Source organism: Priestia sp. P1_B12_1 (assembly GCF_056406695.1).
Map to the genome: position 1 here is coordinate 1 of NZ_JBFTZR010000010.1, position 108,095 is coordinate 108,095.

Annotated in this window: 118 protein-coding genes, 4 pseudogenes, 1 riboswitch and 1 other annotated feature; of the genes and pseudogenes, 45 read left to right on the top strand and 77 right to left on the bottom strand. The window is 34.3% G+C overall.

The genetic code is table 11. From position 1 onward, the window contains the following. Positions 1-648: 648 nt before the first annotated feature. Positions 649-1,122: a hypothetical protein gene (locus tag AC1D0Y_RS23540; RefSeq protein WP_060745076.1), complete on the bottom strand. Its 474-nt coding sequence runs from the start codon at positions 1,120-1,122 to the stop codon at positions 649-651. Positions 1,123-1,404: 282 nt separating this feature from the next. Then, entirely contained in the window at positions 1,405-1,857 is a 453-nt protein-coding gene (locus AC1D0Y_RS23545; protein WP_060745075.1) for a VOC family protein, read from the bottom strand. Between the two features lie 289 nt (positions 1,858-2,146). Between AC1D0Y_RS23545 and AC1D0Y_RS23550 the strand changes: the two genes are divergently transcribed. Further along, positions 2,147-2,650, top strand: a complete 504-nt coding sequence (locus tag AC1D0Y_RS23550; protein ID WP_060745074.1) for a DinB family protein — start codon at positions 2,147-2,149, stop codon at positions 2,648-2,650. Positions 2,651-3,384: 734 nt separating this feature from the next. On the opposite strand, the gene AC1D0Y_RS23555 is transcribed toward AC1D0Y_RS23550, so the two are convergent. The 4 genes from AC1D0Y_RS23555 to AC1D0Y_RS23570 form a co-directional block, all read right to left on the bottom strand. Continuing rightward, positions 3,385-3,570 carry a hypothetical protein gene (locus AC1D0Y_RS23555; RefSeq protein ID WP_060745073.1) on the bottom strand — a complete coding sequence of 62 codons (186 nt, stop codon included), beginning with the start codon at positions 3,568-3,570 and terminating at the stop codon, positions 3,385-3,387. 875 nt (positions 3,571-4,445) lie between these two features. Beyond that, entirely contained in the window at positions 4,446-4,724 is a 279-nt protein-coding gene (locus tag AC1D0Y_RS23560; protein WP_060745072.1) for a MerR family transcriptional regulator, read from the bottom strand. Between the two features lie 943 nt (positions 4,725-5,667). Then, positions 5,668-6,867, bottom strand: a complete 1,200-nt coding sequence (locus AC1D0Y_RS23565; protein ID WP_060745071.1) for an MFS transporter — start codon at positions 6,865-6,867, stop codon at positions 5,668-5,670. Between the two features lie 101 nt (positions 6,868-6,968). Continuing rightward, positions 6,969-7,415 carry a MarR family transcriptional regulator gene (locus tag AC1D0Y_RS23570; RefSeq protein WP_060745070.1) on the bottom strand — a complete coding sequence of 149 codons (447 nt, stop codon included), beginning with the start codon at positions 7,413-7,415 and terminating at the stop codon, positions 6,969-6,971. A gap of 1,523 nt (positions 7,416-8,938) precedes the next feature. Here AC1D0Y_RS23570 and AC1D0Y_RS23575 point away from each other — a divergent pair. Continuing rightward, the gene (locus tag AC1D0Y_RS23575; RefSeq protein ID WP_033580113.1) at positions 8,939-9,106 is read left to right on the top strand and encodes a gamma-type small acid-soluble spore protein; all 168 of its coding nucleotides are present in this window, start codon (positions 8,939-8,941) and stop codon (positions 9,104-9,106) included. A gap of 305 nt (positions 9,107-9,411) precedes the next feature. Here the strand turns inward: AC1D0Y_RS23575 and AC1D0Y_RS23580 are convergent, their stop codons facing one another. Next, positions 9,412-9,927, bottom strand: a complete 516-nt coding sequence (locus tag AC1D0Y_RS23580) for a DinB family protein (RefSeq protein ID WP_060745069.1) — start codon at positions 9,925-9,927, stop codon at positions 9,412-9,414. A gap of 522 nt (positions 9,928-10,449) precedes the next feature. Continuing rightward, positions 10,450-10,664, top strand: a binding site (T-box leader). A gap of 43 nt (positions 10,665-10,707) precedes the next feature. On the opposite strand from AC1D0Y_RS23580, the gene AC1D0Y_RS23585 reads away from it, so the two are divergent. Beyond that, a complete protein-coding gene (locus AC1D0Y_RS23585) occupies positions 10,708-12,084 on the top strand; it encodes an amino acid permease (protein WP_060745068.1) in 1,377 nt (458 codons plus the stop codon). A 165-nt stretch (positions 12,085-12,249) separates the two neighbouring features. On the opposite strand, the gene AC1D0Y_RS23590 is transcribed toward AC1D0Y_RS23585, so the two are convergent. Beyond that, on the bottom strand, positions 12,250-12,693 hold the full coding sequence (locus tag AC1D0Y_RS23590) for a hypothetical protein (protein WP_060745067.1): 444 nt from the start codon (positions 12,691-12,693) through the stop codon (positions 12,250-12,252). Positions 12,694-12,878: 185 nt separating this feature from the next. Between AC1D0Y_RS23590 and AC1D0Y_RS23595 the strand changes: the two genes are divergently transcribed. Continuing rightward, the gene (locus AC1D0Y_RS23595) at positions 12,879-13,604 is read left to right on the top strand and encodes a ZIP family metal transporter (protein ID WP_477707953.1); all 726 of its coding nucleotides are present in this window, start codon (positions 12,879-12,881) and stop codon (positions 13,602-13,604) included. 192 nt (positions 13,605-13,796) lie between these two features. Here AC1D0Y_RS23595 and AC1D0Y_RS23600 read toward each other — a convergent pair whose 3' ends face one another. From AC1D0Y_RS23600 to AC1D0Y_RS23615, 4 genes are all read right to left on the bottom strand, one after another. After that, a complete protein-coding gene (locus AC1D0Y_RS23600) occupies positions 13,797-14,129 on the bottom strand; it encodes a hypothetical protein (RefSeq protein ID WP_034276592.1) in 333 nt (110 codons plus the stop codon). A 180-nt stretch (positions 14,130-14,309) separates the two neighbouring features. Next, the gene (locus tag AC1D0Y_RS23605; protein WP_013082641.1) at positions 14,310-14,498 is read right to left on the bottom strand and encodes a hypothetical protein; all 189 of its coding nucleotides are present in this window, start codon (positions 14,496-14,498) and stop codon (positions 14,310-14,312) included. Between the two features lie 26 nt (positions 14,499-14,524). Further along, positions 14,525-14,710, bottom strand: coding sequence for a hypothetical protein (locus tag AC1D0Y_RS23610; RefSeq protein ID WP_034276589.1), 186 nt, complete (start codon positions 14,708-14,710; stop codon positions 14,525-14,527). Positions 14,711-14,834: 124 nt separating this feature from the next. After that, positions 14,835-15,689, bottom strand: a complete 855-nt coding sequence (locus tag AC1D0Y_RS23615; RefSeq protein WP_028410075.1) for a hypothetical protein — start codon at positions 15,687-15,689, stop codon at positions 14,835-14,837. A gap of 640 nt (positions 15,690-16,329) precedes the next feature. Between AC1D0Y_RS23615 and AC1D0Y_RS23620 the strand changes: the two genes are divergently transcribed. Then, positions 16,330-16,533, top strand: coding sequence for a cold-shock protein (locus AC1D0Y_RS23620; protein WP_016763693.1), 204 nt, complete (start codon positions 16,330-16,332; stop codon positions 16,531-16,533). A gap of 269 nt (positions 16,534-16,802) precedes the next feature. On the opposite strand, the gene AC1D0Y_RS23625 is transcribed toward AC1D0Y_RS23620, so the two are convergent. Next, the gene (locus AC1D0Y_RS23625) at positions 16,803-17,003 is read right to left on the bottom strand and encodes a cold-shock protein (protein ID WP_028414801.1); all 201 of its coding nucleotides are present in this window, start codon (positions 17,001-17,003) and stop codon (positions 16,803-16,805) included. Between the two features lie 879 nt (positions 17,004-17,882). On the opposite strand from AC1D0Y_RS23625, the pseudogene AC1D0Y_RS23630 reads away from it, so the two are divergent. Continuing rightward, positions 17,883-18,080 (top strand): annotated as a pseudogene (locus tag AC1D0Y_RS23630) (MerR family transcriptional regulator); the annotation flags it as partial. Between the two features lie 630 nt (positions 18,081-18,710). Here the strand turns inward: AC1D0Y_RS23630 and AC1D0Y_RS23635 are convergent. Together AC1D0Y_RS23635 and AC1D0Y_RS23640 are read right to left on the bottom strand one after the other, a co-directional pair. After that, positions 18,711-19,139 (bottom strand): ArsI/CadI family heavy metal resistance metalloenzyme, encoded by a 429-nt coding sequence (locus AC1D0Y_RS23635; RefSeq protein ID WP_028410073.1) that lies wholly within the window; start codon positions 19,137-19,139, stop codon positions 18,711-18,713. Positions 19,140-19,189: 50 nt separating this feature from the next. Further along, positions 19,190-19,519: an ArsR/SmtB family transcription factor gene (locus tag AC1D0Y_RS23640; RefSeq protein ID WP_060745064.1), complete on the bottom strand. Its 330-nt coding sequence runs from the start codon at positions 19,517-19,519 to the stop codon at positions 19,190-19,192. Between the two features lie 406 nt (positions 19,520-19,925). Between AC1D0Y_RS23640 and AC1D0Y_RS23645 the strand changes: the two genes are divergently transcribed. The 4 genes from AC1D0Y_RS23645 (at position 19,926) to recA (ending at position 23,567) form a co-directional block, all read left to right on the top strand. Then, positions 19,926-20,273 (top strand): ArsR/SmtB family transcription factor, encoded by a 348-nt coding sequence (locus tag AC1D0Y_RS23645; protein ID WP_028410070.1) that lies wholly within the window; start codon positions 19,926-19,928, stop codon positions 20,271-20,273. A gap of 18 nt (positions 20,274-20,291) precedes the next feature. Beyond that, a complete protein-coding gene (locus AC1D0Y_RS23650; protein WP_102813327.1) occupies positions 20,292-21,590 on the top strand; it encodes an arsenic transporter in 1,299 nt (432 codons plus the stop codon). A 24-nt stretch (positions 21,591-21,614) separates the two neighbouring features. Further along, positions 21,615-22,037 carry an arsenate reductase (thioredoxin) gene (arsC, locus tag AC1D0Y_RS23655; RefSeq protein ID WP_477707954.1) on the top strand — a complete coding sequence of 141 codons (423 nt, stop codon included), beginning with the start codon at positions 21,615-21,617 and terminating at the stop codon, positions 22,035-22,037. 492 nt (positions 22,038-22,529) lie between these two features. Beyond that, complete coding sequence (gene recA / locus AC1D0Y_RS23660) at positions 22,530-23,567, top strand: recombinase RecA (RefSeq protein WP_043981848.1); 1,038 nt, start codon at positions 22,530-22,532, stop codon at positions 23,565-23,567. Between the two features lie 302 nt (positions 23,568-23,869). On the opposite strand, the gene AC1D0Y_RS23665 is transcribed toward recA, so the two are convergent. Further along, positions 23,870-25,192, bottom strand: coding sequence for a DUF1565 domain-containing protein (locus tag AC1D0Y_RS23665; RefSeq protein WP_098433996.1), 1,323 nt, complete (start codon positions 25,190-25,192; stop codon positions 23,870-23,872). Positions 25,193-25,367: 175 nt separating this feature from the next. Between AC1D0Y_RS23665 and speG the strand changes: the two genes are divergently transcribed. Then, complete coding sequence (gene speG / locus AC1D0Y_RS23670) at positions 25,368-25,892, top strand: spermidine N1-acetyltransferase (RefSeq protein WP_060745059.1); 525 nt, start codon at positions 25,368-25,370, stop codon at positions 25,890-25,892. 293 nt (positions 25,893-26,185) lie between these two features. Here speG and AC1D0Y_RS23675 read toward each other — a convergent pair whose 3' ends face one another. The 3 genes from AC1D0Y_RS23675 to AC1D0Y_RS23685 form a co-directional block, all read right to left on the bottom strand. Further along, complete coding sequence (locus AC1D0Y_RS23675) at positions 26,186-26,779, bottom strand: hypothetical protein (protein WP_060745058.1); 594 nt, start codon at positions 26,777-26,779, stop codon at positions 26,186-26,188. Positions 26,780-27,151: 372 nt separating this feature from the next. Continuing rightward, a complete protein-coding gene (locus AC1D0Y_RS23680; protein WP_477707955.1) occupies positions 27,152-27,958 on the bottom strand; it encodes a carbon-nitrogen family hydrolase in 807 nt (268 codons plus the stop codon). Between the two features lie 11 nt (positions 27,959-27,969). Further along, the gene (locus AC1D0Y_RS23685; protein ID WP_060745056.1) at positions 27,970-28,629 is read right to left on the bottom strand and encodes an MBL fold metallo-hydrolase; all 660 of its coding nucleotides are present in this window, start codon (positions 28,627-28,629) and stop codon (positions 27,970-27,972) included. 102 nt (positions 28,630-28,731) lie between these two features. Here AC1D0Y_RS23685 and AC1D0Y_RS23690 point away from each other — a divergent pair, with 102 nt between their 5' ends. Further along, a complete protein-coding gene (locus tag AC1D0Y_RS23690; protein WP_060745055.1) occupies positions 28,732-29,106 on the top strand; it encodes a winged helix-turn-helix transcriptional regulator in 375 nt (124 codons plus the stop codon). A 213-nt stretch (positions 29,107-29,319) separates the two neighbouring features. On the opposite strand, the gene AC1D0Y_RS23695 is transcribed toward AC1D0Y_RS23690, so the two are convergent. The 4 genes and pseudogenes from AC1D0Y_RS23695 to AC1D0Y_RS23710 all read right to left on the bottom strand — a co-directional run bounded on the left by AC1D0Y_RS23695 (position 29,320) and on the right by AC1D0Y_RS23710 (position 30,989). Then, on the bottom strand, positions 29,320-29,793 hold the full coding sequence (locus tag AC1D0Y_RS23695) for a hypothetical protein (protein WP_060745054.1): 474 nt from the start codon (positions 29,791-29,793) through the stop codon (positions 29,320-29,322). A 183-nt stretch (positions 29,794-29,976) separates the two neighbouring features. After that, positions 29,977-30,054 (bottom strand): annotated as a pseudogene (locus AC1D0Y_RS23700) (TetR-like C-terminal domain-containing protein); the annotation flags it as partial. Between the two features lie 201 nt (positions 30,055-30,255). Further along, entirely contained in the window at positions 30,256-30,651 is a 396-nt protein-coding gene (locus AC1D0Y_RS23705) for a cupin domain-containing protein (RefSeq protein WP_477707956.1), read from the bottom strand. Between the two features lie 17 nt (positions 30,652-30,668). Further along, positions 30,669-30,989 carry a carboxymuconolactone decarboxylase family protein gene (locus AC1D0Y_RS23710; protein WP_477707957.1) on the bottom strand — a complete coding sequence of 107 codons (321 nt, stop codon included), beginning with the start codon at positions 30,987-30,989 and terminating at the stop codon, positions 30,669-30,671. 244 nt (positions 30,990-31,233) lie between these two features. Between AC1D0Y_RS23710 and AC1D0Y_RS23715 the strand changes: the two genes are divergently transcribed. Beyond that, positions 31,234-31,638, top strand: coding sequence for a MerR family transcriptional regulator (locus AC1D0Y_RS23715; protein WP_060745052.1), 405 nt, complete (start codon positions 31,234-31,236; stop codon positions 31,636-31,638). Positions 31,639-31,811: 173 nt separating this feature from the next. Here AC1D0Y_RS23715 and AC1D0Y_RS23720 read toward each other — a convergent pair whose 3' ends face one another. The 3 genes from AC1D0Y_RS23720 to AC1D0Y_RS23730 form a co-directional block, all read right to left on the bottom strand. After that, entirely contained in the window at positions 31,812-32,033 is a 222-nt protein-coding gene (locus AC1D0Y_RS23720; RefSeq protein WP_477707958.1) for a hypothetical protein, read from the bottom strand. Beyond that, positions 31,991-32,572 carry a class I SAM-dependent methyltransferase gene (locus AC1D0Y_RS23725; protein ID WP_477707959.1) on the bottom strand — a complete coding sequence of 194 codons (582 nt, stop codon included), beginning with the start codon at positions 32,570-32,572 and terminating at the stop codon, positions 31,991-31,993. Before AC1D0Y_RS23725 ends, AC1D0Y_RS23720 begins: the two co-directional genes overlap by 43 nt. Before the next feature lie 225 nt (positions 32,573-32,797). Next, complete coding sequence (locus AC1D0Y_RS23730) at positions 32,798-33,616, bottom strand: mechanosensitive ion channel family protein (protein ID WP_060745050.1); 819 nt, start codon at positions 33,614-33,616, stop codon at positions 32,798-32,800. A gap of 427 nt (positions 33,617-34,043) precedes the next feature. Between AC1D0Y_RS23730 and lgt the strand changes: the two genes are divergently transcribed. From lgt to AC1D0Y_RS23745, 3 genes are all read left to right on the top strand, one after another. Next, a complete protein-coding gene (gene lgt / locus AC1D0Y_RS23735) occupies positions 34,044-34,859 on the top strand; it encodes a prolipoprotein diacylglyceryl transferase (RefSeq protein ID WP_060745047.1) in 816 nt (271 codons plus the stop codon). Positions 34,860-35,139: 280 nt separating this feature from the next. After that, positions 35,140-36,186, top strand: coding sequence for a YeiH family protein (locus tag AC1D0Y_RS23740; protein ID WP_477707960.1), 1,047 nt, complete (start codon positions 35,140-35,142; stop codon positions 36,184-36,186). A gap of 476 nt (positions 36,187-36,662) precedes the next feature. Beyond that, a complete protein-coding gene (locus tag AC1D0Y_RS23745) occupies positions 36,663-37,622 on the top strand; it encodes an aldolase catalytic domain-containing protein (protein ID WP_028410058.1) in 960 nt (319 codons plus the stop codon). Positions 37,623-37,769: 147 nt separating this feature from the next. Here AC1D0Y_RS23745 and AC1D0Y_RS23750 read toward each other — a convergent pair whose 3' ends face one another. The 8 genes from AC1D0Y_RS23750 to AC1D0Y_RS23785 form a co-directional block, all read right to left on the bottom strand. Beyond that, entirely contained in the window at positions 37,770-38,105 is a 336-nt protein-coding gene (locus tag AC1D0Y_RS23750) for a L,D-transpeptidase (RefSeq protein WP_013056432.1), read from the bottom strand. Between the two features lie 73 nt (positions 38,106-38,178). After that, complete coding sequence (locus AC1D0Y_RS23755) at positions 38,179-39,441, bottom strand: glycoside hydrolase family 18 protein (protein WP_477707961.1); 1,263 nt, start codon at positions 39,439-39,441, stop codon at positions 38,179-38,181. A 521-nt stretch (positions 39,442-39,962) separates the two neighbouring features. After that, positions 39,963-41,288: an MFS transporter gene (locus AC1D0Y_RS23760; RefSeq protein ID WP_477707970.1), complete on the bottom strand. Its 1,326-nt coding sequence runs from the start codon at positions 41,286-41,288 to the stop codon at positions 39,963-39,965. A gap of 115 nt (positions 41,289-41,403) precedes the next feature. Further along, a complete protein-coding gene (locus AC1D0Y_RS23765; RefSeq protein ID WP_060745043.1) occupies positions 41,404-42,792 on the bottom strand; it encodes an aminotransferase-like domain-containing protein in 1,389 nt (462 codons plus the stop codon). Positions 42,793-43,292: 500 nt separating this feature from the next. Then, a complete protein-coding gene (locus AC1D0Y_RS23770) occupies positions 43,293-43,724 on the bottom strand; it encodes an ATP-binding protein (protein ID WP_230932362.1) in 432 nt (143 codons plus the stop codon). A gap of 117 nt (positions 43,725-43,841) precedes the next feature. Then, a complete protein-coding gene (locus AC1D0Y_RS23775; protein WP_028410055.1) occupies positions 43,842-44,531 on the bottom strand; it encodes a Na-translocating system protein MpsC family protein in 690 nt (229 codons plus the stop codon). Between the two features lie 139 nt (positions 44,532-44,670). Further along, complete coding sequence (locus AC1D0Y_RS23780) at positions 44,671-44,886, bottom strand: hypothetical protein (protein ID WP_060745041.1); 216 nt, start codon at positions 44,884-44,886, stop codon at positions 44,671-44,673. Between the two features lie 177 nt (positions 44,887-45,063). Further along, positions 45,064-45,759, bottom strand: coding sequence for a Na-translocating system protein MpsC family protein (locus AC1D0Y_RS23785; protein ID WP_014460656.1), 696 nt, complete (start codon positions 45,757-45,759; stop codon positions 45,064-45,066). Between the two features lie 648 nt (positions 45,760-46,407). Between AC1D0Y_RS23785 and AC1D0Y_RS23790 the strand changes: the two are divergent. After that, positions 46,408-46,638 (top strand): annotated as a pseudogene (locus AC1D0Y_RS23790) (YetF domain-containing protein); the annotation flags it as partial. A gap of 190 nt (positions 46,639-46,828) precedes the next feature. Here AC1D0Y_RS23790 and AC1D0Y_RS23795 read toward each other — a convergent pair. Then, positions 46,829-47,254: a CBS domain-containing protein gene (locus tag AC1D0Y_RS23795; protein ID WP_060745040.1), complete on the bottom strand. Its 426-nt coding sequence runs from the start codon at positions 47,252-47,254 to the stop codon at positions 46,829-46,831. A gap of 368 nt (positions 47,255-47,622) precedes the next feature. Here AC1D0Y_RS23795 and AC1D0Y_RS23800 point away from each other — a divergent pair, with 368 nt between their 5' ends. Beyond that, complete coding sequence (locus AC1D0Y_RS23800; protein ID WP_060745039.1) at positions 47,623-48,468, top strand: DMT family transporter; 846 nt, start codon at positions 47,623-47,625, stop codon at positions 48,466-48,468. Positions 48,469-48,728: 260 nt separating this feature from the next. Here AC1D0Y_RS23800 and dapA read toward each other — a convergent pair whose 3' ends face one another. The 3 genes from dapA to AC1D0Y_RS23815 all read right to left on the bottom strand — a co-directional run bounded on the left by dapA (position 48,729) and on the right by AC1D0Y_RS23815 (position 50,787). Continuing rightward, on the bottom strand, positions 48,729-49,616 hold the full coding sequence (gene dapA / locus AC1D0Y_RS23805) for a 4-hydroxy-tetrahydrodipicolinate synthase (RefSeq protein ID WP_477707962.1): 888 nt from the start codon (positions 49,614-49,616) through the stop codon (positions 48,729-48,731). A 127-nt stretch (positions 49,617-49,743) separates the two neighbouring features. Next, positions 49,744-49,922: riboswitch (Lysine riboswitch) on the bottom strand. Between the two features lie 258 nt (positions 49,923-50,180). Then, complete coding sequence (locus AC1D0Y_RS23810; protein WP_028410040.1) at positions 50,181-50,438, bottom strand: hypothetical protein; 258 nt, start codon at positions 50,436-50,438, stop codon at positions 50,181-50,183. Positions 50,439-50,499: 61 nt separating this feature from the next. After that, positions 50,500-50,787, bottom strand: coding sequence for a hypothetical protein (locus AC1D0Y_RS23815; RefSeq protein WP_060745037.1), 288 nt, complete (start codon positions 50,785-50,787; stop codon positions 50,500-50,502). Positions 50,788-51,192: 405 nt separating this feature from the next. Between AC1D0Y_RS23815 and AC1D0Y_RS23820 the strand changes: the two genes are divergently transcribed. Next, entirely contained in the window at positions 51,193-51,372 is a 180-nt protein-coding gene (locus AC1D0Y_RS23820; protein ID WP_060745036.1) for an H-type small acid-soluble spore protein, read from the top strand. A gap of 124 nt (positions 51,373-51,496) precedes the next feature. After that, entirely contained in the window at positions 51,497-51,667 is a 171-nt protein-coding gene (locus AC1D0Y_RS23825) for a hypothetical protein (protein WP_201026574.1), read from the top strand. Between the two features lie 248 nt (positions 51,668-51,915). Here AC1D0Y_RS23825 and AC1D0Y_RS23830 read toward each other — a convergent pair whose 3' ends face one another. From AC1D0Y_RS23830 to AC1D0Y_RS23840, 3 genes are all read right to left on the bottom strand, one after another. After that, positions 51,916-52,233: a DUF3243 domain-containing protein gene (locus tag AC1D0Y_RS23830; protein WP_060745035.1), complete on the bottom strand. Its 318-nt coding sequence runs from the start codon at positions 52,231-52,233 to the stop codon at positions 51,916-51,918. A gap of 458 nt (positions 52,234-52,691) precedes the next feature. Then, positions 52,692-52,880 carry a hypothetical protein gene (locus tag AC1D0Y_RS23835; protein ID WP_060745034.1) on the bottom strand — a complete coding sequence of 63 codons (189 nt, stop codon included), beginning with the start codon at positions 52,878-52,880 and terminating at the stop codon, positions 52,692-52,694. A gap of 252 nt (positions 52,881-53,132) precedes the next feature. Continuing rightward, entirely contained in the window at positions 53,133-53,507 is a 375-nt protein-coding gene (locus AC1D0Y_RS23840; RefSeq protein WP_060745033.1) for a cupredoxin domain-containing protein, read from the bottom strand. Positions 53,508-53,822: 315 nt separating this feature from the next. Here AC1D0Y_RS23840 and AC1D0Y_RS23845 point away from each other — a divergent pair, with 315 nt between their 5' ends. Together AC1D0Y_RS23845 and AC1D0Y_RS23850 are read left to right on the top strand one after the other, a co-directional pair. Next, a complete protein-coding gene (locus AC1D0Y_RS23845) occupies positions 53,823-55,253 on the top strand; it encodes a PQQ-dependent sugar dehydrogenase (protein ID WP_060745032.1) in 1,431 nt (476 codons plus the stop codon). 334 nt (positions 55,254-55,587) lie between these two features. Beyond that, complete coding sequence (locus AC1D0Y_RS23850) at positions 55,588-56,148, top strand: hypothetical protein (protein ID WP_060745031.1); 561 nt, start codon at positions 55,588-55,590, stop codon at positions 56,146-56,148. 60 nt (positions 56,149-56,208) lie between these two features. Here AC1D0Y_RS23850 and AC1D0Y_RS23855 read toward each other — a convergent pair whose 3' ends face one another. Further along, on the bottom strand, positions 56,209-57,804 hold the full coding sequence (locus AC1D0Y_RS23855; RefSeq protein WP_060745030.1) for an acetolactate synthase large subunit: 1,596 nt from the start codon (positions 57,802-57,804) through the stop codon (positions 56,209-56,211). A 455-nt stretch (positions 57,805-58,259) separates the two neighbouring features. Between AC1D0Y_RS23855 and AC1D0Y_RS23860 the strand changes: the two genes are divergently transcribed. Further along, entirely contained in the window at positions 58,260-58,904 is a 645-nt protein-coding gene (locus AC1D0Y_RS23860) for a hypothetical protein (protein WP_060745029.1), read from the top strand. A 714-nt stretch (positions 58,905-59,618) separates the two neighbouring features. Next, positions 59,619-59,819 carry a cold-shock protein gene (locus tag AC1D0Y_RS23865; protein WP_016766383.1) on the top strand — a complete coding sequence of 67 codons (201 nt, stop codon included), beginning with the start codon at positions 59,619-59,621 and terminating at the stop codon, positions 59,817-59,819. An 84-nt stretch (positions 59,820-59,903) separates the two neighbouring features. On the opposite strand, the gene AC1D0Y_RS23870 is transcribed toward AC1D0Y_RS23865, so the two are convergent. Beyond that, entirely contained in the window at positions 59,904-60,077 is a 174-nt protein-coding gene (locus tag AC1D0Y_RS23870) for a hypothetical protein (protein ID WP_176524049.1), read from the bottom strand. Positions 60,078-60,114: 37 nt separating this feature from the next. Then, a complete protein-coding gene (gene cshA / locus AC1D0Y_RS23875; protein ID WP_477707963.1) occupies positions 60,115-61,515 on the bottom strand; it encodes a degradosome RNA helicase CshA in 1,401 nt (466 codons plus the stop codon). Between the two features lie 284 nt (positions 61,516-61,799). Between cshA and AC1D0Y_RS23880 the strand changes: the two genes are divergently transcribed. Next, entirely contained in the window at positions 61,800-62,003 is a 204-nt protein-coding gene (locus AC1D0Y_RS23880) for a cold-shock protein (RefSeq protein ID WP_028410031.1), read from the top strand. Between the two features lie 282 nt (positions 62,004-62,285). Here the strand turns inward: AC1D0Y_RS23880 and AC1D0Y_RS23885 are convergent, their stop codons facing one another. After that, positions 62,286-62,489 (bottom strand): cold-shock protein, encoded by a 204-nt coding sequence (locus tag AC1D0Y_RS23885; protein WP_013056405.1) that lies wholly within the window; start codon positions 62,487-62,489, stop codon positions 62,286-62,288. A 401-nt stretch (positions 62,490-62,890) separates the two neighbouring features. Between AC1D0Y_RS23885 and AC1D0Y_RS23890 the strand changes: the two genes are divergently transcribed. After that, positions 62,891-63,082 (top strand): hypothetical protein, encoded by a 192-nt coding sequence (locus AC1D0Y_RS23890; RefSeq protein ID WP_028410030.1) that lies wholly within the window; start codon positions 62,891-62,893, stop codon positions 63,080-63,082. A gap of 354 nt (positions 63,083-63,436) precedes the next feature. Beyond that, positions 63,437-63,583 (top strand): BH0509 family protein, encoded by a 147-nt coding sequence (locus tag AC1D0Y_RS23895; protein WP_013056404.1) that lies wholly within the window; start codon positions 63,437-63,439, stop codon positions 63,581-63,583. Between the two features lie 81 nt (positions 63,584-63,664). Here AC1D0Y_RS23895 and AC1D0Y_RS23900 read toward each other — a convergent pair whose 3' ends face one another. From AC1D0Y_RS23900 to AC1D0Y_RS23930, 7 genes are all read right to left on the bottom strand, one after another. Beyond that, a complete protein-coding gene (locus AC1D0Y_RS23900; RefSeq protein ID WP_060745025.1) occupies positions 63,665-64,183 on the bottom strand; it encodes a hypothetical protein in 519 nt (172 codons plus the stop codon). 66 nt (positions 64,184-64,249) lie between these two features. Beyond that, positions 64,250-64,876, bottom strand: a complete 627-nt coding sequence (locus AC1D0Y_RS23905) for a hypothetical protein (RefSeq protein ID WP_060745024.1) — start codon at positions 64,874-64,876, stop codon at positions 64,250-64,252. Positions 64,877-65,239: 363 nt separating this feature from the next. Then, positions 65,240-65,437: a hypothetical protein gene (locus AC1D0Y_RS23910; RefSeq protein WP_028410027.1), complete on the bottom strand. Its 198-nt coding sequence runs from the start codon at positions 65,435-65,437 to the stop codon at positions 65,240-65,242. A 453-nt stretch (positions 65,438-65,890) separates the two neighbouring features. After that, positions 65,891-66,490 carry a hypothetical protein gene (locus tag AC1D0Y_RS23915; protein WP_060745022.1) on the bottom strand — a complete coding sequence of 200 codons (600 nt, stop codon included), beginning with the start codon at positions 66,488-66,490 and terminating at the stop codon, positions 65,891-65,893. Positions 66,491-66,675: 185 nt separating this feature from the next. Then, the gene (locus AC1D0Y_RS23920) at positions 66,676-67,161 is read right to left on the bottom strand and encodes a hypothetical protein (protein ID WP_060745021.1); all 486 of its coding nucleotides are present in this window, start codon (positions 67,159-67,161) and stop codon (positions 66,676-66,678) included. Between the two features lie 79 nt (positions 67,162-67,240). Beyond that, positions 67,241-67,717 (bottom strand): hypothetical protein, encoded by a 477-nt coding sequence (locus tag AC1D0Y_RS23925; protein ID WP_060745020.1) that lies wholly within the window; start codon positions 67,715-67,717, stop codon positions 67,241-67,243. Positions 67,718-67,846: 129 nt separating this feature from the next. Beyond that, a complete protein-coding gene (locus AC1D0Y_RS23930) occupies positions 67,847-68,734 on the bottom strand; it encodes a LysR family transcriptional regulator (protein WP_060745019.1) in 888 nt (295 codons plus the stop codon). 184 nt (positions 68,735-68,918) lie between these two features. Here AC1D0Y_RS23930 and AC1D0Y_RS23935 point away from each other — a divergent pair, with 184 nt between their 5' ends. Further along, positions 68,919-69,257, top strand: a complete 339-nt coding sequence (locus AC1D0Y_RS23935) for a DMT family transporter (RefSeq protein WP_028410021.1) — start codon at positions 68,919-68,921, stop codon at positions 69,255-69,257. Then, positions 69,257-69,568, top strand: coding sequence for a DMT family transporter (locus AC1D0Y_RS23940; RefSeq protein WP_060745018.1), 312 nt, complete (start codon positions 69,257-69,259; stop codon positions 69,566-69,568). The genes AC1D0Y_RS23935 and AC1D0Y_RS23940 overlap by 1 nt, the downstream gene beginning before the upstream one ends. 237 nt (positions 69,569-69,805) lie before the next feature. Here the strand turns inward: AC1D0Y_RS23940 and AC1D0Y_RS23945 are convergent, their stop codons facing one another. Both AC1D0Y_RS23945 and AC1D0Y_RS23950 read right to left on the bottom strand, forming a co-directional pair. Further along, a complete protein-coding gene (locus AC1D0Y_RS23945) occupies positions 69,806-70,318 on the bottom strand; it encodes a DIP1984 family protein (protein WP_016766374.1) in 513 nt (170 codons plus the stop codon). A gap of 41 nt (positions 70,319-70,359) precedes the next feature. After that, entirely contained in the window at positions 70,360-71,154 is a 795-nt protein-coding gene (locus AC1D0Y_RS23950; RefSeq protein ID WP_060745017.1) for a hypothetical protein, read from the bottom strand. A 214-nt stretch (positions 71,155-71,368) separates the two neighbouring features. Between AC1D0Y_RS23950 and AC1D0Y_RS23955 the strand changes: the two genes are divergently transcribed. Then, entirely contained in the window at positions 71,369-71,866 is a 498-nt protein-coding gene (locus AC1D0Y_RS23955) for a DinB family protein (protein ID WP_060745016.1), read from the top strand. A 175-nt stretch (positions 71,867-72,041) separates the two neighbouring features. On the opposite strand, the pseudogene AC1D0Y_RS23960 reads toward AC1D0Y_RS23955, so the two are convergent. Then, positions 72,042-72,245: pseudogene (locus tag AC1D0Y_RS23960) on the bottom strand (cysteine hydrolase); the annotation flags it as partial. Positions 72,246-72,254: 9 nt separating this feature from the next. Beyond that, complete coding sequence (locus tag AC1D0Y_RS23965) at positions 72,255-72,461, bottom strand: DUF1272 domain-containing protein (RefSeq protein WP_081085204.1); 207 nt, start codon at positions 72,459-72,461, stop codon at positions 72,255-72,257. Between the two features lie 144 nt (positions 72,462-72,605). Between AC1D0Y_RS23965 and AC1D0Y_RS23970 the strand changes: the two genes are divergently transcribed. Together AC1D0Y_RS23970 and AC1D0Y_RS23975 are read left to right on the top strand one after the other, a co-directional pair. Further along, positions 72,606-73,028: an Lrp/AsnC family transcriptional regulator gene (locus tag AC1D0Y_RS23970; RefSeq protein WP_060745015.1), complete on the top strand. Its 423-nt coding sequence runs from the start codon at positions 72,606-72,608 to the stop codon at positions 73,026-73,028. Between the two features lie 265 nt (positions 73,029-73,293). Beyond that, positions 73,294-73,506, top strand: coding sequence for a hypothetical protein (locus tag AC1D0Y_RS23975; protein ID WP_047751259.1), 213 nt, complete (start codon positions 73,294-73,296; stop codon positions 73,504-73,506). Between the two features lie 310 nt (positions 73,507-73,816). On the opposite strand, the gene AC1D0Y_RS23980 is transcribed toward AC1D0Y_RS23975, so the two are convergent. From AC1D0Y_RS23980 to AC1D0Y_RS24005, 6 genes are all read right to left on the bottom strand, one after another. Next, entirely contained in the window at positions 73,817-74,578 is a 762-nt protein-coding gene (locus AC1D0Y_RS23980; protein ID WP_225049663.1) for a PAS domain S-box protein, read from the bottom strand. Positions 74,579-75,305: 727 nt separating this feature from the next. Beyond that, positions 75,306-75,632 carry a YflT domain-containing protein gene (locus AC1D0Y_RS23985; RefSeq protein WP_272801529.1) on the bottom strand — a complete coding sequence of 109 codons (327 nt, stop codon included), beginning with the start codon at positions 75,630-75,632 and terminating at the stop codon, positions 75,306-75,308. A gap of 259 nt (positions 75,633-75,891) precedes the next feature. After that, positions 75,892-76,182 (bottom strand): spore coat protein, encoded by a 291-nt coding sequence (locus AC1D0Y_RS23990; protein ID WP_013056394.1) that lies wholly within the window; start codon positions 76,180-76,182, stop codon positions 75,892-75,894. Between the two features lie 17 nt (positions 76,183-76,199). Beyond that, positions 76,200-76,397, bottom strand: coding sequence for a hypothetical protein (locus tag AC1D0Y_RS23995; protein ID WP_016766364.1), 198 nt, complete (start codon positions 76,395-76,397; stop codon positions 76,200-76,202). A gap of 693 nt (positions 76,398-77,090) precedes the next feature. Continuing rightward, a complete protein-coding gene (locus AC1D0Y_RS24000; protein WP_016766363.1) occupies positions 77,091-77,864 on the bottom strand; it encodes a TerC family protein in 774 nt (257 codons plus the stop codon). A 329-nt stretch (positions 77,865-78,193) separates the two neighbouring features. Beyond that, entirely contained in the window at positions 78,194-78,814 is a 621-nt protein-coding gene (locus AC1D0Y_RS24005; RefSeq protein ID WP_098248856.1) for a TetR/AcrR family transcriptional regulator, read from the bottom strand. A gap of 135 nt (positions 78,815-78,949) precedes the next feature. Here AC1D0Y_RS24005 and AC1D0Y_RS24010 point away from each other — a divergent pair, with 135 nt between their 5' ends. After that, entirely contained in the window at positions 78,950-81,172 is a 2,223-nt protein-coding gene (locus AC1D0Y_RS24010) for an MMPL family transporter (protein WP_221840368.1), read from the top strand. 406 nt (positions 81,173-81,578) lie between these two features. On the opposite strand, the gene AC1D0Y_RS24015 is transcribed toward AC1D0Y_RS24010, so the two are convergent. Both AC1D0Y_RS24015 and AC1D0Y_RS24020 read right to left on the bottom strand, forming a co-directional pair. After that, on the bottom strand, positions 81,579-81,770 hold the full coding sequence (locus AC1D0Y_RS24015; RefSeq protein WP_060745008.1) for a hypothetical protein: 192 nt from the start codon (positions 81,768-81,770) through the stop codon (positions 81,579-81,581). Positions 81,771-81,823: 53 nt separating this feature from the next. After that, positions 81,824-81,961 (bottom strand): hypothetical protein, encoded by a 138-nt coding sequence (locus tag AC1D0Y_RS24020; RefSeq protein ID WP_176524050.1) that lies wholly within the window; start codon positions 81,959-81,961, stop codon positions 81,824-81,826. Between the two features lie 389 nt (positions 81,962-82,350). On the opposite strand from AC1D0Y_RS24020, the gene AC1D0Y_RS24025 reads away from it, so the two are divergent. Further along, a complete protein-coding gene (locus AC1D0Y_RS24025) occupies positions 82,351-82,572 on the top strand; it encodes a hypothetical protein (RefSeq protein ID WP_098248860.1) in 222 nt (73 codons plus the stop codon). 73 nt (positions 82,573-82,645) lie between these two features. On the opposite strand, the gene AC1D0Y_RS24030 is transcribed toward AC1D0Y_RS24025, so the two are convergent. Beyond that, positions 82,646-84,142, bottom strand: a complete 1,497-nt coding sequence (locus AC1D0Y_RS24030) for a class I adenylate-forming enzyme family protein (protein WP_221840367.1) — start codon at positions 84,140-84,142, stop codon at positions 82,646-82,648. A gap of 416 nt (positions 84,143-84,558) precedes the next feature. Between AC1D0Y_RS24030 and cax the strand changes: the two genes are divergently transcribed. Beyond that, entirely contained in the window at positions 84,559-85,602 is a 1,044-nt protein-coding gene (gene cax / locus AC1D0Y_RS24035; RefSeq protein WP_013056387.1) for a calcium/proton exchanger, read from the top strand. A gap of 362 nt (positions 85,603-85,964) precedes the next feature. After that, a complete protein-coding gene (locus AC1D0Y_RS24040) occupies positions 85,965-87,479 on the top strand; it encodes an arylsulfotransferase family protein (protein ID WP_272801532.1) in 1,515 nt (504 codons plus the stop codon). A gap of 261 nt (positions 87,480-87,740) precedes the next feature. On the opposite strand, the gene AC1D0Y_RS24045 is transcribed toward AC1D0Y_RS24040, so the two are convergent. From AC1D0Y_RS24045 to AC1D0Y_RS24060, 4 genes are all read right to left on the bottom strand, one after another. Continuing rightward, positions 87,741-88,139, bottom strand: a complete 399-nt coding sequence (locus AC1D0Y_RS24045; protein ID WP_221840365.1) for a hypothetical protein — start codon at positions 88,137-88,139, stop codon at positions 87,741-87,743. Positions 88,140-88,448: 309 nt separating this feature from the next. After that, entirely contained in the window at positions 88,449-88,631 is a 183-nt protein-coding gene (locus tag AC1D0Y_RS24050) for a hypothetical protein (RefSeq protein WP_221840364.1), read from the bottom strand. A 161-nt stretch (positions 88,632-88,792) separates the two neighbouring features. Next, positions 88,793-89,281, bottom strand: a complete 489-nt coding sequence (locus tag AC1D0Y_RS24055; RefSeq protein ID WP_221840363.1) for a hypothetical protein — start codon at positions 89,279-89,281, stop codon at positions 88,793-88,795. A gap of 163 nt (positions 89,282-89,444) precedes the next feature. Beyond that, positions 89,445-90,032, bottom strand: a complete 588-nt coding sequence (locus AC1D0Y_RS24060) for an NDxxF motif lipoprotein (RefSeq protein WP_221840362.1) — start codon at positions 90,030-90,032, stop codon at positions 89,445-89,447. Between the two features lie 192 nt (positions 90,033-90,224). Here AC1D0Y_RS24060 and AC1D0Y_RS24065 point away from each other — a divergent pair, with 192 nt between their 5' ends. The 4 genes from AC1D0Y_RS24065 to AC1D0Y_RS24080 all read left to right on the top strand — a co-directional run bounded on the left by AC1D0Y_RS24065 (position 90,225) and on the right by AC1D0Y_RS24080 (position 95,486). Next, positions 90,225-91,118, top strand: coding sequence for an AraC family transcriptional regulator (locus tag AC1D0Y_RS24065; RefSeq protein ID WP_253352613.1), 894 nt, complete (start codon positions 90,225-90,227; stop codon positions 91,116-91,118). A 518-nt stretch (positions 91,119-91,636) separates the two neighbouring features. Continuing rightward, positions 91,637-93,139: a spore germination protein gene (locus AC1D0Y_RS24070; protein WP_477707964.1), complete on the top strand. Its 1,503-nt coding sequence runs from the start codon at positions 91,637-91,639 to the stop codon at positions 93,137-93,139. Between the two features lie 30 nt (positions 93,140-93,169). Continuing rightward, positions 93,170-94,363, top strand: a complete 1,194-nt coding sequence (locus AC1D0Y_RS24075) for a Ger(x)C family spore germination protein (RefSeq protein ID WP_060745001.1) — start codon at positions 93,170-93,172, stop codon at positions 94,361-94,363. 19 nt (positions 94,364-94,382) lie between these two features. Beyond that, positions 94,383-95,486 carry a GerAB/ArcD/ProY family transporter gene (locus tag AC1D0Y_RS24080; protein WP_060745000.1) on the top strand — a complete coding sequence of 368 codons (1,104 nt, stop codon included), beginning with the start codon at positions 94,383-94,385 and terminating at the stop codon, positions 95,484-95,486. A gap of 9 nt (positions 95,487-95,495) precedes the next feature. On the opposite strand, the gene AC1D0Y_RS24085 is transcribed toward AC1D0Y_RS24080, so the two are convergent. The 4 genes from AC1D0Y_RS24085 to AC1D0Y_RS24100 form a co-directional block, all read right to left on the bottom strand. Next, positions 95,496-95,708 (bottom strand): YczF family membrane protein, encoded by a 213-nt coding sequence (locus AC1D0Y_RS24085; protein ID WP_477707965.1) that lies wholly within the window; start codon positions 95,706-95,708, stop codon positions 95,496-95,498. Positions 95,709-96,412: 704 nt separating this feature from the next. Next, on the bottom strand, positions 96,413-96,535 hold the full coding sequence (locus AC1D0Y_RS24090) for a hypothetical protein (protein ID WP_255256595.1): 123 nt from the start codon (positions 96,533-96,535) through the stop codon (positions 96,413-96,415). Between the two features lie 312 nt (positions 96,536-96,847). Next, positions 96,848-97,546, bottom strand: a complete 699-nt coding sequence (locus AC1D0Y_RS24095; RefSeq protein WP_060744997.1) for a polysaccharide deacetylase family protein — start codon at positions 97,544-97,546, stop codon at positions 96,848-96,850. A 1-nt stretch (position 97,547) separates the two neighbouring features. Next, on the bottom strand, positions 97,548-98,750 hold the full coding sequence (locus tag AC1D0Y_RS24100) for an MGDG synthase family glycosyltransferase (protein WP_060744996.1): 1,203 nt from the start codon (positions 98,748-98,750) through the stop codon (positions 97,548-97,550). Positions 98,751-99,228: 478 nt separating this feature from the next. On the opposite strand from AC1D0Y_RS24100, the gene AC1D0Y_RS24105 reads away from it, so the two are divergent. From AC1D0Y_RS24105 to AC1D0Y_RS24115, 3 genes are all read left to right on the top strand, one after another. Further along, positions 99,229-100,521: a VTT domain-containing protein gene (locus AC1D0Y_RS24105; RefSeq protein WP_477707966.1), complete on the top strand. Its 1,293-nt coding sequence runs from the start codon at positions 99,229-99,231 to the stop codon at positions 100,519-100,521. 93 nt (positions 100,522-100,614) lie between these two features. Continuing rightward, positions 100,615-101,334: a response regulator transcription factor gene (locus AC1D0Y_RS24110; protein ID WP_060744994.1), complete on the top strand. Its 720-nt coding sequence runs from the start codon at positions 100,615-100,617 to the stop codon at positions 101,332-101,334. Then, positions 101,312-102,664 (top strand): sensor histidine kinase, encoded by a 1,353-nt coding sequence (locus AC1D0Y_RS24115; protein WP_477707967.1) that lies wholly within the window; start codon positions 101,312-101,314, stop codon positions 102,662-102,664. The genes AC1D0Y_RS24110 and AC1D0Y_RS24115 overlap by 23 nt, the downstream gene beginning before the upstream one ends. 220 nt (positions 102,665-102,884) lie before the next feature. On the opposite strand, the gene AC1D0Y_RS24120 is transcribed toward AC1D0Y_RS24115, so the two are convergent. The 3 genes from AC1D0Y_RS24120 to AC1D0Y_RS24130 all read right to left on the bottom strand — a co-directional run bounded on the left by AC1D0Y_RS24120 (position 102,885) and on the right by AC1D0Y_RS24130 (position 105,499). After that, a complete protein-coding gene (locus AC1D0Y_RS24120; RefSeq protein WP_060744992.1) occupies positions 102,885-103,091 on the bottom strand; it encodes a hypothetical protein in 207 nt (68 codons plus the stop codon). 565 nt (positions 103,092-103,656) lie between these two features. Continuing rightward, positions 103,657-104,448 (bottom strand): phosphotransferase, encoded by a 792-nt coding sequence (locus AC1D0Y_RS24125; protein WP_060744991.1) that lies wholly within the window; start codon positions 104,446-104,448, stop codon positions 103,657-103,659. 274 nt (positions 104,449-104,722) lie between these two features. Next, positions 104,723-105,499 (bottom strand): SDR family oxidoreductase, encoded by a 777-nt coding sequence (locus AC1D0Y_RS24130; protein ID WP_477707968.1) that lies wholly within the window; start codon positions 105,497-105,499, stop codon positions 104,723-104,725. Positions 105,500-105,929: 430 nt separating this feature from the next. On the opposite strand from AC1D0Y_RS24130, the gene mle reads away from it, so the two are divergent. Further along, a complete protein-coding gene (gene mle / locus AC1D0Y_RS24135; RefSeq protein WP_477707969.1) occupies positions 105,930-106,769 on the top strand; it encodes an alpha/beta fold macrolide esterase in 840 nt (279 codons plus the stop codon). Between the two features lie 230 nt (positions 106,770-106,999). Then, the gene (locus AC1D0Y_RS24140) at positions 107,000-107,587 is read left to right on the top strand and encodes a DUF4825 domain-containing protein (RefSeq protein ID WP_272801543.1); all 588 of its coding nucleotides are present in this window, start codon (positions 107,000-107,002) and stop codon (positions 107,585-107,587) included. Positions 107,588-107,628: 41 nt separating this feature from the next. On the opposite strand, the gene AC1D0Y_RS24145 is transcribed toward AC1D0Y_RS24140, so the two are convergent. Continuing rightward, positions 107,629-108,042 carry a YjdF family protein gene (locus tag AC1D0Y_RS24145; protein ID WP_060744987.1) on the bottom strand — a complete coding sequence of 138 codons (414 nt, stop codon included), beginning with the start codon at positions 108,040-108,042 and terminating at the stop codon, positions 107,629-107,631. Positions 108,043-108,095 lie beyond the last annotated feature (53 nt).

Genomic DNA, 108,095 nt, shown 5'->3' on the forward strand with positions numbered 1-108,095 from the left:
TCTTTTTGGACTAGAGCTTGAACAAGATCTGTTGTAAACTGATTCATAGGAAGACCTTCTTTCTTTGAATTGGTTGTGGTGACTTAATTCTACAAGAAAAGGTCTTCCTTTTTGTATTTATTCATTTACACAAGATATTTTACGCTCTCGAAAGTGTTAATCTAAATTCAATTTATGTAGGTAAAGTATTAACTTTAAAAGTATAAAGTAATAATATACTATTACCTTATTTTAAATGAAATTTAAAATTACCCATAAAAATGATTAGTTTAACTGTTTACTTTTAGTGCTGACAAATATGAACAAAATCAATAAGAGGTGCGTATGTTACCCGCACCAAAAACATGTGAGTAAACTAACTATGTTGAAGATTTACTAGGTAAATTATGAAACTAGACAGGGTAAAGGAAGCGACAGTGGAATGGCAAGATGTTCAAATGGTAGAAAATTAGCAATTAGAAAAGACCCTGTATCATATAAGACGCAGGGCTCTTCTAAAGTTTTGTATATTGTTCAAATTATTTACAGGGTTCTATATTGCACCATACAATATAGAACCCTGCTACACTTTTTCACTTTGAGAATTTTGAATATAAAAAAGAATTCATCTCGAAAATAATTATTCAAAATGAATTCTTTTTATATAGATTAAGGTCTATGGAAGTTGACCGTTTTTTCGTCATCTCCCGTTCGCTCAAACCAACCTCTAAAGGCCCAGTTATCGTATCCTCCGTCACCTTCATTAATAAACGTGCCTTCTTCAAATATCCAAACTCCAAACGTAATACCATCGTAATCTACAGTATCAAAATATTGGACACCTTGTAATTGGTTTGAATTATAGCCTTGACTCAAATTCATCACCATTACATTATATTGTTGACCCGATTCAAAAAACGCTTTTTCCATTGCTCCTTTGACAAAACCACTTCGATTATCAGCCGTTTTAGCTGCATCTGCAATCGCTTGCCCAATTGCTACTGGATCGATCGCTACGTCTCCTCCAACTTCTGCAGCTTCTGCGGAGCCAGCAGAACCTCCTAAATTCGGTAGAGTTAATGGCGTCGCTAACATAGCTAAACCTACGGCAGAAGCTACAACAGCTTGTTTCGCTCTTCTCATTTGATCTCCTCCTATTTTAGTTGATTCTTAGAACAAATACCCTTTTTATGAATATTAAAACAAAAATTCCATAATTAAGTATATAAGAGGGGTGAGAAAAAGTGAAATATAGGTTTGAAAAAACTGAAAATAATTTTGACTTGAAGCCAGATGAAGAAACAATGACATATTTATAAATAGTTTGTCATGTTGTAGTATCAGATACTATACCCATCTATCTATTAAAAATTCAGGTAGCTTAAACGCACATTTCAGTAAAGACTTTTATAAAATGTCACTTACCTATTTGTTACCAAGTTCCTGTGCCAAACCGATTAAAAGTCCTTCTACTCCACGGATGTAGCAGAGCCGATACGAGTCCTCATATTGAACCACTTCGCCAACGAGCTGAGCGCCATACCTAGTGAGTCTGGACACCATTTCGTCAATGTCTTCAACAGTGAACATGACGCGTAGATAGCCCAGAGCGTTTACAGGAGCAGTCCGGTGATCTGATATAGTAGGTGGGCTGAGAAATCGCGAAAGTTCAATCCTGCTGTGGCCATCCGGGGTAACCAGCATCGCAATCTCTACGTGCTGAGAACCCAATCCTGTTACACGTCCACCCCATTGACCTTCGACGGTGGCTCGTCCTTCAAGACTCAAGCCAATCTCCTCGAAGAAAGAAATGGCATCATCAAGGGATTCTACAACGATACTGATATTGTCCATTCTTAGTAGGTTGTTTTTGTCCATAGTTTTATCTCCTTATATGTGATATGTGATATTTTATTATCTGTTCATTTTCATAATCATTCTATTAAAAAGTTATAAATTCCTTTCAAACAAAACATTCTTACCCTGTCACTAAGCCATATTTGGTATGTATTTTATATTCTTTTTAGAAAATGATCTATTTGCCAATAATACACGAAGGACTTTACTATTTACTAAGCTAATTAATGGAAAAATTGGTGTAATAACAATGTCGAATAGTGTATAGTAAAGAATAATTTTCATTATATGTCTGAGAGGTGGGATTGTTATGGAAAAGCTAGAATATGAATGGGTAAAACAAGCACGACAAACTTTATTAGAGCAATGTAGAGAGTTGAGTGAAGGTGACTTGGCGAAAGAGTTTGCATTCGGTTTTCAAAGTATTAGAGATTCTCTAGTTCATATGGCAGGTTGCTATCATGCTTGGCTAGGTTCTTTTGTGCTTTCAGAAACATCATCACCACTATTCACAAAAGAAGTAATTAATACTATGCAAATAGACGATATTCAGCATTATTTTCAACAGGCTGATAGATACGTAGAAAAAGTATTGAAGCAATTTACAGATAAATTTGATGAGTCTATTGAAAAAGAACTGGCTTGGAGAGCAAACAGTGGTTTGGTAAGAAAAACACCTCGTCAATTGCTTGTCCATTCAATTACTCATGAATCACATCATAAAGGACAAATTGTAGTTATGTTACGTCTATTAGGGCATACACCTAAAAATACGGACATATTGGGGTTACCTGAAAAAGAACCTTCCAAATAATAAATTAAGAAACCTTCTCACAAAGAGCAATGTTTTTGAAATAACGTATGTGCTCTTTGTGAGATTCGTAAAAGTAGACTTTTGTAGTTAATATAAAACCAATTAAAGGAAAAAGGTCCTTGTCGGAGGATATGTCTGTTATGGTAAACATATAATCTTCTCTAGAGGGTGAAGTCTATAAATGAGTTTTTATTTATCAAAAAAGCTCGATAAAAAAAATAAAGTTAACTAGCTTTATTTTTTTATAATATACATCCTTCTTTTCAAATAGTTGATTCTGTATACAAGTATGATATATTAGAAATCATACTATTTTTTACAAATTTCAACGTAACTCTATTTTTGAGGAACCTCACGTCCACTGCCGAGGTTCCTCTTTTATTTTGTATGCGTAGCAACACATTCAAATTAGCGTTTGATTACACATTATGGTAAATCGTTTCATTAAATCCTTATATAGAGCTCATCACAGAAGACATTTCTTTTAATAGGTAAATGTTTTCTGTGATCTCTTTACCCTGTTAATAACAAATAACCAGATATAAATATATAAGCACACCTTTAATTCAACAGGATTTTGATACCACTAAAGAATTTCAAAAAAAGTTCTTTATAGAATCCCTTTTTTATTTTAAAGCTTAACTTTTTAGTTCTACGTAGAAAAATATGTTTTACTCTCGGTTTGTGTTTTTCCTTAAATACTTTATGCTCGTGGTGTTTAAACAATTTATTCCCTATCCACTAACCCTTTCTTTTAAATAACCTAGAAATCCATTTTGGACTTTAACTATATGGTCACCGATCCAAATACTATTGACCCTAAAGTAATACCAACTTCGAGATTCACCTAAAAATTCTCCAACGCTATAACCTTCTTTAATTAAATGAGCTTGAATTTCTTCTTTCCAATCATTAAACATCTTCTTCCCTCCTATTTAAGGTTGTTAAGACTGTCCTTTTACTAATCCCCATTTCATTCAAGGAGAAACCAATCATTCCTATTATTCATATATGTTAGTAATATCTATGTCATATAAGTTTTATAGCAATTTCAACTACGCTGCATTGATCACCTTCAAAAGATTTGTAGAGGGTAACATATCTCTTGAAACGTATGGGCAATTACTATAAAAATGAGGTAGTCTATAAATATATAAGGCAGTTAAGAACAGCAAAGGGTAACCTCTAATTCAAGTGAGCTTACTCTTTATATCCATGTGTATAATTTTATTTCATAAAAACAAACTTTGGTGGGTACATCAGAACATGTGTGCATGACGGATAGAGTATAAAGCAGGATTTGAAATAGAAATAAAGTCTAATTAATATAAAAAAAATTATTGTAGCTGTTCTTTAAAACATCGATATTAACAGCAGTGACTACATGTAATTGATGCAAATAATTAAGCTGATAAGCTCTAATACTGAGTTTTATAAATGATAGACGTTGATGTGGTTGGTGATAAGAAATAGTTTGACAACTAAAGATATATATAATATACATCTTTTTGGGTAAAAAATTACTTCATCGACAGTGATTTTACGATAACAACGTGTAATTCCACAAAAGAGAGCAATGCATACAAGTAAATAAATTCAACTGTACAAATACTATTTTTAATACTCATCCCTATAAATTTTTTCATATTATTGGCCCCTTCCCCATATAAGCTATTCGTTTCTCGTTTCAACTTATTTAAATGTAAAAGTATTAATCTTGAGTGAGGTAATAACAATTGCTGCTTAGCTGTGAAGTTATCAAGTGGAATTTGTAGAAAAGTAATAGTGAATTAGTCTACAATCTTTTATTTGCTTTACGAATACCTTTTCCTCTTTTATAAAAATCATCCCGAATTTCTCGAGTGAGCACGCCCTCTTCTATTTTTTCTGCAATATCCATTAGTGTTTCAATGTCAGAAAAGGAATATCTTCGGGTGCCCGAAGGTGTGCGTGCAGGAAAAATAAGCTTTTTGGTTTCAAAATAACGGATTTTCCTTTCAGAAAGTCCTGTCATGTCAGTAACAATCTTCATGGTCATTATTTTTTTGTCTCGATATGCGTAACGTTTCTTCAAATCATCTTGCTCCTTTGTCTAGTTTGTTCATTGTAAAACAGAAATATAGTTATTAGTTAGCTAATTTGTGTACTTCACTTATTGTTCAGTTGTATATATCTGAATTATCAAATAATTATGTTTACATTAGCAGTAAAACATACAAATAATCTACAACTTGGTTATAAATCCTGACATATTAAATATTTAATTATGACTTTTTCTCCAATGTTAAACAAAAAAATAATACATAAAAATCTTTTTATTCTTACTATATTGCTTAGAGAAAATAATTCAAAATTCCAGTTGAATATGCTTATATATAGTCAAAGAAAAGGCCCTTGCTACATTAACTGCATAAGGGTCTTTTCTTAATTGAATTAAACATTTCCATTCAAACTAATTAACTTTAAAGGATAAATAGGGATAGAAAAAAGCACCCTCATCGTTAATGGCATTGAAGAGTAAGGGTGCTTTTTGGGAATTTAGATTTTCTATACTAAAATATAAGAAATATTAGATCTGTAGTTATTGTAACATATTATTTAAAAGATTGTCATACAAATTTTGTTGTGAGAAGGGAAAACTTGTTATTTTATTACAGAATTGCTCTTTATCAGGCTCATATATATCCATGTGTGAGACAAATGATTTTTACCATTTTACCCCTTCGTATACTATCTTTTTTAGAAGAATATATATCCATAAGATGCACTTTTTATACATTGCTTTCATTGCCCGGATTAACAGAATAAGTATCTTTTCAAAAATGTATAAAAATCTGCATGCTTCATAACGAGGAACTCCTTGAGAACCCTTGCCTTCCTATTATTCTCTTTTTTGTATGTTCTGGAAAGAGACTTTATGTTAACTAAACGCGTATAAGATATACAGTGATAAATCAGAAAAAATTGCTATCGGTGAAGAAGCAGTTCTTCTGTTCTTGTTTAATGGTTGTTTTTTATTAAATATAACGCTGCTTTTTTGATAAAACGAGAGTAGAGATACCAATCAATCCTACACCCATGATTGCCGGAGTAGTGTGGCTAACTACTGAATACAACTGACCGCCAATAATTGGTCCCATGAACCGGGCTAGAGATTGAATACTTTGAGCTCCCCCTAGTATATGACCTTGCTCACTGTCACTAACAGATTTTGAAAGCATACCATTAAATGATGGCCCAAAGACCGAATCACCCAGTCCGAAGAAAACCATCCCAGCAATAAAGACTAAATAAAAAGCTGTAAGGGCTGAAATCGCAATAAGGATAAAGCCAATAATTTGACTTATCATGCCTAAAAGAGCAATTTTTTTATCCGTCAAAAATTTGAGTAGCCGTGGCATAATGATTGCTTGAGAAAAGATATCCAGTAAACCTATTATAGAAAATGTCAGACCAATAAATATAGGCTGCCATGCAAATGTATCTATTGAAAACTGAGAGAAGATAGCTTGTAATGATCCGTTAGGAATCCAAACTAGGAACCCAGCAATTAGCAGCCATTTAACAGATTTAAAGGAAAAAACCTTTGATAATTGTATAAATGGATTAAGATGTCTAACAGATATACTGGAAGAGCGTCTGGACTTCTCAAGACTCTCAGGCATGAAAAAATAGCCATATATGGCATTAAGCAATGTGATAACCGTACCAGCATACATAGGAACACCGTTTCCAAAAGTTGCAAGTGCACCACCAATGATGGGGCCCAGAGCAGTGCCAATCCCAACAACAGCACTAATCCAACCAAAGTATTTAGTGCGTTCATTTGAATGGGTGATATCTGCAAAGTAAGCAAAAATCGCTGAAATTTCGCCACCTGTCAAACCTTCTATAATACGACCACTGAAGAGAATCCAAAGTGCACCTCCAAGTCCAAAGATAAAATAACCAAGAGCAGAACCAATAAGACTAATAATTAATACTGGACGACGACCATATCTATCGCTTAACGCACCTAAGACTGGTGCAGCCAAAAAGACAGAAAGAGCGTAAATAGACGTAAGTAATGTTACTGCAGTAGCCTGACTATTGGGACTACTAGTATAAGTCTTTACTAAAAAAGGTAAAACAGGGCTAACTATAGTCAATCCAAGACCAGTTAAGAAGACAGTGATAAACCCAAACGTTAGGGCATGTTTATTTATTAAAGTATCCATGATAGTTCTCCTTCAGATTTATTGTTTCTAAGGAAACAAATATAAGTTTACTTCTTTATTGTTTCCTCGTCAACAATAAATCATCGTAAAAAAAACACCACTTACTCAGTGATATTTTTCAGATGATGTCTATATCGACCAATGAAACGAAAAATAGTGTCAAATTCCTCATCGGTCATGTACTTAAATACTTCTTTATCACGTTCAAGAAAAGATTGGTGTAATTCTTGATGGACGTCATTTATTTTTTGTCCATTGGTTGTTAGGCGAAAATATATTTCCTTTTTATTTTCAACACTTTGATAACTCTCAATCATATTTTTAGCTATCAGCTTCTTAGTAAGCTTACTTATAGCACCCCGAGTCATGTAGCTTGCAGCTGCAAGTTTTGTTACATTTGCATTTGGGATTAGAGAGATATTTTCAATTAATTCTATTTCACTCAACGTATAGTCCTTTAAGGCCAATTCTACTTCCGGTTTATTACGCCAAATTATTTCATTACACAAATCCATAAGTTCACTCATTAACTGCTGTCGTTTATCCATAATAACTCCTCCCTAATTTGTATACAGTATAACGAGTTTTTGTTTCTTTCACAACAAAACGAAATAAAGCATTATAATGTTTATTAAGAATATGTAATAAACGTTATTTTAATGAGAAGCAACTATTAAACTCTTTTATGAAAATGGACGGTTTTATCGTCATTTCCTGTGCGTTCAAACCATCCTCTGAAGGTCCAGTTATCATATCCCCCATCCCCTTCATTAACAAATGTTCCATCTCACACTCCAAATATCCCACCATCATAATTTACCTTATCAAAGTACTGGATGCCTTGTAGTTTCTCATAGTAACCTTGAATCAAGTTCATTACAATTACGTTATATTGCTCACCTGCTTTATAGAAAGCTTTTTCTCTTGCTCCTTTGACAAAACCGCTTCGATTGTCGGCCGTTTTAGCTGCATCTGCGGAACCAGCAGAACCTCCTAAATTCGGTAGAGCTAATGGCGTCTAACATAGCCAAAACTACAGTTGAAGCTATAACAGCTTGTTTCGCTCTTCTCATTTGATCTCCTCCTATTTTAGTTGATTCTTAAAACTCCTCCCTTTTTTTATATTAAAACAAAAATAACATAATTAAGTAAGTTTGTGATAACCGAGAAAAAAGAGATGAGAGTGTTAAAAAAGCTGTCTCTACTCTCGAGTAGAGACAACTCAAGAAACAATTAGCTATTCCGCAGGAGTTTGTTGTGTCTTATGACCAGATACTTTTATCACATACCTAATAAGGAAATGCTACCCATTATCTAATTTAATCTTTCACTTTTTCGACATAATAAGTTCACTCATATATTGAAAACCATATAACAGGAGTTGTCTGACAGTCAAAATGGTTACATACTGAAACGGATTAATTCTCTTCAGCGTAAAGATGTTTGTCTTTTTTAATTTGGGTACAACTACGAATGTGAATGTAGTATGTATCATAAAATTTACAGCTATATACAGAGGAAACTTACGGTATGTGGATTTAAGCACCCACATAGATACGGTAAAAAAGGGCCCCCATGTCCACACATCTTCACCAGGAATTTTCGGATGTATACTGCGTTTAAAAGACCAAAAATTCTTCCTCTTAGCATAACAATTAAGGTATTTAGTCACCATGCAGATAGCAATGGATGCTGGAAGAAAACGTTTAAAATCTTTGCTCTTCATAAATGAAAAGCTGGACCAACAAGTGATAACTAACAGTATTAAAAATAGCCTATTCTTTTTCATGATTCTATACACCTCTCTATTTTAAGGTGTACATCTATTCTAAAATTACACAAAGAATTCTTGTACATGTTACCTGATAGAACAACCTGCTGAGAGTGACAGCAGGTTGTTCTATTTTTAGCTTTAAAACTTAATGTTGATTACTATAGCTTTTAAATACGTTCTGCTTTCTGATAGCGATGTGCCCAATATCTTCTGAAATTTTTAAGTTTTTCTTACCAGGTAATTCTAAGGATACTGGCTCTTCACTTGGATATATTAATTCTTGTGGAGGTGATAGTAATGGAAAACAAATACTCTAACAAGACTGCTTCAGGAACAGACGTACAACATGTGAAGCAAAAAAATGCTCAAGCATCTTCTGGTAAATACGGTACAGAATTTGCAAGCGAGACTGACGTACAACACGTGAAGCGTCAAAACGCTCAAGCCAACAAAAACCAAAAATAATTTTTAAAAGGGTTCTTTCATAATCGTTGAAAGAACCCTTTCTTATGCTTAATCTCCTATTAGCTTGTATCAAAGTTTATTCTACAGATATATCTTAAAAACTTAGTTAACATAATGTTTCTTTCCGGAACAAACGCAAAAAGAGAACCCTTAGAAATGGACTGAACCCAAAAAGTTAGACAATTGATATTTAAGCAACGTAGTTGGCATGAGTACAGTATTCGACTGGACCCATGCCTTTTAATTTTCCCTTAACGTTGTAAATCCGCATTTCCTGACGCTACCCCTTTTAGATAGAGGAGAAACTACTCTTTTATATCCCTTTCATATAAATATAACATATAATCAGTCATAACACCGGGATGGCCTAGTTGCCGTAGCATAGCTGTAATATTGCCACGATGATATGTTCCATGATTGACAACATGTTGTACTACATCAGATAAACGGGTTTCGAGTCGTCCAGCAAATGAAGTTTCAAGCACAAAGGCGGTTTCTATATCTTCTTGACGATTGAGAAACGCTTTGTACCGGCCAGATAAATCGAAAAACATTGTTTCTACTTCCTCGATTCTTTTCGTTTCAATCTGTTCTCTCAATTGATTAGCCGACGCAGATGCTTCATCAAACTTTTTACCAGAAATACAATCTAACCATATGTTGTCAGAAACATAAATGTGCGCCATCAACTTTGATATAGAAGGAAAAACGCTCTGAATTTCCTTTTCGTAAATGTCCTCAGAAAGTTCTTTTAATCGATCGAAAATTTTTTGGTTTGCCCATACATGGTAGTCGTACAATTTTAATGAGTGATGTGACATTTGAAAATCCCCCTATTTCCCAATTCATTATCGACATTACACGAGGTATCGGTAGTCAACTTAACTATACTTCTATAAAAATATTCTCCAGACCTTTTGTTTAAAGGAGTTTTTTGTTCAATTAATATGAATTATAAGAAGTAACAAACCTTTAAAATTCCTATTATTAAAGGTTTGGTATATGTGTAATTCAAATGTTATAAAAGAAAAGAATAACTCTTGCCTTGTTCTATTCTTTAGGATAAAATACGATACTGAGATATTTTCTCACCATTTTTATTCTGATTTGAAAACCTACTGTACTCTTGTTTGCACAGCAGGTTTTCTATTATAGAAAAGCGTATAATTCAAGCACAGTAAAAACGAGTGAAAAAGGAATGATTAACTACTAAATAGTAGTAATTATTATTTTTATGTAAAATCTAATAACTCTTCTTATAGCTGTAAATAGATAAAAACATATTGACATTTAATTTCAAACTAACTAAGATGATATACATTACATACACTTTAATTTAATAAACAAAAGCTAAGATAGGATCTTAAGTAATCCTAATCTCCCTGTTATAGAGAGCTGATAATTGGTGGAAGTCAGTACAAAGATTAGAGATGAAATTCACTCCTAGAGCTTCCTCTTCTAATGGTGTTTTAGAGAGGACGGATAAAACCGTTATGCTAATTAAGAGGTAAGATGTTTTTACAATATAGGGTGGTACCGCGAAATTTTCGTCCCTGCTGAATTATTCAGCAGGGACTTTTTTATGTTAAAAGGAGGGCATCATGAAAGAAAATACCGCATCAAAGAATACGTTAAAAAAACAGTTATTACCGCGCCACATTCGAATGATTGCTATTGGAGGAATGATTGGGACAGGAATTTTCAAAGGGAGTGCTGATACAATTGGATTAGCAGGACCTTCGGTTATCTTTTCGTATCTATTTGCTGGACTATTGCTTCTCATTGTAATGGGAGCTTTGGCTGAAATGGCTATTGTATACCCATCTCACAATATGAAAGATCTAATTCAAAAAGCTTTTGGAAGACGTTTTTCTTTTGTAACGGGAGCTACTTATTGCTTTATGTGGCTTACTGTGTGCGTTATTGAAGTCATCGCTGCAGGTAGTTTTCTACAATATTGGTTTTCTTCTATTCCTTTATGGATTCTCTGTCTCATTTGTTCAATTGTACTTATTTTAATTAATGCTACAAGCGTAAAGTCTTTTGGAGAAATTGAGTTTTGGTTTGCTGGTATTAAAATCTTTGTTATTATTGCTTTTATTTTATTAGGTATAGCGATACTATTTGGAATTATGCCAAGTAATAATTCATCTTCTCATTACCTTCACAATTATAGTGATTTTGTGCCAAATGGCTGGAAAGCCGTTTTTTCTACATTACTTGTAGTCATTTTCTCGTATGGAGGATCAGAACTCATTGGTTTAACTATTACGGAAACAAAAGATGCTGAAAAAGTCTTACCAGGGGTAGTTAAAGGCGTTATGTGGAGAGTAGTTCTGTTTTATACCTTGCCTATTTTTATTATCTGCGGCTTGATACCATGGGATAAAATTGATGCAAATGCTAGCCCTTTTGTCCAAGTATTTGAAACAGCCGGGCTTCAAGGGGCTTCTCATGTTATGAACTTTATTTTATTAACAGCTGTCCTTTCAGCAGCCAATTCAGGTATTTATGGCTGTACAAGGATGCTTCATTCTTTATCTCAGTCGGGAGATGCTCCTAAAAGTTTGTCCTATGTAAATAAACAAGGCGTACCTGTTTACAGTTTAGCTTTCAGTGTCCTATTTTTATTATTGGGAACGTACCTCGTATACTTATATCCTGAAAAAGCTTTTTCTTATTTATTAGCTATTCCTGGATTTACAGTTTCTCTTATATGGATTAGTATTTGCTTAGCTCAGCTAAAGCTACGTCCTCAATATAAAGAAAAACCATATTTTAAACTTTGGGGCTTCCCTTATTTAACGCTTTTTGCCGCATGTACATTAATTATTAGCTTCATAGTCTTTCTCATAGACAGTGCGAATAGGTTAAGCTCTATAGTTTGTGTAGCATTCGTTCTTGTAATGGTAATCCTTTCATTTTTCAAAAGGAACACCAAACCTACTTCCCTTGAAGTAACGAATGATACCAATTAGATTTTACATTCTTCAAAAACTTAAATCAAAAAAGCTACTTTTTAAAGTAGCTTTTTTGATTTATAGAATCACTTGCTTCATCTGAGGGCATTTTTAGTGATGTAACTCACGATTTGTTTTTGGGATTTCGCTTTTTATTCCAAGCTTCTAAGGTTTCAAGGCCTGTTAAGTGCCCAAAATGGTGATATATGATTGCGTTTGACATACCTTTGTTATCCACACTGTAAATTCGTTAATCATGTTAATTAACTCGCAAATGTACTTGTTTTTTTGACGATCAAACTGTTTGTACGTTCCCTCTATTTTGCTAAAATCAATCCATTTCTTTAGTTTAATCATAGGCGGATTAGTGCTCAAAAAATATGCGAGTTCTTGCAGCTGATTACTGATCCTCAGCCATGTTTCTGCTTTGATTTCTGTCACTTGGGTAGGTTGATACTGTGGCACATACTTGCAAATCGTGGTGTAGAAATAAGCAAAAGCTTCATCAGCAAAATAGACCGATTCTTTATTCCAATACTTTGCATTGTACTCCCCTGGTTTCACTTCTATATAATAAGCATTTTCGACCTTGTCCACATTTGTTATCATTTCAAAAGGAGATTCCATAGCAACACCTCTTTTTTAGATAACGTTAGTATGTCCTTTTTTATTAGTGATTTACCTAAAAATCACTCCCAAGTTAATATCATGTACTTTTATTTTTTTAACCATTTATAAAACATAGGTATGATTGCCCTTCCTTTGAATAGGTTAGTTGTAAAAAAACATGTAGCGGAAAGGAAGTAGCAATTATGCATATAGAAATGAATATCTTATTTACTTTAGGTTCTTTACTGGGTTTATTAGTAGGAGGAGGACTTCTCAAATTAGTAAACCATTTGGCAAGGGGAAGAATCCAATTTATGTATGCTATATGCGGTGGAATCTTATTGGGCTTATTGTTCTTTGATATCCTTCCGTCTACTTGGCATCTATATGATTTAAGAGGCGTTTTATTAGGAATTGTAGCCGGATATATCATCATGCTATGCGTTGACCTCTTTTTGCATAAACAAAACAGCGAAATTTCACCCTTACAGGCGCTTATCTTATTAACGGTTGCTATCTTTTTTCATAATGTCATCACAGGTATTACATTTGGAATAACAGATATGCACCAATCAGCTTCTGTATTCGCAGCTACCCTTTTACATCAGGTCCCAGAGGGGATGGCAATTATGACAGTCCTTTCTATAGCAAAAATACCTAACATCTTCTTTTTACTAATTGTAGCCATTCTGTCGCTGTCTTTAGGAGGCAGTTTATTCATTGGTGAAAGTGTACAAGTTTCCTCACTTAAACTACAAGCTTTATCGACTGGCGCAGCAATCGGTACACTGTCTTTTGTTATCTTTCATGAAATAATTGGAAATACCATCAAGCACTTCAGGAAATTGCATGTATGGCTATTAATTTCGCTAGGATTCGTAATTATTTATGTTTATCAATATTCTCTTTCCTTATTTCACGGCCATTAGAACGATTAAATTTAAGTGTCAAAAAGACACCTGCAAATGTATGCAGCTATACCTCACTCTGATCATTTATAAAAGAAGAACATTTCACACAATGTTCTTCTTTTACATTACTTCCTAGGGTCATGATTATGGTAACTAGAAATAACTGCTTAGAATCCATATTTCATTCTCCTATATGTAAGCATTTGTATGTTACCACTCTCTCCACTCTTCTGTGATATCCTCTTCAGTTTCTAAGCCAGCTGCATTTGCAGCTTTAATGATAAACTCGCAAAGTTCTTCTCTTTCTAACGTTTCAATGAAATAGTCAAATTGTTCATTTAATTCGTTTAATCCTATAACTACCTCTTTTACATATTCTAAGATATCTTGTTCTGACATTTTATCTACAGAACCTTTAAGTCTATTCATATAGGTCTCAAGGATTTCATCAGTGGCTTTAATATTCTCTGCAGTGAAAATTTCATCATCTTCCATTCTTTGTTGCCAAGCTGCTGTCGGTTTATTATTTTTTAGGTCTTGCATTATTGTGATATCTCCTTAGGGTCATATTTCCATTTAGCTATAAGCCTAATGCTAATCTGATTATATATCAAAATTAACCGCTCAATTTTATTACTACTCTCAGAAATGTCATTTAAATTTAAATCAGTCTATTTATTAAAATAAAAAGCACCTCAATTAATAGATGCCTAGTTTTTATTATTATTTTTCTTCTGTAATCATAAACTGTACCACGTTATTTAAATTGATGTGCACTAACTCTTTTTCATTCGAAATGAATCTTTCATATTTTGTTATATGACTAATGACTTCTTTCTTTGATGCGGCTTCGAATTTTAATTCCTTTGTTCTGCCATTTATAAATTCGAAAATAACTTTAAATTTAAGCATAGGTGTATCTCCTCATTATCTACTTATCATTCTTGTTTCATCAATTCTTCTTCAAAGAAAAAAATACTTGGATATTTAGTAACCGTATAAGAGTATCTTTTCATGTTTTTTACATAATGACTTTTTAAGGTTGTTACTAATTCATTCGATACTCTTATAGTTACTGTTTTTCCATTACTAAATATTTTCACGTTATATCCTTCATCTTCCATCTTCTCTCCTATGTTCTGTTCTTGCCTTTTTAATAGCGAACAGAGCTAAGGAGCGTTCGCTATTAATGATGGGTGAGAAAAATGTGTCAGTCCTTAATCATTCCTATTATCTTTGGGATAACGTTTACATACGCATCAATGCGCCATTAGGCTTTGGTAACTCCTCAGCTGTTATCAGATTCATTTTACAAAAATGTTCAAAAAATTGTTGTGCCAGCTCTCTTTCCTTTGCGTCACTTTTTAACTCAGCTATATCAAGCAAAATTTGAGCCATCCATAAATTATCAAAATAACGGTATTTGCCTGTATTCCATGTCATTTTTTGGGACGTTCTTTCATTTACATAATATTTCCAGAAAGGCATCTGATCCGATTCCTGTTCTGTGAGCTGGAGTCTGTATTTTGAATGAGCAGGAATATATCCATCTTCACAAAGCTTACCGATAAAATCTTCATTCACCATATAGACGCCTAAGATACGTCTGTCTTTTTCAGGCATACTGGAATCTATTGCTGTTAACAAGACAGCACTATTTTGGTGCAAACGGATGGGTTTGGTTGGCTTCCCCTTGTTATTACCGCTTTTTATTACACCCGAAAAAACCTTCCACTCTAAAAAAGAACTATTCTGTTCTTCTGTGTCACACCAAAAAACCATTTGTGATTCAGAATGAAGTTTATGATTTTTCATAAGTTTTTCAAGTCCCCAGCGAAGTTCCTGGTTTTTTCGTTGTAGCTTTTTTTCCTCTTCCTTCTTCCGTTCTTCCTCGTTGTGTTCCATTTCCTTTTTTTCTATAATTTTTTCGAGTGAATGAGCAACACTTTTATCATGCAGTTTTAGATGCTTTCCAAATACATCGGGGAAAACAAACTTTTTATTTTCCGATGCGAAATGTATTTCAATACTAGAATCATTACATTTAACTATACTGCCTATCCCAAAAAGCTTGTGTGTAACTTTCTTATTGATTAGATTCATTATTCTAGGCCTCCTTGTAGAATAAAAACTCGGTTACTATTAGATAGTAAATTAATAATTTTATTCAACTAACTTACCTTTAAAGCTCACACAACTGTTTGAGTTTTTTTTCAATTTTAAAAAGGGTATTGAAAAAATGTATCCATAATTCTATCTGAAAAAAACACAGCGGAATTCGAAATACGATCGAAAAAACAATTGTAAAACTATTATAACATTTTTTGAAAATATTACAAATTTTTCATTGACAATATATTTTGATTTGAGGTAAAATTAAGTTTTATTATTTATAATAAATCGAAATACAAGTCTCCAACAAGTCATGAAACTTCTGGAAAGTCCCTATAAATAACCATTTGATTACCGGTGATAAGCGAAATGATTCCACCATTAAACTAATCTTTAAACTAACCCTCATTACGTTGGCGGCTTAGTTTAGGGATGTACTACTACAGTAAGTGGTACAATTAAAAAGCAAAAGAAGAAGATATGAACATTATTACCAAGTGTTTAGAAATTCTCATATCAAAAATTCCGTGCATTATTCCATGAAAATAAAATGGTAAGAAACACTAATTGATATAAATGATTATTACTCCTTTATAAGCTATAATGTAATATGAGGAGTAGTGATGTTAGTATGTATTATTACGGCAAAAGAAATCAAGAACCTTTAGCTCAAGAACAAACAGAGGTTTGGGAATGTACAGTAGAAGATTGTAAGGGCTGGATGAGAAAAGATTTCTCTTACGACAACCACCAAAAATGCCCTTTGTGTGGAAATCACATGGAAGCTGGAGAACGGCTTATTAATAAAATCCCCCTTAATCCCCATCGAAGATAATTTGTACCAATGCTATCGCATAGATTAAAAATTACTAATAAATTATTTAATTTAATTGAAAATATAATTAATTTATTTGCATTTGCTTTCTATTTCTATTGTATGTTATAACTAGTTATACCTTGTATCGATCGTCTTGTCTAAAACCCAGGCTTTTTTTAAAGCCTGGGTTTTCTATTGAACTAATAGTAGATAAATCATGGTTTTCTAATTATAAGACCATAAAAAAAGACTCCTTCATAAGGAGTCCTTTTTGTTATCACTTTTAATTATGCTTTGTGAACGTTAGCAGCTTGTGCTCCACGTTGACCTTGCTCGATATCAAAAGTAACTTTTTGACCTTCTTCTAATGATTTGAAACCTTCACCTTGAATAGCACTGAAATGAACGAATACATCTTCTCCGCCTTCGATTTCAATGAAACCGAAACCTTTGTCTGCATTAAACCATTTTACTGTACCTTGTGTCATAATGTTGCCTCCTGCTGTGGAATATTCCACAAATGTATTACCTCTCTTGCCCAATCATACTATTTCAAGATAAAAACTTCTGTTTAAGGTTTTTTCTTCTCTCAATCTTATACCGAACAAAAACAAGTTAAACATAGTGTAACACATAGAGATATTGATAGCAAATAATTGCTTTTTTCCATTCTTCACTAAAAAGCTATCCCATTCGAAAAAATATACTTTTAAGGACTCCTAATTTTTAACTTTATTCAACCACTAAAGTAATAAAGTTAAAAACTTTATTGGAATTAATAAAATTGCTTTAACGAAACTTAAATAAAAGGTTAATTAATACTTTTAATGAATTAATTTACTTTTAATTTATTTTTAACCATATTTTAATGATTCACTATAATCATTGAATTATAATGGAATCACCAAAGTGATTATCCTTCTTTAAACTTGCTTTCTATCTAAAGCAAGTCTTTTTATTTATAGGAATGAAAATGACTAGAATGATATAGGTTGCACCGTATCCATATATTTTATTAGTAATCAGATTAAAATATATTTCAAATATACAGAGAAACGCTCTCTGAGGGAATGAACTTTGGTTTTACATATAATAAAATAAATAGTTCGACGTAAATTTGAGCAATTTAGAAGCTCTTATTTTCTTCTTATTATTGATTTTGAAACACTTGTTTTGAAATTAGTTAACCTAATGTCACTCTCAATAACTACAAACGCCTTTCATCAAGAAGTGGTTATAACGTGCTATTTTTAATAAACTTCATTTCTATATACAAACCAAAAGTTAATAACATATATACTGATAAAGAATGGAAATAGGAGAGGATAATCTTGACTAAAAATCATCCATATTTAGATGAGAAAGTTATGACTATAAAAATCGTTACTGAAATGACAGGTTTATCAGAAAGACAAGTTCGTTATTATGAAGAGCGAGAGCTTATTTTTCCAAAACGAAACTCTTCAGGTACCCGAATGTATTCCTTTTCCGACATTGAAAGGTTAATGGACATTGCAGAAAAAATTGAAGATGGTGTTAGAACACGGGAAATGCGTAAGGATTTATTTTAAAGTAGGTAAATTTGATTTGTTCTTTTAGTCTTTGTTCATGCTTACTCAATCTCTATATTCAATATTTACTGGGTTATTTTTATTCGGATTTTTTATAAATGTATATAAGATAAGACTTTTATGCACTCCATTATTATTTAGCCTAGAGAGAAACATTGATACATAAGGGACGTATAAACATGTCTATATTTTATAAAAATGACTCTGTTAGAACCCTTATTCCCATAAAGGTTCTCTTTTTCATATGTTCCTGAAAGAGTGATTATGGTAACTAGCATATTAAGTAAACCCCTTTGTGTTAAACTGTACACAGAAACATGTATGAGTCTGAAGGAAATATAATGAAATGTGCAATAGGGATAGTTCTTATTGCTCAAGCTTTATCAACGTACTTAACTATTAAGACAGCATATACTCCTTATACTGTTAGAATATTAGATAGAAATACTGGAGTTATGAAAGTTTCCTATAGTTTCCCTTTAACGTACTGGTTAATGTTTATAGGCTTGGACATCATGTTTTTAGTGGGAACATATTTAGTTTTTGTTAAAGAAAAGAAGCAGATCTTTAATTAAAGGTCTGCTTTTTATTTTTACCGATAAATGGTTTTATGTTAACTAATGATTAACAACAAGCATTAGTTACAGGTAGCTTTTCATTTGGCCCATCGCTGTTCTTGTGAACTTCACTATCAGATTTCGTATAAAAGAATTCCCATTCGTTTCCGTCCGGATCTGTTACCCAAAACTTATCTTGCACAGCATAGCAGCAAGTCGTATCCATCTCTTCACGAGCAAAGAAGCCCTCTTTTTCTAATCGTGATTTATGGGAATGGATTTCTTCAGGCGTCTCTATTTGGAATCCGAAATGATTTACTTGATTACCCTTTACTTCGTCTCGTACGTTTAAAGTGAAATTTAATCCTGGCTCATCTAATAAGAATTTAGCGTAATCTACTTTCGTTTTTACAGGTTGAACGCCAAATACCTTTTGATAAAATTCAATGGACGCCTCTAGATTTGTTACATTAATTCCTACATGAACATATTTCATTTATACTTCCTCCTCCGCATGATAAACAATATTATTTTGAATGTAGTAAATTACGAGCATGAGCCGCTTTTACTTGTATCTTTTCTAAACAAGCAGCAAAGCTCCTCAGATAACAGGTGATTTACCTCTTTATCATTTAAATCATAATAGCTCCATGTCCCTTTCGTTTCTTTTGTGATAAGGTTTGCTTCTAATAAAATCTTTAAATGATAGGAAAGTTTAGATTGAGACATTCCAAAGCATTCAGTTAGATCACATACGCATGTCTGTCCTCGCTGGCAGAGCTCATACATAATTTCTAATCTCTTTTGATCAGCAAGTGCTTTAAATTTTTGTTCGTACTGTTTAAATGGGTGCTTTCCTTCCTTAACTGTTTCCATTGTCATTCTCCTTCATCAACTTTTTTTGATTTAATGATCGAAGCTTTCGGCAGCTTTTTTAAAGTTACTATATGTAGTTTCCCCTCTTACCATAGGATCTTGATGAAAAAAACGCTGAAAGATTAAGTTTTATGCTTCCTTCTGGTCCATCCCTTGGGTGTTCATAACTAAATGAAAATAGGCTCGAAAGTACGTAACAGATAAGTTTCCAGAGTTGTTGACTCTCACTGCTTTCATCCTCACTTTCATAAATCAATTTTTTTGATGTATTCATCATATCTGGAAAATTTAGATAAATCAAGGAATTAATCAACTTTTTTTGATTAATTTTTAAAGTGTATATTTCTGTTGAATATATAATAAAATACTTATATAATTATATTTGAAAATAAGGAGGCGAGTCATAATGGATGTAAAAGCGCAGGTAGAAGTGGAAAAAGCAGTACAGATACTGAAGCTGCTTGGAGATAAGACAAGATTGTCAATGATGAAGCTGCTCCAAAATAACGAGTGCTGTGTTTGTGAGCTAGTTGAAATTTATAAAGCAAGTCAACCGGCTATTAGCCAACACTTGCGGAAGTTAAGAGCTATCGAACTCGTAAGTGAAAGACGAAAAGGACATTGGATCTTCTATTCCTTAAATAAAGAAAACAGCTATTATCAGTTTGTCCTTGATATACTCGATTCTTTACCAAGCGAAGATGAACGATTAAAAGAACTAGAAAAGCAAGGTTTACGTATTAATTGTTGCTAATAATAGGAGGTCTGTAAAGTGATATCAGTTATAGTAGCCTCCCTCATCTTCTTAGTGACATTGATTTTTGTCATTTGGCAGCCAAAGAACTTGTCTATTGGTTGGTCAGCATGTGGAGGCGCAGTATTAGCTCTTTTAGCAGGTGTGGTTGATTTCCATGACGTGCTGGATGTAACTCAAATTGTATGGAATGCAACATTAACGTTTATTGCAGTTATTATTATTTCCTTAATTTTAGATGAAATTGGATTTTTCGAGTGGGCAGCTTTACATATGGCGCGTACTGCAGGAGGCAATGGCGTTCGCATGTTCGTTTATGTATCCCTCCTTGGAGCTGTAGTAGCAGCATTATTCGCAAACGATGGAGCAGCCTTAATTCTAACACCTATTGTACTTGCCATGGTACGAGCACTTAAATTTGAAGATAAAATGGTCTTCCCTTTTATTATCGCTAGTGGATTCATTGCAGATACAACATCGTTACCTCTTGTAGTAAGTAACTTGGTCAACATTGTATCAGCTGATTTCTTTGGTATTCGCTTTTCTGAATTTGCATCACGTATGATTGTGCCAGATCTGTTCTCACTTTTGGCAAGTATTGTTGTCTTATATTTGTACTTTCGTAAAAGCATCCCTAAGAAATACAATCTAGATGATTTACAGAAACCGGTTGAAGCCATTAAAGATAAGAAAATGTTCCGTTTATCAGGAATCGTTTTATTCATTTTAGTCCTTGGTTACTTTATTGGTGAGTTTTTCGATATTCCTGTTTCTATTATCGCAGGTATTATTGCGGTTTTATTCCTAGGAATAGCAAGAAAGAGTCCCGCTGTTCACACTAAAAAAGTGTTAGCAGGAGCTCCGTGGGCGATTGTTTTCTTTTCGATTGGTATGTATGTTGTTGTCTATGGATTACGTAATGTAGGGCTAACTGAAGTATTAGCAAGCCTCATCCAAGCAACCGCTGACCATGGATTGTTTGCCGCAACCATTGGCATGGGATTCATTGCAGCCATACTTTCATCGATTATGAACAACATGCCAACCGTGATGATTGATGCTTTGGCCATTGATGCAACTTCTGCAACAGGTACAATTAAAGAGGCCTTGATTTATGCAAACGTCATTGGTTCGGACTTAGGACCAAAAATTACACCTATTGGCTCTCTAGCCACTCTCTTATGGCTCCACGTTCTTTCGACAAAAGGAGTTAAGATTTCTTGGGGAACCTATTTTAAAACAGGTATTATCTTAACCATCCCAACATTGTTTATTACGCTTGTTGGTTTATATATTTGGTTATCAATTATTTCTTAACACATCATAAAGGAGATTTTACACATGTCTAAAAAAACACTTTATTTCTTATGTACAGGTAACTCTTGCCGTAGCCAAATGGCTGAAGGATGGGCAAAAAAATATCTAAATAATGATGAATGGCATGTACGCAGTGCAGGGTTAGAAGCTCATGGATTAAATCCTAACGCCGTAAAAGCAATGAAAGAAGCTGGTGTTGATATCTCAAACCAAACATCTGATGTCATTAACCCTGAAATTTTAAATAATGCGGATTTGGTCGTTACATTATGTGGCCATGCAGCAGATCACTGCCCAGTAACGCCTCCCCATGTGAAACGTGAACACTGGGGATTTGATGACCCAGCAAAAGCTGAAGGAACAGAAGAAGAAAAATGGGCGTTTTTCCAGCGTGTACGTGATGAAATTGCTGAACGTATTCAACGTTTTGCTGAAACAGGTACATAATTAATCAAGAAGCAGTCTATTTGTATAGACTGCTTTATTTCTTCCTGAAATCTGTTTTATAGTAACTAGGAATATCCGGAATGCGTTTATTAGTCTAACCAGATTTATAGATTCATATATACCCAAATTTAAAAATGTAGATGGTAATCGATTCTACTTATATAAAAAGCTACCTTTCCCCTAATTTCTATCATTTGATAAGTAAATGCTAAAGTATAAACTTACTTTTTATAAATATAAGATATTCTTTTAGCTAGTTTGTAGAAAAACTTTCGCCTTTACAATTAGATGCGTTTATTGTATGATTACACAACAGGAACATTTGTTCGACACTAAGGGTTTAGAGATGAATAAAGGAATACCAGAGCAAACTAAGACAGTTAAACACAAAATTTTCTCGCACGGAGCAAAAATATTTGAGCCAACTCTTATTCTTTATCGAAATACCTTGGCGTTTATTGTAAACGTAATAACAATCGGAGGTTTCAAATTATGAATGATAAAAAAGCAGCACTAGATATGGCTCTAAAACAAATTGAAAAACAATTCGGTACAGGATCAATTATTAAAATGGGCGAAGGCACACATACAAAAGTTGAGGCATCTAGTTCAGGCTCATTAGCTTTAGATATAGCTCTTGGAATTAATGGTTATCCCAAAGGAAGAATTATGGAAGTTTACGGGCCCGAAAGTTCAGGTAAAACAACCGTTTCCTTACACGCAATTGCAGAAGTACAAAAAAATGGAGGCCGAGCTGCCTTTATTGATGCTGAACACGCACTTGATCCAGTTTATGCAAGAAAACTAGGTGTAGATATTGATGAGTTACTGTTATCTCAACCAGATACTGGTGAACAGGCACTTGAAATTGCTGAAGCATTAGTTAGAAGTGGCGCTGTAGATATTATTGTTGTTGACTCAGTAGCTGCATTAGTTCCCCAAAAAGAAATTGAAGGAGAAATGGGAGATTCTCACGTAGGTCTACAAGCTCGTTTGATGTCTCAAGCTCTTCGTAAACTATCTGGAGCAATCAATAAGTCCAAAACCATTGCCATCTTCATCAACCAAATCAGGGAGAAAGTAGGCGTTATGTTTGGAAATCCGGAAACAACGCCAGGTGGAAGAGCACTAAAATTCTATTCTTCCGTTCGTCTTGAGGTTCGCCGTGCTGAACAACTTAAACTAGGAAATGACATAGTTGGTAACAAAACAAGAATTAAAGTAGTCAAAAATAAAATGGCGCCTCCTTTCCGCATTGCTGAAGTAGATATTATGTATGGAGAAGGTATATCAAGAGAAGGAGAAATCTTGGATATCGGTTCTGAAGTAGATATTGTTCAAAAGTCTGGATCTTGGTTTTCATATAATGAGGAGCGTTTAGGACAGGGACGAGAAAACGCTAAGATTTTCTTAAAAGAAAACCCTGAAATTAGAGAAGAAATTAGAAAAAGAATTATTGATTTCAAATATGGTGATAATATTAATAACGATAATGTTATAGATAACGATAGCGAAAACGAAAATCAATAAAGGCATAAAACACCTTTCCCACGGCTTGAACTGCACCCCATTATTAGATAAAAAAACTCTAATGATGGGGGTGTTTTTATGTCAAGGCTATTGATTTGCACCTAAATAAACACTACTCATATAGAGAACCAGCATGAATCTTCTTGCAATCCATTTGTATATTTACAATGAACGCACCTTTCTCTTTGTTTCAATGAAATAAAAAGTATAACCAGCAGATAGTGAAGTGAATAATTTTTCGGCCTTAAATAGAATCCCAGCGAGCAACTAAATAAAGAATATCTTCCAAAAAGAAATTTTCATTAAAAAAGCCTAGGTGATACGATAGTAGAACTTTCTATTTCTTTCCCCTTCCATATCCATCGATTCGCTTTATCTCTACTTTTATTTAGGTACACATTATGATTAAGTTGATTATATTTATTTGAGTAATGAAGATTGGCCAGAAGCAAATTAGATTTTACTGAAACCATAACATTATTGTTAATAGCGTTATGAGTTGCATGATATTGCATCAGTAATTGGCCACCATCCATGTTCATCGTATCATTTCCATATAAAATATTATGTTCAATAAGAGTATTTATCGTCCCTCCACGTTTTTTATCATAGCCTCCAATTGAAATTCCTGTAAAACGATTCTTATAAATCATATTCCGTATAACTTGAACATTGCTAGTTTGTTTACCATAGTGTTCACTTGCGATTTCTATTCCTAGATCGTTATGACTTGAAACGTTATGCTCAATAATAACATCTTTTCCTCCGTCTACGTAGATTCCCCCAGCGGAGTATTCATGTTTGTAAGCAGGATTTGAATAACTGCTGACGTTGTAAATATGGTTTTCACTAATGAGTCCTTCACGAGCTCGATCATATTTCTCAATAGGAGCTACTTTTTCAAAGCCAATTACGTCAATCCCAATATTATCAACGTTTCGAATTGTATTGGCATTGACGATAAAATCTTTAACATTTCCATTTAGAGTTAGTGCTTCACTAAAACCTAAGGTCAGGTTTTCAAGTAGGTTTCGCGATATTTCAATGTTTTCTAACGAACGCGGCGCTTTGGATCCATAAAAAGCTATTCCATGAGCGTTTCCATTTTTATGTGCAGTCTTAATATCGAAAATATGATTATTAATAATTCGAAGGTTCTTTCCACTTCCTTCTACTAAAATACCACATGGTGTATTTTGTTCCTTAGAAGTAGACGAATGACCTATATTCAAACCTTGAATTGTTATGTAGCTCTTATTTTTTATGCTAACTAGCCCTCCATCTGTAGAACGGCTTTTTATTTTTTCTCCACTAATAAGAGGCTTTTCACTTTTATAGTTCCTGAAGATAATAGGCTTTTGTTTAGTACCTGAACGGCTAATAATTAATTGTTCATAGTAGATACCGCCTCTGATGTAAACGGTAGTTCCGGGCTGAGCTACTTCACTTGCCTTTCTTAATGTTCTAAAAGGTTTGCTTTTAGTACCCAGGTTTTTGTCATCCCCTGTAGGAGAAACATAAATTTCATGATGTATTATAGGAGCTGCTGAAGGTTGATTAGCTGCCTCAACCCTTTGGTTTATACAGCATAGTAAAATAAGAAGAATACCAACTGCTTTTTTCATAAGATCCTCCTTAAAGTTAATGAATTTCACTTGCGAGATTTTTAAATTATACTATGGTTCTTTTCATAAGGATGTAAATAATCGCACTATATCTTATTATTTTTTAAAACTACAGCAATTTTTACATTTAAAAAGGAAAGTGCTAAAGTAATGCTAGAATGTGGAGGTTTGAGAAATGAATAAGGAACTTAAGTTACGTCCTTTGGAAAGAGAAGATTTAAAATTTGTCCATGAACTCAATAATGATGCAAACATTATGTCTTATTGGTTTGAAGAGCCTTATGAAGCTTTTGTAGAGCTACAGGACTTATATGATAAACATATTCACGATCAAGGTGAGCGTCGTTTCATCCTTGAAAAGGAGGGGGATATGCTTGGGTTAGTGGAATTAGTCGAAATTGATTATATTCATCGTAGAGCAGAGTTTCAAATTATCATCGACCCTGCGTATCAAGGTCATGGCTACGCCATGGTTGCCACAAACCTAGCAATGAATTATGCCTTTTCGGTATTGAATATGCATAAACTTTACTTAATTGTAGACAAGGAAAATGAAAAAGCAATTCATATCTATAAGAAGGTTGGTTTCTCTATTGAAGGTGAGTTAAAAGATGAATTTTTTGTTGATGGAAGCTATCATAATGCTATAAGAATGTGTATGTTTCAAAAAGAATATTTACAAACCAAAAATAAAAACTAAGGTTGAACTAGTATAAGAGTCCTGGTCACCTAAAAAAGAAGAAAGAATGAAATTGGGCTTCTAGTATAGGAGTAAAAAATCCTGAAGGAGAAACGTGCAAACCATTTAAATATGATAACATTGTAAATTATAGAAACCATAAGGATGGTATTATGAGTACATTTAATCCAACAGGATTGCTATTATTCTTAATAATTATTGGTTTAATAGGATTCCTAGCTTTTAAAGTTGTTAAAAGGTTAAAAAAGAAATAAGTAACAAGAAGGACCTGCTATCAAAACAGCAGGTTCTTTTTAATAAGAAGATACATAATACCAGTTTTTATGTACTTTTTTTATTTGTTTAAAATCCCCGTTAAAATCGCTTTTTGAAGGTTTGTTATCGTTTGGGTTATATACAAATCCCGAAAAATTGTCTAGCATCCCACGGTATGTAAAGAAAAGAATTGATTTAGCCTTTCCTTTTGTTTCTACTGCGATGTCGCCCCCACCTTTAGACAATTGAGTATACTTTTTAGGTAATTGAATAAGTGATGGACTATCAGATACATTAGGTTTAATAACACCATTTTCTATTTTAGTTGCAACCTCTTCTCTCTTATCTTGATGGATTTTAAAGTTGAGATCTAAGTTGACTTGATTGAATGGAAATGAAAACCATAATGAGATAGTAATGAGCTGAATAAGAAACGGCTGCCACTTTCTCTTTTTAAAAAGATGAATTAATGTCCATATAGTCATTATGATAAAGAAAGCATATACAAATAACCAAATAGGTAACATTAAAAATTCCGTTATAATATCAGCCAGATCCCACTGGAACAAGGACACTAAAATAACGAACAAACTACTAATTAGCGATAAAAGCAACAATCGACTGCGTTTCACACATTTTCCTCTTCCTAAAATAATTCTTTTTTACCTTAATTATATATTAAAACCCTTATAAAAGCGTATGTATAATTCATACATAATTTGTTAACACAATCACTCTTCCAGAAAACATTATAAAAAAGGACCCTTGACGAAGGATAGTTCTTCCAAGGATCCTTTTTCCGGAGTATGCAGCTTTTTATACATTGTTGACTGATCAACGTTTTCTCAGTAGGTGGATGAGAAACTAATGTATAAGAAGTGCACCTTTTATACATATGTTAATTTTTAAAAATATAGTATTTTCAGGTGAAACTGCCTCTTTTTTTTAGTAAACCTTCATAAGATATTCTGATAACATCCAAATTTAAGATGATATACAAATTTCTATTCTGCATGCTTATAAACATCCGGTCTCAGGCTTTCAAATATTGGAATGTATGTTTGTTGTTCTGTAACTTTCTGTATATCAATTTCCGCTGTTATAATCTCTTCTTGATCTTCCCCCTCTTCTACGATGTTTCCATTGGGATCAATGACCATTGAATGCCCCGCGTATGTGTTGCCGACATGATTTTCATTACTCACTTTTCCCACGCTGTTACATGCAATGACATAAACACAATTTTCTATAGCTCTTGCCCTCAATAGTGTTCTCCAATGGTCTATATTTCTGGTAGTCCATTGTGCAACGTAGAATATGACTTTTGCACCTTGAGACGTTGGGTAGCGTGTGATTTCTGGAAAACGTAAATCATAGCATATAATTTGACTGGCTTTGATATTGTTAATCTCAAAGACATCTGGGACTTCATCTCCCCCTGTTAAATAATGATGTTCATCCAACATCGGCACGAGATGTATCTTATCTTTTTGATAGAGCAGCTTACCCGTTTTTGATACAGCAAAGGCTGTATTATAAATATTTTCATTTCTTTTATTTGAAACTGAACCTGCAATGATATTCACTTGATGATTGATTGCTAAACGTTGAATAAAGGGAAAAGCTCTCTTTAAATCAATATCTGCTTTTTCTGCTACATTTTTTAAATCATAACCTGTATTCCACATTTCAGGTATCACAACAATCTCAGTATCTATATGCAGCTTTTCTTCAAATAAGGACTCAATGCGTTTTTCATTTTGCTTAACTTCACCTTCTATAATCTCTGTTTGAAATAATTGTATTTTCATTTTTCTCCCTCTTATTCATATATAAATTTATAAATAGGATATAAATCACAGTTGTATTTGACATCTTCGCCATGTGATGAAGAAATAATAGAAGGTTTAATTTCATCTATAATTCGTCCGCTATTAATATTTTCACCCATATCAACTGTAAACTTTCGAATCGGCGGATGTAAGGATTCAGCATTAGAAAAGAATAAGTCTCCAGTTAGCAGCACATTGTCATCTTTATGGTGGTATATCACATGTCCTGGTGTATGACCAGGTGTTAAATACACATCTAAAGGTAACTTTTTAATGATGTTGTTACTTAGACTTTCAACTTGATGTTCCACCCCTGTTGTTTCCTTTTCTGCCTTATTTGGATATGGTTTTTCGCCATTGATAAAAGGCGCTTCAACTTCGTGGGCGTAAATAGGAATATTTAAATTATCTCTTAAATACTTGGCGCCATTAATGTGATCTAAATGGCCATGTGTGAGTAAAATACTTTTGGGGATACCTAAAGATTTTGCTATATTTAACTGAGTATGTGCATAGTCTTTCATTCCTGTATCAATGATATGAACACTCTCACCATCTAGCACGTACCATGTATTAATTTTGACAGGAATTTCTACAACAGTTTTGTAAGTAAGTTTGTAAATATGTCTAGAAATTTGGACAAATTCCAATTGATGCACCTTCTTTTGTTTTATTTGATAATATAAGTTTAGTAAGAAAAAATAGACGTAACAAGAAGGCACAATTTTGTTACTAGCCATTGAGGTGAAAAAATGTCAGACTTTAAAAGTGATCAATACGGTCCTTGTACGTTAACTGTAAAGCGCGCTTGTCCAATTGAGTTAACGATGCATATGATGGGTGGTAAATGGAAAGGGATTATTTTATCTTTGTTATCAAAATCACCCATGTATTATAATGCAATGCGCCGTGAAATACCGGGTATTACCCAGCGTATCCTTACACTGCAGCTTAGGGATATGGAAAAAAAAGGATTGATTGAAAGAGAAGAAACAAACGATAACCCTAAAAGGGTTTTATATTATTTAACAGATCTTGGAGAAAGTTTTGTCCCAATACTAAAATCTTTAGAGAAGTGGGGCAATGTTTATATAAGTCAGCAGGAAGAGGAATTAAAAAAATTGTAATGTTTTAAATAAACTCCTTAAATATATTTTACTTCTTTTTAATGACGCCTTGTTTTTTATAATGTAAGTACTTAATTAAGTAGTATCCGCGAAACTATATTAACTTGAAAATGCAAACTCATTCAATGAGAAAAGCCTTTACCATGGCGGTAAAGGCTCTTCCTATGCTCTTCCCTAATGGGAATCTCTTGTTATCTTTATCTCTATTTTTAATTAAGGTCTATGAAAATTGACTGTTTTCTCGTCATCTCCTGTTCGTTCAAACCACCCTCTGAAAGCCCAGTTATCATAACCTCCATCGCCTTCATTAATAAATGTTCCTTCTTCAAATACCCAGACACCATAGGTAATACCATCATAATCTACGGTGTCAAAATATTGAACACCTTGTAATTGATCTGAATTATACCCTTGGCTCAAATTCATAACCACTACATTGTATTGTTGACCTGATTCAAAGAATGCTTTTTCCATTGCTCCCTTGACGAAACCACTTCGATTGTCGGCTGATTTAGCCGCATCTGCAATCGCTTGTCCTATAGCTACGGGATCAACTGTTACGTCTCCTCCAACTTCTGCAGCCTCTGCAGAGCCTGCAGAACCTCCTAAATTCGGTAGAGCTAATGGCGTCGCTAACACAGCTAAACCTACGGCAGAAGCTACAACAGCTTGTTTCGCTTTTCTCATTTGATCTCCTCCTATTTTTAGGTGATTCTTAGAACATTTACCCTTTGTTACCAAATTAAAATAAAAAAGGTATTATAATTAAGAATAGGAGATGGATAATTTTCTTCTTTTAAAGCTTTTGTCCAACCAAACCTAAGTTTATAAGTTTCTTTCTAAAAGCTCTCCTGCTTTTTCTGCCATTTCTCACGGTGAATATGGCATTTCATTTTTGAGCCACCACTCAACTACGCTGACGTACGCATTAGCAACAAATTCAGCAAGTAATAATTCATTTAGTTTTACATACAGCTTTTCTCTTTATAAATCTTTTTTGATCTTTACTCACGGGTGTTACCAATCGATTTGTTTCTTATCTCTGAAAAGCTTTTCATTGGGTTCTTCAGAGCCAATTGCTGCTAGCCATAAAATGAAAAGCAAGTAATCATGTGATCAGTTTCTTAAAACGGCATATATACGTTATGCTTATAACTTATTAAACCATTCATCATCAACAGGTTCTAGCCATTCTGTTTCTCCTGGTGTCATTGCTAAGTGCACAAACCAGCTATCCTTTGTGGCGCCATGCCAATGTTTCACATTTGGCGGGATGTTCACGACATCACCTTTTTTTATTAACTGTGCTGCTTTACCTTCTTCTTGATACCAGCCTTCTCCAGCTGTTACTAATAATACTTGTCCAACTTTATGAGAGTGCCAGTTATTACGAGATCCTGGAGCAAAAGTTACATTTCCAATAGATGTGTTAAGCGGCTTTTCGTCTGTAAATACCATTTTTAAATAGGCATCTCCACTAAAGTTGGCTTCCACTTTTTGTCCTAATGGAAAGATTATGCTATTACTTAATTTTTCATGCTTCATATTTATTCTCTCTCCTTTTAACCGATATAAATTTTTTCAGCAATATTAAAAGCAGACCATGCTTTGGGCCACCCTGCATAAAACGAAAGATGAGTAATCACTTCTACAATTTCGTCTTTGGTTACTCCGTTTTTCTTTGCTTTTTGAAGATGCGGCGTTAATTGCTCAAAGTTTCCACCCGCAATTAAGGAAGAAACTGTAATCATACTTCGATCACGCGGAGATAACTCTTTCTCTCGCGCCCATACTTCGCCAAACAAAACATCATCATTAAGCTCAGCAAACTTTGGAGCAAATTCCCCTAACAGTTCTCGTCCTGCGGTTTGTTTTTCCAGCATCTCTCTCTCATCCTTTCTTTCTATTTTGATCGTTACAACAGATGTAGTATAATGCTTAAACTTAGGTTTAAGTCAACAAGAGAATGTCGATGTTTTAAGAAGAAATTCATTATTGACTTAAAGTCGACTTTAAATGATAAGTTCAATAGATATAAGGAGACAATACTAAAGAAAAAACAATTATATATAACTGATTTTAAGCATTCAGTATTAGTCCAAATAAATGATAGAAAAGGTGAATACGATGGCTTATTCAATTGGAGAATTTGCAAAAATCCTTGGCGTAACAGCAAGTTCACTCAGATATTATGAAAGACAAGGTTTGCTTACACCTAATAGGGATGAGAATAATTTACGAAGATATACGGATGATGATATTGAATGGGCGAAGTTTCTCCTCCATTTAAAAAATTCAGGTATGTTAATAACAGAGTTAAAACAATACACTAAATGGCGTGCGATAGGTGATAAAACAATCCAAGAGAGATTACATCTACTTGAAAACCGCAAACACCTTGTACAACAGGAGATACAAACTTTACAACAGAGTTTAGACATTTTAAATCGTAAAATTGAATTTTATAACGATCGGTTAAGAGGCGAATTATATGATTTTGTTCTTTATCCAAATGAAGAATCAAACTCATAACATAAGACAATAGAAAAAGTTTTCTATTGTCTTATGTTTAGGTGGAAATCTCTTTTCTAAAATGTATTTTTTTAATCTATTCGGCTAGTATAGGAATGAACAAAATTGCTTGTCCCCCTTTGATCGTCTGTTAGAAAAAGTTGAGGTAACTCATTCAACATGATAACCAACTATTATTTAATGGATTTAGTTGCCAGATAACAAGGCATATATTCAGTGATTTTTCCTTTTTGGTGATGATCTTCATAAAGAGCTTGTAGAGTGAATCCAGCTTTTAGCTGTCCTCCAATTTGAGTTTCTAAAGAATGACTAAACTGTACACCGCCGTTCTTTATAAGTTCTTCATCATTTTCTATCGTACTTTTAGTTCCGTCATAAGGTAATTTATGAACCACTTGTAATTCTTTCTCATCTTCGCCAAATAAATAGAGAGCAGGGTTTGCAAAGCCAGATAGCAGAACGCCACCTTTTTTAGAACTCTAAAACATTCTTGCCAAACGTGTTCAACATCTTGAATATAGCAGTTTGATACGGGATTAAAAATCATATTGAACGTCTCATCTTCAAAGGGAAATGTCTTACTCATATCGCCTTTAACTAAATCAATAGAATAACCTTCTCTAGCGGACACCATTTTTTCTAATTCTAATTGTTTATCAGAGTAGTCAAACACTGTAACTTCTGCATGCTGCGCTGCAAAGACCGGGCACTGCTGTCCTCCTCCGCTAGCAAGTCCTAATATTTTTGCTTCCTTAAATGGAATAAACCAGTGATGCGGAACAGGCTTACAAGGTGTTAAGTAGATATCAAAATTACCTTGAGTTGCATCTACAAAATCTTGATGATTAATAGCTAATGACCATTCTCCTCCAGCTGAAGCCCATTCATCCCACATTTTTGAGTTGATTTTTGTATAATTAGATTTTTGCGCCATAGTTAATCCCCCTTTACCTTTTGAATGTTTTGTTTAATTTTACCATGTTGCTAGAAGAATAATTTAGATGTACTAAATAAATTTTTCTGTTTCAGATAATTAATCTGTACTGGATAAGTACTTAATAGATATTTTTTAAATAAAAAACACCCTTTTGAAAAATCACAAGGGTGTTTGTATCTTAAATATAAAAGTTTGTATATAAACAGGGTACGATTTTTATTTTTAATGGCTTGTCTCGAAGCTTTCAGCCATCATTAGGTCATTTTTGTAGGCAGCCATTGCGAGTTCATATCGCACCTTTTGACCCGCTTCTACAAAATCAGCTTCCTTCACAAGGCCTGATAATGAATATTGGTGACCTTTAAAACCTACGTTCAGTTCAGTAATTTGATTGAATTGAAAACTTTCTATAGGAATTCCATTCACATCTTTCAACAAATAGTGGCCATATTTCTCGTTACATGTTTGTGCTACCTGCTCCATTACTTTGAAAGCATCGTCCGGGTTTTGTCTATAGTTGAGAATAAGACTTTCATTTACCCGGCGTCTTCCTCGGGTTCCGTTCTGAAGTTCCGTAATGTTGCTATATGAGACGGTATAGAGGTAGCCGTCATATTGACGAATCTTTAAGTAGCGCATCGTAATTTCTTCTATTTTCCCTTGACGGTTTCCGTTGAGGATAACATAATCTCCGTGGTGGATCTGGCGTTCAAACAAGTAAGTCAGTCCCATTATATAATCACGAATGATATGCTGGAGGATTATTGCCAGGGCACTGGCCAACACTACCGAACTAGTGAGAATCTTTCCGAAGTCAAAGAAATGGCTAAGCACATAAATAAAGAAAAAAGCCAGCCCCAATACTCTTGTGACCTGATTAGAAAAGTGCATGAGCGTCTCTTCTCGTTTTTCATCTAAAAAGCTCGTTTTATCAAAGAAAAGCTTAATGAATTTGCGAATAAAATAAACGATAAGTACAATCAGCAGCCCTACCGTTAAAACCTTTACGGGAAACTGCTGGAAAAATTCAGTAAAAACCAACTTACCCACTCCTTATTTCTAACACTATACCAAAAGAATGTACGTAAAGACAAAAATCTTCTGTTCTTCACAAACCTTAATGATAATAGCACGGTTTTATCAAAAAAAGAAGCGGTATCTATGCTTCTTGAGAGTCGGTATATTGGTAATAACCTCTCAATTAATTGAAATTAAAGGGTTAAGGTGAACTGTAATAGACTAATTTTCTTCGTTATATCTTGGTAATTAAGTCAATATACTGTCTATTTTAATTTTGACAATTCTAAGGAGGCTATTCTGTTACACTAAAGTAGGCAAAGAAATCATGATCGTTCGTAAGCAAAAGTTGTCCTTTTTTTATCTAATTAGATATACTAAAAAGGCACTCTAATTTAATACTACTTTTAAAAAATGCAAGACAACCGATATGAAGTAAAGGAGAAAAATCATGAACCAGCACACACAACCTTTAAACCCTATCGCTTTCCACCTAGGTCCACTTGAAGTCCATTGGTATGGAATCATTATAGGGATAGGAGCTTTCTTAGGCTTCTTGTTAGCCTCGAAAGAAGGAAAGAAACGAGGGATCTCTTCAGAAACCATCTCTGATTTACTTCTGCTAGCACTACCGATTGCTATCATTACAGCTCGAATTTATTACGTGCTTTTTGAATGGAGTTATTATAAAGAACATTCGAGTGAAATTATCGCAATTTGGCATGGAGGCATAGCCATTCACGGTGGAATTATTGGATCTGTATTAACAGCTATATGGTTTTGCAGAAAAAAGAATCTTTCTTTTTGGAAAATGGCTGATGTTTTAGCTCCTAGCTTATTATTAGGACAAGCTATTGGCCGGTGGGGAAACTTTATGAATCAAGAAGCACATGGCGGACCTGTTACACGTCAGTTTTTAGAAACTTTACATTTACCTGATTTTATTATTAACCAAATGTATATCAATGGAACTTATTATCATCCTACGTTTCTCTATGAATCACTTTGGAACATCATAGGTGTTCTTGTCCTAATCGTACTAAGAAAATCCTTGTTAAAAAGAGGCGAAGTCTTTCTTACTTACCTGCTATGGTATTCGATAGGAAGATTTTTTATAGAAGGATTGCGTACAGATAGCTTAATGCTAACTTCTCATATCAGAATAGCTCAATTAGTGTCTTTCCTTTGCGTATTAGGCAGTTTGATATTGCTATGGTATAGACGTAAAAAAGGCTTAGCAACTAGCAAGGCTGTCTTTCTCTCATAAGAACCTATATTTTTATGCAGTTTTGTAAAATTAGTAGTTTATGGACTATATTTCAGATATCAAAACGTGTAATTAGGGATAAAAACCAATAAAAGCAGCAAGTTGATCTTCAGAGTCACTGAAAATCAATTTGCTGTTTTTTTGTATCATTCATTAATATTTTTAATTATAATTATGATTTATCTATATTTTACTAATAATAAACTGTCTTTTATAGTTAAAGTACATATTTCTTATGTGAAGCTTTACTTGATAAGAATCTATATTGGAGATGAAATGCATGATAAATATAAATAAAGCTCAAAAGCAAAATCTATTCTCACGAATAAATATCCGGACGTCACCTACTGTTTCTGTATCGGCTGGAGGAGTCGCTTTTACTTTTCTTTTTGCTTTACTTGCTTATGGCTTAGCGAAAGTCCCGGGGTTTAATCATATTGGTCCACTAGCCTGTTCAATTATAATAGCAGTCACGTATCGTCAAATTTGGGGGTACCCTGAAAAAATAAGATCTGGAATTGAATTTTCTTCTAAAAAGCTGTTACGCTATGCCATCATTTTATATGGCCTAAAGCTTAATATTGATGTTGTTATTCATCAAGGGTTAGGATTGTTGCTTCGGGATGTGGGAACGGCTGTATTTGCGATTGTTTTAACGGTTTTTCTAGCCAAATGGATGAAGGCTGATAGCGGTTTATCCCTTCTTTTAGGGATAGGAACAGGAATATGCGGTGCTGCAGCTATTGCAGCTGTTTCTCCGATTGTAAAAGCAAAAGAAGAAGACACAGCTATCGGAGCTGGTGTTATTGCTTTAGTGGGAACCCTATTTGCGATTGGATATACCATTTTAAGGCCTTACATCCATTTAACGAATATTCAATATGGAATTTGGTCAGGCGTAGGCCTCCATGAAATTGCCCATGTAGCTCTAGCTGCAGCACCGGCTGGACGGGACGCCCTAGCTATTGGACTGTTGGCTAAGTTAGGCAGAGTGCTCTTACTTGTGCCATTAAGCTTTATTTTAATGTACTGGATGAAGCGAACAGGGAAAATAGAAAAGGATACCAAGATTGAATTCCCTTGGTTTTTAATAGGTTTTATAATCATGAGTATTTTTGGGAGTTATGTCGTTGGTAAGCACCTTATAATACCTAAAACGATCATGAATGATATTTCAACTCTAACTACCTTTCTTTTAACAATGGCTATGGTCGGGCTAGGGTTAAATGTAAGTTTGAAGGCTCTTCGAACAAAAGCATTAAAGCCGGTGATTGCGATGTTTATTACCTCTATACTCTTATCATTTCTTACGTTTTGGACGATGTAAAGACAAGTAAATTAAAATGATTAAGTAACAGCTACTACTTCCTATATAACTGTTAATGCGAAAAAAGTTTCTTATTTCTCAGGTTTTAAATCTCTTCCCAAATTTATGGATTGATTATAGAGCAATCTAAACCTATAACCTAGATACTAATGGCAGTTCCCTCCTTAATAAACGTTTTCACTTAAAAAACAATCTTTATTGCAGTAAGTAGTGATGTAATAAAGGTTGTGTTTGTATATACTAGGGATTGTAGTGCTGAACTTGGTGTTGTTTTAAGAGCATCAAGTGGATAAAAAGACGAAGCATCTCCTACCATGAAATGTAGTAAAGCAGTGAAACATTTAGAAAATACATTGACGCCTCTGAATCAGTCATGGTATAAACACAATAGGAGAGTTTAGCACTTAAAAGCATAAAAGCGATAAAGTTTAAAATAATACTCATATAAATAGAATACATAGGAGGAAATAACTACCATGGGACATAATAGCAAAATTATAGACTGTACCATTCGTGACGGAGGTTTAATTAATAATTGGGATTTTAGCGTTGAATTTGTGCAAGACTTATATAACGGCCTAAGCGCAGCCGGCGTTGAATATATGGAGATCGGTTATAAAAATTCACCTAAGCTTCTTCAAGCAACCGAGCCCAATCCATGGAGATTTCTTGACGATAACTTTCTCAAAGAAATTATCCCTGAGAAAAAGTTTACGAAGCTATCTGCCTTAGTAGATATTGGGCGCGTAGATCCAAATGACATCCTGCCGCGTGAACAAAGTATGTTAGATATGATTCGAGTGGCATGCTATATTCGCGAAGTAGATAAAGGCTTAGAGCTTATAAAAATGTTTCACGATTTAGGCTATGAGACTTCACTTAACATTATGGCACTATCTAGCGTACCGGAAAATCAGCTTATTGAAGCATTTGAAATGGTAAAGAAAAGCCCCGTAGATGTTGTATATATCGTTGACTCCTTTGGAAGCCTAGACCCTGCGGATATTGAGCATCAAGTGAAAAAGTTCCAAGCCATGATTCCTAGCAAACAGCTTGGAATCCATACCCATAACAACATGCAGCTAGCTTTTGCTAATACATTAACTGCGATGCGCAGTGGCGTTACATTCCTTGATTCATCTGTTTATGGTATGGGCCGTGCAGCTGGTAACTGCAACACAGAGCTGCTTGTTAGCTACATACCAAAACCAAGCTATGAGATGAAGCCAATTCTTGGCGTAATTGAAAAGCATATGCTTGAAATGCGTCAAAAGTGGGAATGGGGCTATATCATTCCTTACATGATTTCTGGTGTACTGAATGAACATCCACGTGTTGCTATGGCTTACCGTGATAGCGAGGATCGTGACAAATTTGTAGATTTTTATGACAAAGTAACGTCTCCAGAAGTTACTACGTCTCCAGCATCAAAATAAGTTAAAATGCTAAAAGTACCTCTGTTAATGGGGGTACTTTTTTATTATTATACAAAAACCCCATGATTGGATCGTATATGCATAAACTTTGATGCCCTCGATCCCGACAATTAGCTAAATGTAAGCAGTCGTACTCTTCTTAAACTATTATTTATGTATATACACCGGCGTTCCAATGGGAACTGCAGAGGAAAGTTCTAGAATATCTTCATTGTCCATTCTGACACATCCATGTGACATATCTCTGCCAATAGAAGCTGGATCATTAGTCCCGTGTATTCCATATGTAGGTTTTGACAGTCCCATCCATAGGGGGCCAAATACAGCTGGAGGGGTAGTATCTTTATTAATAATTTTAAATTTTCCAGTTGGAGTTGGAGTAATCATTTTCCCTACAGCAATAGGATATGTCTTTACTAATTTAGCTCCATCATATAGTTTTAATTGATGCTGCTTTATTGAGACATCTATCCTTTTTGCCATGGCAGTACCTCCAACTTCTTATAAGTTACTATACATGAAATTTTCTAGATTAATCCATAATAACTAATACTATTTATACCGTTCTAATAGTAAAAAATTTCTTTAAAAGCCAAGGTCCTGGCGTAAATCCAAGTGTTAATTGCCAAGCTCCTATTGCTTGCAAACCAAATTTACGAACTAACACCATTTTTTCACTCATGCTTCTTACATCTTCAAACCATACTTCATGCATCTGCCCCGCTTGATCTCTATACTGAAAAAATGGGGATTTATACTCGTTAGAATATTGGATGGGTGACTGATATCTCATCGCTGTTTTAATCGCATTTTGATTGGATATAGCAGATGCTACTGTGTCAGGCTTGTAAGGAATTGACCAGTTATATCCATACAAAGGGACTCCAATGATAAGTTTTCTTCGCGGAACACTTTTTATCGCAAATTCTATTGTTCTTTTTACTTCAGTAATAGGTGCAACAGGCCCTGGTTCGCTGCCTGCATGATGCCAATCATATGCCATAATGAACATATAGTTAACAACGGCACCTATTCCCCCGTAATCATACCCTTTTAACCAAGGAATATCTTCGCTTGTCTTCGCTGGAACCGCTATGGTCAACACGTACCCTGCAGGTTTTAAACGTTCACCAAGCTGACGTAAAAATCCTGTAAAAAGATCTCTATCCTCGGCCTTTACACGTTCAAAATCAATATTCACCCCGCCGTAGCCTTTTCTGGATACTAAATAAAAAATATTATTAACAAGATTGTTTCTTGCCTGAGGATTATTTAAAACTTGATGGGCAAGATCAGAACTAAATCCTTCAGAAGTTAGATTAGTAATCGTAACTAACGGTGTAACTCGGTTTTTCCAAGTCGTTTCAATCGCTACTAAATCGTTTAAATCATTCATAATATCTCCATTGCTGCCAAAATGATATTCAAAAATAGAAATGGACGAGGAATAAGTTGCAAAATCAGTAATTAAATTGCGATCTAATTCTGGATTTCGAACAGCATAGTATTGCAGTGTACCTGCAATGTAGTTGGATATGTTAGGGATTTTTATTTTCATTCCCACTTGCAAATAATTATAATGAACTGAAGAATTAACCCTTTTTAATTCTTCTAGAGATACATAAGCTTTTTTAGCAATGCTGCTCATTGTATCACCAGGTTGAACTGTGTATACATAAGAAGCTATAAGTAAGGCCTGACCTGGAACAATATTCGTTTCTTCTAACCCATTTACACTTCTAAGCTGTGCAATGGGATAATCATATCTGCTGCTTATTGAAGACAGGGTATCACGAGGTTGAACTATATGAACAAACATGTTTTCTCCTCCTATGTACTCTTTATCGAATTATGTTTTATTTCGTGACAAGTTTAAAGAAGCCATTCAATAAATGTATATGAGTATTATTTGTTTATATAACTGAGTTAAGTGAGGGGGAACCTCTTTACACACTCCACTTCTATTGCTCCTCTAGTACGGGTAGAAATGTTCTAGAGATTATATCAAAATCTATGTATTATAAATATATGTTTTTAGTGTACTTAAAAAAGAACGATTGTTTGTCAGGTAGGATTACACTAAAAAATAAAACTATTTTAAACAATATAGACACCCCGGCGATTAATATTAATCTTTATGAATAATTGAAACCGAAAAACCTTCTACTCTGTTAAGTAGAAGGTCATTCGTGTGATTGAAATGTTAGTGTATCGTCTGTAAGAAAGGTAACAAATTTATTAATTGTCAATAAGTTTATTCTTTAAATGAAAGTGGGAGAATACAAGTGAATTTGAGTAACATCATTTATTTGAGAGCCAGGTTTCCATACCACAGATAAATTAAAGTCCTTGACCTACTTTAACTTTATTTTCACCTGTACTCCTATAAGCCCATATGATAACCGGAATTAATATCAAAGATAGAATTCCTCCACTTAATGATAAAACGCTATAACTTGATTGAGCTACAACCATTCCTGATAAAGCTCCTCCTGAAGCTCCTGCTAAAGCAATTAAAACGTCTATAGTACCTTGTGTTTTCGCACGTGTTAATGGTTCTGTAGCATCCACTATTTGAGCTGTCCCGCTAATTAACCCTAAGTTCCATCCTAATCCAAGTAACGATAGAGCAACCACTAGAAGAACCATTGAATCACTCGGTGCTATAGCTGCTACCAGACCAGCTAAAAGAAGGGTAATTCCTGAAGCAATTGTCATCGCCGTTCGTCCAATTTTATCAATTAAGAACCCTGTAAATAGTGAAGGAAGATACATGGAACCAATATGAAAGCCAATTACAACCCCTACTTCAGTTAGCCCGTGGCCATGATGTCTCATGTGCACAGGCGTCATGGTCATGATAGCAACCATTACAATTTGAGTAAGGACCATAACTGTGGCCCCAACAGCCACTCCTTTTTTGTTCGTTGATTGCTGAGTATTTGTTAAATTTTTTTGAGCGTTACGTTCTTGTTTATTCTCTTCTATTGCTCTTGCAATCAGTAACGGATCCGGACGCAGCATAATATAAAATACAAGACCAGCTACTATATATGCAGCTGCTGCTAAAATGAAAGGGCCTGCAAGTGCTGGGACACCAATAGAAAGAGCAAAATTCCCCATCACATCAACTAAACTCGGGCCTGCAACGGCTCCAAATGTAGTGAAAACCATGGCCATACTAACAGCGGTCCCCCGTTGTTTTGCTTTGGCTAAATCTGTTCCTGCATAACGCGCTTGTAGATTAGTAGCTGTTCCTGATCCGTAAACGAGGAGCGAAAAAAAAAGAAGAAAAATACTATTAAGAATGGCAGAAAAAATAACACCAATCGCTCCAACTCCCCCTAGGATAAAACCTGTCGTAAGTCCTGCGCGACGCCCTTTTTTTTGAGAAAGCTTTCCTACTAACGAAGCAGCTCCTGCAGATCCTAAAGTAAATAGAGCCGTCGGTACTCCTGCATAGGCATCTGTACCAAGCATTTGTTGTGCAATAAGTGCACCAACAGTGACTCCTGCCGCCAATCCTGCACCGCCAAAGATTTGAGAAACACTTACTACAAATAAGGTGCGTTTATATAAAGCTTTTTGTTTCTCTGGTGAATTAACATATTCTTGTAAACAAGTTGATTGGTTATCTAGAGCTTCTACATGATCCTCGTGTACCATCATAACCTTCCTTTCAGAAAACTCATTCTATTTTTAAAAATATTCTCACTAGATTTGGATTATCATAACACGCATAAAAAAACCATACAATATTATAATTGTATGGCAAACAATATTATAAATAGTCGTTAAGTAAACGTTTAAGGATAATCAATCCTCGCTCAAGCTCTCCAATCGTTTTCGGTGCACAAACAGCGATCCTTACAGCTCTATCTGGACAACTGTTTCCCACTACAAAGCGTTCTGCTGCATACACTTGTACGCCCTGCTGCGCAGCTAATGTTTCAAATTCAGCACCTGTAATCTTTTCTGTTAATAGTAACCAACGAAATATACCAGTTTCCATACCTAAACAGGTGTAATTTTCTAAATATTGATTTGCAATTCGGTTTCTGAGGATAGCTTGTTCACGATGCTTCTCTACTAAGGATTCAAATTGATTTGACACAATAATACGTGCTGTTAGCTCTGCTAATAATGGTGAAACTGATATATTTAAATTATAAAGAGCCTTTGAAATAGGTTCTTTAAATCGACTAGGTGCTGCTACATATGCTAGTCGTAACCCTGGTGCTATTGATTTTGATAAACTCGCAATATAGATGACTTGTTCTGGTGCATATGACGCCACTGCTGGCATTGGTCGCTCATGATGGAGATGATACGTTGCATCTTCAATAATAAATTGGTTATATTTTTTTGCAATCACGGCAAGCCTTTCTCGGTTTTCAACGGACATACAGCAAGCAGTTGGATTATGATAGTCGGGTATCAAGTAAATGCCTTTAATATTGTCATTTTTACATGCATATTCAAAAGCAGTCGGACTCATTTCATAATTCTTTGATTTTATCGGTACTAATTGTACACTAAGCATAGCTGCAACCGTTTTTAAACCTGGATAAGTGTGATGATCAACACCAATGCGATCTCCAGGCTGACAAAGACTCGCTAGTATTGCAGCAATTGCATTTTGTCCTCCATTTGCAAATAAAATATGATCAACTGTTGTTTCGAACCCACCTCTTCTCATCAGCTTTACAGCTGCATCTTTTTGCCAAAGACTTTCACCTGGCCTCCCATAACTAAACCACTTTTCGTAATCAGTCTCTTGTAGCATATCTTTTAGCTGAAGGAGAAGCGGCTCGTACGAATCATTGTCTGGCAGTGTCGCACCCATTTCAATTAAGTGGCTAGGCTTTATATCTTCCAGTAAATACGCATTCGATAACGCATCATACGATACGAATGTACCGCTTCCAACAGTAGCACTTAATAAACCCTTTAGCTCACACACTTTAAATGCTTTTGAAATCGTACTCAAATTTAAATCTAAATAATCGGCTAGCTCTCTCTGTGGAGGAAGTTTTGTTCCTGGTAATAAAACTCCCTTGATAATATCCTGTTCCAATTGGCCTGCAATGGCTTGGTAAATAGGCTTTCTTGTTTTATCAACAGATGGTTTCCAGCTCATCGGATAATTTTCAAACGAATTAATTGGCATAGTACCCATCCTTTTTTCACACAATTATATACTTGTACTGTTTATATCACAATTATCATTATTAATAATTTCCAAGAATCTATGGTTTTTGAGACTTGATTATGATCAATTATTTTAACGATTAAATACAATTTCTCATAATTTCCCACACCTTTTTCTCATGTTTCTAAGCTTCTTGTGATTACTGCGAAGAAAAATTTTTGTCCTACTGCTAGGAGTTAATAGAGGAGGAGCACATGCTGGAGGTACCAACTCAAGCATGTGAAATATCTTAACCGTATCCTAGACCTAGAGTAGGATCATCAGGGGATGATATTTTTAGAAGCTATCTCCTATTCAATAAAGGAGCCTTTTGTAAAGAGGAAGTCAGTTCTTTCTTAAACTTTTTGACCCTGAGAGGGCTTAATAAAAATCTATTTTTCAGTCTAACTACTGATGAATCTATACAAATCTTTACCTACTGTTGTAGATAAACGTTTCCATTTTAACTTGTGTTTCTTTTATTTATTTCTTTTTTTCCATTTTATAACCTCGATGTTAACGCCATGGTCTTCTTGAGATGATATGGTGAATTCGTCCATTAATTTTTTTACCCCTGATAAACCAACGCCTAACCCCCCTGACGTTGTATAACCACTTTCCATCGCTTTTTGAATATTTTTAATGCCTGGTCCTTTATCTATAGCTATTATTTTTAGTCCTATTTCAAGTTGATTCTCTATTATTTCCATTATAATTTTTCCCGTAGTGGCATATTTATATATATTTCTGGATAATTCTGAAATAGTCGTAATAATTCGGGCTTGATCAAGTGTGCTGAAGCCTAAGCAGTTAGAAAACATTCGCCCTTTCTGACGTGCTTCTACTATATCCACTTCAGTGTGTATCTCAACAGTTAAAGGTTCCTTTCCTTCATCCGATTGAAATAACATAAGTATCACCACTTTCTTTATTTTAATAGTAGTAAAATAACAATAGGCCAAAAAGAAAGGTTAGATAACCTTTCTTTTTGGCCTACATCTAGTTCAGTGCCTAGCTTATCAGTGCCGTTATGAAGTTGGGTTTAAGATCAGAAGAATTGTACTTTTATCTTTATGAAAGTCCCATGCGACTAGTATATCTGTTACCTTTGAATCTAAAATTACTTCTAATGATTGACTATGTTCATGAAGTAGTCTTTTTTCGAGATTTCTTTTAGCCAATGTAAGGTTTTCTTCAAATCCTAATTGAACTAATTCTTTCTCTATACTTACCATAATACCTTCCCTGATTATAAGAAGTGTTCGCTGATCTAATAAATAAGAAGAAACATCGTGAGGGAATTTTTCTGCTTTTTGAGTTACTTCCTCAACTTCTTTATGCAGCAATTTCTGATTTTTATAGGAATGATTAGCTATGTTTTCTTTATCAGAATGGATCATAATAAACGTACCAGACTGCAGCTCTAAATTCCAATCATAATAAAACTCTTCAATATCTAAATGTATATTTAATTGTATATATCCTTTTATCTCTTCAATTAAAGTCTCCATTAACAAATCACGTGTTTTTTGAACATAAATAACTTGTCCCTTGTCTAACAAAGCCTTTTCTAAAGGTAATAAAAAGGCTTTAAAATAAACGGTTATAAAAGGAGGAGAAATGACGGTGAATACACCTCCAGGACCTCTTCCAAAGTTTTCACGAAGTAACCTTCCCATATAGCTACTTAATTCTTTTTCCAGTTTCGTTTTATCCATAGATGGTGCACCTAGTTTCTAGTTTCATAAGGTATACTATTCGTGATGTTTTATGAAAAATCCTTCTTCATCATAAGATCATTTTTGGTAATAAGAATTAACTTTTCACAAAGTGTAAACGAGGCATACTAGTATATCTTTAATAGATTGGTTTCTGTTTACCTTTGTATTTTCTGTGTTTCAAGATTCTTCTTTTATTTGAAATTCCAATTTTACTTCCATAGATAATGGTACTTAAAAGGATTATATCCTTGCTAATTTCTTCTTTGTATAATTCATTGTCATACTTTTGATAATCCTGCAACAATCGACGAAGCTCTTTTATAAACAATACAATCTCATGATTATCAGCCATCCCGACCAAATCCTTTCTGTTGGCACATCCTATTTTTAGGTGCTGTTTTAGGGAATTATTCCGTTACAAAAGGACTTACTCTTTTTAGACAACAAAAATAAGCCGAAAAAGAAAAGGTATGTCCTTTGCTTCCTCGGCTTATGTTTGGCACAGTGTGTCCAATTCATTACTGCCTCATTAATTTTTTGGTTTTAGGATAAGCGTAATAATACTATTATCCTTTTCAAAATCCCAATCTACAAAAATATCAAGAATGTCTGCATTTAATATCTCATCATAGTCATCGTTTTGCCGTAAGATTCCTTTTTCCAAAGGACGTTTAGAGATGCGTAAGGTGTCATCAAAACCCAACGAAATTAGCTGCTTTTCAATAGCCACCAGTATTCCCTCCCGTACGATGACCAATGTACGATCGCTTAATTTATATGAAGAAATTTTTTCAGGTCCTTTTTGTGCAATCTCACTCATCTTTATAATTCGATCATGAATTGCTTGTTTTCCTGGGTAAGGGTCGCCCTCAGTCAAATCGGCTTTCAAATCGTCCAGACACACTCCCACAAAAATTCCGGAGTGATGATCTAAATTCCAATCATAATATAAGTGCTGAATGTCAAGGTCTGTAATCCCTTTAATTTGCCCAGTGATTTGAGGTTCAAGAGTCTTTACCAAAAGCTCTCTTGTAGTCATCACTTGAAGTTCTTCATTTTGGTTTAACAGTACTTGTTCCATAGGTGATACGAAGCCACTGACATAAATAACAACATAAGGTTCATATATCGTAACATGAACAGCCTCGGGACCTTTTCCAAAGTTATCTCGTAACAATTTGCCCAAATTATTCGCCAGCTTTGTTTGCTGAGCTTTAATATCCATATTTCTTCATCCTTTATTAAGAAAGAAGCATCATATCCTCTTTCCATCATTTTATTGTACCATCACGAACGAATAATTTAAATATACAGAATAAATAAAAAATAATTGTTACAATATGTTTAACCTAATTATAGACGTTCAAAACCTCTTCTTTCTATTGCTTAGGAAGTATTTTGAATGTCACCGGAAAACACGAACTCATTAGATTCGTATTGCTGTTTTTAATAAAGAAATTTATTATACGATAATGAATGGAATTTTTTTATTCAGTCGGGACAGATAACAAATTTTTTAATTTCTTAGTAGAAATCTATATATTTTTAGAGAGAGGACAATTGTTTGTAAAAGAGAATTAAGCTTTGGAAACGTGCAAAAAAGCCAAAGCTTTCTTAAGAAAGCACTTGGCTGCGGCTGCTTGCTTATTTCTTACTTTACTTATTCATAACCGTAGCTTTTCTTAAATCCTGTATTTTCAAGGAATTCTTTTTTGTTCAGATTTTAGAAAAAAGGGCTTTCGGTAACGAAAAATGTAATATATTAATTTTCTCTGCTAATCACGTGCTTTTTCTTGAGTATAAATCAGCTCTTAAAATCATCTAATCTAGTGAAAAATTCCTGAAGAAAATCATAAAATAACTAGAGCCTTCGGGTACATTATCTGTATTTCAAAAATCAGAAAGCAAAGATAAATCAGGATCTGTATTTTTACTTCCCCTTGTTATTGATGGGATCATTCAAGAAAAGCATTTAAATCTAATAAATAAAGATTCTTCTTGGCTTTTCAACGAATTGAAACAAAGAGGATACAAAGACGTGAAACGTATTTTATATTGTAGTTTTTTAAACGGGCAACTTTTTGTGGATATAAAAAATGAATGATAAAAAAATCTAGGACGAAAATGGGTTTAAACTTCACTAATTCTATAGAAAGCCATAAACTGCTGGAGCTATTGAATACAAGATCTTTAAAAGCTGTAATAGCCATGTGTTGCTATGTATAAACTAAGAGCAAGCTAATTTTTATTAGCTTGCTCTTATCTATAAGATGAAGTATAAAAAGGGCTTTTTTTTATTTATTAAGCTCAGCAGGAGCTGAAATATTCTCAAGAACTTTTCCTGTTTCTTTATTTGAAGTATTACTTACCGCTAAATCTCCCAGAGAAATCATTCCAATGAGTTTTCCATCTTCTACAATAGGAAGTCTGCGTATTTGATGCTGAGACATGAGATCTGAAGCCTGCTCTACAGACATGTATTTTGTACCGGTAATGACATCAGTGGTAATCATTTCAGATATTTGTGTATTCGTATTAAAATTATTAGCTAATCCCTTGACGACTAAATCACGATCAGTTATTAGGCCTATTAGCTTATCATTTTCACAAATTGGAATAACTCCTACATCTACATTCTTCATCATATTAGCTACCTCACCACATGAACTTTTAAGGTTACCTGTCTCAATATTAGAAGTCATCACTTCTGTTATATTCATAGCAACTCCTCCTTTATTTAATCATTGTCTTACTTCACTTGATTCCCGCACCTCATCTTCTAAAACGTCCATTTGAGTTTTAGGATACAAAGCTTTAGGTTTTAATGAGAAGAAAATGGTGAATGGATTTGAAAAATTCATCGCATTTTATTGGACAGTAAAAAGATGTAAGAATGATAGGAAACGAGGTTTTAATAAAAGAGCACAACCCGTTGGTTCGTAATAAATTTATACTTCTCCTCTTCTCATCTTTATACTTTTACAAAAGAGTTATTCAAAGTTATTTTTCATTAAATTGAAATATTAAAACTATTATATAAATTGTATAATTTAGTAGTATAAAAACTACTAGGAAGGAATTACACACTATGTTATGGTTTATATCTGCTTTAGGGACAGCTGTATGCTTCGGAGTAAATAATACTTTATTTAAATGGGGCGCTCTTCAACATTTATCTAAAGTGTGTATTCAACTTTTCTTTTATTGGATTTCTTTTTTTATCCTATTATTATTTACTCTTATTAAAGGAAGTTTTGAATTTCACATTTTACCTATTTTAACGGGGGCACTAATCGGTATATTAAATGCCAATGGCAATATCCAAATGTCGAAAGCCTTTGAGAAAGGACCTGCGAGTATTACATCTACCATTATTGCGATGAATACAGTCATTGTTGTTATAGCTACATCTTTATTATTTCCTCAATCCATTCCTTTAACAAATTGGATTGGTATCATCATTATTATATTGGCAGCTTGTATTATTCAGTATCAACCAAACAAAACGGCACACATAGAGTATAAATTATGGATTTTGAGCTGCTGTTTAGCTCTTCTATCTATCGGCACAGTTGGTGTTATTATGAAATTCAGCACGTATCAGCACTTTAGCATGGGTGAAATGCTTGTTTCAATGTATGGTGGAGGAGCTGTCTATTTAAGTTCATTAGCTCGGAAAGAATTTAAAAAATTAACTGCACATAAAATTGAAATAAAGATAGGTATACTAGTTGGTATATTAAGTACGATTGGTTACAGCTGTTATTTATTCGCCCTAAAGGAAGGTCCATCAAGTGTGGTTTATCCAATCATTAGTTTAAATTGTATTGTTGTTTTAATTGGGAGCTTAATTATCTTTAAAGAAAGACTTAGAAAATATCAATTGATAGGAATTATTCTTACTTTATGCGGAATCGTATTGACTAAGATATAAGTTTTTGGACCAATACCAACAGAAGAACAAACATATAGTGAAATAGGTCTCCCTCTGTATGGCAACTGAAGATGTATATAGTATACATACATAAAAAATAGAAAAACTCCCCCAATGCGTTAAGGGAGTTTTTCTATTTTTAGGAGTTAGCTAAATAATGATTCATCCATCTTGAGCTTTGGGCACCAATCTTGCCTTAATGCATCGATTGAATCGGTCGTTTTAGCTATGCTCTCTCTTCTAATCTGTTTTTATTTATTTCAACAGGTAACGTTAATGCCACTAGTTTGCAGAACTTCTTCTAGCACACTTTGCTCTTTATTGCTTAAAGGAACCATTGGCAAACGAACACCGCCAACTTGTATTCCACTTAGATTTAATGCAGCTTTTACTGGTGAAGGACTTGGCGCAATAAATAATGCTCTCATAATTGGAAGCAGATTGCGATGTGTAGCAGCAGCTTTTTTGACATCGCCATTTTTGAAGGCATTAATCATTTCTTGCATATCATTGCCAATGATGTGGGAAGCAACTGAAATAACTCCTGCCCCGCCAATTGCTAATACTGGTATTGTTAACCCATCATCGCCGCTGTATAGTGTAAAGTCGCTAGGTGTTTTGCTAATAATCTCTGCCATGGCATCCAAGGTGCCACTTGCTTCCTTAATTGATACAACATTAGGAATCTCTGATAGACGAACAATTGTTTCAACAGAAATGTTAACTACGCTTCGCCCTGGGATATTGTAAAGCATAACTGGTAAAGAGGTTGACTGGGCAATCGTTTTAAAGTGCTGGTACAAGCCTTCTTGAGACGGCTTATTATAGTATGGAGCAACGAGCATAATACCATCGACTCCTGTTTCCTCTGCAAGTTTTGTTAAGCTAATCGAAGCTTGCGTGTTGTTTGAGCCAGTTCCAGCGATGACGTGGACTCTTCCCGCAGCAGCTTCTACCACACATTGGAATAATTTAATTTTTTCTTCTGTGGTTAATGTTGGAGACTCTCCAGTTGTACCAGCTACAACTAAGCTATCTGTGCCATTTGTAATTAAATGCTCAACTAACGTTTTCGTCGCGTTAAAATCAATTTCGCCATTCTGATCAAACGGGGTAACCATTGCTGTTAATACTTGGCCAAAATTCATAACTACACACCCTTTATAAATTTTTAAAAATTAGAGGGGTTAGGGCCATTCATAAAAAACGCAAAAAAGCAGCAACGAGGGATTCGTTGCTGCAGTAGAAACAATATTTATCAAAAATAGTTTCCGTGCGTAAGATAGCCCTCCATACAGTTTCCCATATGACAGTTCTGTATTTATTCAACAGCAGAACCAGCTTCAAGAACATGAGATTCTTTCAGCTTCGGCAAATACCCCTTTCCACAATTGTCATTGGATCTCATTCTCCTCAAATTGTATACTTATGATCTTTGCGCCTCTATCCTCACTTCAAAAAATATTGAAATAAGAAAATATTTAATTGAATTTAATATAACAGTAAATTTCCTTTCACGCAAGATTCATTTAAGTGTAATTTTATGGAAAACATGTAATTAAGTCCTTACACTTATTTTTGAGAGAATGCCTCCGGATTATTGACTCAAAGCCACAATCTCAGTATCACTCATATTACTATTTCACCTTTCATCTTGCTATTCACCACATGTTTTAACTTACATATTATGCACATCATAAAAAGCCACCCGCTTAGAGTGACTTAGCATTAGGTTTATTCTTTACTTCATCAGGTACGTAATCTAAAAGTACGGATATTATTGTATTAAAATGCCATGGAGTAAGATTGTTGCCAGCACTTTCTTTTAACTCAGTTCTTAGCTTTTCACCCCATATAGGATATTTATTGTTGCTTTTTGCTTCCTCTAACATATAATCGACTACATTTAGTACTTTATAATATTCATTTTCTTTTGCGCTAATATAATAATCCTTTTGTTTATAGTTCATATCTCCAATCCCCTTTTGGTTATTTATGAACAATAAATTTTTTCATAAGGTAGCATCAAATTTAGACTATATCTCTTATTTCCTTATAACATCTACATTGGTTTAAATAGTTTATAATATCTTGGTTATTTACGTCTTTGATATTATCTCCAAAAAGTTCAACGGCACTTTCTAAACGTTCCCTGTTATTATCAATCGTTAGTATATATTGAAGTGCATCAGCTACTGGTGCATTATGGTATGTACGACGCACGAAATACTCTTCGATTGCCTTATTTAAGCATTCTGATTCAGCCTTTCTAAATTTAGCTTCTGACCTTTGAAGGTTCTTTACCTCCATCTCTATCATAAACCCCTCATCCTCTCCAATTTAATTTACTATTTTATTCCCCTACTAGAAGTAAAATAAAACTTAGTTTGTATACAAATTAATATATTTTCTCAAAATAAAAAACACCTGTGAAGACAGATGTTTTTTGTAAACTTAACATATTAAAGGAGAAACGATTTGTCAGCAAAAGGAGGAATCAGATTAGGTACAGTATGTGCTTATTTTTCGTATTTATACGTATTCGAATTAAAGAATAAAATGAGGTTAAGCAAACCCATTGATGTTCGATTTTTTCAAGGTTAAAGGATAGATTAATTTTTGAGGGAATGAGTTGTAGCATGTAGTCAAATTATTGTTGGGGAAATATAGCTTTATCTTTTAATTGATGCATTGCAGGGACATACTAAAAAATGAGGTGATAATATGGAAATAAATCGAGCTAAGCAAATTCTTTCTTCACCCAAGGAAATTGATGTGCATTACCACGGAGTTCCTATTTGGATTAAAAGTGTAGATGAAACATCAAGTATGGCTATCGTTCATGCGAGAGGAACACATGATGAAAACCGTATGGTTCCAGTCCTTGATTTAGAAGAAAAATAAAAAATAAAAAATAATAAAGGAATAATATAGAATTTTTACATTCTTTTGTTCCATCTCCAAATAGAACCGAATAACTGATACCATATTTCTCTAAGCTTTATTTATAAGAAAAAAGAGGTGCAGCATGAAAGAGAAAAAAGAACCACAATTCAGAAGTGGCGAGCTAGAAAATACGGAACTAAAAGGCTATTATGGAATGGATCCTGAAACTAGCCTTCAATCTGTTAATTTTGCTACGACGGAGAACCCATACTTAAATGAACATTACCAGGAAGATTCTAAAGAAAATGAATAAAGAGAGAAGAAAATAACCGATCTTTATTTCTTTTCTTTAGTTATACATTCTTAATAAGTTGTCAATAAAAGGGGTTGCAGATACCATATTTCAATCTCGGCTTATTCTTACTTCTGCAAAGATATTACCTAACACATAACGAATATAAAGAGCCAATTGTTTTACGCAAGTGGCTCTTTGCTACGTTAATTGAATACGCTTGAATCCTTAATAAATAATGGCAAGTAACAATTTATTAGGGATTTAGATTAGTCTTTAACTAATTTAACAAGCATATGAGCAAGATGATGTTGTTCTTCCTCATTTCCAACTTTCCATAACTCATGTAACAAGTATTGCTCTTCATTTTTGGGCTCCTCATGTGTTGCGAGATAATCAGCTATTTTTTTAGCTGCTAGAGCTAATTGATTATCATTTAACCCTAGTTTCTCACCTTTTGTGACTTTATCTCCTAAGTAACTTTTAAATTCGTTAAAACTAGAAAGGATGTTGTCTTTCTTCCCTTGACTCATTTCATTTAGTTTATCCTCTACTTTATTTTCAACAGTTTCAGTATTATCATTCATTTTTCATTCTCCTTCCAATTAAGTATTAATGTTCTTATATGGTAAATCCCCGATTTACAGGTATATAAGCATTTCGTAGCCTACTCATATATTAAGTAGAAGAGTTAATGGGCTTCAACATAGTGAATACCTCTTTTTTGATGAGTTTAAATAGAAGATATTGGATATTTAAAAAAAGAAAAACTCCCCTAGTGCGTTAAGGGAGTTTTTCTTTTTTTTTTTCATATTAAGGGTGTAATTGCTTGTTACTTACATATCATTTAATATTTTTGTAGATATTTATTATAACCTATCAAATGATTTCAAGAAAGCAAAAAATGAAAGCGATTACTTCGAATTTAAAATAATAAATGAAACATAACTGTTTTTTTATGAGATGTATTTTGGTTCTGAAAAAATACAGAGCTTAAGCTTAAATGGTCTAAAGTTTCTCTTATATATTAATATATAAGAAACTTTTATTCTTTCTCGTTTCGTGGCATAGCATTAGAAACCATAGAAATGTCTCCAGTATAATATTTATGCGGATAAGGATCAGAAGACTTAGCGGGCTTTGTTACAAACTCTTTCTCAAGATCACCTAATTTGATTTCATCTGTATTATTCTCTGATACCTGTTCTAAATTATTTGGTTGATTATCGCCCATATAAAATTCCTCCTTTTAATTAAACAATGCTCATTGCTCATTAAGGATACATTTTTTAACACCCTGGATATAAATGCTGTTTTTATCCTATACTTTCCTGTGCTTTTTCTTCATTTAGTATATATTTGAAATAAATATTTATTACTTTTTTGAGATTGTGAACGATTTATTTATACCTTTAAAATCCATTATGTTAATTAAGAAAGTAGGTTATATTCACTTCAAAAAGCAGAGACCGATTGGCCCTGCTTGTTATTTGACTATCACTTCCCCCACCATTCCACTATTAAAATGATACCTACATATCAGTTTATATGTACCAGGATTTTGTGGTTTTACGGTGATGGTTTTTTCTTTTCCCGGCTGGACTTCAGCGTCAATTCCGAGCTTTTCTACTGTGAAGGTATGCTCTTTCTGACCTTCATTTTTTAATATCAATGTTGTCGTTTTTCCACTCGGGATAGTGATGGTTTCTGGATTAAAGTAATCATCATTCAACTGAACCTCCATGGCTTGTTGTCTTACCATGTCTGATTCGGCCAAAACGCTGAGTGAACCTGGAGTTGTCACAACCATAACCATCGCAAACAAAACGACTAATCCCATTAACCAGTTTTTCACAGACATTTACATTCACTCCTTTCATAAGCCATATTCTTTTCCAATTCATAAAATAATATCACTATTTTTTTGAATTAATCATTGTTTTTCCTTTATTTCTATTTATAGAAAGCACAAATAGTTATGAACGTTGAGAGAATCGTGAGTGCTAAAAGAAGAAAATAGCAGACGTACCCAGGAATGGGTAAGTTTTATGAAAGAAGCTTCTCGATTAGGTCTCTCCCTTAAATTGTCTAACTTTATAGAATATTATTGATACTAATAGAACAGTTACAATCATATTCTTATAAAAGAAAACAATAAAAAGGAGTGTCAAGTTAGTTGATAAAAGCTAAGGTTAGTTTACGGCCTATTGTTAGTAAAATAAATTTACCTACCATTTTGAAAACAGCTATACTTCCTGGTAACTCATTTGAAAGCTTATTTATTGCAACCCAAGTAGGAGAGATCTTTTACATAAGAGACGAAGCTATACAGACTTTTTTAGATATTCGCTCACGAATCATAAAATTAGGTACGTCTGAACCAGGTGTTTCCCGCGGAGGATATGATGAACGAGGATTGCTAGGGCTAGCGTTTCATCCAGAATTTTATTATAACGGTCTGTTTTATCTTCATTACTCAGTAGCTGGAACACAAGGCCCAGGTGCACTTTCCGAACATTATAGACCTAACCCGTGTGATCCTAAAACTTCAAACTTAAGGTGGATAAATAGAGAAACTAAATATGATCATATTGATACAGTGGAAGAATGGGTTTTCCAACCAAATGCTCAGCCTCAAAAAAGACGGACGTTACTTAACTTAAGAAGACCATTTTTTAATCATAATGGTGTCAACAGCTTAAACTTTTCACCTGAAACTGGAAAACTTATCTTTACAACCGGAGATGGTGGATCAGGCTATGACCCCTTTAACTTAAGTCAGAATGATATAGAAATTTACGGGAAAATAATTGAAATTGATGTAGGTAAGAATACATTTATCCATAATCCACCCGTAGTCACACGTTTTAGTGAACTCCCCTCACCTATTCAGGAAACTCTTACGCTCATTGCTAAGGGTGTTCGCAATATAACGGGTATTTCATTTCAAAAATTTTATAATCAGTACATCAAATATGTGGGAAATGTTGGACAAGATGTAGTAGAGTCGATTTTTTCATTTGTTCATTATAAGCCAATACCTGTTCCTCAACTTGTTCAAGCTTCTTTAATGAGAGCTAAACCCAGCCAAGAAGGATTTATTAACCTTGGCTGGCGGGGATGGGAAGGAGATTTTCCGACTTCGTTTATAAAAAGGTGTTCTGAAAATCCGGCCTTGGATGAGAAAATAATTGCTTATTACAATGAAGCGGTAAAAACTTCAGTGAGACGTCTTCAGCCTTTAACAAGTTATTTTCACAAAGATCCCCGCCCCAATAAATTTGGAGGGACCTCCCTTACAGGAGTTCAGCCATATATGGGGAATAAAATCCCTAGCTTAACAGGAAGCGTTATGTTTACGGATATTGCACAGTTTAAAGAATCTCAATCCCCAGTTAGAGGAGTTTTAGCTTATACCAGAGCAGGTACAGATTGTAAGTTAAATGATTTTAGTGTTGTGGAGATTGACTATAATTTTGGTTCTCAAGCAGCTTACTACGTTAGTTTGGGAACGAACCTGGGTCAAACCAGGCTTTATTTAGGAGTGTATGGCTCTATGAAAGTGTCTGACTTTAATCAAGGTACTGTTTTTGAAATTGTTCCATGATTTATATTTATAAAATTCGACTGGATATCGATTTTCTTCCAAAAATCATAGCTTAATTTTTCCACCAGCTATTTTATAAGAATGAACAAATGAACTTTCTAGAAAATAAAAAAGCCTTTAATCAATAAAGCCCATAAAAAATTCATTTTATGGGCTACAGTACATACCTTTAGAAAGATAAAGAAATTTATCTTAACGGATATAACCTATTCCTGTAAAAGTAAATGCGACTTATTAGTCCTCTCTCTTAATTTCTTCATATATTCCATGTAAGAGTTGATATATCAGACAATGATCTAAAATAATGTAAAAACAGTTAACGGAGGTGAAATTCATGTACTTTTTAAAGTCTCTTTCAAATGAAGTAAAATCTGCGCAGCTTTTTTTTCATAGACTATCTAAAACTAAGCAGCTTGTATCAGGCGCTCTTTTCGCCAGCTTAGCAGCCCTTTTTCAATCAGCAGGAGGTTTCTTACCGGGAATAGGAATTTTTATTAGTCCCTTCTCTACTGCACCCATTCTTTTTTGTTTTACACTTTCGCTCCCTCTAGGATTTATTACCTATATACTAACAAATCTGCTTCTTCTGATTATCCAGCCAAGTGAACTTATTATTTTTCCTTTTACAACAGGAATGTTGGGAATGGGCATAGGAGCTTCTTTTTACTTTTTTAAAAAGAGATTATACATTGTTGTAAGTGGTGCCACTCTATTAACTGTTGGGATTATTACCTTATTGTACGGTTTCAAATTCCCCGTACTAGGTCCCGTGATTTCCAGAAATTTTTCTTTTTCTACTACTGGTTTAATTTTTATATTTACTTTCCTTTATAGTTGGATTTGGGTTGAACTCAGCTTAGCTTATTTTAAAAAATTAAAAACATTTATTTCCTAGTGAATCTACAAATTAATCCCTTAACAGAGATAACTCGTCAAAATAATGGAGAAATCCCAATCAGCTTTTTAGAAGAACGTCAATTAGGACAATCTCATCTGAATTTTTTAAGACTCTTTTCATTATATTTTCAAATTCAACTAAACTATTTGCCCGTTCTCCTTTAATTCCAAAGCTAGTTGCCAATTGAACAAAATCTGGATTTGTAAAAGTTACTCCATAGCTCTTACCAAACTTTTTGTTCATCATTTCCTGCTCTATTTTTAATGTAGAGTCGTTTAAAACAATAATGATGAATGAAAGCCCTAAGCGCTTTGCCGTCTCTATTTCTGCAAAATTCATTAAAGCTCCTCCATCTCCAGTAATACAAATAACTGGATTATTAGGGCAAGCCAGTTTAGCTCCAATTGAGCCTGGTAAAGCAATACCCATGGAAGCTAAACCATTTGATATAATGAACTTGTTAGCGTTTTTGGGCTGATAAGTTCGGGCTATAGATACTTTATGAGCCCCTACATCTGAAATCACAATTGTTTCCTCTGAAGAGAGCTTGTCAATACTATGCAAGATATTCTCAATTGTCAAAGGCAGTAAATTAGTATCTATCTCTTTCTTTTCAATATGATAGGATTGCTTAATTTGTTTCTGAAGATTGCCAGAGGGCATCCACGGTTTAGAAGGGATATCCAGCTGATTGAATACGCGTAAAGTCTGCTTTATATCTCCAACCAATTCCACTTCTACAGGATAATATTCATCTATTTCTGCCGGTAAAGTATCTATATGTAAAATGGGTGTTTTTTCTGTGTTCCATTCTTTAGGTAATTTCTCGACAAAATCAAATCCCATTACAATAAGTAGGTCAGCTTCCTTTAAGCCTGGGAGCACTTCATCTTTTTCATTAAATCCAAACGTAAAGAAATTTTTCGGATGATCTTTAGATAACACACCTTTAGCCATATAACTATGGGTAACCGGTGATTGAAGGCGTTCAATAAATTGGTGAAGCTCATCCACAGCTTGCTGTCTAACAACGCCGTTACCGATAATAACAAAAGGTCTCTCATACTGCTTAATAAGAGTATTAGCAGCCTGAATTAACTCCATTATAGGTATACTTACGGGCATAGATGTAGGTGAAATAGGTTTAATGGGAACGATTTGAGCTGCTAAGTCTTCTGGCAATTCTACTACTACGGGTCCTGGCTTTTCCATTTGTGCAACTTTAAATGCTTTTCGAATAATCTCAGAAAGCGTTTGTGAATCTTTTATTTGAACACGCCACTTCGTTGTCGGTTCTACCATTTTAATAATGTCCATATATTGATGTGATTCTTTATGTTGTCTCCCCAAAGCAGCCTGTCCCGTTAATGCTACAACAGGAGAGTGGTCTAGCTTTGCACTAGATATACCTGTCAATAAATTAGTAGCTCCAGGTCCTAATGTTGATAAACATACCCCTACTTTGTTTGTTAACCTTCCGTATACATCTGCCATAAAAGCAGCTCCTTGCTCATGCCTCACATTCACGAATTGAATCTGTTTAGAGTTGGATAAGGAATCAATAAAATCCAAGGTCTCTTTACCGGGTATTCCGAAAATATATTCAACTCCCTCATTTTCTAAACATTGAACAAGTGTATCCGTCACTTTCATATTGTTCGACCTCTCTCTAGATAGTATTCTGACAAGCTTATGTGAAAGGAACAGCTCATTAATCTTTATCACATTTTTTAATTTCAACTCGCAAAAATCCCAAACGTATGCAAGAAAATCCTATTCACTAACTATTGTTTATAGTGTTGCCATTAGGTTCTTATGTTAAATATATTTTTTAGAGAATGTATAAATAATTGAATGAGTCAAAAAAATCGAAATGAAATTAGACCTTAATGACATTTTCTTTGTTAGTGAACAAAAAAAGGCTTTATTTTCTCTACTATAACCTTACAGAAAGGTATCTTCTGTAACCCTTCCTCTGTGTTGGCTGATTGAAAGTGTGGAGATACCCTATAAAACTTTCTATTAGAATGTAACATTTTGAGGAATGTAAAAAATCCCATATACGAATAATAAGGCGCATACTCGTTTAAATTGAAGGGAGCGTTTTTATGAAAAGATTATTAATGGTAGGATTTATGTTGTTATTCTCACTAAATATGCTGGTTGAACCAAGTAGTGCTCGTGCTGAAACACAAGAACATCGTGTTAGTCAATCTCAGGTAAAGTTTGAAAATGAATTCAGAAGACTTTGGATGGATCATGTACTGTGGACAAGCAATTATATTACAAGTGCAACAACAGCAGGGTCAGAAGACCAAAAACAGGTGTTGACAAGATTATTAAAAAATCAAGAAGATATCGGGAATGCTGTTAAGCCGATATACGGAGAGAAAGCTGGGAATAGACTTACGGATTTGCTTAAGGAACATATTGTGATTGCTGGCAAGATTGTAGATGCAGCTAAAGCGGGAAAGAACTTCTTAGTGAATCAATTAAACAAAGAATGGTATAGAAATGCTGATGATATAGCAGCGTTCCTTAGCCAGGCCAACCCTTACTTAAAAAATGAAGACTTGAAAAAATTACTGTATATGCATCTAAAATTAGTGACAAATGATTTATCTGCAAGCTTAGAAAAAGATTGGGAGGCAAGAATCGTTGCAATTGATGAAGGAGTATCACATATTATCTTAATGGCAGATACTATATCTGCGGGAGTTGTGAAGCAGTTTCCAAAGAAATTTAATAAATAATTTTGATAATATCCAGTATTATTTGAAATTTCTTCATAAAACACTGCATCTGTAAGGGCTCTTTTGCTCGATGACTCTAAGAAACCTTAGGTTCACTAAAAAGGTACACGTAGATATTTTGCATAAAGCATCATAACCAAAGGTTTATTAAATTTAAACACTGGGTATTATCAAATCAAGACGATGTGTTAAGAGTACCGCCCGTGCATAGGGTGTGTCCTTCTCTATTCTATAAAAAATGGCGCCTAAAACGGCGTCATTTTTTATGTGGAAACAAGTTTACGGATTCTAGTGCGAAGGTTGTATTTATATGAAAAAGGTATATAGATTTCTATCTAATCGAATGTATTTTTACGCCACTATTCAAAAGTTTTTTGAGTGAACTTCCCTTTCTTTTGGACAGACGGCTCCCATTATGCTCTCGCATCTAATTTAGGTTCATATTTATGAATTCAATACCCTTAATGATTGTGTAAACAGTGGCTAATACTCGACTTCTATCATTTCCATGTTTATTTGAAGTTTTTGCACGAGAACCTCACTATGATGTTATAGTCATACACTTGTTACATTTTAATGGAATGAGTGATGATAAAGAAAGTTAAAAAGATCAAATTAATTTAAGTTTAAGATGTCTCCATTGGGATAATATATAAATAAGCTAGATTTAATGATAATCTGGTTTATTTTCTACATTTTAGGAGGCAACAAAAAATGGAACACGGTAAAGTGAAATGGTTTAATGCTGACAAAGGTTTTGGATTTATTGAGCGCGAAGGTGGAGAAGATGTATTTGTTCACTTCTCAGCTATTCAAGGTGAAGGCTTTAAATCCTTGGATGAAGGGCAAGAAGTGACTTTTGATATCGAAGAGGGACAACGTGGACCACAAGCGACAAACGTAAATAAAGCATAAGAAACCATACTAAAAAACAGACTCTATTTTCAGAGTCTGTTTTTACTTAAAAAGATTTTTATATCAACACTTATTCATCAATAATTATAGTTCGTGTTTTTTTAACTCTTCTTCAAAGAAAAAGGTACTTGGGTATTTGTCGACTGTATAAGAGTATCTTTTCATGTTTTTTACATAATGACTTTTTAAGATTGTCACTAATTCATTCGATACTCTTATCGCTACTACTTCTCCATTACTAAATATTTTCTCACTCATAGCCATTATCCTTTCTCGCATCAAAAATAATCAGAGATTATTTTCTATATGTTTTTTTACGGCCTACTGTTTCTTTTCTCCCTCTATTTCTCTTACGTTCTGTTTTTGCCTTTTTATTACGAAGTGGTGCCACTTCAGTCAATTGGACAGAGGTCATATTTGATTCTTTTGTTAAGAGCTTTAAAGTGGCTGACAGTAAAGAAACAGAATCCACTTCTTCTAATAACTTTTCCGCCATTGGCTTGTATTCCACAAACTCCCCCTTGTCGATAGCGGCCAAAACCTGGTGAATGATTGCTTCCTGATGCCCTGCCATTACCTCACTAGAAGTAGGAGGTGATTGTCTAGACATTTTGGTTTTCGTGACATCTTCGATTACTTTTAAGTGATTACGTTCTCTTGGAGTTATAAAGGTAACTGCCAATCCCTTAGTACCTGCCCGCCCTGTTCGGCCAATACGATGAACATAGCTTTCAGGGTCCTGAGGAATATCAAAATTGTAGACATGGCTAACACCTGTAATATCAAGTCCTCTTGCTGCAACGTCGGTTGCAACCATAATTTCAATCGTATGATTCTTGAATTGACGAATTACATCGGCACGTTTGGATTGCGTAAGATCTCCATGAATGCCTTCTGCTGCATACCCACGCTTTTTTAGCCCTTCAGCAAGTTCATCCACACGTTTTTTTGTGCGTCCAAACACAATAGCAAGGTCTGGTGATTGAAGGTCTACGAGATTACAAAGAACATCAAATTTTCGATTCTCTGGAATTTCCATATATTGCTGCTCAATGTTCTTTACCGTTAACTCCTTTGCTTTTACTTTTACGAGTTCAGGATCGTTCATAAATTTCTGGGCTAGACTTTGTACTTGCTTCGACATGGTTGCTGAAAATAGTAAGGTTTGATGGGGAGAAGAGATGCCGCCAAGAATCGTTTGGATATCTTCAATAAAGCCCATATTTAACATCTCATCTGCTTCATCCAGAACAGCTGTACGAATATGATTTAAACGAATGGTTCTTCGCTTCATATGGTCCTTAAGGCGCCCTGGGGTTGCCGAGATAATATGCGGTCTGTTTTTAAGGGCTTTGATCTGACGATTAATATCCTGACCTCCATAAATGGGCAGCGTTTTAACTCCTTTTATCTGTCCAATTCGGTTTAACTCCTCTGCTACTTGTATAGCCAGTTCACGTGTCGGTGCTAAGACTATTCCCTGAATCCCTTCTTCACCAAGCTCAACCCGCTCTATAAGAGGAATGCCAAAAGCTGTTGTCTTTCCAGTACCGGTTTGAGCTTGTCCAATTAGATCTTTACCCGTCATAGCTATCGGAATGGATTCAGCCTGAATCGGCGTAGCCTCTTCAAAACCCAAGTTATGAACTGCCTTTTCAATGGCCTTGCTTAAATTAAAATCAGAAAATTTTTTCATTTTTTTGTGCTCCTTCTCTTACTTAAATTCAGAAATGAAAAAAGTAATCTTTAACGAGAGATATTATTTATTCATTTCTGCGTATTGGAAATCAGAGTTATTATTCACGAACATCTTATTTTAGCGTATCTATACAAGGCGAATTCATGCCTTATTTTATCCGCGCTTACGTGTATTTATAAATTTTTATAGGGTCTATAAAGTGTGGTTTAATTTAGAAAGATATGGTTCTCACTATTTCTTTTTTAAAAGGTATACTATTTAGGAGGAGGGATGATGTAGTTATGTATTATAACCATAGGAAGAAAAATCAAGAGCCCTTACCTAAAGAACAAATAGAGATTTGGGAATGTGAATCAGAAGAATGTAATGGTTGGATGAGAAAAAATTTCTCTTATCAAAAACACCAAAAGTGTCCTTTATGTGGCCATAAAATGAGAACAGGAGAACGGCTTTTAGGTGCGTCTCCTAATCCCCATCAAAAATAATTTATATCCGTCTGTTGTAAAAATCTATAAAAAACTTACGGCACTTCTTTAACTGAAAGTAAACTTCTTACCAAACAAACATGCCATATTTGCTTTGTATTTCTAGTGTATGGTTAATTAGTCCATACCTTGTACCTTCGTATTATCCAAAAATCAGCCTTAAAACGCTGGTTTTTCTATTGTAACGAGATTTTAAAATAAGATATAATATATCTTTTGCGAGCTACTGAAATCAAAAGTAAAAAAAAGACTCCTAGGTGGAGTCTTTTTTACTCATTTTAATTATGCTACTTTATGAACGTTAGCAGCTTGTGCTCCACGTTGGCCTTGTTCGATGTCAAACGTTACTTTTTGACCTTCTTCTAATGATTTAAAGCCTTCACCTTGAATAGAGCTGAAATGTACGAATACATCGTCCCCGCCTTCAATTTCAATAAAACCGAAGCCTTTGTCTGCATTAAACCATTTTACTGTACCTTGTTCCATAATATTGCCTCCTGGTGTGGAATCTCCACACTTGTATTACTACCCTTGTCCAACCATACTATCTTAAGATGAAAATTTCTGTGGAAGAGATTTCTCTTCTCTCAATCCTACACCGAACAAAAATAATTAACCTAAGCGTAACACACAGAACGGAAGATAGCAAATACAGAAAAATAGATAAAATCCCAAGATGAAAATATATGTATCTTATTAAGAACTAATTTAAGGTTTACTACCAGTACGTAAATTCAATGGACTTTCACCATTTTTGCACCTCTGTAGATTACTTACAAAATAATAAGCGCATTAAGAAACCTGCTGTTTTTAGGTATATGAAATTTTTCATAAAATTGATATCTTGGGCATAATACAGGATAGACACTTGGTAGAGGGGGGATTGTGTGAGACTGAAGGATGGAAACTTTTATACAGACAGTAGAACGAATAAGGTATATAGATTAAATGAAGATAACAAAGGAAGCTGGTACCTGAGTACTCATGATGATGAAGATAATAATCAAATGTCAAGAACTTCAGGGCGTAACATGATGAAAATGTTAAAGAGCTTTTACAACAAAGTGAACGACAGTTGAAAATGTACAGCTCTGGAAAACAGCATAAAAAATATAAAGCTAGCTGTGTTAAGCTAGCTTTATTTCTAATTTATAGAGCTAGTTATCATAATGTTTTTTAGGGATTAAGCAACAATACTAACAAAAAATTTTTAGCCTTGCCATTGGGAATCACCCATTATTTAATTTCGATTGCAGAAGCCTTGTTGTCCCAATCCGACGCCATAATACCATTTCTATATTGTTTTTTGAAAAATCATCTATAATTGATATTGTTTTAATCTCATATTGAGATATATAATAAAAACAAGAAAAAGAAAACGCTTTCTATATTTAAATACATTGTTACTTCTCAAACTATAAGGAGGATTTAAAATGAGCCAAGTGGAAAGAAATTCTAAAGTGCAGAAATTAGTTGAGTATCAAAAATTCAATGAAGAAGAAGTTTCGAAGATGACAGATCCGCAGGTTGAATATTATCACTGGCTCTATTTTGATGATTCCGCTTATGATTATATGTAACTCAATTATAAAATAAGAAAAAAGCACAAAAACGTTTGGTTCCAACGGGTTTGTGCTTTTTTCGTTTCTTTAATTATTCGACTACTGGTTTTTAGTCCCATTTCCTGTGACAACAAAGTGAGGGCTGTCTTCCTTCCGGTTGAAAAGTCTCCAGAACTCACTATATTCATCGTCTTCTGACGTATCCGGAAATACCTCTAATAAATAACCTTGAGATAAAAAGATCTTTAGCCCTCCTACTTCGTCCGATTCAACTCTTTCTACAATCGTGTATTCGTTTATATCTTTTATAAAAGATTCAATTCGTTCATCAAATCGATTATTTCCTTGGATATCCCATTCAAAATGCTCATTTTCACTCTTCAACCCTGTTCTTGGAGAATAGAAATCCCGTGACCCTACTACAATTTTATAACCTTTGGCAATACGCCAAGAACATTGAATATGTAAAGCGTATTCAGCTACTTCCTCTTTTTTCTCCCTTCTGGTTACTAAAATTTTTTCTCCAAATCCTAGCCAAAACAAATTTGAGGCTCTCCCTGCGTATCTTAAATTCAAGCCCACCAATTTGTCTAATTTTGATTTAGTTGCTTCTCTCATGCTTTTCTCCTTTTATTTGCAGCTAAAGCTTTCTTGGTAAGTAGCTAAATAAAGAAATAGAATGTATTAATTGTTTATGGCATTAAGGTTATAGCGACCTATTTCTTTTTTATTTTTGATGACTATTAAAACACCTTTTAAAGCATTTTCTTTAAGCATTCTTATTTTTTCTTTATTAGGAGCCACTGGCAGCCCTACGGATTTAGTGGTGAACCCTAAGTCATAACTTACATTTATTTTAGCAGTTCTATTTCTATTAAAATCTCCATATCCTGATCCCCTTCCTAATCCATCAAGACCTTTCTCGTCATCAAAAATATTAACTCCTACAGCATCCTTAGAGGCCTTTATTAGCTCTTTATCAGGTAAAATTTTAAAATCTAAATCGTCTTTATCAAAATCAATAAGGTTTTTATCACTGTAGTGCTTAATTTTCATATCGTAGTAAAGAGCAAGAGGGACAATTTCTTTCTCTTTTCCGTTCTCTTCTATTATTGTAGATCCTACCAAACCTTTGTCATTAACTACTTTTACTTTAACGTTAGTAATTTTAAAAGGTTTTTTCTGATTATCTTGTTGATATTCTTTTGACACTTTTTTATTTTTTTCTACATCTGAGCTTCCTTGGTTTGAACAGGCTCCGCCTATTAACAACGAAACAGCCATAATAGTTACACCAATTAATTTTTTCATTATTCTATTCTCCCCTGTCTTCAATGACCCAAGCCTTGTGGTTGTGGTAAATTTGTGAAGCTTAAACCTTTGTATAACGCAATTGTATCGCTTTCAATTGTTATTATGTTTTATTTATATTTAGTATGTAATTGTACAGGCTTTAAGTCGTATAAATACTCTTCAAGCAAATGAGTTAAGTTTACCGAAATAGAAATAGAGAAAAAGTATGAACATGGAGGTTTAGACTAACCTTCTGCTAAAGGATCCTTGTTATCAAATATTTTCTTAGTCAGTTTATAAAAACGGAACTAGGAAACATATTGTATCAATAAGTGTTTTTAGTTTATTTTGTAATTCCGATGAGACCATCATCAATACCTATTATTTTTTCTTTACTAAATGTATTAAGTAATACATTTGTGCAATTAAAAATGAAAGAAATACAATGAGGGTAAATCCAAAGGTATTAATGGCCTCCTCTGCTGCATTATCACCATTCATTAAAAGAGAAGCTAATACGAAATATAGTATAATCCCTATAAAAAGGTTCAAAAAGAAAATACCTATATATTTAGACAATAAGAAATCTCCTTTCTTTAAATAATTTCGTATACAAAACTATTTCCAATAAGTTTTTTCTATTTTTTTCCTATTAGTCTACCGAATACGTCCGTAAAAGTGTATGGTTTTTAGAAGACAAATGTTATAAGAGTTATACAAAGCATTTCTAGTTTACAAATAAATAGCTAATTAAAGTATGTTATTATGGATAAATAAGTAAGTAATGTTGAGTACTACTTTGAAGGAGTTATTAATGAGACAGTTAAAAGGGAATTATTTTTGGGTTCTAACTATACTAATATTATCCAGTACAGTCTTCAATCTGATTTGGAGAGATAAAAGTTGGCCAGGGTATTACACTTTATCCATATTTTTAGTTTTGATTGTACTAAATATTATTTGGAACAGATATGGAAAGAATGAAAGTACAAAAAAGGAATGCACCACATCATAGGTTTGTTGCATTCCTTTTTACTTTTGCAACTTCTGGTTAAAAGTCTCAGCGACAAATTCAAATTCTACATCGTCTTTATGAATAAAAAATGTAGTACACCCTTCAATATCAATACATTTATTAGACTGAGCACATACTACATCTACCTCAACCAGATTAAAATGAACAGCATGAGCATCCTCACTATCTAGACCCATTGTTAAACGATTAATACTATCGCCAAAAGACTTAAAAATAAGCTTTTTCCCTTCCAAGTTCTCTTTACTAACGCCAAATTTCTCATTATTCAATATCCCTTGAAACGATGACGCTTTGGGAAGGCATTGGATATGATGAATGCCTTTGTAGCACCTTAAAGTAAACAAAAAAGGGTGTGCTTCATCTGCCATAATCTCAACACCATATTTAAACGAAAAAGTTTTATAAACCATTTCATAAAATAAAGGGATGACAATATCATCCCATGATTCATAAGCATGAGCATGTATGCGTATTAGGTGGGGATATAAGCTGGTAATGGCACGCTGAAAATTTAATAAAACTTCCGTATCCGTAAGTTCAGATAAAGAATCATCGATTTCATGTTTCTTTATCTTTCGTAGCCTATTATCAATCATCAACTTTTCCCTCCTACTTCTATTAACAAGGAGACGGGACTACGTAATAGCTTTCCAAGAACATCTTTAAAGTGAAATTTTTAAAAATCAATTTCAACAAGCATATCGCCCCAACCATGTCCTTTTAAACAATAATTAAATTTCATACGTTAGTTAATCCTCAATAGTACATGTACGTCATGAAGCTATTTATTATTATACTTGTCTAAATCTTTCCATTTTGTAAACTTGTTTCTAAGATTTCTAGATATTTCTTCGTCCTTGCTCAGAAGTAAAATTAAAGATGAGTCCCAAAAAACTAATTCTATAATTGCTTTAGGGTGCTGAATTGTTGGTGTTTCACTCCAAAAATCCGGATTACCATCAGCATAAGGCTCTTCTTTAAGCATATCTAAATTTATAGTTTCTTTCTTATCAAAGGCAGAAAAAACTCCCCATATAAAATAGATGTCCTCTTTATTAGCAAGCTCCGTGAGCTTTTCACCTGTAATCCAGTACGTATTGCCGTTTATTCCATTGTTGTAAATTCTGCAGTCAGTAAAGTAATTAAGGTACTTTTCTGGAAAAGATCCATCTAAATCACTCAACAACCAATTGTACTTCTCATGGAGATTATTAAAAGAACTTACTATTTCCTTTAAATCATAAAAGCTCTCTAAGATAGTATTCATGCATGTTTCCTCCATATGTTTTACCATTTTCCTAAATGATTTTTTTGTACACTATATACAAAAATAGTTAACATAACGCTCATTCAAACTCACTAGGACACCAAATAGCTATGTCACCACCCGGAGTTGCAACTAAAAGCCAATCAACTCCTCCAAAAGGGTCTCCTAATTGCCAGCATTCGTAGTTAGGATCGTAGCCATTCACAAATAGAACTCTCCCCGATTCTAGAGAAATGATAAGATGAGGCGATACAGTATCTAGCTGAACGTTTACTACTTTTTGTCTCCTAATATCCCAAAGATGCTTAAAATGTTGCTCTTCTGTATTAAAGGGCACTTCATCCTCTGATGATGGGTATGTATCACAGGCTTCGGGATATACAGTCCAATTTGTTTCGATGCTTAAAACAAAATCATCATCATCTTTTCTATTATAATTAGTAAAATACAATAGAGCTGTAGAACTATTAATCCCAAATTTTACGCCGTCTATTTGACTGCCAATAAGTAAGTGCTTCAGTACTCGTTCTGCAAATTTTCTGTCCTCTATTTTCACTGTGCTTGCTCCTTTAAAAGCATTTTTGATTTATGCCATATAAAAAGCTCACTTTTACCTTTCTAGTTAACACTTGGTGCCTTTATACATAGGGTAAATAAAAAACCTCTTTATGAAAAAACAGTCTGTTTATTTCTGCTTTTTCCCTTCTCTTACTTCACTGATTGTCTTTATAAATTCACGCTCAGTTACTCCTAGATAGGAGTCGGAGCGACGAACATACACAATTCTGAGGTTTCTGTAAGGCTCGGGTATTGAAAAGAGTTGTACTAATCCTTCCCTCTCATATCTTTCCGCTAATGACCGGGCTATAAGTGTCACACCAAGACCAGAAACTACTGTCCCCATAATCGTTTCAAGTGTAGCAAATTCCATGATTTTTGGTGATACTATTTGTTCGTCTTGTAACCACTGCTGTAGTCTTTCTCTATATTGGCAGCCTTCATTAAATAAAATCAATGGTAAGTGCAGTAACTCTTTGGCAGACTGAATCTGCTTCTTACCTTTTTCATTTGCACTGCATACAAGTACAATTTCTTCATCAAAAGCCAGAATTTGATCAAGCGTTGACACATTTACTGGTTCTGCTACAAATGCCCCGTCTAACTGGAACTTAAGAACTTTCTCTATTAATTGTGTACTTACTCCTGATACTAGAGAAATATCCACATTTTTGTGCTTATTATGATAGGAAGAAATGATTTCAGGAAACCCTACTACTGTTTCAACTAACCCAATACATAATGATCCAACAAGGTTACGCTCATCTTGAAATGCTTTCTGTATTTCATCCATCAGCCGCATCATTTGTTCTCCATACGTTAAAAGTTTTCGACCTTCTACATTTAATGTCATTCCGCGTCTGTGACGATGAAACAATGGGTGTCCAATTTTTCGTTCAAGAGAACGAATGCGTGCTGTTACATTTGGTTGTACATAACCTAGCTTATCAGCGGCAAGGCTTACACTGCCGTATTCTGCTACAGCCATAAATATGCGTATATCTTCTACTTCCATAAACATCCTCCTTTCCACTTACATTCATTTAGGTATTAATAATAGTGATATCTACAATCATTTATCATTATTTTACAAGATATCAAGCTCTAGATAAAATAATGACATCCGAGTGCTACTGCAACTATTTAGTAGAAATTACGTAAAGTTCTTAAAATGAGGTGACTGAAAGGAGGAAAACTGATTGTTTTATTTACTATTGTTTCTTGCCATCATTTTGGAGGTAATCGCAGTATTTTTTCTTAATCTTACAAATGGATTCACAAACTTTGTTCCTACTGTTTTTGCCATACTATTTTATTGTTCTTCAATTGCTGCTTATATGCTACTCAACGCCAAAGGTGAAGTAGGAGTAGCAAGTGCTTTGTATGCTGGAGGAGCAACCGTACTTGTTGTGGTCACAGGTATCATCTTTTTTGATGAAACTATTTCCTTATCTAAAATTTTAGGTGTTTCTCTTATTATAATTGGTGCAGTTTCTCTTAACATTAAAGAGAGCTCTAAAGAAAGGATGACAGCGTAATGGGATACGTATTTTTAACGGTTGGCTTAATTTTAGGCATTGGAGGGCAAATGTGCGTAAAACTATCCAAAGGTTTTAGACAAACTGTTCCCACAATAGGGGCATTTCTACTCTTCATTGCTTGTATTTATTTTATTTCTCTAACGACACACTATTTTGAAATGGGCGTCGTTTTTGCTATATGGGCAGGGCTGACGATTGTTAGTACAACGCTGTTAGGTATTTATATATTTAAGGAATCAAAAAACAAAAGAAAGATTATCTCGGTTACTCTTATTATTACAGGTGTTATTATACTGAAAGCTTTCTAATAAAAATAAGATAAATAAGGCCCTTACTTAACTTACAAGTAAGGGCACCATAGAAGGAGTTAAAAACAAGGAGGTATTGGTCATCGACCGTCCATTGCTATAGTTGGTCATTGGTAAATAGTAACAGTGTAATGGGTCATTGGATTATTGGTTTTATCACTTGCCATCACAATAGTACTTTGAGTACTCTAAACATTCTCCTTCTATGCCTTGAAGGGAGTCTCACCTCTTCAAGGGTTAAAAATATTTATCTCCATCAAACTCTAACTCTATTTGATAGTTTTTAGCGTTAATTAAATTTGATAATCTATTTGCTTTCTTTTCAACCTCTAGCCCTCTTAGACGATATTCTTCAGGATCAAATGTAGCCACTTTAATAATGGATACCCCTTCTCCGTAGTAAGGATATTCTTCTTTAGATGATGAACCAAACTCCTTATATTTTCTTGCTTTAGCACGTAATTGAGTGGCATATTCAATCGCTTCTACAATTGTTAGTTTGTGTTCATTATAAGTAATATTATTTTGAATATTGGCTTGATACATTAATTTATCAAGTAGACGCAAATCCTTTCGAATGTCCTCTAAATCCTGTTCAACATCAGATAGTGATCTAGCCTGAGGAGGAATCTTCTCCCCTTTTTCGATCTCTACAAATGCAACTCGGTCCATCTCTTCTTCTAATTCATGTATTCGTTTTGATAATACACTTTTCAATTTCACAGCCTCTGCTAGAGAAATCTTAGACATAGATCAAAGCTCCTTTATCCATAAACTTAATTTTTACTATTTTATTGTTCTAATACCTTTTCATAATAAGGAGGTGTTGTGCCACTTCCGCCATCCCCTGAGACGCTGCTGCGATCTACTTTATAAGACATTACATAGCGTCCTTTTTGTTTACCTTTAGTCCAGTTTTCTTCAAACGTCACTAGATAAAACTCTTTATTTAATTTTTTAGCACGAGTTTTTCTTTCGATTTGATACCCTCCAAAAGCTCCTTTCCATGTTCCAACTTTAGCAGGAAATAAATCAATATCTGTTCCTTCACCACTTGTCGCAAACTCTATGGCATCTTCTTTCGTAAATGGCGGAAGGCTAGGTGATAGCGCTTCTAATATACTCCAACTGAGAAGTGAAAGAATAAGAGGTATAATTAGCAATACCTTTGTACTTTTTTCCCTGTCAATTCTTCTTTCTACCCACCAATCTATACATGCATATAACATAGCGGCTGCCATCCCGTAATAAGCCAAATGTGTATCTTGAAAAAACAAACCGTTAATTAAGCCTAATATGCCGTGGAAGAAGACAAATAGCCACCTCATGTTGGGAAGCCATTTCTTTCGAATAGCGTCCAGTATAACTGAGACGAAATTTCCATATACAGCAATAACGGCCCCTACATAAAAAAGATATACAAGGAACCACCCTACCATGTCATTTCCAGTATGATACGATAGTTCTTCTCCGTCAGTTAGTTGTTGAATCAGACCTGTTATTGTCAAAAGGTAAGCTAAAATAAAGCTTGTAGAAAGAGTTGTTATCGTCTTTCTCAAAATCACATAATCTTTTTTGCTTTCCATAAAGGGTACCTTTTTCTACTTATTTCTATATATTTTATATTAAACCATATTTCTTCATATAAAGGTGACTTACAAACAAAAAATTGTGATTGATACTCATTGTTTTAGTGGCTTTGTTGTAGTAAGTCGTTAATCACAGAAGTACATATATTAAACTGATTTGTGTTAGACTGTTACAAGCTTAATACTTTGAAAAAGAAAGGCTGAAAAAAACATGACACAAACGAATACAGCATTTCGTGATGCGCTTATCAAATCACTGCGAGGTGAAAGAGGCCATCTTCCGACGATTAACGCAATAACTGATATTAATATAGAGCTTGCTTCACATAAACAAAAGGAATTACCTTATTCTATTTATCAATTAGTGAAGCATATGAGCTATTGGCAAGACTTTTTACTTGCCCTTGCTAAAGGAGAAAACCATGAAAGACCGAAAAGTGTAAGTGAAAGCTGGCCTGAACACCCTGCTCCGGTTGATGAGGAAGAATGGAAAAAGACAATCCAGCATTTTTGTAATGGAATTGACGAAGCATGTCACTTAGCTGATACATTAGCAATCGAAGAACCTCTGGATGCTTGGCCAAGTGAAACCCCAGGGGGATTACTGCGTAATATTGCTTCTCACAACAGCTATCATCTAGGTGAAATTGTCATTATGAGAAGGCTAAACGGAGCATGGCCACCGCCAACAGGAGGCTTTCCTACTTAATAAAAAACGATTGAAACACAATGATTGGCAGAAACAAAGCCCTAAGAAGCGTCAATTAAACACTTTTAGGGCTTTATTTTAGTTATGTACTATTACCTTCTGTTTTATCTATAAATCAATCGATTACTGAATTCGATTTTCAGTACTCTAAAAATCTTTGTCTTCGTGCAATTAGTTACCTATAAGAATAATGTGTCGGACAAAACAAGTCTTCTTCTGCATTTCTGACAATTGAAAAGTGTCCAACATTGTAATGACCATGTAAACTTTCACTATGATGCTTTATAATTTGTTCCGTACTTAAAGCTGTTATGGTTCGCTGTTGAATGCCCACTCCATTGATCGTAGCTGTTTTGACTGCACTATCTATACAGTGTTGTCTCTAAATTTATGACAAGCTCAGTGAGCAACTTAACGAATGTTCTTTGCCCCTTGGTCTTTTAACTAGTTCTCCTCCACAGTTAGGACAAATATACATCGCGTTTTCACTACATTTATCACAGAATGTACATTCATGAGTACAGATATAAGCGACAGAGCTATTATGGAGTTTCTTATTGCACTTTTCGCATGTATTTCTCATTTCTAAAGCCATTAAATCCCTCCTTTTGATATAATTAAATTGTATTGTATAAATTTCTATTTTCACATATCTATTTTATTGTATTACTAATTAATAGCTTTAATATTGACGGAAAATTCATTATTTTAATTTATAATTTAAAGCGGGGTATGTTTTATGGATGAAATTGATCAAAATATATTACTATATCTACAAGAGAATGCTCGTTTGTCCGTTACACAGTTGGGAAAGCTGGTTGGCTTATCTACCCCTGCTGTTAATGAAAGAGTAAAAAAACTTGAAGAAAAAAACATAATAGATGGATATAGAGCAATAATTAATCCTGAAAATTTTAATAAACCTGTAACAGCTTTTATTTTATATAGCAATACAAAATGTAAGCAATTCGTAGAATATTGTAAAGAACACCCTGAAGTTATCGAATGTCATCGTTTGGCAGGCCAATACAACTATCTAGTAAAAGTTTTAACTAATTCTGTTCAATCTCTTGAAGCATTTATTGATGAATCTATGGCTTTTGGAGAGCCGTCTACATTGATTAAGCTTTCTTCACCAGTTGTTTATAAAGCAATAAAGTAGATTAATAATCTACTCTTTTTTATTACTGAATCTATTCAAGGTAATTCTATTATAAGAAGAACATGTTCTGTTGATAGTCACCTTTTTAACTGACCAGCTAGCAGAATTAGAAGTGTATAGAATTTACAATTGCAGTTACCATACTGTCTGTTATCGACAGGTATTTTTCTATGCGTTCATATGTTACAATAGAGTAAGAACATAAATTAAAATTATATGGTCTCTTTGTACCCTGGGTTTCCTTATAATGGAAAGAGGTACTTTTATGAATATACTTGAAATAAAAAAAACGCTTTATACTCTGATTCAATATGAGGATAGCGCTATTACTCATACCATTCCTGAAGTACTGGAACTGTCGTATTGTAAAACATCTAAGATTTTTCAAATCACTACACTTACGGATCAAAAAACCTTAAATTATAACGATTATGATATAGATAACGCTTCTGAAGCTTTATACAAGATCTTAAACTGAAGAAAGCGATTTAATGATTCTTCTATCTTTTATTTAACAAACGTGCAATTGCACAATATATTATTTTAAACAAAAGAAACTCCTGGTATATGTTCAGGAGTTTCTTTTTTGTTTTTCTAATGTATACAGGATACAAATCTAATTTAAAAAACTCACCTAAAGATATTTAAAACAGCACAAAAACGTACAGATGATGCCACTATTCCTTTAATTAAAAAATCCCTCTAAAAGGTTTAGCACCACCTAAAGATTCATATAATATGTATCTTTAAAATTGTAAAAGTTGCTTTGGTTATTTTCATTTTACAGGTTATTTACTAGAAGTAATTCCTAAAAAATGAAGTGCATTTTTTACAGTAGCCATTGTCGGGGTAGAAGCTAAGTTAATACCTAGCTGTACAGCAGCGCGAGATAATTCTGGTCTTAATCCTGTTAAGATACATTGCACTCCAAGTAGTGACATAACACTATTAATTTTAAACAGATGCTCCGTTACAATTGAATCCAATGTATAAATACCAGAAAAGTCTATAATTAAACAATTTATATTTTGCGTCTGCACTTTTACTGGAACGGCCATTAAAAGTTGGTTTGCTCTTTCCTCATCTATGGATCCTACTAAGGGAAGTACAGCGATCCCCTCTAAAAGAGGAACAAGGGTTGTAGACAGTTCATTTATTTGCTTTATTATTTCTTTTTGTCTTGTTTCACTCTCTTTTTTTACCGTAATATCTCTCACATAGGTTTGGATTACTTTTTTATCTCCCAGCAGCAAGGGATGACAATATAATTCAACATTAACAGTTGTGCCGTCCATTCTAAATATGGTTTCCTCAATGAGCTCTGCTGGACGTTCATAAGCAGATTGGATTCTTTTCCTTATTGCTGCTTTAGATGTTTCTTGAAATATATCTAAAGGACTTGCACCTATGATATCTTCCCTTTTTCCTCTAAAAAAATGTTCAGCTGCGTGGTTAACATATATAATCTTATGATTTGAATGAATAATGAGTGGATCTAACGCATATTCAATGACTTCCTGATAATCAATACCCGAAATGTTTTCATTCATAATTTTCACTCCTTAATATGAAGGTTAGACTACTATTTCAAATTTATCAAGGGTTCAATTGCTTGTTTAAGATCTTAAAAAATGATAATAAAGTTTCTTTTGAAGTTATAAATAAGAAATAGTAAGAAAATAGAAGATTAAAAGGTCGTCTGTCCTTTACAGAATACAAATAAAAACAGCCCTTAAAAATGAATTCAAGGGTCCTCTCTGCATTTATTTAAATCATACTTTCTTACGAGTTAAATCATGGTGTAAGGCTGTATCAGGAACTGTAGGATTAGGATGATTTTTTTTCACTTCAAACGAGAATTCTTTTTGATGACCAAATATATTAATTCTTCTTTTAGATCATTTACAGAGTTTTGTCTTTTCCTCTTTTGCCCTTTACCCTATTCTCATTTGAATGAATCGTTTGATCTCTATTTCTTTTTCTTCTACTAAGAAAATAGATAATAAAACCTACTAAAACTAATAAAGTAATTAGAAGGATACTTGTAGGAAAGTATAACGTCCCTATGTGGATACCAAAAAATTGAATCATTACCCTTTCACCTCCATATGAGAGTAGTAAACGACTCTAATAATATACTTTTCGTTCAGTATCTTTCCGATTCATAAACCCTTCGTACAGAAGAACAAATATTATATATAAAGCAACATGCTAGTATGATTTACTAATACTTCTCGATCACTTAGTTTCTTCAAAAGTTATTGCAAAGGAAAACCATTACACATCTTTTTTTGCAATAATAATTATACGTTCTTGTTTCATTTCACCGACACATTGTTTAGCTTCTTGTTGGGTTAAACCTAACGAGGCCATTTTAGAATAAAGTTCATCTTCACGAGAAAATAACTTATTAACTGCAGATTCAAAAACTCCTTGTTCAGAACCTCGGTATTCTTTTGTATTTGTTGTATTTGTTAAATATTCCGAGCGCTCTTTATTATAAGTCAATAAATAAATTTCACTTTTACTAAACCCGTTAGCGAAAAGCTCTTCAATAAACTTATTTGCCTGACCACTATTTTCTGCTACTTTAATTTCCTTCACTATTTTCTCCTCCTCTATCCCCATAGAATATGTCGTTCTACTAATAGGTGTATCCTTCAGCAGCCAATTAAAACTAATTTATTCGGATATGGGATAAAAGACTATAAAAAACCATCTAAATATTGTATAAAATAGGGTAAATTATCTACTTCTAAGAGAATAAAATATAGACTTCTTTTCCTTTTTAGAAATATGGAAAGAGAACTTTTTATGTAACCTTGAAAAAATTCCCCCTCTGACAATAGAGGGGGAATTTTAGTTAACCTTTCGCTAAATCTAACGCTTTATCTGCCTTTTTTAAATCGTGATTTACTTGTTCTTCTACATCATAGGCATGATACATCTCATTATCAATCATATATTGAGCAATCTTTTCATGAAGCTCAATGGCTTTATCTAATTGCTTTTTTAATACCTTTCGTACTTCGGGTGTCGCTGTTTCCGTAAGCGCTACAGCATATGTTCGTACACCATTCTTAGCCGATAATAATAAATCGGTCGCAATAGCAAGATCGTCTAACGTTTTAGTAAGAGTACTTTTAGTGGCCATTTTTCTACCCCTCCTATTTATTGAGCTTTCTTTAAGATTTTTTTCAATTCTTTAATCGCTTCAGTAGATGTTTGAACATCTTCTTCAAGAATTTTTTTTAATTCCTCATCCTCTACCAATTCCAACATTGCTGTTCCTTTTGTTACACATGATGTTTTAAGCGTTAAGATTTCATGAACTTCTAGCGTTTCGTGCATAGCTAGTCCCTTTGCCATGTTTGCATCCTCCTTGTCATTTTTTTGACTTGTGAATTATATTCCCAAATCATTTCCATTTAAACAAGTATTCATTATTTTTTAAAAATTTTAGAAAAAGAAACAGGAATATTAAAACTAACAAAAATAATCACCTGTTTTTGCAATTGACCTTCCATTGTGTTGCAGAATAAATCCCTTTAGGTGTAATATGTAGCCCTTCAATGAACCTTAAATTGTAAGTCTTTCCCTTTTTAATCGTTCAAAATTGGGTAATACATTTTGTGAAAAGGTGTGATTTTATTAATTTTTTACGTATTACCATCACGGCTGTTATTCTCTCTTTTGTTGGTGTTATATTCAGGATAATTTACGGTCAAATAATTGGAGAAAAAGATGTTCAAATAGAAAGTCTTATCGGTCTTTTCATCGGTTTTTTTATTGGGATTTTCTTAATTTCCTGCTTTACTGATTATCGTAAAAAGAACAAAAATAATAAATAAAATAACCAAGTTCGTTTGCGCCACCATTTCAATTAAAAAGTGCGTTAACCCGGCTTTGGATTAACGCACTTGATGGTTACGCTTGAAACCACAAAACTCAATTTTCTATAGAATCTAAACATCCTTTTAAATGCTGAAATGAGGATCCATTTGGACGGAAAGAGTAAGGGTGATTAGTAAATTCAGGGTGCGCATTACACTCAATTACCTTCTAGGCTGATGATTTTTCTGATGACTTATTGCCCGGTGCAAACCAACCCAATAGCGCGATACCAACTAAGACTCCATAGAAAATCAGGGTCCAAATGGTGCTATGAGGAAAATGAGGATCTAAGACACCAATATCTTTATGTGCAAAAGTAATAACAGCAAGTTTCACACCTACCCAGGCAACAATGGCATATGCTGTCGTTTCTAGGGCAGGTCGTTTTTCAAGGAGTTTTACAAACCAGCTTGCTGCAAACTTGATTAAGATAAGGCCTGCAACTCCTCCAAGAACTACAACTGCAAACTGCCCTCCGTCCATCCCACCGATTTCTCCAAACTGTGAATCAGGAAGTCCAAGAGCTATGGCCACTGCAGCTAAAATAGAATCGATGGCAAAAGCAAGGTCAGCTAACGCAATTTTCCCAACTGTCGGCCAGAACCCCTTTCCAGCAGACTCCTTCTCATCATCATCATGAATATTCTCATTATGTTTCCCAAACCGCGCCTGAATGACATGTTTTAAACCTAAATACAGAAGATAAACTGCTCCTACGGCCTGTATCCACCAGACGTTGGCGATAAATGAAATAGCAAAAAGAGCTCCAAATCGAAAAATAAATGCCATAAGAATTCCGTAATTAATCGCTCTTTTTTTCTGATCCTCGGGTAAATGTTTAGCTATAACTGCTAATACGAGAGCATTATCAGCTGATAATAATCCTTCTAACCCGATTAGAATCAATAATGCCCATACGTATTCCAGCCAAATAGATTCCATCCGCTTTTCTCCTTTCCAAAATGTAAGCTGTTATGCTAAAAGTTTTGTTTACAATAGAATAACCATATATGCTGCAGTAAACTCTAAAAGATAAAATTTTCATTTTTTTAACACTAATCAACAATTGAACATCTCTTAAGATAAACATAAATACGAATTCCAGTATGTCAGTAAATAGTTTATGTCAACATACTTACATAGGTTAGAAAGTCACCTTATTATTGTTATGCCCTTTCCCTTTTCTCAAGAAGTACCTGTGAACAATAAAAAACCAGCTGTAACATATTGGTTAATATGTTGCAGCTGGTTTTTATAGTGAAATAAGAAAATTAATTAGGACTAATCCCTACCCAAAAAAGATCCACTAGAGCCTGAGCCGTTTTTTCAGGGCCCCCTAATTCTGTAATTAATTCTTTTTTGTTCCGAATCATTGTTACCGTGGAAAATGTATGCGCAAGCAATCTGGGACTTGCTACGACGATTTCTCCGCTGGTTGCAGCTTGCTTGAATACATTCTCTAATGCCTCATGTATCGCTTTCTCCGCTTCACGAATTTCATGAATATGACCTTCTGTAAGCGAAGAAGTCGCTTCTTGCAATAATGTTTCAAAATCAATATGCGGTCTTTTTAAATGATCTAATGTTACCTCATATAATCTGTGTTTTAGACCATTGGAATTTTGTAATAATTTCTCTGTTTGTTTTGTAATGCGTTGAAACATACTTGATACCGAAACGGTAAACAAAGTTGCTTTATTTTTAAAATAGTAGTAAACGCTGGCCTTGGTCACATCGCTTGCTTCAGCCACTTGCTCCATTGAAACTTTTTCGTATCCATATGCCATAAAGAGATGGGCAGCTGTTTTTAAAATTTGTTCTCTTGTTATATTATTTTCAGTTGTTATTTTAGGTCTGCCAGGCTTTTTTTTCGGTGTCTGATTCGTATTCATAAGGGCCCTCCTTCTAGTTCAAGAAATTGGCACATTTAAACTAGTTGATTAATTAACCTTCTGGTATATATAATTATTGAAGGTTCTATATATATTGTAATAGAAACAAACAGATTTGGAAATGAGGGAGAATTAATGAAAGAATCACCTTTAGCAACATTCAGTCGATTGATGACTGGAAAAGTGAGTCGTTGGGTTGTTATTGCCGTATGGATTCTGGCAACTGCAGTTCTAACGATTGCTTGGCCTGCCGTTAATAAAACGGAAGTGAACAATGCACCAAACTTAAGTGAGAATTCACCTTCCGTAGAGGCTGAAAATCTCATAAAGAAAGAATTCCCTAACTCTTCAGGGGTTCCTGCCCTGCTTACATGGCATAAAGAATCGGGTTTGAATACCGATGACTTAAAATCTATTCAGCAAGTGGCGGCAGATTTAGAAAAGAAACCATTAGAAGAACAAACGTCTACTCCACCTTTGCACAAATTACCGTTAGCAGCTTTACAAAAAATGATTTCGAAGGACGGTACAACGCTTGTACAGCCCATTTTCTTTAAAGAAAACGTTGAAACGGATGTACTAGAAAAAAATCTAGACACGATTAAAAAACAAGTAAAAGAACAGGTTTCATATGATTCTTTTGCTACAGATATCGATGCAAAGGATAAGCTAAGCACGCGTGTTACAGGACCTATAGGAATTCAAGTAGATGCAACCAGCTTATTTGAAGGAGCAGACGTTTCCTTACTAATCGCGACAGTTTTATTAGTCTTAATTTTACTTCTTGTCATTTATCGTTCCCCAATTTTAGCGATTATTCCTTTAATCGGTGTAGGTTTTGCCTATGGGGTGCTGAGTCCGATTCTCGGTATTTTGGCAGATAAAGAATGGATTACGGTTGACTCGCAGTCCATATCTATTATGACGGTCTTGCTATTTGGAGCAGGAACAGACTATTGTTTATTTTTAATTTCTCATTATCGCGATGAGCTTCGCAAAGTAAAAGATAAGAGACAAGCACTTATTAACGCCTTTAAAGGTGCTTCAGGTGCTATAGCTATGAGTGGATTTACAGTTGTCATCTCTCTTCTGGCCTTGATTGTAGCAAAATACGGTGCTTACCACCGTTTTGCAATACCTTTTAGCTTATCTATTCTAGTTATGGGATTAGCAAGTTTAACACTTATCCCTGCCCTGCTTTCGGTTATGGGAAGAGGTTCTTTTTATCCTTTCGTTCCTCGTACTCCTGAAATGGAAGAAGAATTGGCGAAAAAGAAAGGAAAACCGGTGCGTGACCGAAAAGAGAAAAAACGTTTCGGGAATTGGATTGGTAATGTGGTTACGACTAAACCATGGACAATCATTGTAGCTTGTCTAGTCTTTTTTGGAGCTTTATCCATTTATTCTAGTCAAATCAAGTACACGTATGATATATTGTCTTCTTTCCCTGAAGATATGCCTTCTCGTGAAGGGTTTGCGGTTATCTCTGACGCATACTCTCCTGGCGAACTGGCGCCAGCACAAGTAGTTATTGATACGGAAGGAAAATCAATAGATCTAGAAAAAGCATTAAAGGAAAATGATCTTATTAGTACCGTTTCTGCACCTCAAAGTGGTAAAAGTAATAAGAATTTAAAAGTATATGACGTCACGTTTAATATAAATCCATATAGTATAGAAGCAATGGAAGCTATTCCAGACTTGAAAGATGCAGCAGAAAAGGCACTATCGCAGTCAGGAGTTTCCAAAGTGGAATCCAAAGTATGGATTGGCGGTCAAACAGCGACGCAATATGATACGATGACGGTTAGTGATAAAGACAACAGTATCATTGTCCCGCTAATCATTATTTTTATATCGTTGCTGCTATTGGCTTACTTACGTTCTATTGTAGCTATGCTTTACTTGGTTGGAACGGTCATCTTGTCTTACAGTGCAGCTTTAGGGTTAGGCTGGCTCATCATTCACAACATCATGGGGGCAGATGCTATTCAAGGAGCGATCCCTTTATACGCGTTTGTATTCTTAGTGGCGCTTGGTGAGGATTATAATATCTTTATGATCTCAAGCATCTGGCAGAAAAAGAAGCACATGCCGTTAAAACAAGCCATTAAAGAAGGCGTAAGCGAAACAAGCGGTGTGATCACATCCGCTGGAATTATTTTAGCTGCTACCTTCGCGGTTCTAGCAACACTGCCGATTCAAGTTCTCGTTCAGTTCGGAATTATCACGGCTTTAGGTGTTCTGTTAGATACATTTATTGTGCGACCATTCCTTGTACCTGCGATCACGACGGTTTTAGGAAGGTTTGCTTTTTGGCCAAGCAAAGTGGAAATGGTATCAGAAAAAGAGCATTAAGTATTCACACATACATGCTTTTATATTTAAATTACTATATAGCTTGTATGAATATAAAACTAAGAAAAAAGCAAAGAGAATATCCTCTTTGCTTTTTTTAATTCACTTCCATCTCTCTTCTTCTTTATCTGTTAGCTTTGCGATAAAGGGAAAAAAACTAATAAAGAAGATAGCAGCGATCCCACTTAAATAACCTAGCCCTATTAAAGCACTAGTATTTTTTAAGGAAATAAATTGTTTTGTATGACACTTGGGACACTGCTTTCCTTTCTTAGAAAACCCAAGTAACCATACGTTTTTAGCACTCCATTTGTAATTACAATGATTGCAACAAGCCATATATACTCTACCTTTCTTGCCTCATGCTTTTATTTATTTTTCATAATTCTAAAGCGAAATCATAATGTTAGCTCATGTCTGTCCGACGATGATCAAAAGCCATATTTATAAGTTCTCCAACCAACAGTCCTGCAGCTGCTACTGGTATAAACACTTTAAACATACTAATAGAAACATCTAAGCCTAAAATCAGTAAAAGAAAATAACCAAATAAGAACCCTGTACAGATAAATGAATATTTTTTTATCATTTCTCTCAAAGAAACACCTCTTTTGCTTGAACACTCCATTTACTTTTTTATGTATAAAAGGATCATCTATTCTTTCCAAAACGTTCATTTTGTTTTTTAACTTGAACAACTTTATAAATAAGCAAACCTAAAGAAACCAATAAAATTAACCAAAAGATTTGAAAAACTGCGTCCGCCCAATTAAAACTTGATATAACCATATTATCGCCTCCTGTAACTTATACGAATAAATTTCATAAAAGTTCCATATCTGTATTATTTATTGTATTTTCTAAGTGATATTCGCAGCCGTTCTTCTCTCTTTCATTGGTGTGATCTTCAGAGTAATTTACGGCCGATTAACTGGAAAAAAAGATGTACCAATAGAAAGTCTCATCGGTCTTTTCATTGGTTGTTTTATTGGGATTTTTTAATTTATTGTTTTACTGATTATCGTAAAAAGAAAAAACATAATTAATTCACTGCTTTACAAACGAAGCGCATGATGCAAATTTTAATAATCTAAAATAGCTTTCTGTACAACGTTCATAAAAGCAGCTATTTAGGTTAAATTATTATTGAATAAACGTATGGTACTGGAGGTTGTAATTTGTTAATAGGTGAAATTGTTCAAAAGCTAAATAATGGTGCTACTTATGAGGAGATTGCTTCTTCCACCAAAAGTAATGAAGATATATTGAGGAATGATTTAAAGAAATTCGGATTTCACTATGATAATAACGAAAGAAAGCTGGTATTTACAGGATACGAATCTGAGTATGAGAATACACTTCGTATTTGTTATCCAGATATAAAAGGACTTTCCACTTAACATTTCTGCTGTAAATATATAATCTCCCATCATAAAAGCGTGGACTACATTCAGCCCACGCTTTTAACTAACTTCATTTTAGTTCTCTTTTTAATACTTTACCGAGCTGATTTTTAGGGAGTTGATCAATAAAATAAACTTCGGGAATTTTGTAGCTTGCTAGACGATCTCTACAATATTTTAAGATATCCTCTTTTGTTAAGGAAGAATGAGGATCTTTTACCACATACGCTCTAGGTTTTTCTCCATAAACAGGATCTTCTACGCCTACCACAGCAGCTTCTATAACTGTATCTATTTGCTCAATTATTTCTTCTACCTGATCAGGATAGATATTATCACCGCCATATACGATAACATCTTTAAAGCGTCCCATAATATATAAAAAGCCGTCTTGATCTACCTTTCCAGCGTCTCCCATATAGAACCAGCCATCTCTAAGGACTTTGTCAGTCGCCTCTTGATTATGCCAATAGCCTTTAAAACAATAGGGGCTTTTTATGATAATTTCTCCAACTTCTCCTGTTTTCACTTCTTGTCCTGACTCGGGATCAATAATTTTTACTTCTACACCAGAAAGAGGCTTGCCTGCTGATTCAATTTTTTCATTTCCCATATTTGGTGTCCATACACTGACTGTCCATGCTTCTGTACTTCCATAACCTTGTATCATGCTGATGTCCAATTTTTCATATTCCTTAATAAGATAAGCAGGAACTTTTGCCCCTCCAGCAATAGCAACCTTTAGTGAAGATTTCTTTGCCTCTGCATTTTTCACTGCTTCGAGCATTTGCATATACATAGAGGGAAACGCTAACATCATAGTGATCTTATGAGTTTCAATCGTTTCCCAAATGATTTCCGGTGTAGGATCTGACAACAAAAATAACCCCATCCCGTTGGAAACAGATTTCAAAATATTATTAATAGAACTCATATGATAAAAAGGATGCGAGGCAAGAAATCGACCATCTTCTTCATAGTCTATTCGTTGACTCGATGGCTGTATATAAGAATACACATGACCATGCTCAATCATACAGCCTTTTGCGTTGCCAGTTGTTCCAGAAGTAAAAAGAAGCATCGCAATGTCGTCTTGAGAGACCTGTATATTTGGATTTAGTATAGAATACGCAGAAAAAATTTCATTATATTCTTCAACTGTCTCCACACTATTTTTTCTTCCTACTTGTAAAGTAATCACGTCATTTAATATTTCAGAATCAAAAGGAATAACCTCATGAAATTTTTGATCGTAGAAAATAACTTTAGGTTGTGCACTATCTAAAATATCAATAATTTCATACTTCGTAAGCTGCCAGCTAATAGGAACAGCTACGGCTCCAATTCTTAATGCGGCTAGCAGAATCGTAGGAAACGGATGATTGTTTTGACAGAGAATTGCAATTCGATCCCCTTTTTTAATGTTATGGCTTAACAGGTAATGAGCGAGTTGATTGACACGTTCATTATATTCTTTAAATGTATGGAAAGATGTACTCCAAATTAAAGCCTCTTTTTCAGCAGATTGTGTAGCCCTTTGCTCTAATAGTTCTCCAAGTGTATACATGATAGCTCTCTCCTTTAATGATAATGACCAGTTTGAATCATATTTAAATGGTGCTTCATTCTAATTATTTTTAAATCTATAAACTACATTACCCACAATTAACGTTAACGCAAACGTTAATTGTAGACATTCGAAAAATTCATATCTTTTTAGCATGTAGAAGATATATATTGGCTATTCAATATACTTTGAAGCTTATGTTGAGGAGTTCATAGCGCTTTATCTTGTACGATTCTTTTCTTTTTTAACTTTACACCAGCTATTAAGTATGTTCTCTTTCTATGCGTCGAGTTAATTGCTAGTTGCACTCTCCATGTGAATAACAAAAGTCTTAAGAGTTATATTAATAAAAACACTAAGATAATATAGAGCTTCTCTTCTTGCTATAGGATCTATAAATGACCATGGAGGAAAATATGAATAAAGTCTTTTTCATTTTTATGATTATTGGTGTACCTCTTTCAATTATTGGCAGTATTTTTAATTGGAATTATATTTTCATGTTCTTTATTTACTGTGTGACATTAATTAGCTTGGCTAATTACATCAGACGTTCTACTGAAAGCCTTAGCGTTGTAGTAGGTCCAACAGCAGGAGGATTACTTAATGCTACGTTTGGCAACGCTGCAGAAATTATTATTTCGTTTTTTGCATTAAGTAAAGGACTAAATACAATTGTCATTTCCTCTATTACTGGAGCAGTCCTCGTTAATCTACTTTTTGCGAGCGGAATATCAATGATTGTTGGAGGAATTCGATTTAAAAAGCAAAAATTTAGTGTGTTTAAAACACGACACAATACCTCTCTCTTAATGTTTGCTATTATCGTAACTTTTGTATTGCCATTTATCTTTGCAAAACGCTTGGATGATAAAGATATGCAGGTTCTATCAACTTCTTTTGCTATAGTGATGCTGACCATTTACCTGCTTGCTCTTCTTTTTAAACTTGTCACGCATAAGGGGATTTTTACTGGAAACGCAGAAGAAAATGGAGAGGAACCAGAATGGGGAAAAAAGAAAGCAATCGTTGTACTTGGACTGGCTACAATTGTACTAGCTTATATTAGTGAAAAACTTGTTGGCACCATTGAGCCAGTAGGTGCTGCCTTAGGCTGGAGTCACGTTTTTATTGGAATTATTGTTGTAGCTATAGTCGGAAGTGCTGCAGAGTACGTGTCAGCAATTGCAATGGCCTATAATAACAGAATGGACGTAATGGTGGAGATTTCCATTGGTTCAACCGTCCAAACGGCCATGTTTGTTGCTCCTATACTCGTTCTGTTTTCATACTTGTATGATTTCTTGCCTCTTGTATTTAATACAGCGGAAATGATTGCGATGATCCTTGCCGCTCTCATGACGGTGACCGTTGTTAACGACGGTGATTCCAACTGGTTCGAAGGTGTTTTACTTGTTGGTACCTACATTGCGATAGGCTTTAGTTTTTACCTTTTATAGAATTTTTTCAAGAAAAAGATGAAAATTTCAGCTTACATAAAGACAACGCTTGGTCATCTTTTTAAATCTTGACGAATAACATATATACAAAAATTTGCTTTTCTTTTGCCTGGTTTTCAACTTTAAACACGATTAAAATATTGCTGCATTGATAATATATAAAGGTATATGAACGAGAAAAACGAGCTCTTATCTGCTAAGGGCTCTTTTTTTACATTTATTTCATCTGCCCTTATATACAAGCATTTAAAATAAATAAAAGACACAAGTAAACCTAAAACATATGTACATATTCTGACGTAAATGACATATTAATAGCTCGACAGTGCTAATAATAAAATTCAGAGGAGATGAGAGTGGGAATGGATAATTTTAATTCACAATCATCCACCAATCATTCAAACCCGCAAGTATGGAATTTTGTTTCGGCTCCTAATTTACATCCCATGAAGGTTACCATTAATGTTGATAAGCCCGGAACAGCTCCCGGCCTATTATTTGTTGCGCCCTATACGGTATATGAAGCAGCGATGATTGGCCAAACTGGGGCACTAATTATGGATCAGACAGGTAATCCAGTGTGGTTTAGACCACTTGCTAGTAGATATATTCAAAACACAGACTTTCGAGTACAAATGTACTGCGGGAACCCTGTTCTTACCATGTGGCAAGGAACAATCTCAGGAACTCAAACCGCCACCCCAAACCTTCCAGCAGGCGATCCTGAACCTGGTGCTTATTTTCAAATTATCAACCAGCATTATAAGGTCATTAAAAAATTATTTGCTAAAAAAGGATTTACAGCTGATGTGCATGAGTTTACAATCACCGAACGGAATACGGCTTTGTTTACGGCAGTAAAACAAGTACCTGCGGATTTATCTAAGTATGGTGGACCAGTACGCGGATATTTTGATGATTACTCTATTCAAGAAGTAGATATTGAAACGGGAGAGCTTCTCTTCTTTTGGAGTGCACTTGAACATATTAATCCAGCTGATTCAGTGGTACCTGCTTCATCCGCGACAAGTTCTAATAATATATGGGATTGCTACCACGTAAATTCAGTCGAAGAAGGGCCAAACAATACACTTCTAGTGAGTATGCGTAATATGTGGGCCATTTATAACATTGATAAAAAAACGGGAAAGGTAATTTGGCAACTTGGTGGAAAACAAAGTGATTTTAAGCTTGGACCGAACGCTGCATTTTCTTGGCAGCATGATGCGCGCTACAGGTCCGAAAATAGGATAAGCTTGTTTGATGACGCCTGCTGTGCCTCTTCAACCTCTCCTCCTGAGGGACAGGCGCGTGGTTTAATTCTTCACTTAGACTATAAACACAAGGTCGCCAATGTAGATCGAACGTATTATCATGACCCAGCTTTATATGTTCCGAGTCAAGGAAATGCGCAAAAGCTTTCCAATGGAAATCAACTCATTGGGTGGGGGCAAGAGCCCTACCTTTCAGAGTTTAAAAATGCTGGCAATACACAAAGAAACCCTTCATTTAATTTGTTGTATGATATGCGGTATCCAAATCAGAATCTTTCGTATCGAGCATTCAAAAATAAGTGGGTAGGTCTACCACTTTACCCTCCTAGCATAACGGTAGACTTATTGCATGACGGTCAAGCTACAGCTTACGCATCATGGAATGGTTCAACAGAAACAGTTGCTTGGCAGTTACTTGCAGGACCAACGCCTTTTAAATTGTCAGTAGTGATATTTAGTAGCCCTCGTACTGGATTTGAAACAGATATTCATGTTCAGACAGCTGGCCCCTATTTTCAAGTAAAAGCATTAGACTCCTGCGGGAACGTCATTGGTACATCACCGACTACTTACGTAAAAATAAGACGAAATAGACGAAAGTGATAATAATCCTCTATTAGATTTTTAAAAATGTTCTTATAGTGCCCCCCCTACTCAGAAGACATCATGAGGGGGCATTCACCTTTTAAGGAATCAACTAGAAATTATGTGAGCTAAGGATTTTTTCAAAAAACCGCTACTATATTAATCTAAACTGCAAAAGTAAAATTCCTGATATATAATATTATATTTTAACAAATAGTAAGGATAAAGAACTGAGGGAATATTTGATATAGATGAGTATAAGGTGCTTTTTCTCCCTAATTACTTAACTTTTAAAATCATATCTTCTGACTTTTCATTCCATTTAACCGTTAAAATCATATATTCAGGTTTAATTACATCTTTACCAGCATCAATCTTTACTTTTTCTTTGAAATTCCCTTCTTTATTTAACCTTGCGTCTCTTACTGCAATTCCATTTTGATTATTTGAAGTGTCTAAATTAATCCCAAAATCTCCTACGGATTCTACCTTACCACCTAGATAATTTAAGTTCATTTGAGCTGTTTCTTTCCTATTTTCAACGGGATATAACGTAATAGTAGCTGACCAGCTTTGAGTTTCACCTGAAAACTCTAAAGGATCCTCAGCTTTACTTTGACATCCAACTAATGAAATAAAAAAGAAAAGACTAAATAAAGCAATATAAAACTTTCTCATGCTCTTCCTCCATGTAAACACCATAATGTCATTTTTACTACTTTATATTTTATTAAAATATATACCTTTAGTTAACATGGCGTAGAATATTATCTAGTAAAGAACATATGCAAGATCTTTTTTAATAGCTGTTCATAGGTTTTGAAAGCCGCACTAAATGTGGAACGTTCCTTTTCATTTCCCATCATAATTTTATCCCCTTTTATTTTAAGCGGGTATATTATATACAAGTTTATACAAAATGAATTGTCGTTAGTTTAAATAATGAAAGGTCTCCCAAGAAATAATTCTGAGAGATTAGTAAAAAAATTAACCTGTAAAAAAACTTACAACACCTATAAGCACAAAAAATATGAGAATTACAGATAAAATGAGTACAATTGTAAAGATAGGTTTATACTTTGCTCTAATTTCTTGATTACTTATCTTATTATGTAAATCATCTAATTTTCTTTCAATTTCATCCAGACGTTTTTCCGTGTTAATATCCATCACCTCCTACCTTTTATACGAATTACTTCTATAAAAGTTTCCTAATTACTGTATTTTAAAGAATATATATGTAAAAGCCGTTTTGAATTGTATTTATAGTTAGTTACCGAAATCCCCTTTTCACATAGTAAATTTTCATTTTTTTAAAACCTTCATCTAAATCAAAAGTGAAGTGGACTTACTTGTTTGATAATAAACGAAATGATAAACGAAATAGAAATTGTTGCCGCTAGCTGCTTTGGATTTTTGTAAAAGACTCCGCATAAAACAGCATACATAATGAATTCTTCCATATAACTTACATGGATATAAAATACTCCAACCGCTAAAGAAAGACTTAGCAATAACCCCATAGGCAACGCTGGTAATATCCAAGCTAGACGTAAATTATTTTTAGCCATCCATATAATAGCTGCTAGAAACGGAGACGCTAGTGCGATACTTCCCCACAGTAAAAAATAACTAGTTGGAAAAAATCCAAATAGAAAAGCGGAATATATATAATAGCCTGTTAGCATTCCTATAAAGAACATGAATGTATTAAGAGCCCCACTAATTTTGGTTTTACTATACGCGGCTATAAGGGTAGCAATCAGGACCCAAATACCGGCCCTAGAACACAAATCCCCAAAATACGGCAGAATATTCATCCACCAGCTTCCATCAACACCTGCAATAGTATCTAAATATTTGGCTATTATCCCCAAAGCTGTACCGAAGACTAAATAGATAATAGAAAATGCAAGTTTATTTGTAGACTTAACTACTCCGATAGTAAACTCCCCCTAACCAAAGCAAATCTATTAAATTGTTTTAACTCTTTCGTCCAAAAGCTTTTGTATCAATATTGTTGTCATCTAGAAAATTCTCTATCTTTTTCTGTTCCCTTCCATTTACACCTTCATTTCTATTCATAAGTGACTCAATTTCTGTTTCAGAAAAATCTCCTTCGCTCATATGCTCAACCATGTCATCGATGGCTTGATCCAGTTCATCCAAAATTTGATTGGAACCCATAATAAAGCGGCTAATTCTCTCTGACTCTTTTTTATATCCTTCTGGTAGAGTATTGTGCGAGATATATGTGGAAAAGTTACGATCATTTTCTTTGAGCAGATCGTTTAGTTGTTCAAGTTTTTTCGCTTCAGCTTTAGGTAGCTGTTGATCAGAATCCATCATTTCTTCAAATTGATCACTGATATTGGATAAATCCTCGTTAGTATTTAAGTAAGTCTTTATACTTTCTTTCATTTCCTTTTCATCAATTACAGCATTATTTTTCGATGAACTAAATATAGAAGTTGGTAATACAACTTTTTCACTAACTTCTTTTGTACTTTCCTGATAAGAACAAGCACCTAATAAACAAATAATCATTAAGCTAAAATAAAGTTTCTTCAATTCAAACGCTCCCTTTACCAATGTGTTAATTCCATTAATTTACATAGAAAATTTTAGCATTAAAATCCCCTTAGGACTATACATCTAGAGGCGTATATTGCAAAACTACCCTCATCTAATTGAATATAGCAAAAAATGTTAAGAACAACGATTTGTTTGCTGTTATAGTGAACGTAAGGTAGGTGAATGTAAATGAATTATGTAACTTGTATACAGAGAACGCTAGATTACATTGAGGAGAATTTGGAGACACAAATTACTTTAGAAAAGTTAGCAGAAATTGCTTGCTTTTCTCCTTTTCATTATCACCGTGTCTTCCAAGCCATGGTTGGAGAATCAGTGATGGATTATGTAAGGAAACGAAGACTTACACGCGCAGCAGAACGCTTATTTTTCACAGATGAAAAAGTCATTGATATCGCACTTGATGTTGGTTTTCAATATCAAGAATCATTTAACAGAGCGTTCAAAAAATTTTATGATGTTTCACCGAAGCAATACCGTAACGCAAGGAGAATATCTGGACCGCTGCAAGGAAAAGCCTACCTAACTACCACACTTTTGTCAGGAGGAAATAAGATGGAACCAAAACTAGTCACTAAATCTGCTTTTTATATCATTGGATATGAGCTAAAAACGAAGAACGAGGGTGGCCAGAATAACAAAGACATTCCTGAATTTTGGCAACAGTACATGCAAAATGGATTAGGCTCTAAAATCCCCAATCCCCTAAACGCAAGCGCGGAGCTTGGCATTTGCACTGATTTTAATCCTGAAACGGGTGAGTTTGTTTATATAATTGGCATGGAAGTAAAGGAAGGCACTCCAGCTCCTGAAGGAACAGTTTACAGAAGCTTCCCTGAACTAGAATATGCCGTGTTCACTACTCCAAAATCAAATGAAGAATCTTTTACTTCTTCCATTCAGTCCACATGGAACTATGTTTTTACAGAATGGTTTCCAGAATCAGGTTATGAGCACTACGGATCAATGGAGTTTGAACTGTATGATAAGAGGTGCTATGGTTTAGAAAATAAAGAGATTGACATCTACATTCCTGTGAAAAAACAGACTGTTAAGGCATAAAAGAAAACTTCCATTTGTTTAAGAGAAAAGTAGTGTAGAAATTCATTTATAATACTGAAGATATTCCTATACAAAAGCCCAATCTCTAAGCAATTAAATTTAGGATAGGGCTTTTTGTTATTTCGTGTTGGGAATTTTGGAGTTAATCAATGTGACTATTCACTTCATTTTTAATTATTATCATGTACGATATCGGCCATAAAAACATCAGCTATATAGAGAAATGTGAGGTGCTTTTCTTTCCAATTACTTAACTTTTAAAACAATGTCTTCTAATCTGTCACTGGATATAAAGTAATACTAGCTAAACCGCTTTAATTTTCATCTGAAAACTCTAAAGAATCCTCAGCTTTATTTTGACGTTCAACTAATGCGACAAAATAGAAAACAATGTTAGATACATTTCCTATCATTTTATTTTATATATCTTCCTCATGCGCATATTTTTTACATTTTATAGGAATGATAACGTTACTCGTTGTATAACAAATATTCACTCATATAAAAGGTGGTAAAACGTGCGACAAAGATATCTTTTGAAAAGCTCTACTAAAGAAAAGACAACGGATTGTTCAGCAACTCCCTTATATGATGATATAAATAAAAATATAGAGAGACTATTGAACGAATTGGGAGATAGCTCTGATGTATCGTTTCGAATGGTTGAGTCTCCGTATCAAAAAACGTTAAAGGCAGCCGTTATTCACCTTGACGGATTAGCAGATGAAAACATTATAAATGAGAATATCATGACTCCTCTTATTCAGGGGCTTAAGGAAAGTAATCAAGTAGTAACCGTCAAAGAGATAGAAGCACAAATACCCCAGATGTTAACTGTATCTCAATTGACTATAAAAGAGAATTGGCATGAATTTATGTCAGCGGTTTTAACTGGTGATACAGTCATACTACTGAATGGAAGTTCTAAAATTTTCATTGGCAATACAAAAAAACTTCAGTCCCGCGCAGTAACAGAACCAACCAGCCAAACTGTTGTTAGAGGACCTAAAGATAGTTTTACAGAGAATTTAAGGACTAATACCTCCTTGATAAGAGCTAGAATTCAGGATTCTAATTTACGCTTAGATAGCATGAAAATTGGAAGCGTAACCCAAACAGATATAGGGATTATGTATATTAAAGGGAATGCAGATGAACGTATTGTAGAGGAAATCAAAGAACGTTTAAAAGAGATTAAGGTAGATGGGGTCCTCGAGTCGAACTATATTGAGGAATTTATCCGGGATGATAGGACGACTATTTTTCCACTTTTATTAAATACGGAACGACCTGATGCTGTTGTAGGAAATTTATTAGAAGGTCGAATTGCTATTATTGTACAAGGAACACCTTTTGTATTAATTGCGCCTGCTATTTTTTCTCAATTTTTTCAGTCTCCCGAAGATTATTATCAAAATTATTATATTGCTTCCTTTTTAAGGATACTAAGATTTGGCTCTTTTTTTCTTTCTATGTATGCGTCTGCTATCTATTTAGCATTGATTACGCATCATCAGGGACTCATTCCAAACACATTAATGGTTAGCTTAATGGCTCAAAGAGAAAGAGTTCCTTTTCCAGCAATTGTAGAAATGTTAGTGATGGAACTAGCTTTTGAGATGTTGCGAGAGGCCGGAATCCGAATGCCTAGAGCAATCGGGCCAGCAGTCTCCATTGTAGGAGCGCTGATTTTAGGACAAGCAGCTGTAGAAGCAGGTTTTGTATCAGCGGCTGTTGTAATTATTGTTGCTATTTCTGCCATCAGCAATTTTACACTGCCATCTACTAGCATTGTCAATGCGGCCCGTGGTTTTCGATTTATCTTGATTATAGTTTCAGCATTTATTGGCTTATATGGAATTTTGCTTATGACCTTATGTATATGTCTTCATATAAGTAGTCTAAGATCTTTCGGTATCCCCTACTTTTCACCTTTTGCTCCCTTTGATTTTAAAAAGCAAAAGGATACGTTAGTTCGATTCTCTTTACCATCTCTGTTGAAAAAACATCAAAATAAATAGACTTCGTATAAAGATAAATGAGGATAGAAAATGAAAACTTATCTTTCGCTTTTATGGATCGCTGCCATTTGTTTATGCGTTTCAGGATGTTCGAATTACCGAGAATTAAACCAAATAGGAGTTATTATAGGATTGGGAATTGATGAGAACGAAAACTTGGAACAACCTTATAAAGTAACCTATCAGATCATTAATCCAAGTGGTTTATCACAGGGCAGTTCGTCAGGAGGACAGGGTCTTCCTGTCATTAACTATACAGTAACGGCCAAAACGTTAGTGGAAGCATTAAAAAAAGCCTCTGTCGTCATCCCAAGAGAACATATTACTTCTCATCTTTCGCTTATCGTTGTAGGTGAAAAGTTAGCAAGAAATGACCTTAGCTTATTATTTGATGCCTTGGATCGAGGCAAGCAAGCTCGTACAAGTATTCCAGTTTTTATTGCACGTGATGGAACTGCTGAGAAATTGCTTGGTGTAATTGAACCTTTCGAGGTTACTCCAGTCAAAAGTATTCTAAGTACAACCCAGAACAATCAAAAAATGTACGGAATAGTTAGTAATGTACAAGCATATGAAGTTATTTCTATGCTTTTGAGTGAGGGAAAAGACCTATCTCTTCCTGGAATCAGCATTAACAAGCCCTCTCAGAAGGCAGAAGAAGCAGGCAATTTAGAGAATACCAGCCCAAGTGCTATGCAGGTAAAGGGATTAGCCATGTTTAGAAAAGGAAAATTAGTTCGATGGCTGGATGGCGATGAGGCTCGATCTGTTCAACTTGTTACGTCTAAAGTGAAGAGCACGGCCCTTGTTTTCCCTTGTAATATAAATGCGAATATCACAGTTACGACGACCGGAATAAAAAGTCAAATAAAGACAAAAATCCGCCATGGACAACCTTTTATTCATACAGATTTGAATGTCATGGGAGAAATTACGGAAACATCATGCCAAAAAGATTTAAGCAACCCTAAGGTATTAAAAGAATTGGAAAAAGAAGTACAAAAGGAATTTCAAAAGGAAATCACAAAAACTATTCGCATCGCACAAAAAGAAAAGACAGATATATTTGGCTTTGGTGATAGCTTGTCTCGAACCAACCCTAGTTATTGGCGTCAGCATAAACAGAATTGGGAGAATCTATTTTCAAGCGCTAAAATATCGATGAATGTGAACGTCAGTATTGTAAATACCGGAATGCGGACAAATCCTTATGAGGTAAATTAGATGAGGAGCTGAAAAAGCGTTGACTAAAATAAAAATCGATGGGTTTCAATTATTTTGTATGATGTTTATCTTTATATTAGGCAGTACGTTACTTTTAGATATCGGAAAGGCTGCTAGGCAAGATGCATGGATAGTCCCCCTGCTGGCTACTTTTTTTGGATGTGTACTGTATTTAGTCTATATCTCCTTATATAAGAGATACCCTAATATGCCCTTGACTGGCTACCTCATTAAAATCTGGGGTAAATACGTAGGCGGTGCTATCAGCTTTTGTTATATTATATATTTTGTTTATATTGCTTCCAGAGTACTACGTGATTTTGAAGAATTATTAATTAGCTCTTCTTACTATGTTACATCGATTATTACGCTGGGCATATGCATGACCTTTGTGTTAATTTATAGTGTTCACTTAGGAATAGAAACATTCGCACGAGTTACATGCTTATGTTTTGTTGTTATTTTACTGACTCTTTTTATATTAAATGTTTTGTATGTAGTAGGAGGCTATATCAAGGTGGAAAACCTTCAACCCGTATTAGCAAATGGATGGGGAAACATAGGGAAAGAGTTAGCCCCTCTTGGTATTACTGTCCCTTTCGGGGAATTGATTACCTTCACTATGATTCTTCCTTATTTAAATAAAAAAAGTCAGGCCGCAACAATTGGGTTATCCGCCATCATAATAGGAGGAATGGTCTTAACAATTAATTCAATTATTCTTTTGTGTGTACTCGGACCAGAGACTGTTTTAAGATCCTCTTTCCCGGCTCTGACAGCTGTGAGTTACATTAACATAGCTAGTTTTATTCAAAGACTGGATACCTTTATTCTCATTCTCATGGTCATTTTAGGTTTTGTTAAAATAACCATCTATTTCTTTTGTGCAGTGATTGGCGCAGCTGATTTGTTTCGAATGAAATCTTCTGTTACAAACATTTATTTAATTGGCGGTATTATTTTTTTCTCCTCACTGATGATTGCTCCTAGTTACCAAGCTCATATAAATGAAGGACTCAAAATTGTTCCTTATTTATTGCACCTTCCTTTTCATATAGCAATTCCCATCCTATTGCTGATTACAGCATATATAAAACAAAAAATAAAGCCTGCCCTTTCATGACAAGGGAGGCTATTGTTTTTTAAAAACAGGAAAAATGCTAACAGTAAGGAATATCAAAGCAAATAAAATAACCAAAAAATAATCTTCTCCACGGGCAATTACAAAATATTGTTTTAGGTTATAAAGCGATTGAAACATATAGTTTCCCTGAAAAACGTCGATGAATGCAATAAGAACATAAGCCCCCAGCAAAATGCATAAGGATGGAATTGTTTTAGCCATTATATCAGCCTCACCTTTTTCTTTTAAATTGCGGTAAATAATATAAAAATATACAAGGCGTCCATGAGATTCAATAATATTTATTAAATGATGGAAAATAATTGATTTTCTGCAAAGCAATCTGTTATAAAAATTTAACGCAACAAGAATTGTGGACATTGAGCTCCAAGGAACTTTGTTCATTCTAATGCACGATTCTATTTTTATAGACTCTTAAGAAATAGTACAAGCCAAGCAGAAGTAATCCTACATTTGTATAAAAATAAAAGATAAATTCATACAAAAAGTTCTTTTGAGCCAATGAATCAAAAACGTAGTGCAATAAGTGGTATAGCGCTACATAGATTAAACAAAGATTCCAGAAAATATTTTCTTCTCTAGAATAAATCTCTCTTAGTAATAAAAGAATGATCCACCAAAACACAAGTATGGATAATGTACTGAGTAAGTTAATTGGATAAGTCTTATAGTAAAAGAAATACGCGCTGCTATAAAATAAAAGCATCGATAGTAACAACATGAATAGTGGCTTTCTAGAGTGTTTATTGGTGATAAAAAAGTACAAGCCAACTAAAATGGCAATAAAAAAATAAATGTAATTCAACAAATTTCCCATCTTAAACCTCAAAATCTTTATAATTTAATACTATGATATTTAAGTTTCTACTAAAATCTTTTATGTATTGGCTCAAAAACACAGCACTTTACGCTTCCTTGCCTTTTTTATATGTATAATACCCGAAGATAGCAATCCCAAAGGAAACTCCAAAAGCGGTTGAAAATGCTGTTAAAAGATCAAAATTAGAGGTGAACAGAATATTAATCATTAAGTTTCCTCCAAAGAAGATTAAAAAGTATACAAAGAATTTTAAAATAACTTTTTTCAAGAACTACCCTACTTTCATAGATGTCGTTTAAATTAGCTGCTGATTCAACATAGATTTTATAAACTGCAAAATTATAAATATATCCAATATAAGATTATATTACCATATATTTTTTACTGGCCATAAAAAAGAACCTCTTTAAAATAGAGGTTCTTTTTTTATAACAGATAAGATATTTAGTTACGGTAATGACAAGAATTAAAATGTCATTCGCAAGCTTTAATAAAGATAATCTTCTAATCCTCTTACTACCTATAGCTTCTCTACCAATTCATCAACACGGACACAAGTGAATCCTTTTGTTTTCACTGTCTTTAACACATCTCTTAACGCATTAATTGTGTTTCTTGGAGCTTCAGATTCTGCTCCGAGCGTATCTCCGCAGTCGTGCAGCAAAATGACGTCCCCGCCTTTTATATTGGCTAGGCGTTTTTTAATCTTTTCGCTTCCGCCAGAGGTTCGCCAATCTTCCGCCATGATTGACCATAGAATAATCTTATATTTACCTCTTCTCATAAAATCGAAAAGGTTGAGCATTCCCCAAGGCGGTCGATAATAAATAGGTGTGACTCCAGTGATAGATTTAATCACCTTGGCTGTATTCTTAACTCCATTTCTAACCTTCCAAGGCGACATAAACCAGTTGGAGTGATGTACGTAGTTATGAATTCCGATTAAGTGGCCTTCACTATGCATGCGCTGAATCAGTTCAGGGTACTTTTCTGCTTTAGTACCGACCACAAAAAAGGTTGCCTTCACCTCATTTTTCTTCAGTAAATCAAGAAGTATGGGGGTATAAACAGGATTCGGACCATCATCAAACGTAAAAGCAATTTTGGATAAATCCCTTCCTCTTTTAACTACGTTCACTCCTAGGCTACGTGATAGGAAATACGGAATAACGGTGTATAATAAAATAAAAAAAATAATAGCAGAAATCATGAACTCCATATTATATACTCACCTCTATCTCCTTTTGCTTTTGTATCGTTCTACTATCTGTTACGTTACGTAATGAACCGCATCTTGCTGCTTCGACAATGACATGGAGAGCTTCCGTGGATGATGTTTTGGTTTGATATTTTTTCATCCTTTGTTTCATCCATCTTAAAGGTACTGAATCGCGGACAAGATTTTCAATTTGCGCAATTAACTCTTTTTCTGACTGTGCAGACAGTGCGAATCCCGAACGACATAAATATTCTGCATTGTCTTCTTCTTGTCCTGGTAACGAATGATAAAGTAGTATTGGCAAACCCATCGCCATTGCCTCAGAGGTTGTTACTCCCCCCGGCTTGCTGATCATTAAATCTGAAATAGCCATTAATTCTTCAACCTTTTCACAGTATCCAAAAATTCTCACGTCATGCTTTGAGTCTTTTAATTCCCACTCTAATTGTGTTTTTAATTTCTTATTTTTACCGCATACTATAAAAAGTTGAATCGGTGTGGAAATGGATTCTAATGCCTTAAAGGTTGAAAGTCCTTTTCCAAAAAATCCGTCTCCCCCTCCCATGATGAGCAGGGTGAACATATTTGGATTGATCATATATTTATCTAAGAGAAGGTCTGTTGGAAGAACATCCATAAATCTTTTCCGTACAGGTATTCCAGTGTTTTTAATTTTGTCCGCCTCTACCCCTAACGCAATTAATTGATCACGCAATCGAGCAGACCCTACCATATATTGATCTGTAGAGGGATGAATCCAATAAGAATGATCCGTATAATCTGTGATGATGGTTATCGCCGGAATATCAATTAATCCTTGCTCTTTTAATTTCGATATTATCCCAGCGGCAAATGGATAGGTACTAACCACTACTTTCGGCTTTATTTCTTGTATGATTTTAAGCACCGTTTGCATGCCCGATAAAAAGATCGAATTTAGCTTAACGGAAAACGAATTTTTTACACGAGTTTTTTTATACAAAAAGCTATACACTTGTGGAAACTTCTTAATGCTTTTTTTATAAATATAATGGCTGATTGGATAAAGGTTGGGATGAACCCACTCCATAATATCAATGGTAATAGGCTCAGCATCAGCAACCATATCATTTACTGCCTCGCTTATCGCATTTGCCACTTGTTTATGCCCCTCTCCAAATGCAGCGGAAAGAATTAAGTATTTATCCTGTTCACGATTATTCATGACTTTTCCCTCCTTGTAGTTTGTATGCTTTTGCTGTGGGGTGAAACTTAGACTTTTCAGCACATCTTTTTGTTGTTTTGTTTAGGCGATTAAAGAATTGCTCTACTGATAAAAGAGTAAGCATGACAAAAAATTAATAATGGGTAGTTCCCCTTTTTAATCGATTTGTAGGGTATATCTTTTCTTCTTTTTCGTTACATAGATTGGTTAGGAACTCCTTACACTATTTATTAGAAAAACAAACAGTCTTAAGTTGAGCTTTCAAATAGCACATTTTCAGTCTACGTTTTGTAATTAAAAATAGGCTAAAAATAACATTAAAAATCAATGAAAAATCCAGTTTTTTTAATAAATAATGCTACATTAAAAGAAATACAAAGGTGAAATTAATCTTTTCATCTTTGTATTTCAATCCCATGTAAGCATATTCGCCTTACCGACTGTGCTTTAGATACATACTATGAAAGAAGGACAAACCATGGATTTTATCACATCTTATATAAATCAGTACGGATATATCGTGCTGTTTCTAGCATTAATGCTGGAACTTCTTGCGCTTCCTCTTCCAGGCGAACTGCTTATGGGCTACGCTGGGGTTCTTGCTTTTCAAGGACATTTAAGCTGGGTGGGAAGTATCTTGGTAGCTGGTACGGGGAGTATGGTTGGAATGACCATAGCCTACGGGGTAGGTTATAAGTTAGGGACTCCTTTTTTTGATAAATACGGAAAAACCCTTCATATGGGGCCAGAGCGAATTGAAAGAATGTCAAAATGGTTTAGTGTACATGGAAACAAGCTGTTGATTATTGCTTATTTCCTCCCAGTTATTAGACATATTACAGGATATTTTTCAGGAATTACTCGCCTTCCCTTTCGCACGTATGCACTGTATGCCTATAGCGGATCATTTCTTTGGGTCACCACATTTATTACTCTAGGAAAGTTATTAGGACCTCAGTGGGAACAGTTTCATCATTCTATTAAGAAGTATTTTGTCATTGGGATGATCGTAGCTGTAAGTTTGTTGGTTGCTATTTACATTTATAAAAAGTTCAAAGTAACGATTAAAAAGATAGCAATTAATTGTCTCGAGTGGATAGTAAATGTGTTTCATACGCGGAAACGGGCAGGTCTTGTTTTTATATTTACAGCATTAGCAACATTAGGGTTTATTCTGCTTATGATTGGAATGACGCAAGACTTTATCGCAAACGAGTTTGGAGATTTTAACAAAATAATCAGTCTATTAACATCAGCCCTTTTTAATAAAGATTGGAATGTACCAATGCGGATACTTTTCATGCTCGGATCCAGGCAAGTTCTGGTGGCATTAATTTTCTTTACACTTGTATGGATTTTATGGAAAGGCAGAGATAAAAAAATTGAATTATTATCTCTGATAGTTGTTGCAGGCGGCGGAGAGCTGTACGAAGAAAGTCTGAGACGAATTTTCCATCATTTCTCCCCTATTAAAAAGTCGCTAATAGAACACCTTTCATACACCTTTCCAAGCGAGCAGTCTTTAATGGCTTTTGTTATTTATGGGTTTGCTGTGTTTATGCTGGTTCGACACTCTAAAAGATTATGGGTTCCTACATTAGCACCACTAGCAGCCATTCTTATTTTGTTGCTTATTGCGATTAGTCGTTTGTATCTCAGCATACAATATCCCAGCGATATTGCAGCAGGATATGTATTTGGAGGAGTATGGCTAGGGTTAAACGTTTTGCTTCTTGAAACCTTCCGTCTTATGAAAGGTATTAATCTATAGTGGTTCACTAAAAAGGAAGGTCCAACTAAACAGGAACTTCCCTTGTCCAAATGAAGTTTATTATATTTTGAACGATGAGAAAGGAGAACCTGCATGCAAAACCGTATTTTAATCGTTGAAGATGAAGAAATGATTGCGAGAGCTCTTCAAATTGAGCTTGAGCATGAAGGATACCAAGTATTCGTAGAGCATGAAGGAAAAAGCGGCCTTGAAGCTGCTTTACATAACAGCATTGATTTAGTTTTATTAGACGTCATGCTTCCAGAACTTAGCGGTATCGAAGTCCTTCGCAGAATTAGAAAAAAGAACGCCTACCTCCCTGTTATTCTTTTGACAGCCCGTGACACTACGTTAGATAAAGTGATGGGACTAGATCATGGAGCAAATGATTACATCACCAAGCCCTTTGAAATAGAAGAGGTGTTAGCTAGAGTGCGCAATAGTCTTCGTCATAGAGCTATCATTCAAGAAGTTACTGAAAAAAAAGATGTTCATTTATCAATAGAAGATTTATCTGTAAATTTAGAGACCAGAGAAGTGATAAGAAAAAACAAAACGATTATATTAACACCGAAAGAATATGATTTGCTTGTTTATTTACTAAAAAATCAAAATATCGTATTAAGCAGAGAAAATATCCTTTTGACCGTTTGGGGCTATGATTATGAAGGAGAAACAAATGTAGTAGATGTGTATATTGGACATTTGAGAAAGAAAATAGAAGAAGATATTACCCCTTCCTTAATTCACACCGTCAGAGGAGTAGGATATGTGATAAGAAAGGAACCATATGAAAATTACTACCAAGGTTAACTTGTTTATTACAGTTTCTCTGTTAGTCAGCTTGCTCATTGTAAATACGATTGTATTTTTTTTATTTATGAAAACGACCGTTAATATGGAAGCACATTTAGTCTTCAAAAATGCGAATGAAATGTTGAAAAAATACCACATTTCTGAATCATTATCGCTAGACAAAAACCTTTTAAACTCTTACATGCCTAGTCACTCTTTTATTCGAATCGTGGGACCGAACTCTACAACTATTAATCAAGTCACTAACGACAAAGTCCTTATTCAGAAAATCTCACCTACTTTTTCAACAGAAAAGAGCTTTGAACTTAGACCTTTTCAAGAACATCAAAATTTAGTAGTTCACGTACCGATTCATCAGAATCACAAAGTAATAGGCACGTTAGAAATAAGTGAGCGGTTATCAGGACTAGAAAGCCGCAAAGATATTATTTTGTCCATAATGGGGACTGTTACCGTTATTTCGGTTCTTCTCTCTTTTCTAGCTGGCAGATGGTTATCGGCTATCATTATGAAGCCTGTTGTATCAATGATCTCTACAATGGAGGATATTGAACAAAGTGGAACGCTGAAAAAGATTGGTATACAAACTGAAACAAAAGATGAAGTGTATAAAATGGCCGCTACATTTAACCGGATGATTAGTAAACTGAAAGAAAACTCAGATAAACAAAGGCAATTTATTTCCGATGCTTCGCATGAGTTAAAAACGCCTGTGACTGTTATTAGCAGCTTTGTTACAATTCTTAGAAGGCATGGAACACAAGACGAAAAGATAGCAAAAGAAGCAATTGAGGCTATTTATTTAGAAACAAATAGAATGAAAAATTTGACCAAAACACTGTTGAGTTTAGCTGAATTAGAGGATTCCGAACCTGTTGACATAAAATCAGTTGATCTTGTCTCTCTCACTGAAACCCTTGCAACTCAATTTATGCAAGTTTATGACCGACCTATTATCCTACATAAGAATTCCCACTTAATGTTTATCAAGGGGGATGAATTAAAGCTGAAACAAGTAATCATTATCTTTTTAGATAATGCCATAAAGTATAGTACCGATGTCATTGAGGTCTTTTTAGAAAGTAATCAGCATATGGGAATTCTTCGAATAAAAGATTATGGAATCGGCATACCGCAAGAAGAACAATCTCATGTTTTTGAAAGGTTTTATCGAGTAGACAAAGCCCGCAAACGGGATTCGGGAGGAAGCGGACTAGGATTAGCTATTGCTAAAAATATTGTGAACCTCCATAAAGGAGAAATTGAGATAGAAAGTAAAGAACATATTGGAACAGAGATTAAAGTTACTTTTCCCCTCACGAACTGAGTAAGTCGCTTTTATATAAATTAGCTTATGTACCGCTAGTGAGGCAGGAACTCTAGCAATATTTAATTTCTAAAAATGCTACCTAATGAATACACTCAAAACGGAGTCACCAGTTTTGAGTAAAAAAAACACCTCCAAGTGATTGCTCGGTACTTCATACCCAGTTTATCAGATTGAAGGCGTTTTTTCATTTATATAAAATCAGAGCCTGTCCAAATGATTAGCAATTGCGTTTTCTTAATCTGCGAACGCTGATACTTTCTAAACTAGTCGTATTTCTATTACCTGAATTATCTTCCCATACTAAAAATCCGCCTTCTGCTCGAATAAACGTACCATTTCCATCAAGCTGTCTTCCAGCAGAAAAAACTTGAATTTTATCTCCTCTTCGAAAATTTGGCCATCCCTGTCCATAGTATTTCTGCAATTTCTCTTACATTCATTCCTACTCAACATAATGCTTTCTAGAGCACATATAAAAAGCTAGCTCTTAGTGCATAACGATCCTTTTTGTTGCTGCAACTTAAAAACAACTGAATCTCTTTCATCTTATATTGCTCTTGTTGCATTGATTTATTGAGTATAAAATACATATATGTTAAAGAGTTTGATATATATAATTTAAAAAGTTATATCTTTTAGACACAAAAAAAGAACCCTCCATAAAATGAGGATTCAAACAGGGTAAGTAAGAAAAAGAAATATACATGCATGTTCCTGGGGGGCACTACGCTTGTATAATCAACTTATACCCGCTATTCACTGATTCAAACAGTTAAAAACATTTCAAATAAAAATTAATCGCTAATCTATTAAATACAATCTCTGAATATATTCAATAGCTTTATCTTTGTACTCTACCTGTTCTCTAATATTAATAATTCGCATAACAAGTCCTCCCCTACAAAGAATAACAACCATCATTTACATAAAGGGTGTTATAGACATGCTTTTTAATAAAAGTGTGTTGCTTCTTCCATTAAAACTTATCCTTAAGCCCATTCTTTCCTATGTTCACGAATAAATTTAATGTCATTTTGATAATGTTCAAGATGTCCTTCGTCTATCATTTTTTGGAACGCCCTGTCGCCTTCACTGGCTTTTCTTGTAATTGTTTTACATAACCCCTCTAATCGCAGCAATACCACTTCCAAATAACCTTCTCGTAATTCTTCGCCGTAAGATTCAAAAAATAATTTCACTCTTTGTTTTCTATGTTGAGCATGGTGCAATGAATTATAATAAATCTTCTCACCTGTTTCAGAAAGGTAAAATCTACTTAAGGGGACGCACGTATAAAGAGTATAAGCAATGTCCCAAATTCTTGGCCCGGGCCCAGCAACATCAAAATCAATGATGCCTACGGGTCTTTCTTGCTTGAAAATGATGTTGTATATGGCAAAATCATTATGACATAGTACCTCAAATGGTTTAGGAGTGTTATCTATTGATTTCCAGCTGTCATCAAATGAAAAACCACTCACTGAATTATGATAAAGACGGAGCATTTTCCCTATTTCTATTAAAACATCATCAGACCACATATATTTCTTCAAAGGATAATTCCCAGCTTCACCTTCAATAAATGACAAGACCTCTCTCCCTTTTTCATCAATGCCTAAAAATTTTGGTGCATAACTAAAACCTTTGTTCTCTAAATGCTTTAATAGCTTATGAAATTTATGGCTATCTGATTTTAGTTCTCGTCGTACAGTTTCTCCCAAGCGATAAACGTTAGAGACATTCCCTCCTGTTAGCACTTCTTCGTCTTCAAAGCTTGACATATAAACATTCCCCCTGAATATATCCTATTTGTCGTCAATAAGTGAAAATGATAAAGCATTCGTCATAAATGAAATACCTGATTTTACTACTGATTCAGAAAAGCCCGTACTTTTTCTTTTATAGCCCATCAACAATCCTTTGGGACTGACTAATAAAGTGGAGAAAATCGGTTATCGTTACATTATAAAAAAAGAATCTTCCTTCGAAGATCCTTTTAACTGCTTGTTTCATACAAAAATCCTCTAAAAAATGAAAGACCACTACTATATTAAATCACCAAAAGCCTCCATCTGAGTGAATAATTTGTCCGGTAATCCATTCTGATTCTTCACTTGCTAAAAAAATAACTAATTTTGCGGCATCCCGTGGCTCACCAAGTCGACCCATCGGGAACTTTGGCCGTAGCTCTTCTTTTAACTCACTGCTCATCCAGCCAGTGTTAGTTGGTCCAGGATCTACAGCATTAACAGTAATCTTAAGAGGTGCTAATTCAATAGCAACTGATTTAGTAAACGTAGAAACAGCCCCTTTTGTTGCAACATAGGCCAAATTCCCAGGCTCAGGTGACTTATCTTGACCTGACACCATATTAATAATTCGACCACCATGCTTACCTTCGATTAGACGTGCAAACTCAACAGTCAAAAGACACGTCCCTCTAACATTCACGTTATAATGAGCATCAAGCGTATCAGCATCTATAGAACGAAAATCTACGTCCACAGAATGTGTTGCATTATTTACAAGGATTGATGGAGAACCTAGTTTGTTTTGAACTTCATCAAGCAGCTTTCTTGGTGCATCGGGTTGCGATAAATCCAATTCCATTGATTCACATCGCACTCCCAGACTGCGAATCTCTTCCATAAGATGTTTCGACCATTTAAAATCATCCTCATTGCAATAATCCATTAAACGATCATACTTTGACCAATGAGTGAAAAAAATATCTGCGCCTTCTCTAGCTAATTCCCTGCATATTTCAGTACCAATACCTTTTGCCCGACTGGCACCAGTAACAACCGCAATCTTATTTATTAACCTCTTCATAATGCATCTCCTCATGAGAACGTTGAATTCATATGCTCACCAATAGCACAGGAATTCAGCAATCCTGTATATGTATATTAGTCTATCAAGTTGTAATAAATGAAAAAATGTAATTAAAGTTTAAAAGGTATTTTCTCCATAGTAATCATTCATTCTTATTTCACCTCACATAAGTATTTTTCCATACATGCATTCAACTTTCCTGCCTTATCAACATGTTACAGACAGCAAAAACTGAATCCCCCTAGTCTTCAACAAGTTTGGACTTACATTTTCAAGAACGTTATATTTTACTTTTTAGTAAAAAGGTAAAGAAATAGGTAGAATAATGGATTTCCTAAATAAAATTCCAAAAGGAAATGTCCCTATGTTAGAGAACTGAATAAAGGACTGCTTTTCATTTCTCTAACACTTAAAAGGAGGTACACGAATGAATGAAGAGATAATAAAAATTGATAACGTTGAGATTTGTACAGAAAGTTTTGGAAACCCCAAGAATCCCGCTGTACTTTTAATAATGGGAGCAATGTCTTCGTTAGATTGGTGGGATGAAGACTTCTGTCTTCTCCTCGCTGAACATGAGAGATTTGTTATTCGTTACGACCATCGTGATTTAGGACGGTCTACCATTTATCCACCCGGTACGTCTAACTATACAATAACGGATATGGCTGACGATGCAATTGGTGTTTTAGATGCTTACTCTATAGACAAAGCTCATATTGTTGGAATGTCTTTGGGCGGGATGATAGGACAAATCCTTGCTCTTAGATATCCGGATCGCATAGACTCCCTTACTTTAATTGCATCAAGCGTATTTGGAAAGGAGGCGGAAAAATTGCCCCCAATGGATCAGCGGATACTTGATTACCACACGAAGAGCGCTTCCATAGACTGGTCAAATCAAGAGGAGACTGTTCCCTACCTTGCAGGTGGATGGGAAATTTTAAGTGGAACAAAACCTTATGAAGAGAAAAGAATGTATAAGCTAGCAGAAAGAGAAGCTGCCCGCGCCAAACGGCTGCCGAGTAGATTTAACCATGCTTTGCTTCAAGGAGGAGGCCAATATTATGACAGATTGAGTGAAATTACTATACCTACACTGATTATTCATGGAACAGAAGATCCGGCCCTCCCATACGAACATGGACTTGCTCTTGCAAAAGCTATTGCTCATGCTAATTTAATAGCTCTTGATCGTACAGGACATGAAGTCCATAGTGAGGACTGGGCACAAATTATCGAATCAATTGTAGGAATTAGTTCCTAAAAGTAAAACATGAGATATGAAGACTTCAAAGCGCTTTTTTAAGAAAGCTTTGGGGTCTTTTCATGTTTCAAAGTTCCTTCCTTCTACTTACAGTAGACAAAACGTTTCCTATAGCAAAGGGTGTTTTGTACAAAAGTACCTACATCTTTTCAAAACATCATATTTATGATACAGTGATAATTTGCGAAATATCCACATAAGGGTATTGCAGTAAGAAAATGGAGGTTTTTATGAAATATTTTAAGGTGCTTTTTTGTTTAATCTTATTCATCCTTGTAGGTATAACCGGCTGTTCTTCAAAAGAAGAAGTCACAAGCATTAACACTGTTGATGTAAAAGATCTTAAAGGCCACAGCGGAACTTATGTTGGAGATAATTCTAACGTAGTAGCTATCGTAAGAGCATTGCCTGGAGGAGAAACGTTTAAAGAAATTAATTTACATAATAAAACACCAAAAATAATGTATGGTACTAAAGAGGACTCTTTATCAGAAGATGAAATATTAAAATATTGGCTCGACGGTAAGGATACACTAGAGAAAAACTTTCTTTATAATGCTATTTATTTAACGATACTAATACCTAATGCTGAAGGGTACAGTTTTAAAATAGATGATCAGAAATTCTCAGTACCTAGAGAAGAAATGAAACAATTCATTTCCAAAAACATTCAAACTTTACCAGATAGCAATGAGTTATTTGATAAAGAAAAAGCACAGCAATTTATAGATAATAATAAAGAGAAGATTAATAAAGCAGTTAAATCGGCAGCTATTCGAGAACAATTTTTTAAGAATGTTCCTATCGTAAAAGAATAAGAACAAATAAAGAGCCTTAAATAAGGCTCTTTATTTGTTTTCTATTTGCCTTTGTGCTTCGCTTTTGCCTTTTGTTTCTTTATGGAATACTTTTGTTCCTTCAGCTCTTCACGATATCGTTTAGCTTTCTTTTTTCTACTTTTTTTCTTTTCTTCGTAAGCTTGCTTCATGGCTTCTTGAGCTTTAGTCGAAATACCAACTTTATTTCTTTCTTTTGCTACTTGGCGTTGTAAACGTTTTGGATTTACCTTTTTCTTAGATTTTATTTTCACATCAATACCTGCATGAGCTGATTGATTAATCACCTCTAGCAATCTGTCATAAATAAAGTCTAATACTTCTGTATCTTTTGGTTCTGGTCCAAATACATAACGAAATGCTTTTAACTTACCGCCTTCTACAACTTCAATAATTCCTACCCAAAACTGACCATCATGGTAAATCGTTAGTGACATAACGATTCCCTCCTCTAAACATACTATGAAATGATGGACATCCCGAGGAGGGG

Bases quoted from the DNA above. Each gene is read 5' to 3' on its own strand.
- AC1D0Y_RS23540 (WP_060745076.1), bottom strand. From the start codon at position 1,122: ATGAGAAGAGCGAAACAAGCTGTTGTAGCTTCTGCCGTAGGTTTAGCT.
- AC1D0Y_RS23545 (WP_060745075.1), bottom strand. From the start codon at position 1,857: ATGGACAAAAACAACCTACTAAGAATGGACAATATCAGTATCGTTGTA.
- AC1D0Y_RS23550 (WP_060745074.1), top strand. From the start codon at position 2,147: ATGGAAAAGCTAGAATATGAATGGGTAAAACAAGCACGACAAACTTTA.
- AC1D0Y_RS23555 (WP_060745073.1), bottom strand. From the start codon at position 3,570: ATGTTTAATGATTGGAAAGAAGAAATTCAAGCTCATTTAATTAAAGAA.
- AC1D0Y_RS23565 (WP_060745071.1), bottom strand. From the start codon at position 6,867: ATGGATACTTTAATAAATAAACATGCCCTAACGTTTGGGTTTATCACT.
- AC1D0Y_RS23570 (WP_060745070.1), bottom strand. From the start codon at position 7,415: ATGGATAAACGACAGCAGTTAATGAGTGAACTTATGGATTTGTGTAAT.
- AC1D0Y_RS23575 (WP_033580113.1), top strand. From the start codon at position 8,939: ATGGAAAACAAATACTCTAACAAGACTGCTTCAGGAACAGACGTACAA.
- AC1D0Y_RS23580 (WP_060745069.1), bottom strand. From the start codon at position 9,927: ATGTCACATCACTCATTAAAATTGTACGACTACCATGTATGGGCAAAC.
- AC1D0Y_RS23585 (WP_060745068.1), top strand. From the start codon at position 10,708: ATGAAAGAAAATACCGCATCAAAGAATACGTTAAAAAAACAGTTATTA.
- AC1D0Y_RS23590 (WP_060745067.1), bottom strand. From the start codon at position 12,693: ATGGAATCTCCTTTTGAAATGATAACAAATGTGGACAAGGTCGAAAAT.
- AC1D0Y_RS23595 (WP_477707953.1), top strand. From the start codon at position 12,879: ATGCATATAGAAATGAATATCTTATTTACTTTAGGTTCTTTACTGGGT.
- AC1D0Y_RS23600 (WP_034276592.1), bottom strand. From the start codon at position 14,129: ATGCAAGACCTAAAAAATAATAAACCGACAGCAGCTTGGCAACAAAGA.
- AC1D0Y_RS23605 (WP_013082641.1), bottom strand. From the start codon at position 14,498: ATGCTTAAATTTAAAGTTATTTTCGAATTTATAAATGGCAGAACAAAG.
- AC1D0Y_RS23610 (WP_034276589.1), bottom strand. From the start codon at position 14,710: ATGGAAGATGAAGGATATAACGTGAAAATATTTAGTAATGGAAAAACA.
- AC1D0Y_RS23615 (WP_028410075.1), bottom strand. From the start codon at position 15,689: ATGAATCTAATCAATAAGAAAGTTACACACAAGCTTTTTGGGATAGGC.
- AC1D0Y_RS23620 (WP_016763693.1), top strand. From the start codon at position 16,330: ATGTATTATTACGGCAAAAGAAATCAAGAACCTTTAGCTCAAGAACAA.
- AC1D0Y_RS23625 (WP_028414801.1), bottom strand. From the start codon at position 17,003: ATGACACAAGGTACAGTAAAATGGTTTAATGCAGACAAAGGTTTCGGT.
- AC1D0Y_RS23635 (WP_028410073.1), bottom strand. From the start codon at position 19,139: ATGAAATATGTTCATGTAGGAATTAATGTAACAAATCTAGAGGCGTCC.
- AC1D0Y_RS23640 (WP_060745064.1), bottom strand. From the start codon at position 19,519: ATGGAAACAGTTAAGGAAGGAAAGCACCCATTTAAACAGTACGAACAA.
- AC1D0Y_RS23645 (WP_028410070.1), top strand. From the start codon at position 19,926: ATGGATGTAAAAGCGCAGGTAGAAGTGGAAAAAGCAGTACAGATACTG.
- arsC (WP_477707954.1), top strand. From the start codon at position 21,615: ATGTCTAAAAAAACACTTTATTTCTTATGTACAGGTAACTCTTGCCGT.
- recA (WP_043981848.1), top strand. From the start codon at position 22,530: ATGAATGATAAAAAAGCAGCACTAGATATGGCTCTAAAACAAATTGAA.
- AC1D0Y_RS23665 (WP_098433996.1), bottom strand. From the start codon at position 25,192: ATGAAAAAAGCAGTTGGTATTCTTCTTATTTTACTATGCTGTATAAAC.
- speG (WP_060745059.1), top strand. From the start codon at position 25,368: ATGAATAAGGAACTTAAGTTACGTCCTTTGGAAAGAGAAGATTTAAAA.
- AC1D0Y_RS23680 (WP_477707955.1), bottom strand. From the start codon at position 27,958: ATGAAAATACAATTATTTCAAACAGAGATTATAGAAGGTGAAGTTAAG.
- AC1D0Y_RS23690 (WP_060745055.1), top strand. From the start codon at position 28,732: ATGTCAGACTTTAAAAGTGATCAATACGGTCCTTGTACGTTAACTGTA.
- AC1D0Y_RS23695 (WP_060745054.1), bottom strand. From the start codon at position 29,793: ATGAGAAAAGCGAAACAAGCTGTTGTAGCTTCTGCCGTAGGTTTAGCT.
- AC1D0Y_RS23705 (WP_477707956.1), bottom strand. From the start codon at position 30,651: ATGAAGCATGAAAAATTAAGTAATAGCATAATCTTTCCATTAGGACAA.
- AC1D0Y_RS23710 (WP_477707957.1), bottom strand. From the start codon at position 30,989: ATGCTGGAAAAACAAACCGCAGGACGAGAACTGTTAGGGGAATTTGCT.
- AC1D0Y_RS23715 (WP_060745052.1), top strand. From the start codon at position 31,234: ATGGCTTATTCAATTGGAGAATTTGCAAAAATCCTTGGCGTAACAGCA.
- AC1D0Y_RS23725 (WP_477707959.1), bottom strand. From the start codon at position 32,572: ATGGCGCAAAAATCTAATTATACAAAAATCAACTCAAAAATGTGGGAT.
- lgt (WP_060745047.1), top strand. From the start codon at position 34,044: ATGAACCAGCACACACAACCTTTAAACCCTATCGCTTTCCACCTAGGT.
- AC1D0Y_RS23740 (WP_477707960.1), top strand. From the start codon at position 35,140: ATGATAAATATAAATAAAGCTCAAAAGCAAAATCTATTCTCACGAATA.
- AC1D0Y_RS23745 (WP_028410058.1), top strand. From the start codon at position 36,663: ATGGGACATAATAGCAAAATTATAGACTGTACCATTCGTGACGGAGGT.
- AC1D0Y_RS23750 (WP_013056432.1), bottom strand. From the start codon at position 38,105: ATGGCAAAAAGGATAGATGTCTCAATAAAGCAGCATCAATTAAAACTA.
- AC1D0Y_RS23755 (WP_477707961.1), bottom strand. From the start codon at position 39,441: ATGTTTGTTCATATAGTTCAACCTCGTGATACCCTGTCTTCAATAAGC.
- AC1D0Y_RS23760 (WP_477707970.1), bottom strand. From the start codon at position 41,288: ATGGTACACGAGGATCATGTAGAAGCTCTAGATAACCAATCAACTTGT.
- AC1D0Y_RS23765 (WP_060745043.1), bottom strand. From the start codon at position 42,792: ATGCCAATTAATTCGTTTGAAAATTATCCGATGAGCTGGAAACCATCT.
- AC1D0Y_RS23770 (WP_230932362.1), bottom strand. From the start codon at position 43,724: ATGTTATTTCAATCGGATGAAGGAAAGGAACCTTTAACTGTTGAGATA.
- AC1D0Y_RS23775 (WP_028410055.1), bottom strand. From the start codon at position 44,531: ATGGATAAAACGAAACTGGAAAAAGAATTAAGTAGCTATATGGGAAGG.
- AC1D0Y_RS23780 (WP_060745041.1), bottom strand. From the start codon at position 44,886: ATGGCTGATAATCATGAGATTGTATTGTTTATAAAAGAGCTTCGTCGA.
- AC1D0Y_RS23785 (WP_014460656.1), bottom strand. From the start codon at position 45,759: ATGGATATTAAAGCTCAGCAAACAAAGCTGGCGAATAATTTGGGCAAA.
- AC1D0Y_RS23795 (WP_060745040.1), bottom strand. From the start codon at position 47,254: ATGAATATAACAGAAGTGATGACTTCTAATATTGAGACAGGTAACCTT.
- AC1D0Y_RS23800 (WP_060745039.1), top strand. From the start codon at position 47,623: ATGTTATGGTTTATATCTGCTTTAGGGACAGCTGTATGCTTCGGAGTA.
- dapA (WP_477707962.1), bottom strand. From the start codon at position 49,616: ATGAATTTTGGCCAAGTATTAACAGCAATGGTTACCCCGTTTGATCAG.
- AC1D0Y_RS23810 (WP_028410040.1), bottom strand. From the start codon at position 50,438: ATGAACTATAAACAAAAGGATTATTATATTAGCGCAAAAGAAAATGAA.
- AC1D0Y_RS23815 (WP_060745037.1), bottom strand. From the start codon at position 50,787: ATGATAGAGATGGAGGTAAAGAACCTTCAAAGGTCAGAAGCTAAATTT.
- AC1D0Y_RS23820 (WP_060745036.1), top strand. From the start codon at position 51,193: ATGGAAATAAATCGAGCTAAGCAAATTCTTTCTTCACCCAAGGAAATT.
- AC1D0Y_RS23825 (WP_201026574.1), top strand. From the start codon at position 51,497: ATGAAAGAGAAAAAAGAACCACAATTCAGAAGTGGCGAGCTAGAAAAT.
- AC1D0Y_RS23830 (WP_060745035.1), bottom strand. From the start codon at position 52,233: ATGAATGATAATACTGAAACTGTTGAAAATAAAGTAGAGGATAAACTA.
- AC1D0Y_RS23835 (WP_060745034.1), bottom strand. From the start codon at position 52,880: ATGGGCGATAATCAACCAAATAATTTAGAACAGGTATCAGAGAATAAT.
- AC1D0Y_RS23840 (WP_060745033.1), bottom strand. From the start codon at position 53,507: ATGTCTGTGAAAAACTGGTTAATGGGATTAGTCGTTTTGTTTGCGATG.
- AC1D0Y_RS23850 (WP_060745031.1), top strand. From the start codon at position 55,588: ATGTACTTTTTAAAGTCTCTTTCAAATGAAGTAAAATCTGCGCAGCTT.
- AC1D0Y_RS23855 (WP_060745030.1), bottom strand. From the start codon at position 57,804: ATGAAAGTGACGGATACACTTGTTCAATGTTTAGAAAATGAGGGAGTT.
- AC1D0Y_RS23860 (WP_060745029.1), top strand. From the start codon at position 58,260: ATGAAAAGATTATTAATGGTAGGATTTATGTTGTTATTCTCACTAAAT.
- AC1D0Y_RS23865 (WP_016766383.1), top strand. From the start codon at position 59,619: ATGGAACACGGTAAAGTGAAATGGTTTAATGCTGACAAAGGTTTTGGA.
- AC1D0Y_RS23870 (WP_176524049.1), bottom strand. From the start codon at position 60,077: ATGAGTGAGAAAATATTTAGTAATGGAGAAGTAGTAGCGATAAGAGTA.
- cshA (WP_477707963.1), bottom strand. From the start codon at position 61,515: ATGAAAAAATTTTCTGATTTTAATTTAAGCAAGGCCATTGAAAAGGCA.
- AC1D0Y_RS23880 (WP_028410031.1), top strand. From the start codon at position 61,800: ATGTATTATAACCATAGGAAGAAAAATCAAGAGCCCTTACCTAAAGAA.
- AC1D0Y_RS23885 (WP_013056405.1), bottom strand. From the start codon at position 62,489: ATGGAACAAGGTACAGTAAAATGGTTTAATGCAGACAAAGGCTTCGGT.
- AC1D0Y_RS23895 (WP_013056404.1), top strand. From the start codon at position 63,437: ATGAGCCAAGTGGAAAGAAATTCTAAAGTGCAGAAATTAGTTGAGTAT.
- AC1D0Y_RS23900 (WP_060745025.1), bottom strand. From the start codon at position 64,183: ATGAGAGAAGCAACTAAATCAAAATTAGACAAATTGGTGGGCTTGAAT.
- AC1D0Y_RS23905 (WP_060745024.1), bottom strand. From the start codon at position 64,876: ATGAAAAAATTAATTGGTGTAACTATTATGGCTGTTTCGTTGTTAATA.
- AC1D0Y_RS23915 (WP_060745022.1), bottom strand. From the start codon at position 66,490: ATGATTGATAATAGGCTACGAAAGATAAAGAAACATGAAATCGATGAT.
- AC1D0Y_RS23920 (WP_060745021.1), bottom strand. From the start codon at position 67,161: ATGAATACTATCTTAGAGAGCTTTTATGATTTAAAGGAAATAGTAAGT.
- AC1D0Y_RS23930 (WP_060745019.1), bottom strand. From the start codon at position 68,734: ATGGAAGTAGAAGATATACGCATATTTATGGCTGTAGCAGAATACGGC.
- AC1D0Y_RS23940 (WP_060745018.1), top strand. From the start codon at position 69,257: ATGGGATACGTATTTTTAACGGTTGGCTTAATTTTAGGCATTGGAGGG.
- AC1D0Y_RS23945 (WP_016766374.1), bottom strand. From the start codon at position 70,318: ATGTCTAAGATTTCTCTAGCAGAGGCTGTGAAATTGAAAAGTGTATTA.
- AC1D0Y_RS23950 (WP_060745017.1), bottom strand. From the start codon at position 71,154: ATGGAAAGCAAAAAAGATTATGTGATTTTGAGAAAGACGATAACAACT.
- AC1D0Y_RS23955 (WP_060745016.1), top strand. From the start codon at position 71,369: ATGACACAAACGAATACAGCATTTCGTGATGCGCTTATCAAATCACTG.
- AC1D0Y_RS23965 (WP_081085204.1), bottom strand. From the start codon at position 72,461: ATGGCTTTAGAAATGAGAAATACATGCGAAAAGTGCAATAAGAAACTC.
- AC1D0Y_RS23970 (WP_060745015.1), top strand. From the start codon at position 72,606: ATGGATGAAATTGATCAAAATATATTACTATATCTACAAGAGAATGCT.
- AC1D0Y_RS23975 (WP_047751259.1), top strand. From the start codon at position 73,294: ATGAATATACTTGAAATAAAAAAAACGCTTTATACTCTGATTCAATAT.
- AC1D0Y_RS23980 (WP_225049663.1), bottom strand. From the start codon at position 74,578: ATGAATGAAAACATTTCGGGTATTGATTATCAGGAAGTCATTGAATAT.
- AC1D0Y_RS23990 (WP_013056394.1), bottom strand. From the start codon at position 76,182: ATGGCCACTAAAAGTACTCTTACTAAAACGTTAGACGATCTTGCTATT.
- AC1D0Y_RS23995 (WP_016766364.1), bottom strand. From the start codon at position 76,397: ATGGCAAAGGGACTAGCTATGCACGAAACGCTAGAAGTTCATGAAATC.
- AC1D0Y_RS24000 (WP_016766363.1), bottom strand. From the start codon at position 77,864: ATGGAATCTATTTGGCTGGAATACGTATGGGCATTATTGATTCTAATC.
- AC1D0Y_RS24005 (WP_098248856.1), bottom strand. From the start codon at position 78,814: ATGAATACGAATCAGACACCGAAAAAAAAGCCTGGCAGACCTAAAATA.
- AC1D0Y_RS24010 (WP_221840368.1), top strand. From the start codon at position 78,950: ATGAAAGAATCACCTTTAGCAACATTCAGTCGATTGATGACTGGAAAA.
- AC1D0Y_RS24020 (WP_176524050.1), bottom strand. From the start codon at position 81,961: ATGGTTATATCAAGTTTTAATTGGGCGGACGCAGTTTTTCAAATCTTT.
- AC1D0Y_RS24030 (WP_221840367.1), bottom strand. From the start codon at position 84,142: ATGTATACACTTGGAGAACTATTAGAGCAAAGGGCTACACAATCTGCT.
- cax (WP_013056387.1), top strand. From the start codon at position 84,559: ATGAATAAAGTCTTTTTCATTTTTATGATTATTGGTGTACCTCTTTCA.
- AC1D0Y_RS24040 (WP_272801532.1), top strand. From the start codon at position 85,965: ATGGATAATTTTAATTCACAATCATCCACCAATCATTCAAACCCGCAA.
- AC1D0Y_RS24045 (WP_221840365.1), bottom strand. From the start codon at position 88,139: ATGAGAAAGTTTTATATTGCTTTATTTAGTCTTTTCTTTTTTATTTCA.
- AC1D0Y_RS24050 (WP_221840364.1), bottom strand. From the start codon at position 88,631: ATGGATATTAACACGGAAAAACGTCTGGATGAAATTGAAAGAAAATTA.
- AC1D0Y_RS24055 (WP_221840363.1), bottom strand. From the start codon at position 89,281: ATGAATATTCTGCCGTATTTTGGGGATTTGTGTTCTAGGGCCGGTATT.
- AC1D0Y_RS24065 (WP_253352613.1), top strand. From the start codon at position 90,225: ATGAATTATGTAACTTGTATACAGAGAACGCTAGATTACATTGAGGAG.
- AC1D0Y_RS24075 (WP_060745001.1), top strand. From the start codon at position 93,170: ATGAAAACTTATCTTTCGCTTTTATGGATCGCTGCCATTTGTTTATGC.
- AC1D0Y_RS24085 (WP_477707965.1), bottom strand. From the start codon at position 95,708: ATGGCTAAAACAATTCCATCCTTATGCATTTTGCTGGGGGCTTATGTT.
- AC1D0Y_RS24090 (WP_255256595.1), bottom strand. From the start codon at position 96,535: ATGATTAATATTCTGTTCACCTCTAATTTTGATCTTTTAACAGCATTT.
- AC1D0Y_RS24095 (WP_060744997.1), bottom strand. From the start codon at position 97,546: ATGGAGTTCATGATTTCTGCTATTATTTTTTTTATTTTATTATACACC.
- AC1D0Y_RS24100 (WP_060744996.1), bottom strand. From the start codon at position 98,750: ATGAATAATCGTGAACAGGATAAATACTTAATTCTTTCCGCTGCATTT.
- AC1D0Y_RS24105 (WP_477707966.1), top strand. From the start codon at position 99,229: ATGGATTTTATCACATCTTATATAAATCAGTACGGATATATCGTGCTG.
- AC1D0Y_RS24110 (WP_060744994.1), top strand. From the start codon at position 100,615: ATGCAAAACCGTATTTTAATCGTTGAAGATGAAGAAATGATTGCGAGA.
- AC1D0Y_RS24115 (WP_477707967.1), top strand. From the start codon at position 101,312: ATGAAAATTACTACCAAGGTTAACTTGTTTATTACAGTTTCTCTGTTA.
- AC1D0Y_RS24125 (WP_060744991.1), bottom strand. From the start codon at position 104,448: ATGTCAAGCTTTGAAGACGAAGAAGTGCTAACAGGAGGGAATGTCTCT.
- AC1D0Y_RS24130 (WP_477707968.1), bottom strand. From the start codon at position 105,499: ATGAAGAGGTTAATAAATAAGATTGCGGTTGTTACTGGTGCCAGTCGG.
- mle (WP_477707969.1), top strand. From the start codon at position 105,930: ATGAATGAAGAGATAATAAAAATTGATAACGTTGAGATTTGTACAGAA.
- AC1D0Y_RS24140 (WP_272801543.1), top strand. From the start codon at position 107,000: ATGAAATATTTTAAGGTGCTTTTTTGTTTAATCTTATTCATCCTTGTA.
- AC1D0Y_RS24145 (WP_060744987.1), bottom strand. From the start codon at position 108,042: ATGTCACTAACGATTTACCATGATGGTCAGTTTTGGGTAGGAATTATT.